100 protein-coding genes, 1 tRNA gene and 2 pseudogenes are annotated in these 103,335 nt (G+C 43.7%); 49 read left to right on the top strand and 54 right to left on the bottom strand.

Going from position 1 to position 103,335, the window contains the following annotated elements; genetic code table 11:
• Positions 1-28 precede the first annotated feature (28 nt).
• Together C6H66_RS02170 and C6H66_RS02165 are read left to right on the top strand one after the other, a co-directional pair.
• On the top strand, positions 29-3,967 hold the full coding sequence (locus C6H66_RS02170) for an RHS repeat-associated core domain-containing protein (protein ID WP_339417055.1): 3,939 nt from the start codon (positions 29-31) through the stop codon (positions 3,965-3,967).
• A 4-nt stretch (positions 3,968-3,971) separates the two neighbouring features.
• Positions 3,972-4,319: a hypothetical protein gene (locus C6H66_RS02165; protein ID WP_011147332.1), complete on the top strand. Its 348-nt coding sequence runs from the start codon at positions 3,972-3,974 to the stop codon at positions 4,317-4,319.
• 159 nt (positions 4,320-4,478) lie between these two features.
• Here C6H66_RS02165 and murA read toward each other — a convergent pair whose 3' ends face one another.
• The 7 genes from murA to mlaF all read right to left on the bottom strand — a co-directional run bounded on the left by murA (position 4,479) and on the right by mlaF (position 9,260).
• Positions 4,479-5,744, bottom strand: coding sequence for a UDP-N-acetylglucosamine 1-carboxyvinyltransferase (gene murA, locus C6H66_RS02160; RefSeq protein WP_105394678.1), 1,266 nt, complete (start codon positions 5,742-5,744; stop codon positions 4,479-4,481).
• 51 nt (positions 5,745-5,795) lie between these two features.
• On the bottom strand, positions 5,796-6,050 hold the full coding sequence (gene ibaG / locus C6H66_RS02155; protein WP_011148158.1) for a BolA family iron metabolism protein IbaG: 255 nt from the start codon (positions 6,048-6,050) through the stop codon (positions 5,796-5,798).
• A gap of 144 nt (positions 6,051-6,194) precedes the next feature.
• Positions 6,195-6,488: a lipid asymmetry maintenance protein MlaB gene (gene mlaB / locus C6H66_RS02150; RefSeq protein WP_105394677.1), complete on the bottom strand. Its 294-nt coding sequence runs from the start codon at positions 6,486-6,488 to the stop codon at positions 6,195-6,197.
• Position 6,489: 1 nt separating this feature from the next.
• On the bottom strand, positions 6,490-7,119 hold the full coding sequence (mlaC, locus tag C6H66_RS02145; protein ID WP_105394676.1) for a phospholipid-binding protein MlaC: 630 nt from the start codon (positions 7,117-7,119) through the stop codon (positions 6,490-6,492).
• Between the two features lie 33 nt (positions 7,120-7,152).
• The gene (gene mlaD / locus C6H66_RS02140) at positions 7,153-7,659 is read right to left on the bottom strand and encodes an outer membrane lipid asymmetry maintenance protein MlaD (protein ID WP_105394675.1); all 507 of its coding nucleotides are present in this window, start codon (positions 7,657-7,659) and stop codon (positions 7,153-7,155) included.
• A 4-nt stretch (positions 7,660-7,663) separates the two neighbouring features.
• Positions 7,664-8,446 carry a lipid asymmetry maintenance ABC transporter permease subunit MlaE gene (mlaE, locus tag C6H66_RS02135; RefSeq protein WP_105394680.1) on the bottom strand — a complete coding sequence of 261 codons (783 nt, stop codon included), beginning with the start codon at positions 8,444-8,446 and terminating at the stop codon, positions 7,664-7,666.
• 10 nt (positions 8,447-8,456) lie between these two features.
• Positions 8,457-9,260, bottom strand: a complete 804-nt coding sequence (mlaF, locus tag C6H66_RS02130; protein ID WP_105394674.1) for a phospholipid ABC transporter ATP-binding protein MlaF — start codon at positions 9,258-9,260, stop codon at positions 8,457-8,459.
• A gap of 228 nt (positions 9,261-9,488) precedes the next feature.
• Here mlaF and C6H66_RS02125 point away from each other — a divergent pair, with 228 nt between their 5' ends.
• The 12 genes from C6H66_RS02125 to rnk all read left to right on the top strand — a co-directional run bounded on the left by C6H66_RS02125 (position 9,489) and on the right by rnk (position 18,052).
• A complete protein-coding gene (locus tag C6H66_RS02125; protein ID WP_046395094.1) occupies positions 9,489-10,463 on the top strand; it encodes a calcium/sodium antiporter in 975 nt (324 codons plus the stop codon).
• 23 nt (positions 10,464-10,486) lie between these two features.
• A complete protein-coding gene (gene kdsD / locus C6H66_RS02120; RefSeq protein ID WP_046395095.1) occupies positions 10,487-11,455 on the top strand; it encodes an arabinose-5-phosphate isomerase KdsD in 969 nt (322 codons plus the stop codon).
• Between the two features lie 17 nt (positions 11,456-11,472).
• Positions 11,473-12,036: a 3-deoxy-manno-octulosonate-8-phosphatase KdsC gene (gene kdsC, locus C6H66_RS02115; RefSeq protein WP_036809254.1), complete on the top strand. Its 564-nt coding sequence runs from the start codon at positions 11,473-11,475 to the stop codon at positions 12,034-12,036.
• Between the two features lie 20 nt (positions 12,037-12,056).
• A complete protein-coding gene (gene lptC / locus C6H66_RS02110) occupies positions 12,057-12,635 on the top strand; it encodes an LPS export ABC transporter periplasmic protein LptC (RefSeq protein WP_036809257.1) in 579 nt (192 codons plus the stop codon).
• Positions 12,616-13,149 carry a lipopolysaccharide ABC transporter substrate-binding protein LptA gene (lptA, locus tag C6H66_RS02105; RefSeq protein ID WP_036775984.1) on the top strand — a complete coding sequence of 178 codons (534 nt, stop codon included), beginning with the start codon at positions 12,616-12,618 and terminating at the stop codon, positions 13,147-13,149. The genes lptC and lptA overlap by 20 nt, the downstream gene beginning before the upstream one ends.
• Positions 13,150-13,155: 6 nt before the next feature.
• The gene (gene lptB / locus C6H66_RS02100; protein WP_036775985.1) at positions 13,156-13,881 is read left to right on the top strand and encodes an LPS export ABC transporter ATP-binding protein; all 726 of its coding nucleotides are present in this window, start codon (positions 13,156-13,158) and stop codon (positions 13,879-13,881) included.
• A 26-nt stretch (positions 13,882-13,907) separates the two neighbouring features.
• A complete protein-coding gene (gene rpoN, locus C6H66_RS02095) occupies positions 13,908-15,347 on the top strand; it encodes an RNA polymerase factor sigma-54 (RefSeq protein ID WP_046395099.1) in 1,440 nt (479 codons plus the stop codon).
• Positions 15,348-15,370: 23 nt separating this feature from the next.
• Entirely contained in the window at positions 15,371-15,658 is a 288-nt protein-coding gene (hpf, locus tag C6H66_RS02090; protein WP_036775988.1) for a ribosome hibernation promoting factor, read from the top strand.
• Between the two features lie 125 nt (positions 15,659-15,783).
• Positions 15,784-16,251 (top strand): PTS IIA-like nitrogen regulatory protein PtsN, encoded by a 468-nt coding sequence (ptsN, locus tag C6H66_RS02085; protein ID WP_036775990.1) that lies wholly within the window; start codon positions 15,784-15,786, stop codon positions 16,249-16,251.
• 74 nt (positions 16,252-16,325) lie between these two features.
• Positions 16,326-17,177, top strand: coding sequence for an RNase adapter RapZ (gene rapZ / locus C6H66_RS02080; protein WP_036809265.1), 852 nt, complete (start codon positions 16,326-16,328; stop codon positions 17,175-17,177).
• Positions 17,178-17,180: 3 nt separating this feature from the next.
• Complete coding sequence (npr, locus tag C6H66_RS02075) at positions 17,181-17,453, top strand: PTS phosphocarrier protein NPr (RefSeq protein WP_036809268.1); 273 nt, start codon at positions 17,181-17,183, stop codon at positions 17,451-17,453.
• Positions 17,454-17,641: 188 nt separating this feature from the next.
• Positions 17,642-18,052: a nucleoside diphosphate kinase regulator gene (gene rnk, locus C6H66_RS02070; RefSeq protein WP_105394673.1), complete on the top strand. Its 411-nt coding sequence runs from the start codon at positions 17,642-17,644 to the stop codon at positions 18,050-18,052.
• A 53-nt stretch (positions 18,053-18,105) separates the two neighbouring features.
• Here the strand turns inward: rnk and pmbA are convergent, their stop codons facing one another.
• Positions 18,106-19,446, bottom strand: a complete 1,341-nt coding sequence (gene pmbA, locus C6H66_RS02065; RefSeq protein WP_105394672.1) for a metalloprotease PmbA — start codon at positions 19,444-19,446, stop codon at positions 18,106-18,108.
• A 201-nt stretch (positions 19,447-19,647) separates the two neighbouring features.
• On the opposite strand from pmbA, the gene yjgA reads away from it, so the two are divergent.
• Entirely contained in the window at positions 19,648-20,187 is a 540-nt protein-coding gene (gene yjgA / locus C6H66_RS02060; RefSeq protein ID WP_105394671.1) for a ribosome biogenesis factor YjgA, read from the top strand.
• A 30-nt stretch (positions 20,188-20,217) separates the two neighbouring features.
• On the opposite strand, the gene C6H66_RS02055 is transcribed toward yjgA, so the two are convergent.
• The 10 genes from C6H66_RS02055 to mreB form a co-directional block, all read right to left on the bottom strand.
• A complete protein-coding gene (locus tag C6H66_RS02055; RefSeq protein WP_105394670.1) occupies positions 20,218-20,487 on the bottom strand; it encodes a barstar family protein in 270 nt (89 codons plus the stop codon).
• 4 nt (positions 20,488-20,491) lie between these two features.
• A complete protein-coding gene (locus C6H66_RS02050; RefSeq protein WP_105394669.1) occupies positions 20,492-20,956 on the bottom strand; it encodes a ribonuclease domain-containing protein in 465 nt (154 codons plus the stop codon).
• Positions 20,957-20,997: 41 nt separating this feature from the next.
• Positions 20,998-22,443, bottom strand: a complete 1,446-nt coding sequence (gene tldD / locus C6H66_RS02045; RefSeq protein ID WP_105394668.1) for a metalloprotease TldD — start codon at positions 22,441-22,443, stop codon at positions 20,998-21,000.
• A gap of 5 nt (positions 22,444-22,448) precedes the next feature.
• Entirely contained in the window at positions 22,449-23,306 is an 858-nt protein-coding gene (nit1, locus tag C6H66_RS02040) for a deaminated glutathione amidase (RefSeq protein ID WP_046395103.1), read from the bottom strand.
• Positions 23,303-27,100 carry an AsmA2 domain-containing protein YhdP gene (gene yhdP, locus C6H66_RS02035; protein WP_181150134.1) on the bottom strand — a complete coding sequence of 1,266 codons (3,798 nt, stop codon included), beginning with the start codon at positions 27,098-27,100 and terminating at the stop codon, positions 23,303-23,305. The genes nit1 and yhdP overlap by 4 nt, the downstream gene beginning before the upstream one ends.
• 47 nt (positions 27,101-27,147) lie before the next feature.
• Positions 27,148-28,617 (bottom strand): ribonuclease G, encoded by a 1,470-nt coding sequence (gene rng / locus C6H66_RS02030; protein WP_036809292.1) that lies wholly within the window; start codon positions 28,615-28,617, stop codon positions 27,148-27,150.
• A complete protein-coding gene (locus tag C6H66_RS02025; protein WP_046395105.1) occupies positions 28,614-29,201 on the bottom strand; it encodes a Maf family protein in 588 nt (195 codons plus the stop codon). Before C6H66_RS02025 ends, rng begins: the two co-directional genes overlap by 4 nt.
• A gap of 165 nt (positions 29,202-29,366) precedes the next feature.
• The gene (gene mreD, locus C6H66_RS02020) at positions 29,367-29,855 is read right to left on the bottom strand and encodes a rod shape-determining protein MreD (protein ID WP_105394666.1); all 489 of its coding nucleotides are present in this window, start codon (positions 29,853-29,855) and stop codon (positions 29,367-29,369) included.
• Positions 29,855-30,889: a rod shape-determining protein MreC gene (gene mreC / locus C6H66_RS02015; protein ID WP_036776005.1), complete on the bottom strand. Its 1,035-nt coding sequence runs from the start codon at positions 30,887-30,889 to the stop codon at positions 29,855-29,857. The genes mreD and mreC overlap by 1 nt, the downstream gene beginning before the upstream one ends.
• A 109-nt stretch (positions 30,890-30,998) precedes the next feature.
• Positions 30,999-32,042, bottom strand: a complete 1,044-nt coding sequence (gene mreB / locus C6H66_RS02010; RefSeq protein WP_011148194.1) for a rod shape-determining protein MreB — start codon at positions 32,040-32,042, stop codon at positions 30,999-31,001.
• Between the two features lie 645 nt (positions 32,043-32,687).
• On the opposite strand from mreB, the gene acuI reads away from it, so the two are divergent.
• The 4 genes from acuI to accC all read left to right on the top strand — a co-directional run bounded on the left by acuI (position 32,688) and on the right by accC (position 36,188).
• Positions 32,688-33,665: an acrylyl-CoA reductase (NADPH) gene (gene acuI / locus C6H66_RS02005; RefSeq protein WP_046395106.1), complete on the top strand. Its 978-nt coding sequence runs from the start codon at positions 32,688-32,690 to the stop codon at positions 33,663-33,665.
• A 209-nt stretch (positions 33,666-33,874) separates the two neighbouring features.
• Positions 33,875-34,327 (top strand): type II 3-dehydroquinate dehydratase, encoded by a 453-nt coding sequence (gene aroQ, locus C6H66_RS02000; protein ID WP_036809304.1) that lies wholly within the window; start codon positions 33,875-33,877, stop codon positions 34,325-34,327.
• A 28-nt stretch (positions 34,328-34,355) separates the two neighbouring features.
• A complete protein-coding gene (gene accB / locus C6H66_RS01995) occupies positions 34,356-34,826 on the top strand; it encodes an acetyl-CoA carboxylase biotin carboxyl carrier protein (protein ID WP_046395107.1) in 471 nt (156 codons plus the stop codon).
• A 12-nt stretch (positions 34,827-34,838) separates the two neighbouring features.
• Complete coding sequence (gene accC / locus C6H66_RS01990; protein WP_105394665.1) at positions 34,839-36,188, top strand: acetyl-CoA carboxylase biotin carboxylase subunit; 1,350 nt, start codon at positions 34,839-34,841, stop codon at positions 36,186-36,188.
• A 1,339-nt stretch (positions 36,189-37,527) separates the two neighbouring features.
• Here accC and cynR read toward each other — a convergent pair.
• Positions 37,528-38,397: a transcriptional regulator CynR gene (cynR, locus tag C6H66_RS01985; RefSeq protein ID WP_105394664.1), complete on the bottom strand. Its 870-nt coding sequence runs from the start codon at positions 38,395-38,397 to the stop codon at positions 37,528-37,530.
• A 212-nt stretch (positions 38,398-38,609) separates the two neighbouring features.
• Between cynR and C6H66_RS01980 the strand changes: the two genes are divergently transcribed.
• Positions 38,610-39,077, top strand: coding sequence for a nucleoside deaminase (locus C6H66_RS01980; RefSeq protein WP_040149294.1), 468 nt, complete (start codon positions 38,610-38,612; stop codon positions 39,075-39,077).
• Positions 39,078-39,129: 52 nt separating this feature from the next.
• A pseudogene (locus C6H66_RS26570) lies at positions 39,130-39,273 on the top strand (IS982 family transposase); the annotation flags it as partial.
• Here the strand turns inward: C6H66_RS26570 and C6H66_RS01970 are convergent.
• Positions 39,268-39,603 carry a plasmid stabilization protein gene (locus C6H66_RS01970; protein ID WP_105394663.1) on the bottom strand — a complete coding sequence of 112 codons (336 nt, stop codon included), beginning with the start codon at positions 39,601-39,603 and terminating at the stop codon, positions 39,268-39,270. The pseudogene C6H66_RS26570 and the gene C6H66_RS01970 overlap by 6 nt on opposite strands.
• Complete coding sequence (locus C6H66_RS01965; RefSeq protein ID WP_236548195.1) at positions 39,593-39,859, bottom strand: type II toxin-antitoxin system Phd/YefM family antitoxin; 267 nt, start codon at positions 39,857-39,859, stop codon at positions 39,593-39,595. The genes C6H66_RS01970 and C6H66_RS01965 overlap by 11 nt, the downstream gene beginning before the upstream one ends.
• A gap of 312 nt (positions 39,860-40,171) precedes the next feature.
• Here C6H66_RS01965 and C6H66_RS01960 point away from each other — a divergent pair, with 312 nt between their 5' ends.
• From C6H66_RS01960 to fis, 5 genes are all read left to right on the top strand, one after another.
• Complete coding sequence (locus C6H66_RS01960) at positions 40,172-40,414, top strand: YhdT family protein (protein ID WP_046395112.1); 243 nt, start codon at positions 40,172-40,174, stop codon at positions 40,412-40,414.
• Positions 40,404-41,849 (top strand): sodium/pantothenate symporter, encoded by a 1,446-nt coding sequence (panF, locus tag C6H66_RS01955; RefSeq protein ID WP_105394662.1) that lies wholly within the window; start codon positions 40,404-40,406, stop codon positions 41,847-41,849. Before C6H66_RS01960 ends, panF begins: the two co-directional genes overlap by 11 nt.
• 13 nt (positions 41,850-41,862) lie before the next feature.
• Entirely contained in the window at positions 41,863-42,753 is an 891-nt protein-coding gene (prmA, locus tag C6H66_RS01950) for a 50S ribosomal protein L11 methyltransferase (RefSeq protein ID WP_105394661.1), read from the top strand.
• Positions 42,754-43,036: 283 nt separating this feature from the next.
• On the top strand, positions 43,037-44,002 hold the full coding sequence (dusB, locus tag C6H66_RS01945) for a tRNA dihydrouridine synthase DusB (RefSeq protein ID WP_036776082.1): 966 nt from the start codon (positions 43,037-43,039) through the stop codon (positions 44,000-44,002).
• Positions 44,003-44,027: 25 nt separating this feature from the next.
• The gene (gene fis, locus C6H66_RS01940; protein ID WP_010847912.1) at positions 44,028-44,324 is read left to right on the top strand and encodes a DNA-binding transcriptional regulator Fis; all 297 of its coding nucleotides are present in this window, start codon (positions 44,028-44,030) and stop codon (positions 44,322-44,324) included.
• A 205-nt stretch (positions 44,325-44,529) separates the two neighbouring features.
• Here fis and C6H66_RS01935 read toward each other — a convergent pair whose 3' ends face one another.
• Positions 44,530-45,693 (bottom strand): Bcr/CflA family efflux MFS transporter, encoded by a 1,164-nt coding sequence (locus tag C6H66_RS01935; protein ID WP_105394660.1) that lies wholly within the window; start codon positions 45,691-45,693, stop codon positions 44,530-44,532.
• A 102-nt stretch (positions 45,694-45,795) separates the two neighbouring features.
• On the opposite strand from C6H66_RS01935, the gene C6H66_RS01930 reads away from it, so the two are divergent.
• Positions 45,796-46,575: an AraC family transcriptional regulator gene (locus C6H66_RS01930; RefSeq protein WP_105394659.1), complete on the top strand. Its 780-nt coding sequence runs from the start codon at positions 45,796-45,798 to the stop codon at positions 46,573-46,575.
• 172 nt (positions 46,576-46,747) lie between these two features.
• Here C6H66_RS01930 and C6H66_RS01925 read toward each other — a convergent pair whose 3' ends face one another.
• The 7 genes from C6H66_RS01925 to C6H66_RS01895 all read right to left on the bottom strand — a co-directional run bounded on the left by C6H66_RS01925 (position 46,748) and on the right by C6H66_RS01895 (position 54,257).
• The gene (locus tag C6H66_RS01925) at positions 46,748-48,007 is read right to left on the bottom strand and encodes an insecticidal delta-endotoxin Cry8Ea1 family protein (RefSeq protein ID WP_105394658.1); all 1,260 of its coding nucleotides are present in this window, start codon (positions 48,005-48,007) and stop codon (positions 46,748-46,750) included.
• A gap of 29 nt (positions 48,008-48,036) precedes the next feature.
• On the bottom strand, positions 48,037-48,438 hold the full coding sequence (locus tag C6H66_RS01920) for a hypothetical protein (protein WP_036809336.1): 402 nt from the start codon (positions 48,436-48,438) through the stop codon (positions 48,037-48,039).
• Between the two features lie 970 nt (positions 48,439-49,408).
• Positions 49,409-50,110, bottom strand: a complete 702-nt coding sequence (gene livF, locus C6H66_RS01915; protein ID WP_046395118.1) for a high-affinity branched-chain amino acid ABC transporter ATP-binding protein LivF — start codon at positions 50,108-50,110, stop codon at positions 49,409-49,411.
• Between the two features lie 2 nt (positions 50,111-50,112).
• Positions 50,113-50,886 (bottom strand): high-affinity branched-chain amino acid ABC transporter ATP-binding protein LivG, encoded by a 774-nt coding sequence (livG, locus tag C6H66_RS01910; RefSeq protein ID WP_046395119.1) that lies wholly within the window; start codon positions 50,884-50,886, stop codon positions 50,113-50,115.
• A complete protein-coding gene (locus C6H66_RS01905; RefSeq protein ID WP_046395120.1) occupies positions 50,883-52,160 on the bottom strand; it encodes a high-affinity branched-chain amino acid ABC transporter permease LivM in 1,278 nt (425 codons plus the stop codon). Before C6H66_RS01905 ends, livG begins: the two co-directional genes overlap by 4 nt.
• Positions 52,157-53,083: a high-affinity branched-chain amino acid ABC transporter permease LivH gene (gene livH / locus C6H66_RS01900; RefSeq protein ID WP_036776022.1), complete on the bottom strand. Its 927-nt coding sequence runs from the start codon at positions 53,081-53,083 to the stop codon at positions 52,157-52,159. Before livH ends, C6H66_RS01905 begins: the two co-directional genes overlap by 4 nt.
• Before the next feature lie 61 nt (positions 53,084-53,144).
• On the bottom strand, positions 53,145-54,257 hold the full coding sequence (locus C6H66_RS01895; RefSeq protein ID WP_105394657.1) for a branched-chain amino acid ABC transporter substrate-binding protein: 1,113 nt from the start codon (positions 54,255-54,257) through the stop codon (positions 53,145-53,147).
• A gap of 390 nt (positions 54,258-54,647) precedes the next feature.
• On the opposite strand from C6H66_RS01895, the gene panM reads away from it, so the two are divergent.
• Positions 54,648-55,046, top strand: coding sequence for an aspartate 1-decarboxylase autocleavage activator PanM (gene panM / locus C6H66_RS01890; RefSeq protein WP_105394656.1), 399 nt, complete (start codon positions 54,648-54,650; stop codon positions 55,044-55,046).
• Here the strand turns inward: panM and C6H66_RS01885 are convergent.
• A complete protein-coding gene (locus C6H66_RS01885; RefSeq protein ID WP_105394655.1) occupies positions 55,034-56,173 on the bottom strand; it encodes a glycerate kinase in 1,140 nt (379 codons plus the stop codon). The genes panM and C6H66_RS01885 overlap by 13 nt on opposite strands.
• Positions 56,174-56,521: 348 nt before the next feature.
• Between C6H66_RS01885 and C6H66_RS01880 the strand changes: the two genes are divergently transcribed.
• Positions 56,522-56,902: a DUF2599 domain-containing protein gene (locus tag C6H66_RS01880; protein ID WP_051560632.1), complete on the top strand. Its 381-nt coding sequence runs from the start codon at positions 56,522-56,524 to the stop codon at positions 56,900-56,902.
• A gap of 365 nt (positions 56,903-57,267) precedes the next feature.
• Here the strand turns inward: C6H66_RS01880 and rpoH are convergent, their stop codons facing one another.
• The 4 genes from rpoH to ftsY form a co-directional block, all read right to left on the bottom strand.
• Positions 57,268-58,125, bottom strand: coding sequence for an RNA polymerase sigma factor RpoH (gene rpoH / locus C6H66_RS01875; RefSeq protein WP_036776026.1), 858 nt, complete (start codon positions 58,123-58,125; stop codon positions 57,268-57,270).
• Between the two features lie 436 nt (positions 58,126-58,561).
• Positions 58,562-59,536, bottom strand: coding sequence for a permease-like cell division protein FtsX (ftsX, locus tag C6H66_RS01870; protein ID WP_105394654.1), 975 nt, complete (start codon positions 59,534-59,536; stop codon positions 58,562-58,564).
• Positions 59,529-60,194: a cell division ATP-binding protein FtsE gene (gene ftsE / locus C6H66_RS01865; protein WP_036809359.1), complete on the bottom strand. Its 666-nt coding sequence runs from the start codon at positions 60,192-60,194 to the stop codon at positions 59,529-59,531. The genes ftsX and ftsE overlap by 8 nt, the downstream gene beginning before the upstream one ends.
• 6 nt (positions 60,195-60,200) lie before the next feature.
• Positions 60,201-61,529: a signal recognition particle-docking protein FtsY gene (gene ftsY / locus C6H66_RS01860; RefSeq protein WP_105394653.1), complete on the bottom strand. Its 1,329-nt coding sequence runs from the start codon at positions 61,527-61,529 to the stop codon at positions 60,201-60,203.
• A 158-nt stretch (positions 61,530-61,687) separates the two neighbouring features.
• Between ftsY and rsmD the strand changes: the two genes are divergently transcribed.
• From rsmD to C6H66_RS01840, 4 genes are all read left to right on the top strand, one after another.
• Positions 61,688-62,272 (top strand): 16S rRNA (guanine(966)-N(2))-methyltransferase, encoded by a 585-nt coding sequence (gene rsmD / locus C6H66_RS01855; RefSeq protein ID WP_046396024.1) that lies wholly within the window; start codon positions 61,688-61,690, stop codon positions 62,270-62,272.
• Between the two features lie 22 nt (positions 62,273-62,294).
• Entirely contained in the window at positions 62,295-62,576 is a 282-nt protein-coding gene (locus C6H66_RS01850; protein WP_040149246.1) for a DUF1145 family protein, read from the top strand.
• A 235-nt stretch (positions 62,577-62,811) separates the two neighbouring features.
• The gene (locus C6H66_RS01845; protein WP_046396023.1) at positions 62,812-63,438 is read left to right on the top strand and encodes a lysoplasmalogenase; all 627 of its coding nucleotides are present in this window, start codon (positions 62,812-62,814) and stop codon (positions 63,436-63,438) included.
• A gap of 144 nt (positions 63,439-63,582) precedes the next feature.
• Positions 63,583-65,862, top strand: coding sequence for a zinc/cadmium/mercury/lead-transporting ATPase (locus C6H66_RS01840; RefSeq protein ID WP_105394652.1), 2,280 nt, complete (start codon positions 63,583-63,585; stop codon positions 65,860-65,862).
• A 149-nt stretch (positions 65,863-66,011) separates the two neighbouring features.
• On the opposite strand, the gene tusA is transcribed toward C6H66_RS01840, so the two are convergent.
• On the bottom strand, positions 66,012-66,266 hold the full coding sequence (tusA, locus tag C6H66_RS01835) for a sulfurtransferase TusA (protein ID WP_105394651.1): 255 nt from the start codon (positions 66,264-66,266) through the stop codon (positions 66,012-66,014).
• A gap of 187 nt (positions 66,267-66,453) precedes the next feature.
• Here tusA and C6H66_RS01830 point away from each other — a divergent pair, with 187 nt between their 5' ends.
• A complete protein-coding gene (locus C6H66_RS01830; RefSeq protein WP_046396021.1) occupies positions 66,454-67,128 on the top strand; it encodes a 7-cyano-7-deazaguanine/7-aminomethyl-7-deazaguanine transporter in 675 nt (224 codons plus the stop codon).
• Positions 67,129-67,212: 84 nt separating this feature from the next.
• Here C6H66_RS01830 and fucR read toward each other — a convergent pair whose 3' ends face one another.
• From fucR to fucP, 4 genes are all read right to left on the bottom strand, one after another.
• Complete coding sequence (fucR, locus tag C6H66_RS01825) at positions 67,213-67,914, bottom strand: L-fucose operon activator (RefSeq protein ID WP_105394650.1); 702 nt, start codon at positions 67,912-67,914, stop codon at positions 67,213-67,215.
• A gap of 220 nt (positions 67,915-68,134) precedes the next feature.
• On the bottom strand, positions 68,135-69,574 hold the full coding sequence (gene fucK / locus C6H66_RS01820; protein WP_046396019.1) for an L-fuculokinase: 1,440 nt from the start codon (positions 69,572-69,574) through the stop codon (positions 68,135-68,137).
• A 51-nt stretch (positions 69,575-69,625) separates the two neighbouring features.
• Positions 69,626-71,404, bottom strand: a complete 1,779-nt coding sequence (gene fucI / locus C6H66_RS01815; protein WP_105394649.1) for an L-fucose isomerase — start codon at positions 71,402-71,404, stop codon at positions 69,626-69,628.
• 26 nt (positions 71,405-71,430) lie between these two features.
• Complete coding sequence (gene fucP / locus C6H66_RS01810) at positions 71,431-72,753, bottom strand: L-fucose:H+ symporter permease (RefSeq protein ID WP_105394648.1); 1,323 nt, start codon at positions 72,751-72,753, stop codon at positions 71,431-71,433.
• Positions 72,754-73,288: 535 nt separating this feature from the next.
• Between fucP and fucA the strand changes: the two genes are divergently transcribed.
• Together fucA and C6H66_RS01800 are read left to right on the top strand one after the other, a co-directional pair.
• Positions 73,289-73,939, top strand: coding sequence for an L-fuculose-phosphate aldolase (gene fucA / locus C6H66_RS01805; RefSeq protein WP_105394647.1), 651 nt, complete (start codon positions 73,289-73,291; stop codon positions 73,937-73,939).
• A gap of 325 nt (positions 73,940-74,264) precedes the next feature.
• Complete coding sequence (locus C6H66_RS01800) at positions 74,265-75,365, top strand: glycerol dehydrogenase (protein WP_105394646.1); 1,101 nt, start codon at positions 74,265-74,267, stop codon at positions 75,363-75,365.
• A gap of 224 nt (positions 75,366-75,589) precedes the next feature.
• On the opposite strand, the gene C6H66_RS01795 is transcribed toward C6H66_RS01800, so the two are convergent.
• Together C6H66_RS01795 and C6H66_RS01790 are read right to left on the bottom strand one after the other, a co-directional pair.
• Positions 75,590-76,021 (bottom strand): DUF29 domain-containing protein, encoded by a 432-nt coding sequence (locus C6H66_RS01795; RefSeq protein WP_105394645.1) that lies wholly within the window; start codon positions 76,019-76,021, stop codon positions 75,590-75,592.
• 191 nt (positions 76,022-76,212) lie between these two features.
• A pseudogene (locus tag C6H66_RS01790) lies at positions 76,213-76,645 on the bottom strand (DUF29 domain-containing protein).
• A gap of 510 nt (positions 76,646-77,155) precedes the next feature.
• On the opposite strand from C6H66_RS01790, the gene glpT reads away from it, so the two are divergent.
• A complete protein-coding gene (gene glpT / locus C6H66_RS01785) occupies positions 77,156-78,508 on the top strand; it encodes a glycerol-3-phosphate transporter (RefSeq protein ID WP_105394644.1) in 1,353 nt (450 codons plus the stop codon).
• Between the two features lie 181 nt (positions 78,509-78,689).
• The gene (gene glpQ / locus C6H66_RS01780; RefSeq protein ID WP_105394643.1) at positions 78,690-79,766 is read left to right on the top strand and encodes a glycerophosphodiester phosphodiesterase; all 1,077 of its coding nucleotides are present in this window, start codon (positions 78,690-78,692) and stop codon (positions 79,764-79,766) included.
• A 49-nt stretch (positions 79,767-79,815) separates the two neighbouring features.
• Here glpQ and epmA read toward each other — a convergent pair whose 3' ends face one another.
• The 4 genes from epmA to C6H66_RS01760 all read right to left on the bottom strand — a co-directional run bounded on the left by epmA (position 79,816) and on the right by C6H66_RS01760 (position 83,408).
• Complete coding sequence (gene epmA, locus C6H66_RS01775) at positions 79,816-80,793, bottom strand: elongation factor P--(R)-beta-lysine ligase (RefSeq protein ID WP_040154578.1); 978 nt, start codon at positions 80,791-80,793, stop codon at positions 79,816-79,818.
• Between the two features lie 237 nt (positions 80,794-81,030).
• Positions 81,031-81,444, bottom strand: coding sequence for a fascin domain-containing protein (locus C6H66_RS01770; RefSeq protein WP_040154579.1), 414 nt, complete (start codon positions 81,442-81,444; stop codon positions 81,031-81,033).
• A 552-nt stretch (positions 81,445-81,996) separates the two neighbouring features.
• The gene (locus C6H66_RS01765; protein WP_046397498.1) at positions 81,997-82,410 is read right to left on the bottom strand and encodes a fascin domain-containing protein; all 414 of its coding nucleotides are present in this window, start codon (positions 82,408-82,410) and stop codon (positions 81,997-81,999) included.
• A gap of 584 nt (positions 82,411-82,994) precedes the next feature.
• A complete protein-coding gene (locus C6H66_RS01760) occupies positions 82,995-83,408 on the bottom strand; it encodes a fascin domain-containing protein (protein ID WP_105394642.1) in 414 nt (137 codons plus the stop codon).
• Between the two features lie 844 nt (positions 83,409-84,252).
• Between C6H66_RS01760 and frdA the strand changes: the two genes are divergently transcribed.
• Genes frdA through frdD form a run of 4 tightly spaced genes read left to right on the top strand, consistent with a single transcriptional unit; the run spans position 84,253 to position 87,556 of the window.
• Positions 84,253-86,049 (top strand): fumarate reductase (quinol) flavoprotein subunit, encoded by a 1,797-nt coding sequence (frdA, locus tag C6H66_RS01750; protein WP_105394640.1) that lies wholly within the window; start codon positions 84,253-84,255, stop codon positions 86,047-86,049.
• Positions 86,042-86,776, top strand: coding sequence for a succinate dehydrogenase/fumarate reductase iron-sulfur subunit (locus tag C6H66_RS01745; RefSeq protein WP_036776056.1), 735 nt, complete (start codon positions 86,042-86,044; stop codon positions 86,774-86,776). Before frdA ends, C6H66_RS01745 begins: the two co-directional genes overlap by 8 nt.
• 17 nt (positions 86,777-86,793) lie before the next feature.
• A complete protein-coding gene (gene frdC / locus C6H66_RS01740; protein WP_105394639.1) occupies positions 86,794-87,186 on the top strand; it encodes a fumarate reductase subunit FrdC in 393 nt (130 codons plus the stop codon).
• A 16-nt stretch (positions 87,187-87,202) separates the two neighbouring features.
• The gene (frdD, locus tag C6H66_RS01735; protein ID WP_105394638.1) at positions 87,203-87,556 is read left to right on the top strand and encodes a fumarate reductase subunit FrdD; all 354 of its coding nucleotides are present in this window, start codon (positions 87,203-87,205) and stop codon (positions 87,554-87,556) included.
• Between the two features lie 151 nt (positions 87,557-87,707).
• On the opposite strand, the gene sugE is transcribed toward frdD, so the two are convergent.
• The gene (sugE, locus tag C6H66_RS01730) at positions 87,708-88,022 is read right to left on the bottom strand and encodes a quaternary ammonium compound efflux SMR transporter SugE (RefSeq protein ID WP_036776061.1); all 315 of its coding nucleotides are present in this window, start codon (positions 88,020-88,022) and stop codon (positions 87,708-87,710) included.
• A gap of 234 nt (positions 88,023-88,256) precedes the next feature.
• Positions 88,257-88,823, bottom strand: a complete 567-nt coding sequence (gene efp, locus C6H66_RS01725) for an elongation factor P (protein ID WP_105394637.1) — start codon at positions 88,821-88,823, stop codon at positions 88,257-88,259.
• 38 nt (positions 88,824-88,861) lie between these two features.
• Here efp and epmB point away from each other — a divergent pair, with 38 nt between their 5' ends.
• Positions 88,862-89,890 (top strand): EF-P beta-lysylation protein EpmB, encoded by a 1,029-nt coding sequence (epmB, locus tag C6H66_RS01720; protein ID WP_046397136.1) that lies wholly within the window; start codon positions 88,862-88,864, stop codon positions 89,888-89,890.
• 59 nt (positions 89,891-89,949) lie between these two features.
• On the opposite strand, the gene C6H66_RS01715 is transcribed toward epmB, so the two are convergent.
• The 5 genes from C6H66_RS01715 to C6H66_RS01695 form a co-directional block, all read right to left on the bottom strand.
• Positions 89,950-90,294 (bottom strand): DUF4156 domain-containing protein, encoded by a 345-nt coding sequence (locus C6H66_RS01715; protein ID WP_036776064.1) that lies wholly within the window; start codon positions 90,292-90,294, stop codon positions 89,950-89,952.
• Between the two features lie 811 nt (positions 90,295-91,105).
• The gene (locus C6H66_RS01710) at positions 91,106-91,990 is read right to left on the bottom strand and encodes a LysR family transcriptional regulator (protein WP_248000587.1); all 885 of its coding nucleotides are present in this window, start codon (positions 91,988-91,990) and stop codon (positions 91,106-91,108) included.
• 690 nt (positions 91,991-92,680) lie between these two features.
• A complete protein-coding gene (gene groL, locus C6H66_RS01705; RefSeq protein WP_046397138.1) occupies positions 92,681-94,327 on the bottom strand; it encodes a chaperonin GroEL in 1,647 nt (548 codons plus the stop codon).
• A gap of 49 nt (positions 94,328-94,376) precedes the next feature.
• Positions 94,377-94,670, bottom strand: coding sequence for a co-chaperone GroES (locus tag C6H66_RS01700; protein WP_036809429.1), 294 nt, complete (start codon positions 94,668-94,670; stop codon positions 94,377-94,379).
• Between the two features lie 198 nt (positions 94,671-94,868).
• The gene (locus C6H66_RS01695) at positions 94,869-95,357 is read right to left on the bottom strand and encodes an FxsA family protein (RefSeq protein ID WP_046397139.1); all 489 of its coding nucleotides are present in this window, start codon (positions 95,355-95,357) and stop codon (positions 94,869-94,871) included.
• Positions 95,358-95,733: 376 nt separating this feature from the next.
• On the opposite strand from C6H66_RS01695, the gene aspA reads away from it, so the two are divergent.
• The 6 genes from aspA to C6H66_RS01665 all read left to right on the top strand — a co-directional run bounded on the left by aspA (position 95,734) and on the right by C6H66_RS01665 (position 102,234).
• A complete protein-coding gene (aspA, locus tag C6H66_RS01690) occupies positions 95,734-97,158 on the top strand; it encodes an aspartate ammonia-lyase (RefSeq protein ID WP_105394635.1) in 1,425 nt (474 codons plus the stop codon).
• A 140-nt stretch (positions 97,159-97,298) separates the two neighbouring features.
• A complete protein-coding gene (locus C6H66_RS01685) occupies positions 97,299-98,600 on the top strand; it encodes an anaerobic C4-dicarboxylate transporter (RefSeq protein ID WP_105394634.1) in 1,302 nt (433 codons plus the stop codon).
• Positions 98,601-98,783: 183 nt separating this feature from the next.
• Positions 98,784-100,511 (top strand): protein-disulfide reductase DsbD, encoded by a 1,728-nt coding sequence (locus tag C6H66_RS01680; RefSeq protein ID WP_105394633.1) that lies wholly within the window; start codon positions 98,784-98,786, stop codon positions 100,509-100,511.
• Positions 100,512-100,528: 17 nt separating this feature from the next.
• The gene (gene dicD / locus C6H66_RS01675) at positions 100,529-101,101 is read left to right on the top strand and encodes a division control transcriptional repressor DicD (RefSeq protein WP_046397143.1); all 573 of its coding nucleotides are present in this window, start codon (positions 100,529-100,531) and stop codon (positions 101,099-101,101) included.
• Between the two features lie 128 nt (positions 101,102-101,229).
• Positions 101,230-101,305, top strand: a tRNA-Phe gene (locus tag C6H66_RS01670).
• A gap of 650 nt (positions 101,306-101,955) precedes the next feature.
• Positions 101,956-102,234, top strand: coding sequence for a SymE family type I addiction module toxin (locus tag C6H66_RS01665; protein WP_422615615.1), 279 nt, complete (start codon positions 101,956-101,958; stop codon positions 102,232-102,234).
• A gap of 41 nt (positions 102,235-102,275) precedes the next feature.
• Here C6H66_RS01665 and C6H66_RS01660 read toward each other — a convergent pair whose 3' ends face one another.
• Positions 102,276-102,659, bottom strand: a complete 384-nt coding sequence (locus C6H66_RS01660; protein ID WP_046396846.1) for a hypothetical protein — start codon at positions 102,657-102,659, stop codon at positions 102,276-102,278.
• Positions 102,660-103,335: hypothetical protein (locus tag C6H66_RS26565; RefSeq protein ID WP_248000586.1), on the bottom strand; the 676-nt coding region annotated here is incomplete at its 5' end.

Genomic DNA, 103,335 nt, shown 5'->3' with positions numbered 1-103,335 from the left:
CGGCTTTGTCGGCGCCGCTTACGCCAGTATCGGCGCCGCTATCGGGCAATACGGACAGAATAAAGGCGCCATTATTGAAGGCTCCCCCAATGTCTTTTTTGAAGGCAAACCGGTCGCCCGGGTCGGGGACAAAATTGTATGCAGCGACCACCCCGGCCCGGTAGTGATTGCCGAAGGCGCCAAAACCGTGTTTGCCAACGGCAAACCCATTGCCCGGCTGGGCCACCGCACCACCTGCGACGCCAATATCAACAGCGGCGCGGCGTCCATCGCCCTCACCCAGGAGACCGAAGGCGTCTATGACATCATGGTCAGCAGCGACCGGGCCTTACGCTGGGCCGTGGTGCTGGCCGGCCTCCTCCCCCTGCCCAGAGGGAACAAAAACCGCCTGCATGAAGCGCCCACCCCGTCGGTGAAAAAAACCGGCTGTGACAGTCAGCTCTGTCATAAAGCCGGGGAGCCGGTAGACGTGGCGACCGGCGACTTCCTACAGGTCTGGCCGGTGCTGGCCCTGCCGGGGGTACTGCCGCTGACTCTCAACCGGACTTACCGCTCCACCGCCGCCCTGTCCGGGCTGTTCGGCCCCAAATGGGCCGATGACTGGTCGCAGCACCTGCGCCGCGACGGCGAGGAAACCCACTTCACTGATGGCGAAGGGGTGATTTACACTTTCCACACCCCGGCGGAAAACGTCTTCTCGGTTAACCTCCATGCCGGGCATTATCTGCTCTACGGCCGGCGCGACGGCGAACTGCGCCTGTTCAACCGCCGCACCCAGCAGATACTGAGCTTTGCCGAGGTTCAGGGGGATAAACGCCGCCTGTCCATGATTGAAGACCGCAACGGCAACCAGACGGTTTTTCATTATGATGAACAGCAGCGCCTGACCCGCCTGGTCCATGCCGACACCACGACCCTGGCGCTGCACTACGAACACCGGCAACTTACGGCCATTGACTGGTTACACGCGGAACAACGCCAGCGACTGGTCACCTGCCGCTATGATAACCCGGGGTATCTGGCGGAATGCGACGCCTTTCAGTTTCACCACCTGTGGCATGAATACAGTCCGCAGGGGAACCTGACCCGCTGGCACGACACCGATAAAACCGATGTCACGATTCACTATGATAACGCAGGCCGGGTGACGGCCACCACCACCCCGCAGGGGTACTGGCAGGACCGTTTTGAATATGATGACGACCATCACATCACCACCTATTTCGATGCCGAAGGCGGCTGCACCCGCTACCACTATAACGCCGACGGCCTGGTGACCCGCCAGGTCGACCCGCTCGGCCATGAAACCCGGACCGAATGGGATTTCAGTTGCAAAACCGCCGAAACCGACCCGCTGGGCCGGACCACCGCGTATGAGTACAGCCCTTACGGCGAGCTGACCGCCTTGCTGTCACCCACCGGGGACCTCACCGCTTACGATTACGATGAATACGGCCAGCTCACCCAGGTCACTCAGCCGGATGGGGCCTGCTGGCGGCTGCATTACAGCGAACAGGGCAACCTGGCCTCGGTTATCGACCCTCAGGGACGGGTTGAAGAGACCCGTTACGGCCCGCGTGGGGAAATCCTGCGCCAGGTCTTGCCCGACGGCCGCACCTGGCGCTACGGCTATGAACGCCAGCAGCTCAGTGAAATTCGGGCCCCGGACGACACCCTGACCCGGTTTGACATTGACGGCCTGGGCCGGCTGCTTCAGATTACCGACGCGTTACATCAGCAGACTCACTATCGCCACAGCCCGTTTCACGCCAGTCCGGCGGGCAGCGTCAGCGAGATTCAGCTGCCGGACGGCCTCCGCCAGACGATTGACTACGACAGCGAGCGCCGGGTCTCGGCGGTGACTGACGGAGAAGGCCGGACCACCCGCTACACCTATGATGCCTTTGACCGGCTCAGCCGCCTCACCCGCCCGGATGGCTCGGCCCTGACTTTTGGCTATGACCGGCTGACCCGCCTGCAAACCGTAACCAACGAAACCGGTGAAACTTACCACTACACCCGTGACCCGGCCGGCCGGGTTATCAGCGAAACCGATTTTACCGGCCGGACCATTCATTATCAGTATGATGCCGCCGGGCGCCGCCTCACCGCCCGTTACCCCCATCACCAGCTGCTGCGCTGGTGCTACACCGACGACGACCGCATTACCCGCCAGGAAGCGTGGCAGGAAGAGGACGACCGGTGCACGTTATGCTCAGTCACCAGCTACGACCACGACGCGCAGGGACGACTGATACGGGCCGCCAACCCGGACGCGGTGGTGGCGTTTGAATACGATGAGGCCGGCCGCCTGACCCGGGAGACGATTAACGGACGCGCCGTCAGCCATCAGTGGGACCCGATAAGCGGCCTGCCCACCGGATACCGGGCGGACACCCTGCCCGCGGTCAGCTGGTACTACGGCCTCAACGGCCGGCTGATGCAGTGGCAGCTGGACGGCCATGCCCCGTTGCAGATGCGGCATGACGGGCTGGGCCGGGAAACCGAGCGGGAAAGCGCCGCCGGTTTTATCCAGTCACACGCTTACACTCCAATCGGGCTGCTGGCCCATCAGACCGCCGGACGCAGCTCCGACTGGTTCAAACAGACCCTGTACGAGGCCGACCCGCATTTCCCGCCGCGGGGCAGCGCAGTGACCCGCCACTGGCATTACACCCCGGCCTACAACGTGGCCTGCCTGGAAGACACCCGCTGGGACGAGACGCGCTACGGCTACAATGTGAATGACCAGGTGGTGACCGCCCAGTTTGGCGGAATGCGGGCCTGTGATGAACTGTTTGTGTACGACGCCGGCCAGCACCTGCATTACCAAAAACGGGTGCCGGAACGGCTCAGTGAAGACCTGCGCCAGAGCTACCACACCCAGCAGGCGGGGCGGGTGATTCAGCACGGCGCTTGCGCTTATCGCTACGATGAAAACGGGCGGCGGACAGAGAAAACCGAACAGCGACGGGGGTACCGGCCGCGGACCTGGCGCTACCGCTGGGACGCGCAGGACCGGCTGACCGGGTTTATCAGCCCGGAAGGGGTGCGCTGGCGCTATGGCTATGATGCCTTCGGGCGACGGATTAGCAAGCGGAAGGAAACAGACACCGCCGGACCGCCAGTGAAGCCGACCGCGATAATCGGCTATGATTACCTGTGGAGCGGGGAGCAGCTGATTGAAGAAACGCCGGTGTATGCGGATGGCACTGTCGGGTATGAACAGAGCATTCACTGGCTGTATGAGCCGGGCACCCTGACCCCTTCGGCCCGGTTTGAAAAAGGCCAGCTATACTATGTGGTGAGCGATCACCAGGGGACCGTGCGAGAAATTCTGACCGAAAAAGGGGAGCTGATCTGGGCCGGCCGGTTACTCACCTGGGGCGAGCCGGAATGCTGGCCGGTGCTGACGGTCAATGACCCGCGGAACCTGACGTGTAACCTCCGGTTCGTCGGCCAATATGAAGACACGGAGAGCGGTTTATTTTATAATCGGCACCGGTATTACGAGAGTGAAACAGGCCAGTACTTATCGGCAGATCCGCTGAATCTTAGTGGCGGATTTAACCCGTACGGCTATGTCCATGATCCGGTCAATTGGGTTGACCCGTTCGGGTTAGCAGCTTGTTCAACACAAAAATATGAAGTTAGTTCATTCGATGATTTACAGAGACGTTCTAAGGTGGGTGATAAATTAGATATCCACCATGCGGCTCAAAAACATCCTGCGGGGCAAGTAATTACTGGTTATGATCCTAAAGTAGCTCCATCAATAGCTCTCCCTAGAGGAGAACATAAACTGATTCCTACAATGAAAGGACCATATACGGGATCGGCTAGAGATTTATTGGCAAAAGATATTAGAGACTTGCGCAATTATACTAATGCTCCTCCTTCAGCAATAAAAGATTTGCACAATTTAAATAAAGAAATGTATCCAGAAGCCTTCACTAAAATAAGGTAATAAGATGAATTCTCAACTATTTGTAGATATATTAAAGCTTGTAGTAAGAGATGCTGCTATCGAAGACACTATCTCAATACTTGAATCTCCCCCAGGTAGGAAACCACAAAGGGAACTAATTGAACTATCTGATTTTTATAATGAAAAATCGAAGGAAGAGAAAGAGATAATCAATAAAATAATAAGAATAGTAGCTGATAATACATTGTTCGGTATTCTTTGTGTTATTGATGGTGTACGTGCAATAGAAAATGATGAAAATAAAGGTGAGCTAATATTGACCTATAAAAAGGAAAGTATAGTTAACTTAAATAAAAATAGTAATCTGCACGATATATATAATGCTAGTTAATTAATAAAGCCGGAAGATCCCCGAGATCTTCCGGCTTTATTATGATCTACCGTGGCGCATACCCACGGTAAGTACCGATCGAAGCTTACCGATGGCATCCTTAATCGTAAGCGATGAGATGGGTGAGTGCTTCCTGTTTTCAACGATAAGAAAACAAAATTACTTTCCCGTTGATTTCACTCGTTCAATGTTGGCGCCAAGTCCGCGCAACTTATCTTCGATATGTTCATAACCCCGGTCAATATGATAAATACGGTCAACAACCGTCACGCCTTCCGCAATACAACCCGCCAGAACCAGACTTGCTGATGCGCGTAAATCCGTCGCCATGACCTGAGCACCAGATAATTTTTTAACACCATGACAAAGCACGGTATTACTTTCAATTTCCGCATGCGCCCCCATCCGAATTAATTCAGGGATATGCATGAAACGGTTTTCGAAAATAGTTTCGGTGATCATCCCAGCACCTTCCGCAACCAAATTCAGTAAGCTGAACTGTGCCTGCATGTCGGTCGGGAAACCTGGGTGCGGAGCAGTACGTAATGTCACCGCTTTAGGGCGTTTACCGTGCATATCGAGGCTTATCCAATCTTTACCAATTTCAATATCAGCACCCGCCTCACGTAATTTAGCCAATACCGCATCCAGCGTATTAGGCTGAGCATGACGGCAAACCACTTTGCCACCGGATATCGCCGCCGCAACAAGAAATGTCCCCGTTTCAATCCGATCAGGTAGTACACGATATACACCACCACCTAGACGTTCTACGCCTTCAATGGTGATATGGTCTGTGCCCGCCCCTGTAATTTTTGCACCCAAGGTATTGAGGAAATTAGCCGTATCTTCGATTTCAGGTTCACGTGCTGCGTTCTCAATAACTGTTGTCCCTTCTGCCAACGTTGCCGCGGTCATAATCGTGACTGTCGCTCCAACGCTGACTTTATCCATCACAATGCAAGCCCCTTTCAGACGTCCATTAACGGAAGCCTTGACGTAGCCCTCTTCCAGAACAATTTCAGCACCTAACTGCTCCAAGCCACTGATATGCAGATCAACCGGGCGAGCGCCAATCGCACAACCACCCGGCAAAGAAACTTGTCCCTGACCAAAACGCGCCACCAAAGGACCTAACGCCCAAATAGATGCACGCATGGTTTTCACTAGCTCGTAAGGCGCACAATATTGATTCACACTGCGAGCATCCACAAATACAGAACCATTACGTTCAACTTTGGTCCCAAGGCGATTCAATAATTTGATAGTGGTATCAATATCTTTCAATTCTGGAACATTTTGCAACTCAACAGGCTCTTCAGCCAACAACGCGGCGAACAGGATTGGCAATGCAGCATTTTTTGCCCCGGAAATAGTAACCTCACCCGACAGACGAGTGGGCCCTTTCACACGAAATTTATCCATCTGTGACGACTCTCTTTATATAATTTGCTGTTCGCGGCGAGGCAAACAACATTAAAAACCGTTGAGCTTGCGATCCCGTTTCCAATCATCCGGCGTATAGGCTTTAATTGACAAGGCATGAATACGATTATCAGCAATGTATTCCATTAAAGGCGCATAAACAGCTTGCTGCTGTTTTACCCGACTCATACCGGCAAACATTTCACCAACCACAATAACCTGGAAATGGCTGCCATCTCCGTTAACGATGACTTCATCCAGTGCTAATTTATCCATCAGCACTTGCTTAATCTCATTAGTATCCATAATTGCTCAATGTTCTGTAGTTAGAAATGATAGTCAGCCGTCTATCCTAATAGAATCCTGCTTATTCTTAAACTATGAAAACGCCCTTGTAACATTTCTGCTTACAAGGGCGCTGATTGTACAGATAATTAATGAGATTATCGGTTAGCTATCCATGATTATGTCTTGCAGATCATAGAGCGTAATCAGGGTGTTAAGCCGTTCATCAATGCCAGAAAAGCGCAATTTATCCCCTCTCTTTTGCATATGATGTTTGAAACGAACTAAAAGAGCTAACCCGGTAGAATCCACATATTCAAGTTGTGACACATTGATGCTGTCAATATCAGCCAATAATTTCTCTTTTTGCTGCCAGAGAGGAAGCAAACTATCACGATCCAAAGTGCCCTTGAGAATCAATGTTTGCCCTGTTTTTTCCCAGATCAGACTCTCACCCATCTTATTTTTTCTCTTCCAGTGTGATTGGCTGTCGGGCGCTGATTTTAAGCTGCTTAGTCAGGCCCTCAACACCTTGCTGACGCAAGATAGAAGCCCATTCACCCTGTTTAGTTGTAATCATACTGACGCCTTCAGCAATCATATCGAATGCCTGCCAGTGACCAGTTTTGCTGTTTTTGCGCCACTGGAAATCAAGACGGACAGGAGGACGGCCATTCGGATCGATAATATTGACACGAATAGCAACAACATCGCTGTCCCCCAACGGTTTTTCAGTGTCAATCTGGTAAGTTTGATTGTGATACATTGCCAGAGCCTGCCCATAAGCCTGTTCTAGATAAGATTCAAATGCAGCAAAATAAGCCTTGCGCTGCTCTGGAGTTGTATCTTTATAGTATTTCCCCAGAACTAATGCGCCGGCATATTTGATGTGGACATAGGGCAGTAGTTCTTCTTTCACTACTTGACGCAGATAATCTGGATTTTGACGAATTTGTGATTGGCTATTTTTCAAACGAGTGAAAGTCTTTTCCGCCGCTTCCTGCATCAGCTTATAAGGATTCGTCTGATCAACCGCGCTCGCTAATGGCGCAATAACCAATAGCGCCACCATTAATAATCTCTTCAACATAATCGGTTCCTCTTAATGATATTCAGTTGCTGGCTAGGGTGTCGGCGTGTGCTCTGCCCCACTTTGGGCATTATCGCCACTCTTATACAAGAACTGGCCGATAAGATCCTCAAGTACCATTGCTGATTTGGTATCCTGTACGCGATCACCTTCTTTCAGAATACGGGTGTCCATATCGGGATCTTCAAACCCTATATTCAGGGCAATATATTGTTCACCTAATAGGCCAGAGGTACGGATGGAAAGAGAACTGGTATCAGGGATACTGTCATACTGCTTCATAATATCCAGTGCCACTTGCGGCGTATAAGTCTTTTCATCAAGAGAGATACTTGCAACTCGGCCAATCACCACCCCCCCAATTTTTACCGGGGAACGCACTTTCAGACCACCGATATTGTCAAAAGTTGCGTATAAACGGTAAGTTGGCTGGTTGCCTACCGATTTAATGTCTGCCACTTTTAGGCATAAAAAGACGATTGCAGCCAGTGCAATCAAGACAAAAAATCCAACCCAAATTTCACTTTTCTTGCTTTGCATTGACTTAGTTCCCGAACATGAGTGCTGTCAGCACAAAATCCAAACCTAAAACTGCTAACGATGCATGAACCACCGTTCTGGTCGTTGCTCGGCTGATCCCTTCCGAAGTAGGGATCGCATCATAACCATTGAATAGAGCGATCCAAGTCACAGTAATGGCGAAAACGACACTTTTAATAAAACAATTCAGCAAATCTTTCTGCCACTCGATAGCAGACTGCATTGAAGACCAGAAGAAGCCACTGTCAATCCCCTTCCAATCAACACCAACTACCGCTCCTCCCCAAATGCCTACCGCCACAAAAATCAAGGATAATAGCGGCATACTGATAAACCCTGCCCAGAAACGGGGAGCTATCACTCGCCGTAGTGGATCTACCGCCATCATCTCCAGGCTGGAAATTTGTTCCGTGGCTTTCATCAAGCCGATTTCTGCGGTTAAGGCTGATCCGGCACGACCAGCAAACAACAGTGCCGTGACCACCGGCCCCAATTCACGCAACAGAGATATCGCCACCATCATACCAAGACTGGCTTCCGCGCTGTATGTTGTCAGTACCAGATACCCCTGTAGGCCAAGCACCATGCCAATAAACAGCCCTGAAACGATAATAATCAACAATGACCGAACACCCACGCTGTAAAGTTGCTGTCGGAGTAACGGCCATTGTTTGGCGGGTTCTGGCCTGCCAATTATCGCGCGGAAAAACATAAAACCAGCACGACCAAAAGAGGCAAATACCTCAATGGCCCGTCGGCCAAGTGCCGCCAGCGCCTGTGTTAACATTAACATCCCATTATCCTAATAACTCAGTTTTATAATCCCCGGCCGGGAAACGGAAAGGTACCGGCCCGTCAGCAATACCATCAAGAAATTGCCGTACTCGTCTATCAGAATTAGACCGCAACTGCTGCGCAGTACCCTCAGCAATAATCTGTTGTTCAGCGATAATATAAGCGTAATCCGCAATGCTCAGAACTTCCGGTACATCGTGAGAAACCACCACACAAGTCACACCAAGCGCCTTATTCAGCTCATCAATCAACTTCACCAAAACCCCCATCGTAATCGGGTCCTGGCCAACAAAAGGCTCATCAAACATAATCAGATCAGGATCAAGTGCAATCGCACGAGCCAGAGCCGCACGCCTTGCCATACCACCGGAAAGTTCGGAAGGCATCAAATTCGCGGCGCCACGTAACCCTACCGCCTCTAATTTCATCATTACAGTAGTCTGTATAATTTCCTCAGGCAGGTTCGTATGTTCACGCAGCGGAAAAGCGACGTTCTCAAAGACACTGAGATCAGTGAATAATGCCCCAGATTGAAACAGCATACTCATCTTCTTGCGAGCAACATACAGGCGCGAACGGGATAAAGCAGGAATATTGTCGCCATCAAACCAGATTTCTCCGCGTTCAGGACGTAACTGACCGCCAATCAATCGTAATAGTGTCGTTTTCCCTATCCCAGAAGGCCCCATAATTGCAGTGACTTTCCCTCTAGGCACAACTAGATTAATATCAGCAAAAATCGAACGGCTACCACGGGTAAAATGCATACCACGGATCTCGATGAGATTTGCTGTCTGTTGGTTCATTATTGATAGCCCTTAACGGTTAATAAATTGGCTTTAATATTTGGTTCACATATTAATCACATATACTACAAAAAAACTGGGGAATTTTCGCCATTAATGTGATGACAAATTTTACTTTTCTATCCGCCGCCGTCAGAATATACCCCATCTAACTGGGCAGACAGTTTTTGTTTAGAAAATCAACCAGCGTTAACATTAATTCGGAATATACCTTACAAGGGACGCTTCATGCTTCTGACCTTTTTACTTTTAATTACCGGATTGATTTTACTGGTATATGGTTCCGATAGATTAGTATATGGTGCTGCAATTTTTGCCCGTACTCTGGGGCTGCCTCCATTTATTATTGGTATTACCATTGTTGGCATTGGAACTTCCCTGCCCGAATTAATGGTTTCAGTTACTGCAATGCTAGATAGTCAACCTGATATGGCGGTGGGTAATGTTATTGGTTCCAACATTACTAATCTGCTACTGATAACCGGTGCTACCGCATTTATTCGCCCAATGATAGTAAAATCAGATATTTTGCGGCAGGAGCTGCTGTTGATGCTACTGCTCACCGCCTTCTGTGGTTATTTGATGAGTGATAACTATCTCAGCCGGATGGATGGATTGGTATTGCTCACTTCCGCCATAGTGTATATTTTACTGATGATCAAAATGGTTGCTCTACCACGCCGTGCCGAAATGGATATTTACACGCAGGAACAGGCCGCCGAATTACCGGTAGAAGGCAATAAACACATTGCCCTACTTTGGATTCTATTAGGGTTACTTATTTTACCTATGGCAACTCGCATGGTCATTGATAATGCAACCGTTATTGCTCGCATTTATGGTATTAGTGAATTAGTGATCGGGCTTACTGTACTTGCGGTCGGTACTAGCCTGCCAGAATTAGCAACCTCAATCGCCGCCGCATTCAAAGGCGAAGATAACATTGCATTCGGAAATATTATAGGCTCGAATATATTCAATATATCAACTGTTTTGGGCCTTCCCGCGTTACTCTCACCAGCAGCTATTTCGCCTGAATCTTTCCATCGTGACTTTTGGGTAATGATGGTAGCCAGCACAATATTTACTGCATTTTGTTTGGGTCGTAAACATCGATTAAACCGATTTAAAGGTGTCTTGTTATTAAGCTGCTTTATCGCTTATTTTATCGTACTGTTTATTTCCGATTACAGCATTGAATAAACACGAATGAGTAGGAAAAAGAAATGCCTAAGATTGATTTTCAGCAAGCGGGTAAAAAAGTATTAGACATAGAACGTAATGGATTGGCGAAACTTGAACAATATATTAATGAAGATTTTGCCCGTACCTGTGAACTGATGTTCAACTGCGAAGGTAAAGTGATTGTCATGGGGATGGGCAAATCCGGCCACATTGGGTGTAAAATTGCTGCAACTTTCGCCAGCACCGGTACTCCATCCTTTTTCGTTCATCCGGGAGAAGCCAGCCACGGCGACCTCGGCATGATTACACCTAAAGATATTGTTTTAGCCATCTCAAATTCTGGTGAGTCCAGTGAAATTTTGTCACTGATCCCAGCATTAAAACGCCAAAAAATTCCGCTTATCTGCATGACTAATAATTACCACAGTAGTATGGGGAAAGCCGCAGATATCCACCTGTGTATCAAAGTTCCACAGGAAGCCTGTCCGCTAGGTTTGGCTCCTACAACCAGTACTACTGCAACGTTGGTTATGGGCGACGCTTTAGCGGTTGCATTGCTCCAGGCACGCGGCTTTACCGCTGAAGATTTCGCCCTATCACATCCAGGCGGCACTCTTGGACGCAAACTTTTGCTACTGGTGAGTGATTTGATGAATACAGGCGATAATATTCCAAAGGTTCATCGTGATGCGTCCTTACGGGAAGCATTACTCGAAATCACCCGGCAAAAATTAGGTATGACCGTCATTTGCGATGAAAATATGTATATTGATGGTATTTTTACTGACGGTGACTTGCGGCGAGTGTTTGATATGGGGGTCGATTTGTACAATGTCAAAATTTCAGATGTTATGACAACAGGTGGTATCCGTATCAAACCGCATGCCCTTGCAGTTGATGCATTGAATCTAATGCAGTCACACCATATCACCTCCTTACTGGTCGCAGAGGAAAATAAATTGCTTGGGGTATTACATATGCATGACCTGCTACAAGCTGGTGTGGTTTAACCGGAGAAAACGCCCTAATGAGCCAATTAGTTTATTTGGACACCTGTTATGGTCCAGTTAGTAAAGATGTTATTGAAAAAGCCCGTAAAATCCGCTTGTTGATTTGCGACGTTGACGGTGTTCTGTCCGATGGCCTGATATATATGGGCAATAACGGTGAAGAGTTAAAAACATTTAATGTTCGAGATGGTTACGGAATTCGCTGCTTAATTACTTCAGGTATCGAAGTCGCTATTATTACCGGCCGTACAGCGAAATTGCTGGAAGATCGAGCAAACACACTAGGGATTACACATCTTTACCAAGGACAGAGTGATAAGGTTTTGGCGTACAAAGAATTGTTAGATAAACTGGGATTAAAACCAGAACAGGTTGCTTACATCGGTGATGATCTGATTGATTGGCCGGTCATGGAACAAGTGGGGTTATCTGTCGCTGTGGCAGATGCACATCCTCTACTCTTACCAAAAGCGCATTATGTCACCCAAATTGCCGGGGGACGCGGTGCGGTAAGGGAACTTTGTGATTTGGTGCTTTTTGCTCAGAATAAGCTGGAAGAGGCCAAAGGATTATCAATATAGTAGGTTGAAGTGAAACGAGAATGGATAGAATCAAATCCTGGTTGGTGATAACTCTGGTATTAATCATCCTAGCATTAATTGGCTGGAACTTGTCTGATTCAGATGAGACTAAATCATCTTCTGCTACAGATAACAGTCAGCCAACCTATCAAAGTCAGGATGCCATAACTTTTGTTTATGACCCTACGGGGAAACTGACGTATAAACTGGTCGCTGATGACGTCCAAAATTATGCAGAGTCAAAACTTACCTGGTTTACCAAACCAGTGTTAATTACTTATGACTCAAATGCCATTGCTACATGGACAGTTCGTGCTAACAAAGCCAAACTGACTAATGACAGAATGCTCTATCTTTACGGCGACGTACAGGTTGACAGTCTGACTAATACGTCACAATTACAACGTATTACCACAGATAACGCTATTATCAACCTGGTAACTCAGGATGTTTCATCTGACGATCAGGTCACACTGATTGGTGTCGGGCTAAAATCCGTCGGTATGAAAATGCGTGGCAATCTGCGGAATAAAACCGCTGAACTGATTGAAAAGGTTAACACCTACTATGAAATCCAACATGAAAAACAGAATCCGTAATGCTTTTATTGCCAGCGCCATCTTTGCAGTCAGCCTTCCTGCTCTGGCACTGAAAGATGACACCCAGAAACCTATTTCTATCGATTCTGTTAAACAAGCCCTTGACATGACAGGGAACACTGCCACATTTACAGAAGATGTGATCGTTAAACAAGGTTCTATCGATATCCGCGCTGACAAAGTTGTTGTAACTCGTCCAGATGGCGACTCTAAAAAAATGATTATTGAGGCATTTGGTAATCCAGTCACTTTCTATCAGCTACAGGACAATGGCAAACCAATCAAGGGCCGCGGTTCCAAAATGCGTTACGAAATGGATAAAGAGCTGGTTACACTGACTGGCAATGCCTATTTGGAACAGCTAGACAGCAATATAAAAGGCGATCGTATCACCTATCTAGTCCCAACTCAGCAGATGGAAGCGTTTAGTGATAAAGGTAAACGAGTGACCACCGTCCTACTCCCTTCTCAGTTACAAGAAGAAGGCCCTGGGGCTAACAACAAGAGTAAATAACGATATATGGCAATACTAAACGCAGAAAACCTGGCAAAAGCTTACAAAGGCCGTAAGGTCGTTGAAAATGTCAGCCTAAATGTAAATTCCGGCGAAATTGTTGGCCTGCTTGGTCCGAACGGTGCCGGGAAAACGACGACTTTCTATATGGTCGTCGGTATCGTTTCACGGGATGCCGGGACAATCACCATTGATAATGAAGATATTAGCCTACTGCCGCTTCACGAACGGGCACGCCGTGGTATTGGTTATTTGCCTCAGGAAGCTTCTATTTTCCGTCGTCTAAGCGTATTCGATAACCTGATGGCTGTATTGGAAATCCGCCAGGATCTGACTCAAGAGCAACGAAAAGAACGTGCCGAAGAGCTGATGGAAGAGTTCCATATTAGCCATCTACGTGACAGTCTTGGTCAATCGCTTTCTGGAGGTGAACGCCGCCGCGTAGAGATTGCCAGAGCGCTCGCAGCCAATCCTAAATTTATTTTGCTGGATGAGCCTTTTGCCGGCGTAGATCCTATCTCGGTCATCGATATCAAGAAGATCATTCAGCATTTGAGAGACTATGGGCTAGGGGTCCTTATCACAGACCACAATGTCCGTGAAACATTGGATGTATGCGAACGTGCTTATATTGTCAGCCAAGGGCATCTGATTGCTCACGGCACACCTAATGATATTCTTAATAATGAACAGGTGAAGCGCGTTTATTTAGGCGAAGGTTTCCGGCTCTAATTAGCCAGGAGAATTGATTTAACGCTATGAAGCAAAGTTTGCAACTCAGGCTTAGTCAGCAACTGGCTATGACACCACAGCTCCAACAAGCTATTCGTTTGTTGCAACTTTCTACGCTTGAACTCCAGCAGGAAATACAACAAGCGCTAGAAATGAACCCTTTGCTTGAACAGGATGAAGATCATCAGGAAATCAGCAATCAGGAACTTCCCGATAATGAAACGGAAGCTATGGATACGCTTGATGCCTTGCAACAAAAGGATATGCCAGACGAGTTACCCTTGGATGCCAGTTGGGATGAAATTTACACCGCTGGCACACCTTCCGGGACACGTAACGACTATAACGACGATGAACTGCCGCTTTATCAAGGTGAAACCGTTCAAACCTTGCAAGACTACTTGATGTGGCAGGCAGAGCTAACCTCCTTCACGGAAACCGATGCGGCCATTGCGACATCAATCATTGATGCCGTAGATGACACTGGCTATCTCACTGTGCCATTAGAAGATATCCTTGCCAGCATTGGCGACGATCAACTCACCCTGGCAGAAGTAGAAGCGGTGCTAAAACAGATACAACATTTCGATCCTATCGGTGTCGCCGCTCGTGATTTAAAAGATTGTCTACTGGTCCAGCTATCAATGCTTCCGCCAGAAACACCTTATCTGAAAGAGGCGCAACTGATCGTTTGCGAACATCTGGAGCTATTAGGTCATCGGGATTTCCGCAATTTAATCCGTCTGAGTCATTTGAAAGAAGATACTCTGAAAGAAGTCATCAGTTTAATCCAGTCACTTGAACCAAAGCCCGGTCTGGCAATAAACACCGGCGAATCTGAATACGTCATCCCCGATGTACTAGTTCGAAAAGAGAGCGAACACTGGCAAGTAGAATTAAATACAGATAGTATCCCCCGTTTACACATTAATCAGCATTATGCAGAGCTTGGGCAACATACACGCAATGAAAGTGACAGTCAGTTTATCCGTAATAACCTACAAGAGGCTAGATGGCTTATCAAAAGCCTGGAAAGCCGGAATGATACTCTGCTGAAAGTTGCGCGTTGCATTGTAGAACAGCAACAGGAATTTTTTGAGCATGGTGAAGAACATATGAAACCTATGGTTTTAGCTGACATTGCTTTCCAGGTTGATATGCATGAATCCACCATTTCCAGGGTGACTACCCAAAAATTCCTGCACAGCTCACGTGGTATTTTTGAATTGAAGTATTTTTTCTCCAGCCATGTCAATACAGAAAGTGGAGGCGAAGCCTCTTCAACTGCAATACGGGCTTTGGTGAAAAAACTGGTAGCAGCGGAAAACCCCGCCAAACCATTAAGTGACAGCAAACTGACGAGCATGCTAGCCGATCAAGGCATCATGGTTGCCCGACGGACTGTCACAAAATATCGAGAGTCGTTATCCATTCCGCCATCAAACCAACGTAAACGTCTGGTTTGAAATGAACAGAGAAGGAAGACAATATGCAACTCAAAATAACCGGCCACAATATTGAAATTACTGATGCATTACGCGACATTATCACTGCAAAATGCAGCAAGCTGGATCAATATTTCGACAGGATCAACCTGACTCAGGTAATCCTCCGAGTGGAAAAGGTACAACAAATCGCCGAAGCTACTGTACACATTAACGGAGGTGAGTTGCACGCATCATCAGAACATGAAGATATGTATGCAGCAATTGATGGACTGGTCGATAAACTAGCGCGTCAATTAACCAAACATAAAGACAAACTGAGACATCATTAACAGTTATTTAACAAAGAATGTAGTAACAACAGCAGAATATTGCTGTAAAACAGTGCGCAAATACCGGATGTCACAGATATTCTATGGCATCCGGTATCAATGAGGCACCTAAGTGAATAGAAAAAATGAATAATCAAGCAGATTTACTACTAAGTTCTGTGCTTTCTCTCGCATGTACGCGCAATAATGTACATTGTTCGAGCAAAAAACGGGCTTTAGAGATTATCAGTGAGCTAGCATCTCAGCAGCTTAAGTTACCAGAAAATGTCGTATTCGAAGCAATATTAACCAGAGAAAAAGTAGGTACTACTGGAATTGGCAGTGGTATTGCTATCCCTCACGGTAAATTAGATGCAGAAAGCTCAGATCAAGCAGTCGGCGTTTTCCTAAATCTGGAACAACCCATTGCTTTTGATGCAATTGATAATCAACCAGTTGATTTGCTGTTTGCTTTACTGGTTCCAAATGATCAATGCCAGACGCACTTACACACATTGTCATTGATCGCCAAACGTCTTGCAGATAAAAACCTCTGCCGCCGTTTAAGATCGGCACAAAGTGATGAAGAATTATACTCAATTATCACTGAATAACTGTTGCAGTGCATGGAGAGCAACAGATAAGAGTGGCTCATAATAACCACTGAGAAATTAAGGGGAGTCGCCTCATGGTGCTGATGATAGTCAGTGGCCGTTCCGGTTCAGGTAAATCCGTTGCCTTGCGCGCACTGGAAGACATGGGTTTTTATTGTGTAGACAACTTGCCGGTAGTATTACTACCGGAATTAGCAAATACGTTGTCTGACCGCGATATTTCCGCCGCGGTGAGTATTGATGTAAGAAACATGCCGGAATCCCCTGAGGTTTTCGAAGAAGCCTTGACTAAACTACCAGAGAGTTTCTCACCGCAATTACTGTTTCTTGACGCTGACCGTAACACATTGATCCGCCGTTATAGCGACACCCGCCGTCTGCATCCGCTATCAAGCAAAAATCTTTCTCTGGAAAGCGCGATTGATCAAGAAAGTGATCTGCTGGAACCCCTTCGTTCAAGAGCAGATTTGATTATCGACACTTCCGAAATGTCAGTTCATGAATTGGCCGAGATGCTAAGAACGCGTCTGCTAGGCAAACGGGAACGTGAGTTGACAATGGTGTTTGAGTCTTTCGGCTTCAAGCATGGCATTCCAATTGATGCCGACTATGTTTTTGACGTACGTTTCTTACCAAACCCACACTGGGACCCTAAATTACGGCCAATGACCGGCCTTGATCGTCCCGTAGCCGCTTTCCTCGACCGTCATACGGAAGTGCATAACTTTATCTATCAAACCCGCAGTTATCTTGAACTCTGGCTGCCTATGCTTGAAACCAATAACCGCAGCTATCTAACCGTGGCTATTGGCTGTACCGGCGGTAAACATCGTTCCGTTTACGTGGCAGAACAGTTGGCCGATTATTTTCGCTCCCGAGGCAAAAACGTACAGTCGCGCCACCGTACTCTCGAAAAGCGAAAATAAATAATGACAGTCAAGCAGAGGCTTGAAATCAAAAATCGGCTGGGAATGCACGCCCGGCCAGCAATGAAGCTGTATGATTTAGTACAGCTCTTTGAGTCTCATGTTGTTTTACGCAATGATAGCCATGTTGAAGCCGAAGCTAGCAGTGTAATTGCTATGCTGATGCTGGATTCAGAAAAAGGCAGCTATATTGAAGTTGAAGCCAGCGGCCCAGATGAAGAACAGGCTCTTGCAGCCATTATTAATCTATTTAATTCGGGATTTGACGAAGAATAACGTTGCTCACTCACCTGTGGATTATCATGTCCTTTACTGTTTTCATTAGCAACACAAAACAGTTCGTGATCATGATCTCTTTCTTTTCCAGTAAGAACAGCCTACTATCAGGTTAATCATTTTAAATAACACCCCCCTCCTCATGGTGCGGGGTGTTATTTTGTGTTGGAGTCCATTTGGAGTGTGGTATGACTAAACCAGCAATTATCATCAACGAATTAGACGCAGAACGTTTAGATTCCCTGTTGGAACAGCCAGCGTTTGCAGATACTAGTATCGCTGACGCTTTGAATGAGGAGCTGGATCGTGCAGAGATTGTACCTCCAGCAGAAATTCCATCAGATGTTGTAACAATGAACAGCCGGGTTCGTTTTCTTGACCTGACAAGCAATGAAGAGCGGGTACGTACTTTAGTTTATCCAGCGTCACTGCAAGACAGTTCAGATCAGCTTTCTGTTATGGCTCCTTTAGGGGCTGCAATATTGGGCCTTCGTATCGGCGACGAAATCAGTTGGGCATTGCCAAACGGCGAAGAAACCCGAGTCAAAGTATTAGAATTACTTTACCAACCAGAAGCTGCCGGTGAGCTCCACCGTTAATTCAGCCAGCCCATTTGTCCGGGCTGACTAAAATAATCGGAAACGAGTATCTCTTATTGACCAGCGATACTCATTTCCGGTAGTAAGACTGAACCGCACTGGATATTACTGCGCGTTTCAATATCATTCCCGATAGTAACCATATTGGCCCACATATCTTTTAGATTGCCCGCAATAGTAATCTCACTGACAGGATACTGAATCTCACCATTTTCTACCCAAAAACCAGCGGCCCCACGGGAATAGTCGCCGGTTACCGCACTGACTCCCTGCCCCATCAGCTCAGTGACCACTAACCCTGTTCCCATCTGACGCAGCAAACCTGCAAAATCCTGATCTTGCCCTGCAATGCACCAGTTATGAATTCCACCTGCATGACCGGTACTTGCCATGCCTAGCTTACGGGCAGAATAACTTGTCAGAAGCCAAGTCTGTAATATCCCATCCTTAATGATGTCCCGATTACTGGTGGAAACACCTTCACTATCAAATGGAGAAGATGCTAAACCTGCCAGCAAATGTGGCCGCTCTTCAATTGTCAGCCATGATGGCAGAATTTGTTTGCCCAGGTGATCAAGCAAGAAAGAGGATTTCCGGTAAATACTGCTACCACTGATCGCGCCAACCAGATGACCGAAAAGGCCCGTTGCAACCTCCGCAGCAAACAACACCGGCGCTTTCATGGTCGGTAATTTACGTGGCGACAAACGAGATAACGCACGGCGAGCACACTCCTGCCCAACCCATTCTGGCGATTTTAAATCTTCAAAACGGCGACTAATGGTATACGCATAGTCCCGTTCCATATCGCCATCAAGTTCAGCAATCACACAACTCGACATAGAATGACGACTGGAGCAATAGCTTTGCAACATACCGTGGCTGTTACCAAACACTCTGATGCCATAATGACTATTAAAACTGCCGCCTTCGGTATTGGTAATACGCTTATCTGCCTGTAATGCAGCTTGCTCTGCACGAGCTGCTAATTCAATCGCATTATCAGCATCCAATTCTGTTGGGTGGAACAGGTCAAGATCTGGCGCTTCAAATGCCAGTAACGTTTTATCTGCCGGGCCAGCACATGGGTCCTGAGAGGTATAACGAGCGATATCAATCGCAGCCTGAACAGTACGAGCAATAGCATCCGAACTTAAATCTGTTGATGATGCGCTACCTTTACGTTGCTGATGGTAGACGGTAATCCCCAATGCACCATCACTATTGAATTCTACATTTTCTATTTCACCAAAGCGGGTGCTGACACTAATACCCGTTGTTTTATTAACCGCAACCTCCGCAGCATCACAACCCGCTTTTGCCAGCTCTAGTGCCTGTGAAACTGCATTTTCCAGTTGTTTGCGTTGTTCCGCAATTTGATCTGTGATTTTCATTAATTACCCGTAATTTGATGAATAAAGGGAAAATCTGTCGGGAAAACAGGGCCATTTTATCCACACAGTCAATGCCGAGTGGTAATCAGACGTTTTTCCCAGTTACAATACACAATATTAGGATGTTAACACCCACCGGGCTACAGGTCATGCACCAAAAATCAACCTGCCAGCTCCGGCCTTTTTAAAAGGAAAACCACTATGGCAAAGCAGCCTGAAGATTGGCTCAATGATTATCCTGCTGAAGAGGAAGAAGAAGAGATAATTTGGGTCAGTAAAAGCGAAATTAAACGTGATGCCGAAGCATTGAAAAAGCTGGGTACAGAATTGGTTGAGCTCAGCAAAAGTGCGCTTGAACGCGTTCCGTTAGATGAGGATCTGCTGGCCGCCATTGAACTTGCACAGAAGATAAAAAGAGAGGGGCGCCGTCGCCAATTACAATTTATTGGCAAACTGCTGCGTACCCGGGATGTCGAGCCAATTACCACCGCGCTTGATAAACTAAAAAATCGTCATAATCAGCAAATCACTCTGTTCCATAAACTGGAAGAATTACGCGATAAATTGATTGATGGCAATGACGATGTTATTGATGAAGTGGTGGCGTTATTCCCACAAACCGATCGCCAGCAATTGCGTACTTTGATCCGCAACGCCAAAAAAGAAAAGGCGGCAAATAAGCCACCTAAATCTTATCGTCAGATTTTCCAATATCTTAAAGATATGACTGAATCCGCTTAACGAACTAAACCCATAAGGTTCTAATTTCTGTTAGGGGAAAATATTAAAACTCAATTCCCCTTCCAGTTCTTCTTCTGCTTCTTCAAACAAAAACACTAGCGAGGAGAAATCGCGTTCTTTCTGCTGCGTAAAATGGATGAAATTGACCTCTACAGGTAACTCAATTCCTCCTGTCACAACATCCCACAAAGCATCCAAATTACTACCAAACTCGTCTCCTAACTCAAATTGTTCAGAAAACTGCTGATAGAACATTTTCAGATCAGGGATACGGTCAAAATCAAACTCCACTTTATGCATAGAATTACTCCATTAAGGTAAAACTTTTGTAATGATCCAACGTCAGATAAATCAGACCATCAGATGAATAAAGCAATCTGTCACTCCCTCTGCGCCCACAACGGTAGTTAACATCTGCTTCAAACCACTGACGTTTCGGTTTCATTGGTAGTCTCTTTTCACGGTTAGTAAATTTGTCGCCACCAATTGCTCTACCCGGCAGAACCTGACATAAATTTCCCTGTTTTGCATTCCAGCCAAGGTCGCGGGCCTGCTTTTTAGTAATGTAAATATCGGGTAATTTATTATTCTGTCGTAAGTAAGCCACTACGTTATTCTGTTCAGTTAGCCCTTCAATCCGTTGTATTGCTGAGGTACCCCCATCTGTTTCTGGAGCCTGCAACAGCGTCTTATCAACACCTTTAGCAAAAGTACCACAAGCCACAACCAAAACAGTCAGTAACACACCTGCTAGCCAAGTCTTCTTCATGACTATCCTTATATGATCTATCTCGGATAAACAGCCAAAAATCAGGCTGTTCCTCCAACGGTCAAGTTGTCCAGTTTCAAAGTAGGCTGACCAACACCAACAGGTACGCTCTGGCCCTCTTTGCCACAAACCCCGACACCTTTATCTAGATCAAGATCGTTTCCTACCATAGAGATCTGCTGCATCGCCTCAATACCGGAACCGATAAGCGTTGCACCTTTCACTGGTTTGGTAATTTTACCGTTCTCAATCAGATAAGCCTCAGATGTCGAGAACACGAATTTACCGGAAGTGATATCCACTTGACCACCACCAAAATTTGGCGCATATAAACCATTTTGCACGCTACTGATGATCTCTTCCGGTGTGGAATGACCCGCCAACAAATAGGTATTCGTCATACGAGGCATTGGTAGATGGGCATAAGATTCACGGCGACCATTGCCAGTCGGCGCGACACCCATCAGACGTGCATTCATTTTGTCCTGCATGTAACCTTTCAGAATGCCATTTTCAATTAATACATTGTATTGTCCAGGAACGCCTTCATCATCAATTGTCAATGACCCACGGCGACCTTTTATCGTGCCATCATCAACCACAGTACAGAGTTCTGACGCGACCTTCTCACCAATCTGACCAGAAAACACCGAAGTGCCACGGCGGTTAAAATCACCTTCCAGCCCATGACCAACCGCTTCATGGAGCAACACGCCCGGCCAACCTGCCCCTAGAACAACCGGCATAGTACCAGCGGGTGCTGCAACAGCGGAAAGGTTCACCAGAGCCATACGAACAGCTTCACGGGCAAATTGTTCTGCGCGGATCTGACCACTAACCACTTCCAGAAAATATTCATAACCGTAACGGCCGCCGCCACCACTGCTGCCGTGTTCACGTTTGCCGTTATCCTCCACCAGCACCGTGACAGATAAGCGAATGAGAGGACGAATATCAGCCGCCAAAGTCCCATCGGTTGCCGCAACCAACACGCGTTCATAGATCCCTGTCAGACTGGCATTGACCTCCTGTACTCTTGGATCTTCCGCGCGAGCCACCTGATCCACACGCTGCAATAATGCGATCTTTTCTTCACGGGAAAAACTTTGCAGCGGATCAATTGCCGCATAAAGCGGAGAATAGGTCACTTCGCCAAAGGTATGGACTTTACCATTCCCGTTTTCATGGACGATGCTACGGGCAGCCTGTGCACTTTGTTGCAACGCATTCAACGTGATCTGGTCGGCATAAGCAAAACCCGTTTTCTCACCACTGATTGCCCTAACGCCAACCCCCTGATCAATATTATAGGAGCCATCCTTAATAATCCGATCTTCCAACACCCAAGATTCATGGTAACTGGACTGAAAATAGAGATCGGCATAATCCAGCCGACGTTCAGTCATTTGACCGAGTACTGAAAACAGATCTTGATGGCTTAATTTATTTGCAGCCAGTAAGTGTTCACTGACAGTAGTTAAACTCATAATTGCTACTCTTTAATTTGCGGTATTTTTTCAATCAAGGAAGTCAACTGCGGCCGGAAGCGGTTATGTTTCACCACTTTCATCTGCTCACGCATAATCTTCAAGCTATCTGCCCTGACATTCAATTGTAGTGCACTGACTGCATCGGGGTTTTTCTTAATCACTTTCCCCCAACCATCCACGGCCATTGAGTGACCCCACGTCTGGCGGGTTCCATGTACACCAACCTGAGCCGGCGCTAACAGAATACATTGGTTTTCAATAGCGCGGGCCCGTAACAGTGGCTCCCAATGCGCTTTTCCTGTCAAACGAGTAAACGCCGCAGGAACAGATATCAATTCAGCGCCTTGCTCACGTAACGCCTGAAACAACCCAGGAAAGCGCAGATCATAACATATGGCCATCCCGAGACGGCCAACAGGGGTATCCACAACGGTAATATGTTCCCCACGTTGGAAAACGGACGATTCGTTATATGATCCGTGTTCATCATTAATATTGACATCAAACATATGGATTTTGTCGTAACGGGCGCAAATCTTACCCTGATCATCAAACAACAGGCTACTACTGGTGAGCCGTTCAGGATTTTCACGACTGATAAGCGGCATAGAACCGATTAATAACCAGACACCATAACGGCGTGCAATCTCACTGACAGCTTGCTGCAAAGGCCCATGCCCCTGTTGTTCCGCATGCTTGCGATAGCTATCAGCATTAGCAAACAACAATGCATTTTCCGGGGTCATGACAAACTTGATAGTATCTGGCAACTGCTTAATTTGTTGTTCAATTTGCGCCAAATTATGTTTGATATTCTCACCGCTACATAACTGCAAGAGTGCAACATTGACGTTTCTCATGTTCCTCTATTCTCCTTAAGCTGACGCAGAACTTCATCAATTTTCGGTTGTTCAAGATTACCAGTAATCCGGTAACGAATAACCGATATCTTATTCCATAACGGCCCCAAAACCTTAGTCGCTGCGAATAATGCAGCGCCAGCCATCGGATTGATGACAAAAGCCGTCGCTACCCCTACAGTAGCAGAAATCTCTGGCGTGACGATGGCCTCGATATTGATCTGTTGGCGAACAAGATCGATCTCACCTTTCGTTATCACATCAGCAATCAACCCATCGACCCGTAAGTTTTCAGCCTTGAGTATCCCATTTTTTACTGAAACATCACCACGAATTGAATCAAATTCAAAATCCTGGCTAAAGGTATCGCTGAAATCGAGCTGTAATTTACGTAATAGAGCATCAAAACTGACTAATTTTAGTAATTGGCCAGCACCTCCCCCGCCCAATTTTTCAATAGCGCCTTTGCCTAAGTTGCTTTTAAGATTGCCATTCAACGTTTGGAAATTGGGTTTCCACGGCGTATCCCACCAATTAAAATCAAAACGGAAGGTAAACGGTGAATTTACAATCGGTACAACTATACCAAGGTAAGATGCCATCTCATCAAACTTTTCACCAGAAAATTGCCCCATAATATGCGTATTATTCCCTACCGCACCTTCTTGCCAACGACCTGCCAAATTTAATTTACTGGCACTGTTTTCTACTATTCCATCTCTTAATACAAGCGAATTACCTTCTGGAATCAGAGAACCAGACACCTTCCCAAGCTTCAATCCCATAATCCAACATTTAGAACAGATGATATCTAATGAAGGCCATTGGTTCAGCGAATAACGCAGAGTTGTACCTGTCTGAGATTGTTTAGGTAAATCGGATTCAGTTTGCTGGGAGCTATATTGCAAAGGATTATAGTAAAGATAGTTCAAATTCATTTGCCAAGGGCCACTCTTACGGATATTAAGTTTACCGTTGATTTCCCGGCTATTAGCAGTGATCTGCGTTCCCCAAAACTGCTTTTCCACATCCAACGATAACTGATTCCAACGTTGCCCCCCCACATCCAGTGATGGAAGTGATATATACAGATGCTGTGGCAACATTGACACTCCTGCCAATGAAGAACCTGAGGTCAGAGGCGCAATCAGCCCTAACCACTCTTCCCCCTCAATTGCCGGAAGATTCAATTCCAATAGGGATTTTTCAGGTAAATCAGGAATATTGTTACTATTACTTTGTAAAATTCCTCGTGATAGTTGAGTGTTTTTCCCTGCCAAACGCCATTGAGTATTAAATGCATACTGTTTATCTAAAATGCCTTTTACTCGCAACTGCTCCATATCACCATCAGCCAGAATATGAAGAGCGCGCAGTTCATCCGCTTTCAAGGCAGATAAATGACTATCCACTTGTGATAAGTCAGCGTCGATTTTCACATCATATTGAGGCTTACTCTGAAACGGCAAATTGATACTGACCTTTCCTTCCCAATCAACAGAGCCAGAAAACACTTTAGCAATTGCCGGTGAAAATCCAGATAATTTTTCAATAGCCCAACGCGCATTCAGACCAACATTGACTCGATAGTTTTTAGGTAAATTCTCGGTAGAAAAATCAACCGTAACAGGCTGCCCAAGCCATTGGGCCGATAATTTGCCGCTTTGTAAATTACCATTATTAAAGCGAAACCGGCCACTCACATTTTTCATTTCGCTATCTAAGGGTTTAATCAACAAATGATTATTTTTTAAAGTCACCTCACCGCGAGCATCCACATTGCCGCCATTGAGTGGAATATCCAAATGCAAATTACCAGCGATCTGACCACCAACCTGCAATGTCTCCAGCGTTTCACCAACAGAATGTGCTAACGGGCTGCGGGTAAAATATTCATGAATATCTTTGCCATCTCCCAGAATATCCGCGTCGATTAACAATTTCTTGTTACGATAATTAGGAATTACCGCTGACAGATTACTCGCTTTCACTTTACCAAGTGCCGTTTGCGGAGCAAGCATCCATAAGCCGTTATTCTGGAAATTAAGATCAATATTGAGATCCAGCAGTGCCGGCCAATTTGGTTGATACTGGAAAGTCGCATGACGCAATGGAGCAAAAACTTGAAACTGCCCATTATTCTTTGCAAATGGGAAATCTTTTGGATTGCCTTGAAAAACAAAAGTCGCGTTTTCTATCTGCCCTTTAATAATTGAAGCTGTCAGATAGTCAGTCAAAGGCGTCCCCATCAAAGGTTCTGGAAAATATCGCCAGGCATCACCCGCATCATAAACCCGCACTCCCGCGAGAATACTTAGCGCCGGAGGCTGTTCTTTGGGCTGTTGATAACGAAAATCACCATTGACCCACAATGATTTCCCTTGCAAATCCAACCCTTGACTCCAGAGTTGTAAACCCCGCTCACCTTGCCGCCAAAGTATTTCGCCATGACTTTGGGATATCTCAAACGGCGCCAGAAACATATCTCGGTAATCAACAACACTATCCTTCAATGCAAAACTCAGTTTACCTTGCCGCAAGCTGCCATTGAGAGAACCCGAGAAATTATCAATGGAAGGCAATTTCTGCCAGCGTTGCCAACTAACATTTTGCCATTGCACACTGATTCGGGAATCATCTGCTATTTTGGGTGTAATATCGAGGGCAAGGTACTTTACCAACCCTTGTGGCTGACGACGCTGCCAATCCTTCACCAGATCAGGCGTCAAAAAAGAAAAAGTCGGCAAAATGCTACTTAGCCGTTCAAGTTGAATATTTTTCGCCCGAACACGCCAATGATCATGACCGTCAACTCTCTTGGCTTTCGGTAGATAGAGCACTGATACTTTTCCTGACGGCCACTGCTGCCCATCAGTGATCAAATTTGCCAGTTCAGGTACATCAAACAACCAACCACCATCTTGGCGACGCATCCGTAACACCAAATCACTGACAGAAAGGTTGTGAGGTTTGTTAGCAACTTTCCAATTAGCTTCTCCCTGACGGAGTTGTAGTTGGCCGCCATCAATTCGACCTTCTTTAAGCATAATCCAGCTAGACAAACTAAACTCAGCATCCTTCAACCCAGTATTATCCTGCAACCAATGGCTTAACCACGGATGAATATCAACATTATCTGCCTGTAAATAAATGGTCCCGTTATCCAGCACGCCATTAGTGTCATGCAAATCAAATTTAACTTGTATATCCCCATGCTGATTATTGATAGAAGAGAGACTAATTTTCCCTTGAGCACGGTGACGATTATCTTTATTCAGCCAGGTTAATTGTGGTAACAACAGATCAGCACGTTCACCAGAGGGAGTAAGGAAAGTAAACCGGCTATCTTGCAGATTAAAATGATCAAACTGCTCCAGAAACAGCTCAGAAAATAGATCCGATTGGGAAAACATATTACCGCTTTGATCATTAAATAGCGGTTGATGGTAATCTACCTGTAACTGATAAAAAGTAAGATCGCGAAAATTCCAACGCATTCTTAACAAAGATAACCAGATATCCAATGCAACCGTGATCTTTTTGGCTTTCACATCTGCATTTGCCGTTTTTACACTGATATCACGTAATTCAAAAACAGGCCCGAAAGACTCCCATTCTCCCGCAATATATCCAGCATCAATAGGTACACCAATAATTGACTCAATTTTAGCGAATAATTGTGGACGGTAATCATTAATATGTGGCAGTAGAAAACGTAATCCACTGACAAGCAAAGCCACAATAATAATGACTATTGCGGCTGTCGCTAATAATACTCCCGGCAGTCGCCTCACACGCATCTCCTTGATTACCAATGCTGTTATGTCAGCAAATTGGATGGTTACATCATAACTACGTCAAACTGTTCCTGACTGTAGAGCTGTTCTGTCTGAACTTTTACCTGTTTGCCGACAAAAATCTCTACTTCCGCCAGTGCATGAGATTCCTCTCCTTTCAGCGCTTCGGCCACTGCTGGCGAAGCATAAATAAGGAAACGATCTGCGTCGACTGCCCGGTGCACACGCACAATTTCACGCATAATCTCATAACAGACAGTTTCAACCGATTTTACGGTTCCCCTTCCTTTACAAGTAGGACAATCGCTACAAAGTATATGTTCTATACTTTCACGAGTCCGCTTGCGGGTCATTTCCACCAATCCGAGTTGGGAAAAACCATTAATCGTCGTCTTAACACGATCTTTACTCAGCGCCTGCTCAAGAGAAGCCAATACCCGTCGACGATGTTCTTCGCTATTCATATCGATAAAATCGATAATAATAATACCACCCAGATTACGCAGCCTTAATTGCCTGGCAATAGCTTGCGTCGCCTCAATATTGGTATTGAAAATAGTTTCTTCCAAATTGCGATGCCCGACAAATGCGCCGGTATTAATATCAATTGTGGTCATCGCTTCAGTTTGGTCAATAATTAAATAACCACCTGATTTTAATTCAACTTTTCGATCAAGTGCTCGCTGAACTTCATTTTCTACATCAAACAGATCGAATATAGGCTGATTACCGTTATAAAGTTCCAATCTGGCTGTCATTTTAGGAATATATTCGCGAATAAATTCCTGTAACTGAGTAAACGTCAAACGAGAATCCACACGAATACGATCAAGGGCTGCTCCGGCGAAATCACGCAAAATACGATGGGCCAGGGCTAATTCGCCATAAAGTTTATTTTTAGTGATATTGCGCTTTTTACGCTCCATCACCTTACTCCATAGACGTTTCAAGAAAGCCGCATCCTGAGCTAATTCTTCGTCCCCAACGCCTTCGGCAGCCGTCCTAATAATGAAACCACCATGTTCATCACAATAGTCAGCGACAATATTTTTCAGCCGATTACGCTCGCCTTCACTTTCAATACGTTGTGAAACCCCGACATGAGATGCGCCGGGCATAAAGACAAGATAGCGGGAAGGTAAAGTAATATCCGTAGTTAGTCGAGCGCCTTTAGTACCAAGGGGATCTTTCACCACTTGAACCATTAAATCTTGTCCCTGACGAACCAACTCAGCAATATCTTTGACATGAAAGTTCTTTTGCTCCTCACCGGCAATACATTCCGTGTGGGGCACAATATCCGAGGCATGAAGGAAGGCGGCTTTTTCCAGACCAATATCAACAAAAGCAGCCTGCATCCCTGGCAATACCCGGCTTACACGACCTTTATAAATATTGCCGACAATGCCCCTCTTAGCTTCCCTTTCAATATGGATTTCTTGCAAAATCCCACCATCAATGTAGGCAACGCGCGTTTCGGACGGTGTGATGTTGACTAATAACTCTGCTGTCATGTGTTCCCCTTCCCATCAACTAACGCAAAAAACTTTGTGATTAATTCGTGCGTTTCCACCAATGGCAGACCAACAACTGAGTGATAACTCCCATTCAGCGTCTTAACAAAGCAACCCGCTTTTCCCTGAATACCATAAGCACCCGCTTTGTCCATCGGCTCACCGGTTGCTACATAATCCAGAATTTCCTGCGTGGATAATTGGCGAAAGGTTACATCTGTAACGACTATATCACTTAAGGTACGCTGACTATCTGATAAAGCAATAGCTGTAATCACCTGATGACACTGACCAGAAAGTGCACTAAGCATTTCAACAGCATGTTGTTCACTATGCGGTTTTTCGAGAATCTTACCATTCAATACAACAACAGTATCCGCTCCCAATACCAGAAAATCCTCTGGTGCAATAGCAACTCCCGCTAGAGATTTATCTTTTGCTAATCGGCTAACATACTGACGCGGAGTTTCACCCTCTTGCCATTGCTCCTTTACCTGAGGAGAAAGAATTTCAAATTTAAAGTCCAATAATTCAACCAGCTCACGCCGCCTTGGTGAGCCGGAAGCCAGATAAAGGGTTTTCATGATGATATTGTCCTTACTACTACCTATCTCATTAGGCTATTTCATTTACCATTTTGAGGTTATACACACTACTCATATCCTCAAGTTATTTGGAAAGAATGGCCTGCATCAGTAACGCCTGCTGGAATAAGCTCTGTCAGGACATTAAAAACGGCGATCCGACCACTAATGTACATTAAACTGACGACGGATTTTTCGCATTAACAGGAACAGCCACGGCCAAAGAATACCATTGACCAAACTGTTCCAGAATACTTCTGGATGAAAAGCAACATTTGATAACAAAAATTCCACCCAAAAAACACTGAAATCCATCAGTATCGATAAAGCAACGACGACCAAAGCCTGCTGCCAAAGCGCCATATTGCGGAATAATTGAAACTTAAATGACACCAAATAACTCACAAGGCTGTAAGACAAAGCGTTAACACCCAGTGTCGCCCCCTGAATCAAATCTACGATGATCCCCAATACAAAACCGGTACCAACGCTGACTCTATGAGGTAACGCCATCACCCAATAAATCAACAATAGTGCCGACCAGGTTGGCCGATACATATAAATTTGCTCCGGCCACGGCATAATTTGCAGCACCATTGCAATCAAGAAAGATAACCAAATGACCCAACGCCCATGACTCCGGTATTGATTCATTAACGATTTCCCGAATTTATAAATTTAGCAGACGTTATTGTCGATTCAGCATTTTTCACTCTTTCTGTTGTCTTGGTTGTTTCATCAGAAACAGACGATGGCGCTGGCGGTCCCATTTCATTTGCATGCGGCAATACCTGAGGCATCATTTGCATTAAACGTTCATTGGCTACACGATAAACCTCTGAGGGAGGCAATGGTTCGGATGGATTATTATCCGCTCCCCACAATAACAGCAAATAACGCAAACGCTGTAATTCCGCCGTTGGCCGAGCGTGAATCACCGTATAAGCCCGTTGATTATCGACTTTAACTGACGAAACCACCGCCACCGGATAACCTTCCGGGAAACGGCCGCCTAACCCAGAAGTCACCAGCACATCCCCAACCCGAATATCTGTGTTGCTTGGCAATGACTCAAACTGCAAATCATCAGCACAACCCGTACCGGCAATAATCGCCCTGATATCATTACGTAAGACCTGGATTGGCAAAGCATGGGTCGTATCACAAATCAGTAATACCCGGCTAGTAAACTGACTGACAGCAACCACCTGACCCACAATGCCTTTATCACTGATAACAGGTTGCCCTTCATAAACGCCTTCTCTTGATCCCTTATCGATGACGACCTGATCACTATAAGGATTAGCCCTACCGGAGATCACCTGCGTCACCATCATGTGTTCATCCTGACGTAAAGGCGATCCCAATAGCTCACGCAAGCGGGAATTTTCCTGTTTAAGTTGCCCTAATAACAGCATATCACTGTTTTTCATCAATAATTCTTGGCGTAAAGCACGATTTTCCAATCGGAGTTGTTCACGGGAGGCAAGGGTTTCTGACACACCATCAAGCACTTGACGCGGGCCATTGGCGAGAAAATAAAATGGACTGACTACCGTATCCATATAATTACGGACTTTACTGAGAGCATCAAGACGGCTGTCTGCCACAACCAAAGCAATGGCAACAATAACAGCAAAGAAAAGTCGTAATTGCAGGGAAGGCCCCCTGCTAAAAATTGGCTTCATAAGCTGCGCTATTCCAAACTGTATGTTTCATAAACAATGGAATTCCCAGACAGCAATAGCAAGGAGGTCTGAGCTACCCGTCATTCCTCCCTCACTTGCAAGTTAATACTCACTCCTCGCTGAAGAGCTCACCGCCATGCATGTCGATCATTTCAAGTGCTTTTCCACCACCACGGGCAACACACGTCAACGGATCTTCCGCAACAATGACAGGAATACCCGTTTCCTCTATCAGTAAACGGTCAAGATTGCGCAATAATGCACCACCACCAGTCAAAATCATGCCTCGTTCTGAAATATCGGAGGCCAATTCTGGCGGACATTGCTCAAGGGCGACCATAACAGCACTGACAATACCCGTTAAAGGCTCTTGCAGAGCTTCAAGAATTTCGTTGGAGTTAAGCGTAAAGCCGCGTGGTACACCTTCTGCCAGGTTACGACCACGAACTTCAATCTCCAACATCTCATCGCCAGGATAAGCAGAACCGATCGTGTGCTTAATACGCTCAGCCGTTGCTTCACCAATCAGCGAACCATAATTACGGCGAACGTAATTGATAATCGCCTCATCAAAGCGATCTCCACCGATACGTACAGAAGATGAATAAACAACCCCGTTCAAAGAGATAACCGCCACTTCCGTAGTACCGCCGCCAATATCCACAACCATTGAGCCAGTGGCTTCAGAAACAGGTAAGCCAGCGCCAATCGCCGCAGCCATAGGCTCTTCAATCAAAAATACTTCACGAGCGCCGGCACTGAGCGCCGATTCACGGATTGCCCGACGCTCAACCTGAGTTGCGCCAACAGGTACACAAACCAAAACTCGCGGGCTTGGACGCATGAAACTGTTGCTATGAACTTGCTTAATAAAGTGTTGCAGCATCTTCTCGGTAACATAAAAATCGGCAATCACGCCATCTTTCATCGGACGAATTGCCGCAATATTACCCGGTGTTCGACCCAGCATTTGCTTTGCTTCCTGCCCAACGGCAGCAACACTTTTCGATGAACCAGCACGATCCTGACGGATTGCGACAACAGAAGGTTCATTCAATACAATACCCTGACCTTTGACGTAAATAAGGGTATTGGCGGTACCCAAGTCAATAGACAAGTCGTTGGAAAACATGCCACGAAATTTTTTAAACATAGCGAAAGGATAATCCTGCAAGCTGGGGACGGAACGAAACCCGTCTACTCTACCAACCACATGAAGCAGCGACAAGGCGCACAAGCACCTGCTTCAATAAAAAAGTGGCTACGTTATTCATATCAACAACGCGATATTCTACGTTACTTCTCCCAAACGGAGCAGAAAAAAACTGCATAAAAATGGGTTAATTTTACCAATTGCTCCATAACGAAATGCAAGAACTGCCTGATTTTGCATAATTCAGCATTATGGCGCCACTGGTACCGTACCGGCTAAATCCGCTGCTGCTTTTTGACCAATAGCTATTCCGGTAAGTTCACATCAGAACCATACCTCTGCTCACCATTACCTATACTTAACTGCAAGTACGTAGTCTGTGTAGTGAGCAAATTAATGATGTAATAAAGTGTGACTAAAATACAATACTTTCTGCTAAAAAATAATAAAAAACAGAATTTTCTGAAATAGAACGCCATATGCAACAAAGCTGGAATATGACAATGGGATTACAGATAAAAATGCAAATAAATTCTGTTTTATAATTCATCAACACTTTATTTTTTCTTATATACCTTATGTAAATCACCCATTTTTATCTATCCTTAATTGAATGACAAATCAATTACAGAGAACGGAACAATAATGAAAGCCCTGCTACTCAAACAACAACAGAACCAATTATCAGCGTCCATTGAAGAAATTGACACTGCTCATCTTCCCGAAGCAGACGTTACCGTCGATATTCACTGGTCAACGCTGAACTATAAAGATGCATTAGCCATTACAGGTAAAGGAAAAATTATCCGCCAATTCCCAATGATACCGGGTATTGATTTCTCTGGCATTGTACACAGTACCGAAGATCCCCGTTTTCATATCGGTCAGCACGTATTATTAACCGGCTGGGGGGTAGGAGAAAATCATTGGGGTGGACTGGCGGAACAAGCCAGAGTTTCAGGGGAATGGTTGACACCTTTACCTGACGATTTGGATAGCAGACAAGCAATGATCATTGGTACTGCTGGCTTTACCGCCATGCTGTGCGTTATCGCCCTAGAACAAGGCGGCGTTAAACCAGAAAGTGGTGATGTCATTGTGACAGGCGCCAGTGGTGGTGTAGGAAGTACCGCAATAGCCCTACTCTCACAACTTGGCTATTCCGTAGTTGCTGTTAGCGGCAGACCAGAAAATCATGAATATTTGTTATCTCTAGGGGCAAAAAAGGTTTTGCCGCGCCATGAATTTAGCCAACCACCTCGCCCACTAGAAAAACAACTTTGGGCCGGAGCCATCGACACGGTAGGCGATAATGTACTGGCAACAATACTGGCTCAAACTCACTATAACGGCACTGTTGCCGCCTGTGGCCTTGCCGGTAACGCAAATCTGTCAACAACAGTGATGCCATTTATCTTACGTAATGTACGTCTGCAAGGCGTAGAGTCTGTCACGGTTCCATCAGCCAAGCGACCTGCCGTGTGGCAACGCCTGCAAAAACTATTACCTGCTTCTTTTTATCAGCAAGCAACGACGGAGATAACATTGGAACAAGCCGTGGAATACGCCAATAAATTGATAGCTAACCAAGTTACAGGACGTACATTAGTAAGAGTTCGTTAAGAATTGTGATTAACCTCTAAAGTACAATGGTTTTATTCTTGACATTTTTTCTGATAAGACCAGTATTTAGCTGCTAAATGCTACGATATCATTATAATGTCGCGTTTTATCGCCGAAATGAACTAAGTGGCTGTTACAAAAAGATGACAAATCGCTAATATCGGATTATGTTGGCACATTGTTGACAAATTGCCGGAGATACCAGCACAATGGCAGACAAGTTTCACATTTTACTCCTTAACGGCCCTAACCTAAATATGTTAGGAACCCGGGAGCCTGATATTTATGGCAACTTAACACTTGGTGATATCGTCAGCAAATTGTCTGAAGAGGCCCATCAATTAGGGGGCAAACTCAGTCACCTGCAATCCAATGCGGAATTTGAGCTGATAAATAGAATTCATTCTGCACAGGGTAATACCGATTTTATTTTGATTAACCCTGCTGCATTCACGCATACCAGCGTGGCACTGCGTGATGCATTGCTAACAGTGAAGATCCCATTTATTGAGATCCACCTCTCCAATGTTCACGCGCGCGAGCCATTTCGTCATCACTCATATCTTTCAGATCTTGCTGTTGGTGTAATCTGCGGTTTAGGGGTAGATGGCTATAGCTTTGCATTACAGGCAGCGGTAAACCGCTTGTCAAAACTCAACTAATTAAACAGAAGAGTACGGAATCACACTCATGGATATTCGTAAGATAAAAAAACTGATCGAGCTGGTTGAAGAATCTGGCATCTCTGAACTAGAAATTTCTGAAGGGGAAGAGTCAGTGCGCATCAGCCGCGCATTAGCCCCCCAGAGTTTTCCGGCAGCTCAACAATATATTCCCGTTCAAGCGCAACAACCTGCGCTGGCTAGTGCTGTTGCGCCTTCTCAGGCTTTACCAGAAACAATTAGCGACAAATCGGCTGCAATCGACGGTCACGTCGTTCGTTCCCCAATGGTAGGTACCTTCTATCGTACTCCTAGCCCGGATGCGAAACCATTTATCAACATCGGCGACCGTGTCAATGTGGGTGATACCCTCTGCATCGTTGAAGCAATGAAAATGATGAATCAGATCGAAGCCGACAAAGCAGGTGTGGTTAAAGCGATTCTTGTGGAAAGCGGTCAACCCGTTGAATTTGACGAGCCATTGGTCGTCATCGAATAACGAGGCGTTCCCATGCTTGATAAAATTGTAATTGCTAACCGTGGTGAAATTGCCCTGCGTATCCTGCGAGCTTGTAAAGAGTTGGGGATCAAAACCGTTGCGGTACATTCAGCTGCGGATCGTGACTTAAAACACGTACTGCTGGCAGACGAAACTATCTGTATTGGCCCAGCAGCTTCTGCAAAAAGCTACTTGAATATCCCGGCGATTATCTCTGCGGCAGAAATCACTGGTGCTGTGGCTATTCACCCTGGCTACGGTTTTCTGTCTGAAAACGCAGATTTTGCTGAACAGGTTGAACGTTCCGGCTTTATTTTTATCGGTCCAAAAGCAGAAACGATCCGCCTGATGGGTGATAAGGTTTCTGCTATCAATGCGATGAAAAAAGCGGGCGTTCCTTGTGTACCTGGCTCTGATGGCCCATTGTCTGATGACACAGAGAAAAACAAAGCCTTCGCTAAACGCATCGGCTATCCTGTCATCATCAAAGCGTCTGGCGGCGGCGGCGGTCGCGGTATGCGCGTCGTCCGCAGCGATAAAGATCTGGAACAATCAATCAATATGACCCGTGCGGAAGCAAAAGCTGCTTTCAATAACGATATGGTTTACATGGAAAAATTCCTTGAGAATCCACGTCATATTGAGATCCAGGTATTGGCCGACGGTCAAGGTCAAGCCATTTATCTGGCTGAACGTGATTGCTCTATGCAGCGCCGTCACCAGAAAGTTGTCGAAGAAGCCCCTGCACCAGGCATCACGCCAGAAATGCGTCGCAGCATTGGTGAACGCTGTGCTAACGCGTGTATCGAAATTGGCTATCGTGGCGCCGGTACTTTCGAATTCCTGTATGAAAACGGCGAATTCTATTTCATTGAGATGAACACCCGTATTCAGGTCGAACATCCCGTTACAGAAATGATTACCGGTGTTGACCTGATTAAAGAGCAATTGCGGATTGCCGCAGGTATGCCACTCTCAATTAAGCAGAAAGATGTTGTTATTCGTGGTCACGCTATTGAGTGTCGTATCAACGCCGAAGATCCGAACACGTTCCTGCCAAGCCCAGGTAAAATTACCCGTTTCCACTCACCAGGTGGATTTGGCGTACGTTGGGAATCGCATATTTATGCTGGCTACACCGTTCCCCCTTACTATGATTCAATGATTGGTAAGCTGATTACTTACGGTGAAAATCGAGACAATGCCATTGCCCGTATGAAAAATGCATTGGCAGAATTGATCATTGACGGCATCAAGACAAATATCGAGCTTCAACAGACGATTATGAATGATGAAAACTTTCAGAATGGTGGCACTAATATCCACTATCTGGAGAAAAAACTGGGATTACAGGAAACTTAAAACCGGTTTAATGACATCAATACCTTTGAAGGAGCGCTTAAACGCTCCTTCAGATTACTGACAAAACGCCGCTTTTTAGCCGACACTTTGTTTTAATCGAGTTCTGTTCGCCAAACGGAGTTTACCGCCACTTTAAAAACCCACCTTGAGGTAAAATCAGTGTGATTTTAGAATCTGTAAAAAGGGCAAACGCATCACGAAAAAACCGGTAAAAATGTTAGTCATTAAAGGTAAAACCGAAAGTCATTAAAGGTAAAACCGAAAGTCATTAAAGATTTTTTAAAGCAGGTAAAAAACTCGGTACTATACTGATATTAGAAGAGAAAACACCAGGAAAGACGGCTTTTAAATCTATTAACCGTATTAAGAAAATTTTCTCAAAAAAAAGATTTTGCATGCCTGAAAGGAGTTTACGCAAAATGAGGATAATCGTTAAAAAAACTGAGAGGCTTTTAGATTAGATATGGAAAAAAGGACAAAAACGTTTAAAAGCATTAAAGATGATTAAAGAAAAATGAGCTATTTCCTTTTTAGCGGTGATTAACTCAGTTATCTATCAGACAAAGGTTAAAAAAATAGGTTCCGATTAATACCAGATTTTTAAGCAAGATAGAATGGCTAAAAAACAGTTTACTCCCTGCCATATTTAATGCATTTACCAGCGATGCTATACTCCGTTTATTTTATAATTACCTAATCAGCCATGACCATTTAAAAGCTTAAATACAGAGATATTAAAGTTTTTATATAAAAGGCGGATTTAACTAAATACATGCAACTTTTCAAAAGGAGAGTTAATTGTATTTAACCGAAGTCATCAACCATTAAAAGAAAGTCGAAAAGAAATCAGCATGCAAAAGAATATTATCCGAACAGATGGGTATTAACGCGCTTTCTCATCGTTATTTTATGAAGAAAACCATAAAAACAACGCAATAAAAAATGGATAAAACGATTAATCTAGCAGGATTAACACCCTGAAAAAACGGGGGATTATCTGAAAAAACATCAAGGATAGTGATTTATTAAAACTACTCAGAATTGCCGGTAAAACAGCGTCAGTAAAGGGTATGATTAACGTTGGTTTAACGTAAAACACGATATCCTATAGTGATTAAACTTAATAAAAATCAGGTGGTAAAAGTGGTAACAAACAGTCAAAACACTAACTAATTAAAACTCTAAAAACCAAATCCCACCCACTCTTTAAATTAATAATCTTTTACTCTATAAATAATTTCTCCAGATAGTGAGATACTTTTATACAACTTATTCAATAATTAACTTTTACAAAAATAAACTCATGTAAATATCAATTAAAAAAATAGTAACACCAACATCAATATTCCAGCGCAAGCTCGATAAACGCCCGCGCCGCCGCCGTCTGGTAAGCTCCTTTTCGCTGCATGAGAACCGCCGTTCTTTGTAGCAGTGAGGGGGTTAGAACAATCGAAACCAATTCCTCCCGATCACAGGCAATCTTTGCCGGCAGCAACGTGGCAAGGCTTGTATGTCGGATGATCTCAATGACAGCGCTTAGCGAATTGGCCTCCATCAAAACGCGGGGACAAATGTCGTTCTGCCTACAATAACGATCGATCTGCTTTCGTGTAGCGAACTCGGACGTGAGGAGAACCAGAGACTCGTTGTTCAAGGCTTTCAGACTCATCGTTCGACACTTTGCAAGGGGATGCTCCTTACCAACGACCAGCGCTAGCGTCTCCACCAGAAGTCGTTGTGCATCGATATCAGGCGAGTGGATCTCATCAAACGCAATCCCGACATCAAGTTCGTCATCGACCAGAAGCTCTTCAATGCGCTCCTGCGACATCTCCCGAACCGTTAACGTGATGTTGGGATAGAGATTGTGGAACGACTTGACCAAGGGGCCGATAAGATAAGTTGTGAACGTCGGCGTGACGGCAACGCGCAGAGAACCGCGACTCAGATCACCAACGTCGTGGATCGCCCGTTTTCCTTCCTCCAAGTCCTGTAATGCCCGTCGTGCATAGCGGAAATAGACCTCGCCAGCATCCGTCAGCTGCGTGGCACGTCCGGTCCGATCAAACAGTTGCGCCCCAAGGGTTTCCTCAAGCTGCTTAATCTGCTGCGACAATGCCGGCTGAGACACATGCAAGGCTGTAGCGGCACGCGTGAAGCTGTGGTGCTCGGCCACGGCAAGAAAATAGTTGATATGTCGTAAAAGCATGTGGGTCTCCATAAGGTATGCCTATGGAGTACATAATAAATCAGTCTTTTACCTTATGGATATCCGAAAGTAATCTTCAATCCATCTTTTCGTTACACGACACAGAGATCAACCATGAAAGAGATCATCAAAGGTTTTCTGAAATTCCAGCACGAACTCTCTGAGTCGGCAACCACGCTTTAATTCAATCTATTTTCAATGAGGTTTTCCCTATGAATTTTGTAAAACGCACTATCGACCTTGCGATGAAAAATGTGGAACAAGGGGGCCGGCCGTTCGCCACCGTGATCGTACGCGACGGCGACATCATCGCTGAAAGCCCGAACCTGGTAGCACAGACCTGCGATCCGACCGCACACGCGGAAATCCTGGCCGTACGAGAAGCGTGCAAGAAGCTCGGAACCGAGCACCTGACCGACTGCGATATCTACATTCTCGCCAGCCCCTGCCCTATGTGCCTAGGCTCGCTCTACTACTGTAGCCCGAAACAGGTTATCTACATCACCACACGCGAAGACTACGCACCATTCTACAAGGATGATCGCAAGTACTTCGAGCTGGATACATTCTACGCAGAGTACGCGAAGCCCATCGAGGAACGCCGCTTGCCCATGATCCAAAAGAAGGACGAAAGCGCTATCAAGGTGTACCAGCGCTGGCAAAAGCTGAACAAGAAGTGACTCTCTGGCTTCTGGTCGGACATCCAGAATTTGAGATCGACATGGCGATACGACCATCGTGATTGCCTTTCATATGTCACATTATCGGGATTTTAAAAACTTCTACTGTGGATTAGTTCGACGATATCACCAACAAGACTTTCCCACTCTGTTGAGTTATACCCGCTTTCTGAACGTCATCTCCTCGGTTTTAGTGGCGTAGACAGTATTGAATAAGCGCCTGCCTAATACTTTGCTTGGTACTTAAAAACAGTAATGGATAAACGATACCTTCTGACTCAGAAAAACGGTAAATAGCTCTCAACTGGAGTTTGGAGTCAACATAATCGTGATAAGTGGTGAGACCAAGATCTGCTGCTTCTATACATAATGGAGTGCTTTCAGGATGGTCGTTTACCCTTCCCTCAAATCCAGCAATGAAACTATCAAGAAGCTCTTGAGTAGCGACTTGGCCTATATGTCTTGCCAAATAGTAGAACCGGTCATGAAGCTGGTCCCGGAATGCAAAAGAATACTCAAATCTCATCAACCAATCCTTTCAGCCCAGCCCTAAGGTTGGCAGATGAAACTGTCCGGCCTGCTTGCACGTCCTTTTCAGCAAAAGATAGCAGTCGTAACAGGGCCATCTGCTCCTGCTGCATTTCAAACTGAACAGGATCTTGAACCACGTAGAGAGGTTCTCCATTTTGTGTGACGACTACGGGGTCGGAAACATCCATAGAAGCCAGTTCTTTCTTGAATGCTGATACTGTAGTTATGCGTGGCGAAGTAAATAGGGTCATAGCGTTCTCCAATAATGAAATACAACTCCCAATGAAAGAATATACCCAAATCACCGATGAGTCCATATATGGGCTGTATATGGACATATCCTGTCAGATTACTGACAAAGCGCTGTTTTTTTATCCGGCGCTTTGCTTTAATTAAGTTCCGTTCACTAAACGGAGCTTGCCGCTATGTTAAGAATACCTTCTCCCCAGACTTTCGCGCCAGCAACGCTCTCGCTTGACAAGCTATCACATTTTTCCTGAATGAATTCGCATCTTGCCGTACAATCCTTCTCTTCTCATCTTATTTAATTACCGGAAGAACGAATGGACAGACGATTTGTTCAATCCCACAAAGAAGCACTTTGGGCCGTGTTCCTAACGCTTGCTTATCTTATTGGCTGGCTATTGACAGCCTATTTACCCAGCGAAGCTCCCGGTGTCACCGGCTTACCTCGCTGGTTTGAAATGGCATGTTTGTTACTACCAGTTGTATTCATTATCTTCTGCTGGTTAATGGTGAAATTTATTTTCAAAGAAGTCCCGCTGGAGGATGAGAATGCAAAGTGAAGTTATCTTACCTCTGCTTGGCTATCTTGCATTGGTATTTCTGCTGTCAGTTTACGCTTATCGACGCCACCAGAAAGGCCCCTTCCTGACTGAGTATTTCCTTGGCAACCGTTCAATGGGCGGCTTTGTATTGGCAATGACCATTACCGCTACCTATATCAGCGCCAGCTCATTTATCGGCGGGCCAGGAGCCGCCTATAAATATGGTCTGGGATGGGTATTACTGTCGCTAATTCAGTTGCCGGCAATATGGCTTTCCCTGGGAGTGTTAGGTAAGAAATTTGCCATTCTCGCCCGCCGCTATAATGCCGTTACTCTTAATGACATGTTGTATGCCCGTTATGGCAGTCGTTTTCTGGTTTGGTTTGCCAGCCTAAGTCTTTTAGTCGCTTTTGTCGGCGCGATGACCGTTCAGTTTATTGGCGGCGCACGCCTGCTGGAAACGGCTGCGGGTATCCCTTATGGCACCGGATTAATGATTTTCGGTATCTCTATCGCTCTCTATACCGCATTTGGAGGGTTTAGAGCGAGTGTCCTCAATGATGCCCTACAAGGGCTGGTAATGCTGTTAGGCACTGTTCTACTGCTAGTAGCGATTATCTATAAGGCAGGCGGTCTGTCGGAAGCAGTTACCACATTACGCGCAATTAATCCTGAGCTGGTTTCGCCACAAGGCGCTGACCATATCCTTGACGGGCCTTTCATGACATCGTTCTGGGTACTGGTCTGCTTTGGGGTAATCGGATTGCCTCATACCGCCGTCCGTTGCATCTCCTACCGCGATAGCAAAGCTGTTCACCGTGGGATTATCATCGGAACCATTGTCATGACGATCCTGATGTTTGGTATGCACTTAGCTGGCGCAATTGGTCGAGCCATTATTCCTGATCTGACCATTCCCGATCAGGTGATCCCAACATTGATGATCACTGTATTGCCGCCATTCGCCGCTGGAATTTTCTTGGCTGCGCCGATGGCCGCCATTATGTCCACAATTAATGCACAACTGCTGCAATCTTCTGCGACAATCGTCAAAGATCTCTATCTAAATTTGTTTCCACAACAAATCGTACAGGAAAAAAAACTAGCCCGGATCTCTAGTTTTTCTACCCTGATTCTTGGTTTGTTGCTACTTTTAGCCGCCTGGCGCCCACCCGAGATGATTATCTGGCTGAATTTACTGGCTTTCGGCGGCTTACAAGCCGTATTCCTCTGGCCATTAGTCTTGGGCCTGTATTGGGAAAAAGCCAATGCCTATGGCGCTATCAGTTCAATGATTACAGGGGCAACAAGCTATACTTTGCTCGCGAGTTTCAATATCCATCTATTGGGCTTCCACCCGATCGTGCCATCATTGCTACTTAGCCTGTTGGCTTTCTGGATGGGCAATACCCTCGGCCAGCGATTACCGCAAAAAGCGCTCAGACCTTATTAAAGGAAAATTTTTTATGCCTTGGATACAACTTCGATTAAATACCACAGGACAGCTCGCTGAATCCCTTGGAGATACTCTGATGGAAAATGGCGCAGTCTCAGTCACCTTTCAAGACAGCCACGATAATCCTGTATTCGAACCCTTACCGGGCGAGACCCGTTTATGGGGAGATACCGATATCATCGGATTGTATGATGCTGAAACCGATATGAAAGCTGTGATCAGCCAGCTCGAACAAGTTCCTGAGTTGGGTGAAGGATTTATTCATAAAATCGAACAATTGGAAGACAAAGATTGGGAGCGTGAATGGATGGATAACTTCCACCCAATGCGTTTTGGCAACCGCTTGTGGATTTGTCCAAGCTGGCGCGATGTCCCGGACCCAAACGCAGTCAACGTTATGCTGGACCCTGGACTGGCTTTCGGTACAGGCACTCACCCAACCACATCATTATGCTTGCAATGGCTGGACAGTCTCAATCTGGAAGGTAAAACGGTTATCGATTTTGGTTGCGGCTCCGGCATACTAGCAATTGCTGCGCTAAAGCTCGGTGCAACGCACGCTATTGGCATAGATATCGACCCACAAGCTATTCAGGCCAGCCGAGACAACGCAGAACGTAATGGCGTTCTGGAGCGTTTAACGCTATATTTGGCGAAAGATACACCAACCGATCTTGAATCTGATGTAGTAATTGCTAATATTTTGGCAGGCCCTCTGCGTGAACTCGCCCCTGTGATTGGTGCATTACCAAAACCGGGTGGCCTGTTAGGTCTATCGGGTATTTTAACAAATCAGGCAGAAAGTGTTATTCATGCCTATACTGATAAATTCGCAATCGATCCTGTTGCGGAACAGGAAGAGTGGTGTCGGATATCTGGGGTAAAGATAGTAACAAATTAAAATTATTTTATTTTGATACTATTGCAAGTGTGAATTTTGATCGCTTACTGATGGTAATCCGTGCTATCAGCAAACTTGCTGATAGAAATATCCTAAGTGACAAACTTTACCGATAACATATAACACCATGTTATTTATGAATAATTATGTTTATCCCAGAAGAAAAGTTGGAAAAAAGTTGTAACAAATGACGATTTGCTCAAAGTTTGGCCTTTCATATTTTGCGAAAAATGCGTAATATACGCGCCCTTGCAGTCACAGTATGGCCACTCTTTCTTCGTTTATGCGTATCGGACAATACCAGCTGAAAAACTGTCTTATTGCGGCCCCAATGGCTGGCATAACTGACCGCCCGTTTCGGTCGCTATGTTACAAAATGGGTGCAGGTATGACAGTATCGGAAATGCTTTCTTCCAACCCACAGGTCTGGAAGACAGACAAATCCCGGCTACGTATGGTTCACAGTGACGAACCGGGCATTCGTTCCGTGCAAATTGCTGGGAGTGATCCTGATGAAATGGCAGCAGCAGCGAAGATTAATGTCGCTAATGGTGCTCAGATCATTGATATCAACATGGGGTGTCCAGCCAAGAAAGTGAATCGTAAGCTGGCAGGTTCAGCTTTACTGCGTTACCCAGAATTGGTGGAAAAAATTCTTTCTACCGTTGTAAATGCAGTAGATGTTCCTGTTACGCTAAAAATTCGCACTGGATGGTCGCCAGAAGAACAAAACTGTGTAAAGATTGCCCAATTGGCCGAGCATTGTGGTATTCAAGCTCTGACGATCCACGGCAGGACTCGTGCCTGCTTATTTAACGGAGAGGCAGAGTACGACAATATTCGGACAGTTAAGCAGACTGTTGCCATTCCGGTTATTGCCAATGGTGACATTACTGACCCGCTTAAAGCCAGAGCAGTGCTTGAATACACCGGGGCTGATGCCCTGATGATAGGCCGCGCTGCTCAGGGAAGACCCTGGATCTTCCGGGAAATCCAGCATTATCTGGAAACAGGAGAACTGCTGTCACCGATGCCGATTGGCGAAGTACAGCATTTGATGAACGAGCATGTACGGGAATTGCACGACTTTTATGGTCCAGGCAAGGGAGCCCGTATCGCACGTAAGCATGTATCTTGGTATCTCCGGGAACATGCTCCTGATGACCAGTTCCGGCGCACATTCAACACCATAGAGGATGCCAGCGAACAGCTGGAGGTGTTGGGGGCATATTTCGAAAATTTTGCGTAATATAAAGAAAAGAGCTGACAGAACTATGTTCGAACAACGCGTAAATTCTGACGTACTAACCGTTGCTACTGTAAATTCACAAGATCAGGTAACTCAAAAACCTTTACGTGATTCAGTTAAACAAGCACTGAAGAACTATTTTGCTCAATTAAATGGTCAAGATGTTAATGATCTGTATGAGCTGGTATTGGCTGAAGTGGAACAGCCATTGTTGGACATGGTGATGCAATACACCCGTGGCAACCAAACACGCGCTGCCCTGATGATGGGCATCAACCGTGGCACACTGCGTAAGAAATTGAAAAAATATGGCATGAACTAATTACTAAAGTTAGTTCATTAAAAAAGGCGCTGTACCTCTTGGTAAAGTGCCTTTTTTGCCAAACCAAAAAAAAGTAATGCCGAATTTTGGGGGCCTTACGCAATAAAATGCAGATTATTTAGTTGCCTGGCAATTATAAAATCTGCATTGAACCTTTCTTTTGCTTGATTGGTTTACCATAATTCCAAATCTTCCCAATGTCAGGTCATTCTGTAACTGATAGGTTATTCTCAGCTTTCATTAAAATGAAATAATTGGTTACAGCCAACAATAAGATAAAACAACCACAACATATCAAGACAACACCAAGATGTTGGTTCCAACCCGCTAGCGCAAGACCTGTGCCTAACATCAAATAATATAGCAAACCCAATAATGCTCCTGCTGTTCCCAATCTATCCGTATAATTAATCAATGCAGAAGCCAGGATGTTAGGAATTGCAATTCCGTAGGCCACAACAATCAAAATCATAGGCAGAATAAACAACCAAGTATCTTCCAGAACCATTATCAATCCACCACCAATCAGAACAATAACAGAAGCAAGAAACACTAAATTTGATGAATTCCACTGTTTGTTGAGCAAGAGTTTATTCAACCAAGCACCAATACCTGCTCCCGATGCCAAAAATAATCCTGTGTAACCAAACATCTCAGGAGAGAATCCTAACCGTTCAAAATTAAATGGAGCTAATTGGTAATAACTGAACAAACATAGGTTAAAGAGGGCTATCAACAGGGCATTACGCCAAATTGCCATATCCTTGAGCATCATAAGTAAAGTACTTGTGAGTGGTATTATCGCCACTGCTACCGGACGGGTTTCAGGCAGATAAATAGCACCCCAACCCGACAGTAATACCGCGAGTAAAGACAAACCCAAAAAAACGCCTTTATATCCCCAGAAGTACACCAAAATAGAACCACTTATCATGCCAATTGCCGGACTTACTGCCAAAGCTACGCCCACGATAGAAAACACGCGAGCTAATTCACTTCCTTGATAAGAATCTCTCATTATTGTTTGAGTTCCTACCGAGCCCACTGCGGCCCCAAATGCAGATAACATTCTGGCCGCCAATAACAACTCAAACTGACGGCTCAGTAATGCCACTAATGAAGCACCGCTATAGAGTAATAATCCACTCAATATCGTTGGCCGTCTTCCTATGAGATCACACAAACGTCCCCAAATCACCACACCGATGGCGAAAGCAAAAAAATATAAAGATAAAGTTTGAGCGGCTTGTTCAGCACTCACTTTAAATTCCTTTGCGATATCGGTTAACGCCGGGCTATAGATGGTTTCTACAATTTGTGGAAACATCATTAACGCTGTTGCCAGTACAAGTCCAATTTTACGTTGCATTGTATTTTTCTTAATCAGTTAGACAATAAGCGTAAATTAGCACTCCATCAGTTGTCGCATTATAATAATAAAGACAATTTATTTATTAAATAGGACATAAATATGACATGGCTTTCTCGTGATGATAGTTTTGATCCTGATAGCCTTGGAGTACCGGTAGTGGGGATTGCAGCCGAACTAGGTCAGCATGACTCAGGATTTCATCAACATGAGATGGGGCAATTATTATTTACCCAACAAGGGTGCATTAATATCACCCTGGCAGATCACCTATGCATACTTCCACCAACTCGGGTTGCCTGGATTCCACCATGTATTATTCATAGAGCAGAAATAAAAGAATCCGTCGGATACCGCTCAATTTATCTGGATGTAAATCAAATCGGATACTTAGCGGAACACGTTGAGGTATTGGAAGTTACACCTCTGTTACGCGCAGTATTAGAACGAATAGCGCTGGCTCCCTTTAATACAGATTGGTTACATGGAGCTGCTGCTAACCTATTGGCCGTCTGCCTTGACGAAATCCATCTGGCAAAAAGAGAACCGACATTATTACCGCTCCCTTTCGACCGTCGTTTGGCCCGTATTCCTCTGACCACACTGCCACCACCACTCAAAATACTTGCCATGAATATCGGCGCCAGTGAGAAAACCATCAGTCGGATCTTTCGCCGAGAAACAGGATTGAGTTACCAGCAGTGGCGGCAACAGTGGCGTTTGATCAAATCTATAGAATTACTGGCAAAACAGGGAAATTTGTCATCTGTCGCTAATGAATTAGCATTTTCCAGTGATAGCGCTTTCATCCTCTTTTTCAAAAAAATGACCGGTCGATCCCCAAGGGAATATATGTTTGCTTATAAGGAACGTGGTTATTGAAGTAAATAGTTATTAAAGTAAATAGTTATTGAGATAATATACAAAAATTGCCGACATCAAAAGCATGATTCACCATATGAACAGAGATGCCGGCAAATGTATCAAATAAAGAAGATAATTAAATAAAAGCTAATAACACTCTACGTATATAAAATATACTTATTAAAAGCTATTATTTTTCATCGTCATTTATCAGTTGATAAGATACAGCAATATTTGCTGCCTGACCGGCTAATGGGCTGTAATCACTGGACAAATATATCCCTGCAATATAGTGGCTTTCACCGACATGAAATTTCCTATACCGAGATGTTCCAGGAGAACCTAATGACAACGAACGACCATCTCTCAAAGTAAAGACCGCTTGATCAACAGCACCATTGCCCCATACTTCCAAACTGGTAATTCGACTACCATTCAGAGAAATAGATGACGTCTCACCAGATATTGTACCTAATTGATGGCGACTACCATCATCAAATACAACTGTCAGACCTCCGACCCTCGCTGCCCCGCCAATACGCACAATATGTCCCGTTAACGAATCTATCTTTCTTCTTTTTCCTCCATTAAGAGCCGGTTTGAGAGGTGGAGCCATATCTTTCTCTGGAGTCAATGCCTGAATTCTGGCTTTTGCTGTTTGACGGTCAAAGAAAGTAGAATAACTTAAAACATCAACATAGATTCTATTATTTACAGACTCAGCTTCACTTAATCTATCCCAAATACTGATATATTCAATTCCATGTAAACGACAGTGACCATGAACAGACATCACATTATTTGCAACAGTATCAGCCGTCGAGTTATTAAGAGCATCATTTAACTCTCTATCATATATATTATTAATATAGCTATTAGCCTGTTCTACCGTCTTTTTAATTAATCCTCGGACTTTTTCAATATCGATATTACTAAGCCCAATTTCATCTTTTCTCTCTAAACCAGCAACCCAATATGTTATCTGCATCATAACCGTAGTAGAAAACATGGGTAATATCTGATAGTTAACATCATCGGAAAAATTATTAAATTTTTTGTGATAACCGTCTATATTTTCTGCCAGGTTATTAAAAGCACTCCTCGCTTCTTCTGATCCTGGGTGCTTATCAAGAAGATCAGCAACGGTTGCCATCCGCTCTTGTATATATGCAATATCACCTGCAAGGATACCTTTAATCGTCTTTAACGCAGACTCCTCTATCATCCTTTCAATTTGTTTGACAATCCCTTCCCATATATTTTCTTTCGATTGAGGCCAGAATAAACCGACTAAAAAAGATATAGCAGGGCCAACTGAGGGTATAAAAGAGATTCCCCCTATGATTGCATTTTTTACAATGTCAGTAACATCCCACTCTAATGCACTCGTTTTTACCGCATATTCATTAGCTACAATGGTTCTTATGTCTAAAACATTTTCTGTCTGCATAATGAAACCCTTCAATTAAGATAAGATGTTTAGACCAAATTTGCCGTCACATAAGCAACTTTATCCGAGTTATTATAGATAACAAATTTACTATAATAAAAGGAGTTGCTAGGCACATTTAATACCTTATCTTCTCCTAATCCTACATCTATAGAACCAGACTCAAACCATTCAGAGGTAAAACTATGAGACCAGTAAAATTTAGCCGTAACACTATTTGCCAGCCCTGTATTGACAACTCTCAGAGATTTTCTGGATTCTGGAATTATTGGCGTATCTATTCTAAAAACTTCCACACTAGCATGAGGTGATATAGTCAGTTCACTCAAAGGCCCAACTGCATTTAAGTCTTTATGTACTGGAACAGGAGAATTAGAATAAACTTCTGCTTTCTGCTCATCTGAATCAACAACAATAGTTATTCTAGACATATTTATTTTCCTCATTCAAATTTAAATAAGACTCATTCAACTTACATATAAATATTTTCAGAACACAGTATTACCACTTAATTAAAGATACTCTTTAATCATCATAGAACCAATATTAACTTTGAAAATTAATTCCCCAATATATTACGTGGACTTTACATACCACAATAACTCACCAGAACATTAAGATATCCACATTATAATTAATGTCATTAATGAGACATATCTGAAACAAACCACAATAATAAAAAACTATAGCAGATATATATTTCATGTCAACGCTCTGCTTCAATTAAATTACTATTATTTAAGAGTTGGTGAAATTATATGATATATAAAAAATACATATAAAAAACATATATAAAAAATTTAAATAGAAATTATTACCATTGAGTTATTCACCTGAAATTATAATGTTAATCTTGGTTACTATAGCGCTATATAATTCTATTCTTTATTTTACAAATTTACCTTTTTCCAGTTATCTATAATAATTCACCAAATTAACTCACAACGTTAAAATGACAACAAATAAAACCTTAGTATCCTAAGAATATATTTCTGCCATATCCGCATCAATAATATTTTTATTACCAATTGATTATATCTTCTACAAGATAACAGATGAACATTCTTAAAATCATTCTCTTTCTGATGAAAGAAAGTTAGCTTAATAATAGAGAAATAATTTTGACTGTAGATTTTAGCCACTCAAATTATGCTGAATACAACTAATTGGCCTTTCATCACTCCACCAATAAACTATATCGCTTAAAATATGACGAAAAAAACCCAGAAAAAATAAGGGCGGGTTTCAAGGCATTTGAAACCACACTCGTTGCCCCGACCCCAACTAATACCAAACTTAAAGCATTATTAATGGCGTCCTCACCTTGGGAAAAACAACCTTCCCAGTACTACGAGGATAATCAACCATCTGAATTCCCTTCCTGTGAAAAAGAATACGTCTCTATCCTCCCAAATACGCATTTCTCACAGCTTCATTAACCAATAATGCAGACCCACTGTCTTCCAGTACAATTTTACCGTTTTCCAATACATATCCTCGGTCAGCCAATTTCAACGCTTGATTTGCATTCTGCTCAACCAAAAAGATTGTCATCCCCTCTTCCCTCAACTGCTGAATAGTATCGAAAATCTGAATAATCACTATCGGCGCCAATCCCAATGAAGGCTCATCCAGCAACAATAACTGTGGCTGGCTCATTAAAGCGCGACCAATTGCCAACATTTGCTGTTCACCACCGGACATTGTTCCAGCCCGCTGGTGACGCCTTTCCTGTAAACGCGGAAATAAATCATAAACCCGCTGAAGGCGCTGCGGATACTGAGTCCTATCAGCAAAAAAGCCGCCCATTGCCAAATTCTCTTCCACTGTCATACGAGCAAACACTCTGCGCCCCTCAGGAACAATCGCAATGTCCTCACGCATAATACGAGATGTCGGCCATTGGGTGATCTCCTTACCACGAAAAATAATGGAACCTTCGGTTGCTCTGGGTTCACTACATAAGGTACTGAGCAACGTTGTTTTTCCTGCGCCATTTGCACCAATTAGAGTGACGATTTCCCCCTGCTGAATATTCAGGCTGACCTGATGTAATACCTGAACTTCTCCATAATGGGCAGATACCCGCTTAAATTCCAACATAATTAATACACCTCGCCCAGATATGCCCGGATAACATCCGGGTTGTTACGAATCTCTTCTGGCCGTCCTTGCGCCAAAGACATTCCCTGATTAACAACATAGATACGATCTGATATTCCCATCACCAATTTCATATCATGCTCGATCAACAATACAGAAACTTGATGATGTTCTCTCAGTTCAGCAATTAACGCATTAAGCTCCGCTGTCTCTTTTGGATTCAGCCCCGCAGCAGGTTCATCCAGCATCAAAATCTGCGGACGAGCTACCATACAGCGGGCAATCTCCAAACGCCGTTGCTGACCGTATGCCAGATTACCGGCCTGTCTGTTTGCCAATGGTAATAAACCAATCCGTTCTAACCAAGTTATGGCCCAATCTACAGCCTTAGATTCTGCTCGGCGGAATGCCGACGTTTTAAAAAGACCGGCCAAAAGGCCCCTTTTCAGGTGCTGATGCTGCGCTACTAACAGATTTTCAATCACCGTCATCTCTCGGAACAACCGCACATGCTGGAATGTTCTGATAATGCCCATACGTGCAATCGCCTGCCCAGATAACCCTTCCAGATGTTTCTCCCGCAGTTTTATCGTACCGCTAGTCGGACAGTAAAATCCGGTCAGACAATTAAAGATCGTGGTTTTCCCAGCACCATTAGGGCCAATAAGAGAAACAATTTCCCCCTGATTTAGCCTCAAGGCAATGTTATTAACCGCGAGCAAGCCACCGAAGCGCATGGTCAGATCGGAAACTTGCAATAATGGCGTTGCACTCATGGTTGCTTTCCTCCCTGTACCTGCCGTTCCAATTTAACATGACGGCGTTTTGTCGGTAGCAACCCTTGCGGGCGCCAAATCATCATCAATACCATCATTGCCCCTAGCAGCAACATGCTGTAGGCATTCAGGTCACGCATCATCTCACGGGAAACCACCAACAAAACGGCCGCCAGAATCACCGCAGTCTGTGAACCCATCCCTCCGAGTACTACAATCGCCAGCACAAAAGCAGATTCAACAAAAGTGAAGGACTCCGGGCTGACGAACCCCTGCCGGGCAGCAAATAAAGTACCGGCAAAACCAGCAAATGCAGCACTGATAGTAAATGCAGCCAGTTTAATTCGGGTTGGACTTAAACCAAGAGAGCGACAAGCAATCTCATCTTCACGCAGCGCTTCCCATGCCCGGCCTAATGGCATACGCAGTAGCCGATTAATAATAAATACTGTCAGTATTACCAACAGTAACACCACCAGATAGAGGAAGATGACCCGATCACTGGGATCGTATTTCAAACCAAAGAAGTTGTGGAAAGTATCCCAACCTCCCTCTTTCACACTGCGGTTAAATTCTAACCCGAAGAAAGTCGGTTTTGGGATCTGGCTGATACCATTCGGACCGCCGGTTATTTCAGTGTTATTCAACAGTAGAATGCGAACAATTTCACCAAAACCAAGGGTAACAATTGCCAGATAGTCACCTCGCAATCGCAATACCGGAAAACCTAATAACAGCCCCGATAAAGCCGCCGTTAACCCCGCCAGCGGTAAGCTCTGCCAAAATCCTAATCCGTAATAGTGACTTAACAAAGCGTAGGTATAAGCACCGATAGCATAAAAACCGGCATACCCAAGTACCAGCAACCCCGATAAACCAACCACGACATTCAAACCCAACCCTAGCATGACATAAATTAACGTCAGCGTAGCAATATCAACACTACCACGGGAGACAATAAACGGCCAGATAATTGCAGCAATAATGACCAATATTGCCAATAACTTTTGCCCTTTAGTTGAGCCATCGAAATCCGGCAACGACCAATTTTTAATCGGTATTTTCTTCATTGTCTGCTGAACAACCGGACGCAATAACTGAAACAGAAAAACAACCGCACAGCCAATACCAATCCATAACCATCGCACTTCATCGGCACGATGGACGACCAACTTCGTACCGTCCAGTGACAATTGCATCCCCATCATAAAGGCAGACAACACAAATAAAACGACTGAGGCAATAACGGCATTCATCCAATTGGCATGTTTCATACTTTTTCTACCTCTGGACGGCCTAAGATTCCAGTGGGCATAAACAACAGCACAACAATGAGTAGAGCAAAGGAAACGGCATCTTTATATTCTGTGCTCAGATAAGCAGAAGTTAGGGCTTCTGAAATTCCCAAGATCAAGCCACCAATCATCGCCCCCGGAATACTGCCAATTCCTCCCAATACCGCTGCGGTGAAAGCTTTCATTCCTGCCATAAAACCGATATACGGATTTATCACACTGTAGAACTGCCCCAACAAAACACCGGCTACTGCGGCCATTACCGCACCGATAACAAAGGTCAAGGAAATCACTCTGTTAGTATTGATCCCCAACAAACTGGCCATTTTCAGATCTTCCGCACAAGCACGGCAGGCACGCCCCATACGGGAATAGCGAATAAACAGCGTCAATATCAGCATGGCAAGAAATGTCACTATCCAGATGGTCAGTTGCATTGCGCTAAGGCTGGCAGAAAATCCATCGCTTTCACCTAATACCCACTGTCCGGTAATCAGGCTAGGCAAGGCCAGATCGCGAGAACTTTGTGACAGGCTGACATAGTTTTGCAAGAAAATAGACATCCCAATCGCTGAAATCAGGGCAATCAGGCGCTTGGAATGGCGAACAGGTCTGTAAGCCACTCGTTCAATACTCCAACCATAAGCAGCAGCAATGACAATTGATGTTAAAAAAGCGGCAGTAATCAGCAACCAGCCCAAATCAATTCCCATCATGATAAGAGCCGCAATCACAATAAAGGAGACATAGCTACCAATCATATAAACTTCACCATGAGCGAAGTTAATCATCCCGATAATGCCGTAAACCATCGTATAACCAATGGCAATCAATGCATAAGTACTACCCAGAGTCACTCCATTTAACATCTGTTGTAAAAAATAGAGAAATTGCTCCGACATACGTTGTACCTCTGGAATAACAGCGCCTAGCAAACAGGCGCTGATGACCGTTCTAATGACTTTACTTCACAGAAGTGGAAGAACCATCTGCATGCCATTCAAAAATACCGAATTCGAATCCTTTTAGATCGCCAACAGCATTCCAGCTCAGTGTTCCCATTACGGTATCCACTGGATTCGCTTTCAAGTCTTTCACCAAATCAGTCGGTTCCATACTACCGGTACGGTTCATTGCCGCAGCCAGAGATTGCAGAGCAGCATAGGTAGTCCAGACGAACGGACATGTCGGATCGCTTTTCTTACCTTTGATCGCCTCAACAATAGCTTTGTTCACCGGCACCTGATCGTAACGCTTAGGTAATGTGACTAACATGCCCTCGGAAGCGGCTCCGGCGATATTGGATAGTGAGGAGTTACCTACACCTTCCGGCCCCATAAAACGAATATTCAGACCAGACTGCTTAGCCTGACGCAGAATTTGCCCCATTTCAGGGTAGTAGCCGCCAAAATAGACAAAATCCACATTTTCTTTTTTCAGGCGGGCAACCAGAGCCGAAAAATCTTTATCACCAGCCGTGACGCCTTCAAACAGGACAATATTAGCTCCCGCTTTTTTCAATTTATCAAGAACAGATCGCGCTAGCCCCTCTCCGTATTGCTGTTTATCATGAACAATAGCGATACGCTGAGGTTTAATCTTTTCAGCAATATATTTCGCTGCCGTTGGTCCCTGATCAGAATCCAGCCCGGTAGTACGCAGAATCATCTGGTAGCCACGAGTTGTCAGATCGGCATTGGTTGCCGCTGGTGTAATCATTATGACACCTTCATCTTCGTAGATGTCAGATGCCGGTTGAGTAGACGAAGAGCATAAGTGGCCGATAACATAACGAATGTTATCATTAATCACTTTATTCGCGACGGCCACAGCCTGTTTCGGGTCACACGCATCATCATATTCAACGCCCACCAGCTTATTGCCATTAATACCCCCTTTAGCATTGATATCTGCAATTGCCTGACGGGCGCCAGTAAATTCCATATCACCATATTGCGCAACTGGGCCAGACATTGCCCCCACAATCGCCACTTTGATCTCTTGCGCCCACAGTGAGTGACTCATCATCATGACAATACAGCCTGTTAATAGGCTTTTACCTGTTATGACTTTCATTTTATTTATCCCCGTGTTGTTATTAATCTAATTTATTGTGCTTACCTTTTAGATCTCCGATTATCTAATGGGATAACCGTGATCTTTTGTGATCGCTGATTAGATAAAGTAATTTTTATGAATAAGATTTTATTTTTCATGTTATTAAAATAGCATTTCATGCTTAAAATCAAATGAACAAGGTAGCTAAAAGCATTAATTACAGAATAAAATACCGCCAAAATTGATTGGAATTTAGACAAAATATAGTGTGATATTCTGGTTAAATATTAGTAAAGCAATCTTTCGCTCGAAATATCGATCATGTTAAAAACATTTTTCCAGTAATGTATAAAAGCGGTTACACGACGCTCCATTGAGCTATTCAACTAAAATTAATATGGAAAAACCATGAAGCTAACTATTGAACAACTTACTGTTTTATCAACACAAGATACGATTGATCTGAAAAAAATATGGCCTCAGCAAACACCTGAACAGTGGCAAATCTATCTAAAAAACGGCAATAAACTGTTCGTTGCTCGTTTTAATGATAGATTACTGGCCGCAGTAAAAGTGACTTTCAGTGATCAATCCGGCCTGCTTAAAGATTTATGTGTCCGTGAAATAACACGCCGCCGGGGAGTGGGTTTATATTTGATAAATGAAATAAAAGCTCAGCATCCCACCATTAACCAGTGGAAATTAAACCTTGAAAAGTTCTCCAATGCTAACGAACCGGCATTAAAAGGTTTTATGAGTGCCTGTGGTTTTTACTACGATCCCAAGTCAAATTCTTATTCCAGCTGACCCATTTTCCACACCGCCGCCACATTGCGGGCAGTCACCCTCAAATTCTCATGCCCGCAAGCAAGAGCATCAGAAAGAGAACAAACGCCGGGCATAATTGAGAAAACGGCATCCAATCCGTGCTCATGAACGATGCTATAGTTCTGACTTATACTGCCAACCAATGCGATGGTTGAAATAGCATACTTTTTGGCGATACGAGCAACACCAATCGGCGTTTTACCGTAAATAGTCTGGCTGTCCATTCGGCCTTCACCAGTAATAACCAGATCAGCGCCTTGGACTGCCTTTTCCAATTCCAGCGTGGAGATCACAATATCAATGCCCGGTTGCAATTTAGCGTCCAGCCAACCCAGTAAAGGAACGCCCATTCCCCCTGCTGCTCCTGCACCGGGTACGTCAATGACCTTACTGCCGGTCAGTAATTCAATTTTCTCACCATAATGGCGCAGAGCCGCATCCAATTCTTTCACCATCTTTGGTGTCGCCCCTTTCTGTGGCCCGAAAATAGCAGATGCGCCAAACTCGCCACATAACGGGTTAGTCACATCACAGGCGACAATAATTTCAGTCTGTCTCAAACGCGCATCCAAACCAGCAAGATCAATTTTAGCAAGCCGACTTAACGCAGCCCCGCCAGGCTCCAGCTCTTTTCCATCAGAATCAAGCAAACAGGCCCCCAACGCCTGCATCATACCAGCACCGCCATCATTAGTCGCACTACCGCCAATACCTAAAATTATCTTTCTGACACCTTTATTTAAAGCGGCCAACATCAGCTCACCGGTGCCATAAGTCGTAGTTATCAGAGGATTGCGCTTTTCCATCGGCACCAAATGCAAGCCAGAAGCCGCCGCCATTTCAATAACAGCGGTTTCTCCATCACCTAGCACGCCGAAAAAACTATCCACCGGCTGATTTAACGGACCAGTAACCGACAGGTGTACAACACTCCCATTGGTGGCTGCAACCATCGATTCAACCGTACCTTCACCACCATCTGCCATCGGCAATTTAATGTATTCGGCTTGTGGATAGATTTCACGAAATCCCAGCTCTATCGCTTCAGCGGCCTGTAAGGCGCTGAGACTTTCTTTAAATGAGTCAGGCGCAATAATAATTTTCATAGATCCTCCGCAAGGAAACCCTCGACTTTAGAGAGTGTCGCAAAAAGCCAGCATTGAAAATAAACCCACAGATTGTGTATAAAAAACGTTCATGCGGTAGCCCTAAGCCTATGTGGCACCAGGCTAGGCACCATACTGATCAGCGGGATCTGATAAATTATGATCCAATAAAACCAGAGTGATCCACAATGTGATATGTGTGACATTTAATGTACATAATGTACATATGGTAAAAGAAATATTTTTCAGTATTATAATCATAAATGGGTATGCCCATTATAACTGGGTATGCACATTACAACTGGGTATGCACATTGACCCCAATTTATGGGTAGTTTAGGAGGTGATATGAAAAGAATAGGGTTTGTATTGTTGGTGTTATTCTTCGGCATGGCTGTTTTCCCTGCGAGCGCTAACAATGGGCACAATAACTGCCGTCATGGGCCGTATATTGAATCGGGCAAGTGGATAAAGCGCTTTGGCAAGATGACACTGGCGGTTGTGCCAACCAAATGTGGTCGCAATCTTCACTTCGGTAGAACCAATGAGGCATTCAAAGAACTAGAGCGTAAGTTCAGCAACAGCCCACACTGGTACAATACGAAAGGTATGCGTAATCAGTTCGACTGCCACGTGGATATTGCCCGTAACAAAGATAAATGGAATCTCGATCCTTACCGTAAACATGTGGGGTATAGCGCAACGAAAAAAGCTGGCTGTAATCCATAATAATATCGTAAAAAAGGAGCTGAATCAGCTCCTTTGCTTTTCTGGTGATGCTTCCAATTTAGCAAAAACCGCAGTAAGCCCTCGTCCAGTGCGGACGGGGATCGTAACTCCTGTAAGACACATATTTCATAGAATTAACTGAGTGAGATGACAACTGTGAAAAATAAAAAAAGGCGATAAACCATTATCGCCCTTTTAATTTATTAATAATGAATGCGTTAACGCAAAATCACTTTATACCCGTCATCTTTCAAGTTGCCTCTTTGTTGGCTGCACTCGCTCACCCCGGTCACATAGTTATCTATGCTCCCGGGGATTCGCTCCCTTGCCGTCGCGATGCATATTGAAATCCATAGGGTATATATTTACGCCTCAATGGCTACACGCAATTTTTTCATGGCATTTTTTTCAAGCTGACGTACACGCTCCGCAGAAACACCATATTTATCCGCCAGCTCTTGCAGGGTAGATTTATTGTCATCATCTAACCAGCGGCAACGGATAATGTCCTGACTGCGCTCGTCTAAACTTTCTATCGCTACCGATAATTTATCAGCCGCATGGTTTTCCCAATTGTCCTCTTCAATGCCGTCTGCAAAATCAGAAGCTTTATCTTGAAGATACAGCACTGGCGCAACTGGTTGACCTTCCTGACCATCATCATCGGCAGACATATCAAACGCCATATCCTGCGCTGACATACGAGATTCCATCTCACGCACATCTTTGCTGGTCACACCAAGTTCTTTGGCGACCATTTCTACTTCGTCCTGATTGAACCACCCTAAGCGCTGTTTAGTTTTACGCAGGTTAAAGAACAGCTTACGCTGTGCTTTAGTTGTTGCAACTTTAACAATACGCCAGTTACGCAGTACATATTCATGGATTTCAGCTTTAATCCAGTGAACGGCAAAAGAAACCAGACGCACCCCAACTTCCGGGTTAAAACGACGTACTGCTTTCATCAGGCCAATATTCCCTTCCTGAATTAAATCCGCCTGAGGCAGCCCATAACCAGCATAGCTACGAGCGACATGAACAACGAAGCGCAGATGAGACAGAATCAGCTTCTTAGCTGCATCCAGATCTCCCTGGTAATGCAGCCTTTCAGCCAGTTCCTTCTCTTCCTCTGCTGTCAGCATTGGATAGGTATTAGAGGCACGGATATAGCCCTCTAGACTTCCTTGAGGAACTAACGCTAAGGTTTGCATTTCTTTGGCCATTCAAATCCTCTCAAATAAGGCTCAAATCGTTAGTATGGATTAGATTACATCAGTGTATATGAACTAACATTCAACATACAGCGGTACAGTCTATCACCAGAATGTGCATATTCAAGTTACAGATCCGTGGAAGAGTAATAATTTTAGCACCGACCATCCCTATAACGGGATCGCAGAACAAAAAATAACAGATAGTTTTATCTTTATGCAACTAACTTTATTTGTACTATCTCCTACAAATATTAATTCCATTTCATAAAAGTACCCGTCAGGTTCACTGAGAGAGTACAAGCACCTTTTTAATTAATTCTACACAGTAGAAAATCATGATTTTGGATTTAAGTCAGTGAATAAGAAATCCTTACCTAAGGAAAAAAGGAGATGATTATTGCGTTGTCAGGCTGATCTCGCTCAGCCTGTTGAAAAGATTATCGTTTTATTCTGGCGTAAAATGGCGCAAATGCTGAGTTGTCGCCAACCAGGCAGCGGCCCAACCAATCATCGCGGAGAGCAAAACCAGCAGCAGGGACTCATCCCATGAAAGCCCATGTAAATTAAATGTCGTGCCAAACACGCTGGCAACCTGGGTGACAACATCAGAAAGTTTCCACACCAACAGGGCAGACAGAATTAACGATAAAATTGCCCCCAAAGCCCCCAACAAAACACCGCCATTGAGGAACGGGCGCAAAATAAAGCCATCCGTTGCACCAATAAGCTTCATCACGTTAATCGTATCACGATGACTGAAAATAGTGAGACGCACACTATTACCAATGACCAAAAACAACGCAACGATCATCAGGATACCGATCACTGTCGCAATCTGACCGATAAGACCTGTCAGCGCCGCCAGACGGGCAAACCAGCTATCATCCATCCGAACTTCTTCAATACCTTTAACCTGAGAAACTCTATCATGCAGTGTGGTTAACGTCTGTGAGCTCTGAAAATCGATTTTCGGTGTGATAATAGCCACCGCGGGCAACGGATTCTCTTCCAACATATCCAACGCATTACCAAAACCAGACCAGGCGCGGAATTCTGTCATGGCTTCCTGACGTGAGAGATAGTTGACATTATCCACACCATCAAGTGCTTTTAGCTCAGTTATTAATTTCTGAGCACTGCTATCATCCAGTGATTTATCGAGATAGACAGTCAGTTGAGGGGTGGGATACCATTTTTCCGCAGCCTGGCTGACATTCTTCCACACAATGTAACAAACACTTGGTAATGTCAGGGAGATCGCAATCACCATCACGGTCAACAAAGTTGCCAACGGCTGACGTGACATATCTGTCAACGTATTCATCCAAGCATAGCGCCACTGTTCACGCCATCCTCCTTGTAAAACTTTACTTTTCGATCTTGTTACTTTCCCCGCAGCCTTACGCACATTTTTAACCATGATGCTCTCCCGCCATACGGCCCTGGCTTAGAGTCAGAATACGATATTTCCGTCTTTCAATCAGTGTCATATCATGGGTCGCCATCAGCACTGTCACCCCTACCCGATTGAATTCTTCAAACAGTCGTAAAATCCCCTCTGACAACTCACCATCCAGATTACCGGTAGGTTCATCCGCCAACAAAACCGTCGGCTTATTCACAACCGCACGAGCAATGCCGACACGTTGTTGTTCTCCCCCTGAAAGCTGAATTGGGAAATTTTTCGCTTTGTCCAGCAGACCCACCTTATCCAGAGCCGCAGAAGTCCGACGACGGATATCTTCCGAACTGGCGCCTGAAATAATCAGCGGCATTGCCACATTATCGTATACCGTCCGATCCAGCAGCAGATGATGATCCTGGAAAATCATACCAATCTGACGACGCAGAAAAGGTACCTCACGGCTTTTTAACCGACTGATATCATGACCGGCAAACCAGATATGCCCGGCGCTAGGCCGCTCAATGCCACAGATGAGTTTCAGCAAGGTACTTTTACCTGCCCCTGAGTGACCGATTAGAAATGCCATTTCCGCAGGGCGCAAATGAAAATCCACCCCTTGCAGGGCTTGCCGTCCCCCCAGATAAGCTTTACTGACCTGTTCAAAGCGAATCATAGGTAATTAATCCTCTCGGGCAAAAAGTGCCTCTATAAAGTCGTCTGCCTTAAATGGCCGTAGATCTTCAATTCCTTCACCAACCCCAATATAACGGATAGGAATTTCAAATTGATCAGCAATGGCGAAAATTACCCCACCTTTGGCAGTACCATCCAATTTTGTCAATGAGATACCTGTCAACCCAACAGCTTCATGGAACAGCTTAGCCTGACTTATCGCATTCTGACCGGTACTCGCATCCAATGTCAGCATAATTTCATGTGGAGCATTTTCATCCAGTTTTTTCATCACCCGGACAATCTTCTTTAATTCTTCCATCAGATGAGATTTATTTTGCAAACGACCGGCGGTATCTGCAATGAGTACATCTACACCTTTAGCTTTAGCTGACTGAATAGCATCGAAAATCACAGAAGCTGGATCTGCGCCAGTATGTTGCGCTACCACCGGAATATGGTTACGTTCCCCCCACACCTGTAGCTGTTCAACGGCGGCGGCACGGAAAGTATCTCCGGCTGCCAACATGACAGATTTACCTTGTGCCTGGAATTGACGCGCCAATTTACCAATGGTCGTCGTTTTTCCCACACCATTAACACCAACCATCAGAATGACATACGGTGTTTTTCCTTCAATGTCCAAGGGCTGATTTACTTTAGTCAGAATATCAGACATCTCTTCTTTTAGTTTGGCATACAAGGCTTCTGCATCTTTTAGCTCTTTACGGCTGGCATGCTCTGTCAAACTGCTAATGATTTTACGGGTAGTATCAACACCAACATCGGCAATCAATAACTGCTCTTCCAATTCATCAAACAGATCATCATCAATCTTTTTACCACTGAATAGGCTGAGAAAACCGGACCCTAGATTCTGACGGGTTTTAACCAAACTGCGTTTCAAACGAGAGAAAAAGCCCTCTTTAGTCGGGCGCTCTTGCTCTTTCACAACTGGCTTTGGCTGTTCAGTTTGCTCCTGTTCTGCCTGCTCCGCCGCCAACCTTGCGGCTTCCTCTGCAAGACGTTGTTGTTCTGCCTGCTCCGCCGCTAATCTTGCGGCTTCCTCGGCCAGACGTTGCTGTTCTGCCTGTTCCGCCGCCAACCTTGCGGCTTCCTCTGCAAGACGTTGCTGTTCTGCTTGTTCCGCCGCTAATCTTGCGGCTTCCTCGGCCAAACGCTGCTGTTCTGCTTGTTCTGCCGCCAATCTTGCAGCTTCCTCTGCAAGACGTTGCTGTTCCACCTGCTCCGCTGCCAATTGTTCTTCTTTTTGCTGCTCTTCCTGACGGCCACGCCCGAACCAGGAGAAAAAGCCTCTTTTTTTCTCTTTTGCCATTAGCCACTGCACTCCTCAAGGTTAAATCATGGCGTTACAACAAGGAATAATAACGAAATTAGAGTCAGTCTAACATTTTCGTAATAACTCAACACATATCAATCATGAATTTCATGGTAAATTAATGCCTGTAAGTCTTAATAACTGTTACGCAAATTATGGCAAAGAAACCACAACGGCAATCGATGGGACAAATCCGCATTATTGGTGGAAAATGGCGAGGCCGAAAATTACCTGTACCGGATAGCCCCGGATTACGTCCAACGACAGATCGCGTCAGAGAAACGCTATTTAACTGGCTAGCCCCGGTTATTCAGGAAGCACACTGCTTAGATTGCTATGCAGGAAGCGGAGCACTTGGATTAGAGGCACTTTCTCGTTATGCAGCACAAGTTACCCTGATTGAATATGAACGTAATATAGCCAAACAGCTTTCCACGAATTTGGATTTGCTCAGTGCCCAAAATGCCGAGGTCATTAACGACAGTGCATTAACCCATTTATCTCGATCAGGAAAACCCTACGATGTCGTTTTCCTTGATCCTCCTTTTCGTAAAGGAATGCTTAGCGAAACCATAAAATTGTTGGAAGAGCAAAATTGGCTGGCAGATGAAAGCTGGATTTATGTTGAAGCTGAATCTGAATCAACGGCGATTGATGTGCCTGGTAACTGGCAACTTCATCGTGAAAAAGTCGCCGGACAAGTCGCATATCGGCTCTATATCCGTTACTTACCTGCATAATGATTACTTTGGAGTAACACTGATGTTTATTCAATTAGGCAAACTGTTAATGATCTGCGTTTGGGGATTTCTGATCTTTAACCTGATCCATCCATTTCCAAAACCATTGAAGTATTTCATGGATGTCGCCATGATTTTCATGGTGGTTATGCATGCATTTCAAATGCTGCTTCTGAAATCCAGTCAGCCAAAAGAGCAAAAACTCTCTAGCCTGATGCAAACTAAAATCTTCTTTTTTGGTGTCTTTGAGCTACTGTCAATGCAGAAAAAACAACGGAAAGAGAAAAGTCATCACCTCAAATAGTGGACACGCACCCTAGTACCCGGAAAGTATATACAATTATGTGAGGAATGATTTATTTCATTCCCCTTTCCGGTATGAGTCCAAAAACTGTCGCCATCTGTCTCAAACAGATAAACCATTTTTTAATTCACTGCCTATTTCCGCACAGATACTTAAACCAATAACCATTATTTCAGTATATATTTTAATAGTAAGAGAGCAGACCCCTTATCCATCACTTATTTAAGGAACGAAGATGAGCTGGCCATTTATCGCAGTATTTTTCTCTGGTTGGTTGTATGTTGACGCAGCTTACCGTGGTCCAAACTGGCAAAGGTGGCTATTTAGGCCAATCACTTTACTATTGTTGTTATTGTGGGCATGGCAAGCACCTGAGCTGCATATTTCAGGTTATTTAATCTGTCTTGGGTTATTGACTGCTTTAATATCAGATGCCCTGCGCATGCTCCCCAGTAAGTATTCACTATTCTCTCTAAGCACATTATTCCTCTGTTATCTGCTCTACACGATAAGCTTTGTATCACAGATGAATTTCAGTTTCTTCTTCCCGTTGCCATTAATTTTGCTGGTTCTAGGTTCCATTATTCTGCTGGTTATTTGGAATAAACTGGAGGAAATGCGCTGGCTGGTTGTCGCCTCTGTCGTTATGCTCCTGATAATGGTGTGGATGGCAGGTGAGCAATACTTCTCCCTTAATACAGCGTATGGTTTCTCTCTGTTAGCAGGCACTATCTTGTTGTTACTGTCACACAGTTTCTGGTTGATTAACCATTACCGGTTCCAATTCAAATCTTCTAAGGCGATTGTGGCAACCTGTTATTTTATCGGCCATTTTCTAATTATTCGTTCCCTTTATCTTTAAGAGAAAAATTATATTGAAAATGAACAGCCGTACTCAGTCGCGCAATTTACCCATTTATTTTCTTTTTTTGTTTGACTCTAGAGTAGGCTCCAAAGTGTAGAGTTTAATTATTATCTTTGAGTTAACTCTGTTCAGGGGGAGTCCATGTACTCAAATTCAAACAAAAATAGTGCTCATCAACATAACCACCAGCATGGAAGCTGCTGTGCGACTACCACTTGTTCAGATCAGGCTAAACAAGTTAGTGAGCATTTACATAATCATGAACCTGGTAAGGCTTGCTCACATAAGCATAGCCCTTCCCATGATACACAAGAGACACAAGCACCTGAGCTTTTGGCAAGCCAACGTTTCAGTTGGGTGGTCAATGGTATGGATTGTCCGAGCTGCGCCCGCAAAATTGAAACTGCGGTCAGCAAAATTCCAGAAGTGAAACAAGCCAAGGTTCTATTCGCCACAGAAAAACTAGTCGTGGATGCGGACACAGATATCCGTTTGGCAGTTATTCAAGCCGTTAATCAGGCTGGATTTGCTCTACGCAATTCCGATTCAAGTCAGAAAGCAGCAAAAAGCAGCCGCTGGAAAGAATTTGCCCCGATCATCACTCTTTCACTGATGATGCTGATAAGTTGGGGAATCTCTCACATCAACCCCTCATTTGGCCGTATTGCCTTTATTATTACCACCGTGATTGGATTGGCGCCTATTGTCACCAAAGCCTGGCAGCTCATACGATCAGGCACGCCATTCGCCATTGAAACATTGATGAGTGTCGCCGCCATCGGTGCGCTGTTTATCGACGCCACCGCTGAAGCGGCAATGGTATTGCTGCTGTTTATGCTTGGTGAAATGTTGGAAGCTTATGCTGCCGGCCGTGCTCGTCGAGGAGTTAGTGCATTGATGGCATTAGTGCCCGAAGAAGCACTACTGATAAAAAATGGTGAGAAAAGAACCGTCCCAGTTTCAGACCTCCGTCCTGGCGATATTATTGAGATTGCTCCAGGCGGACGTTTACCCACTGACGCAGAATTACTCAATTCATTCGCCAGCTTTGATGAAAGTGCGCTGACAGGCGAATCTATTCCGGTTGAACGAACGCAGGGAGAAAAAGTTCCGGCAGGTTGTTTGTCCGTGGATCGCGCCGTCCAAATGAAAGTGCTGTCCGAACAGGGCAATAATGCCATTGACCGTATTCTGCAACTGATTGAAGAAGCCGAAGAACGCCGCGCACCGATTGAGCGCTTCATTGACCGTTTTAGTCGAATTTACACTCCGCTGATTATGCTGTTCTCCGCGTTGGTTATCATTATTCCACCTACTGTATTCAGCCAGCCTTGGGAAACATGGATCTACCGTGGTCTGACTTTGCTACTGATCGGTTGCCCTTGTGCTTTGGTAATTTCCACACCCGCCGCGATTACCTCCGCCCTTGCCGCAGCAACCCGCCGAGGCGCCTTGATTAAAGGCGGTGCGGCGCTGGAACAACTGGGACTAATCACCACAATCGCTTTTGATAAAACCGGTACGCTGACCGCCGGTAAACCACAAGTCACAGATGTACAACCAGCAGAAAACATCAGCGAATCTCAGTTATTAACTTTGGCTTCCGCAGTAGAAAGTGGCTCCCACCACCCACTGGCTAAAGCCATTTTGCAATACGCAGAAAGTAAAAAGGTTAATATTACCGAAGCTGAACAGCGTAAAGCGTTGGCGGGGGTTGGTGTTGAAGGTCAGTTAGACGGTAAACGTATTCTCGTCAGTGCCCCCGGAAAACTGCCAGAAAACACGTTATCTGATCATTGGAAACAAAAAATTGTTCAGTTAGAAGATTGCGGTAAAACCGTTGTCGCCGTAATGCATGATGAACAATTTACTGGCCTTATCGCGATGCAAGATACGTTACGTCAAGATGCAATTGATGCCATCCGTTTACTGAAAGATCAAGGGATTAAATCAGTGATGTTAACGGGGGATAACCCACGTGCAGCAACGGCAATTGCAGGTCAGTTAGGAATAGATTTCCGCGCTGGGCTAATGCCGGAAGATAAAGTCAAAGCAGTCATTGCATTGAATAAAGATCACAACACAATGATGGTCGGCGACGGCATCAATGACGCACCCGCAATGAAAGCTTCCAGTATCGGTGTAGCGATGGGAAGCGGTACCGATGTCGCTCTGGAAACCGCAGATGCAGCATTGACTCACAACCGTCTGACAGGTTTGTCGGAAATCATCACCCTTTCCCGCGCAACGCACAATAATATCCGCCAAAACATTACTATTGCCCTAGGGCTAAAAGGGATCTTCCTTGTCACCAGCCTATTAGGTATCACAGGCTTATGGATGGCAGTATTGGCGGATTCTGGCGCAACCGCTCTTGTGACGGCAAACGCGGTAAGGTTATTGAGGATTAAGCTGAAATAAATGAAAATCTCCTAGTTGCTAAGGATATGAGTCTTATTTCTGATTCATATCCTGTGCTATAGCAAGATAAATTCAGTGGTGAAAGCTCATTGACGTTCGAAAGCATGGTAAAAAGCAAAAGCGTTCATTTCTCAACCTGGCTGTTATATTCAGAGTTGACACTCTTTTTTCCGCACCAGATAGCGATAAGGCATTTGTTCCGTTTCTTGCGCAACCAATTGGTGCTCCATAAAACGGCAGAAACTGGGAATATCACGCGTAGTTGCCGGATCATCAGCAAGAATTAATAACATCTGCCCTGCTTCCATATGACGCACGGTTTTCCGCACCATCATTACCGGTTCAGGACAACGAAGCCCTTGTGTATCAAGGGTCTTGTCTGGATTAGTAAACACATCGGGCATAACTTATCTCTACAATTTCAGGCAATCTATAAAAGCGGATTATATTATAAAAAAGCTAGCAAAAATTAACTTTACATACAGGCATTTTGAATTTGTGTACAACCGACGTATCATGTGAAGCGCCGTTAGTTAAAACGGCAGATATTTGATTGGGTTCCCTCACCCCATGTTCCAAAAAGGTACAATAATGTTTTTATCAACTACGATTACACAACAGCGTGCTACCGTTTTAATTTGGCTTTCGCTATTTCATATTCTAATTATTACTTCCAGTAATTATCTGGTACAGCTCCCCGTCTCTATTTTCGGTTTTCATACCACCTGGGGAGCCTTTACTTTTCCATTTATTTTTCTTGCAACTGATTTGACGGTTCGTATCTACGGCGCACCACTGGCAAGGAGAATCATTACCACCGTTATGATCCCCGCATTGCTGATCTCTTATATGATTTCTGCCCTATTTTTCCAAGGCGTGTGGCAAGAGTTTACCGCGCTGCTTGAATTCAATCTGTTTGTTGCCCGTATTGCTTGCGCCAGCTTTATGGCTTACTTCCTCGGGCAGATACTGGATGTATACGTCTTCAATCGTCTACGCCAGAGACGTAATTGGTGGGTCGCTCCCGCAGCGGCGATGTTCTTCGGCAACTTACTTGATACCCTTGCCTTTTTCTCGATTGCATTCTATCGCAGTACCGATGCTTTCATGGCTGCTAACTGGATCGAGATTGGGTTAGTCGATTACTGCTTTAAGCTATTAATCTGCTTACTCTTTTTCCTACCCGCTTACGGCATTTTATTGAACCTGATCCTCAAATATTTCTTTAACTACCAAACTAATAGTACCTATATTCAAGTGAGCTGATTTTTATACGCCCGACAAATACCTGTCTCTTAATCAGATCGCTTGATTAAGAGATTGGACAAAGCAATAACCTGCCGCCCTGCCCTAATAATTCGATATTATGTCAGTGATATTACTACGATTTCCTATTCTAATTTCGCTTTTTCGGTTAATTTTACTCTTATCAATTAACAAAACTGATTGTAATGCTCGTTTTATAAGAATCTCTTTAAATTCCGCATTATCAATATTCGAATCCCATAAATCACCATTTGCATCAATGCCATCACAGGAAAAAATAAATAGATCGATCTCTAGATTTTTCAATTGTGTAATAAGTGATGAACTAATATAACAAGCATATTTACGATGCAGCACTCCCCCTGAACTGATTAATTGAATATTTTTCTTCTTTGATAATTCATGACAAATACGAATGCTATTGGTAAAAATAGTAATATTAATATCAGGAAGTTGCTTTGCCAGATACCAACATGTTGAACTTGCATCAAGTGCGATTATCATTCCTTCGTTTATCCAAGTCACAGCTTGTTGAGCAATAAGCGATTTACTCGAAAAATGGCTTTTAACCCGCATGTTAAAAGAGTCACCATTATCCTGTGTTTCCCTGTTTAAGCTTTTTGCTCTTCCATGCAGACGAAGAAGATAACCATGCTCTTGAAGAAATCGCAGATCCCGACGTATTGTCTCTTTACTCACTTGTAAAACTACGGAAAGTTCAGTAGTTGTTAATGATTCATGGTGATGAAGAAGATCCATGATTTTTTGATGACGTTCATTTCTCATAAAGGAATCCCTTTGATATTGGGACAGAATAGGATGATTCTGCCCAATATCAGCATTAGAAAACCACGCCTTGTTTAGCAATATATTTCCACATTTAGTCGTTTTCTCTGTGACGATGATAGCAAAAACGTTACCATTTCCTACTTTAACCGACATGTTTAAAAGAGATGGAGAGAAGAAATAAATAGGACAATTGTCTTTAACGGAAGATTACCTATTCCTATATAAAACTTTTAGCTAATAAGTTATAAGCCTCTTGGTGCTCACTAGGTGTATACAGTGCATAGCGATAAGAAAACTGCTCACGAGCCTTTTCTGACGATTCATAGCAACCGATACCAAACCAGGCAAAGAAAGAAGCGCCTAATACCGTCGTCTCGGATTCATTAACGACTTTTATGGGTAGGTTTAAAATATCTGCTTTTATTTGATTCCAAAGATAATTTCGGCTACCGCCGCCCACTAATATCAACTCCTTAGTATGAAATCCACTTATCTTTTCCAAAAGAGATAGGTTTTGTTTTAATTGATATCCTAACGCTTCTAATGCGGCACGATAAAAATGACGTCGTTCAGTATTTAACGTTATTCCGCACCATCCCGCCTCGGAGGTTAATAAACGACAATTCATTCTTAAGTTATTAGCGCCGGGAGGAACAGATAAAGCTTCATGGATCATTTGAAGATAAGCATCCGAAGGGGAAATACCTTGCCAAAAAAGCTGTCTGATCCATTCAAGTATTCCAGAAGCCAACCATTGTAATCCTGGATTAAAGATCCCTTTTCTTGCGTCTAATTCACATGTAGAGCCAGTATAATAAGGTAAAATATGAGTATTCACATGAGGGGTGCGTACCATCAGAATTTCCCAGGTGCCGGAAGATAAAACAGGTTGATTCAAACCCGCACCTGAGCCAAATAAAGCAAATTGCGTATCATGTCCAGAAGAAATAACTGGAATTCCCGCAGGCAAGTGAAATTCTTTAGCTATTTCTGATGTCAAAGTACCAATTTGTTCGCCGACAGCAATGAGTTCAGGAAATAAAGTCTCTGAAATAGAAATCGCATCTAAAATTTCCCCACTAAACTGCTCCTTATGAATATTTAGCAACTGACTGGTCCCAGCCATCGTTCTATCAGTTGACATCACTCCTGTTAATCGATAATTGATTAAAGAAGAAATAAATAACCATGCATGGGCTTTGTCAAAAAGAGTAGAATGATTTTCCTTTAACCAAATTAATTTATAAAGCGTATTAAAATTAAATTGCCCGACACCGGATATCGTTTGCAATTTCTCAGCGGAGAAGTAACGCTCAATATTTTCAACAATAGGGATTGTTCGTGGACACTTCCAACTAATTATTGGATAAAGTAGGCTACCCTGTGCGTCGACCAGTGTTCCATCAACACCAAAAGTCGTCACCGTTATTGCGCGTATCTTATAACTTGATAATTGAGGGATAATCACACGACAACAGCCTGCCAACCGTTCTAAAATGGCATCCAGCGACCATATGTGCCAGTGAAGATTGGCGTTATCAGGCTCACTAGTATTCGGTGTTGACTCCTTTGCAATCACATTACCCTGAGAGTCAACCGCAATAGCCCGCACATTGGTGGCCCCACAATCCAAAACTAAAACGATATCTTGAATCATACGCTCTCCTGTCTGGAATAGAGGCGGCACAATTCGTACCGCCAACAGCCACTATTTCTTATAGAGAGGCCCATAGTTTTTACAGGCTCGGTAATCTGAACCCTCTGGCTCCATACCGTGCGCACTCCATGCAGAAGGACGATAAATGGCTTTCTCATCCACGTTATGCATACAAACAGGAATCCTAAGCATAGAAGCTAATGTAATGAAATCGGCGCCAACATGACCAATAGAAAGCACACCATGATTAGCTCCCCAATTCGCCATAACGGAGTACACATCCTTAAAGGCGCCTCTACCGGTTAAACGCGGAACAAACCAAGTTGTCGGCCAGGTTTCATTTGTCCGCTTATCCAGAACGTCATGGATATCTTTAGGCAACTCCGCACTCCAACCCTCAGCGATTTGCAGGACTGGGCCAAGACCTTTAATAATATTGACACGACTCAGGGTGAAAGGAACGCCGCCTTTTGTTAAGAATTTGGAGGAGAAGCCACCCCCTCTGAAATATTCATGAAGCGCCGGGCGCCATTGCGTTGCAGCCAGACAAGCATCCACTTCCTCTCTGGTAATTTCCCAGTGAGGCTTCATCGTAGGATAGCCTTGAGCGTCTTTTTGGCAACAAGTCCCATCCAGTGTTGCAGAGCCTGAATTAATCAGATGAATCACCCCATTTTCAGCCTGTCCCGTGAGTTTTTTGCCCGTAACACGCTCGACAGATTCTGGAGACCAGAAAGTTCGAACATCAGCAAAAATCTGTGCCGTCCCTGTTAGCATATGGCCAAATAACATCGCAACGCCATTTAGACTGTCATTCTCAGTTGCGACCGTAAAGGGCTGACGGATGCCGTTCCAGTCAAATGAACTATTCAAAATCGCTTCCGCAGTATCGCCATTGGGGTATTGATCTGTCCAATGACGTTGCCCCTGAAAACCCGCCACAATCGCGTTGTAGCCGAGTGCTTCTTCACCATACCCTTTTTCTTTCAGTTTTGGGTTTCCCTGCATCATGTCGCGAATGCAAATAGCCATGAGTAAACTTTCGCGAAGAACTTGACGACGACTTTCTGGTGAACGGTGATATTGTTTAGCATTCAGATCTTCACCATATTGGAAATAGTTATCTGCCCAAGATAAAGCAATCTCAAGTTCCTCTTCATCATATATTTGCTGATCAATACGACGGCGTAATTCTGTCATATCAACAAATTGGACTTTCATACCAAGCCAAGATTCAAAAAAATCATGATCAACAATTGAACCTGCGATGCCCATTGATGCACCGCCAATAGAAAGGTAAGTTTTTCCTTTCATACTAGCAACAGCTAATCCGGCACGAGCAAATCGTAGCAATTTTTCTTTGACATCATCAGGAATACGAGTGTCATCAGCATCTTGAACTTCATGTCCGTATATAGAAAAAGCGGGGATACCTTTTTGCGAGTGGGCGGCTAAGGCTGCCGCAAGGTAAACGGCACCTGGACGTTCAGTCCCATTAAATCCCCAAATCGCTTTTGGTCTTGTTGGCTCCATATCTAATGTTTCACTGCCATAGCACCAACACGGTGTGACGGTAATTGTCAAACCAATATTTAATCCACTAAATTTTTCATCACAAGCTGCGGATTCAGCAAGACCAGCAATACATGTGTCTGCAATAACGCATTCAACAGGGGTACCGCAAGCATGGTAAATATGTCCAGTCAATAAATTAGCTGTCGCTTTTGCCATATTCAGGGTTTGCTCTTCGAGTGATTCACGCACTCCCATACGACGGCCATCAATTACTGGGCGAATACCAATCTTGGGTAAGTTCATATTCTTTTTCATGCACTTTCCTCATATAAATAAAATTATTATTTGCTCTTTGAATTAAATGGATTACCGGGTAACGCATTCGCGCGGAATTTTGCGAAAATAAAGATCACAGCAAAACAGAAAGCAGGTACAAGTTCAGCCGTTGGAATGTGGCCCACCGCATCACTGACAAATCCCATAATAGGCGTCACAATGCCGCCGCCAACAATCGTCATTACAATGAGTGAAGAGCCATATTTGGTATCCTGACCTAATCCTTTAATTCCTAATGAAAAGATGGTTGGGTATTGAATAGACATAAACATGCTACAAATGGTCAATGCAATTAAGCCGATGTATCCCCCCACCAACGCGGAAATAATGCAAAGGATCATGGATATCAAGGCATAACAAGCTAATACTTTTTCTGGCGCAAATCGCTTAACTAACCAAGTACCCGTCGATCGACCAATAAAGAAAAACACCATTGTCGCGGTCAGATAATTGGCGGCATACCCCGGAGTCATACTTGGAATTTCATCAACAGCATAACGAATCAGGTAACTCCAGCAAGCTGTCTGCGCACCGACATAGCAAAATTGCGCTAACACTGCCCAGCGCCAATGCTTGACTTTAATCAGGCGACCTAAAGACTCAAAGAATGAGCTGCTATTATCATGCGTATCACTTTGTATCACTGGGAATTTAGTAAATAAAATCAAAAATGCAATCATTAAAACAGCAGCAGCGATAATCATATAAGGGGACTGTACCGCTAAGACGAGACTGTGATTATAAGTATCAAGTTGTTCAACAGTCATTTTATCAAGTATTTCTTGGGGGAAATGAGGGACATCAGATAAAATTAAACTTTGCCCAAAAATAACGGCGACAATTGCCCCAAACGAGTTAAATGTTTGTGCCAGATTAATACGAAAATGTCCGGTTTTTTCAGGCCCTAATACTGTGACGAAAGGGTTAGCCGCTGTTTCCAAGCACCCTAACCCCGCAGCGATAATAAACAGCCCCACCAAGAATAGTGTATAACTCATCGCTTCTGCGGCAGGCCAAAAAAGGGCAGCACCAACAGCATAAAATAATAATCCAGTAATTATCCCTGCTTTATAATTTAACTTATTCATTAATATGCCAGCAGGAATAGGAATAATAAAATAACCAAAATAAAATGCCGATTGAATTAATCCTGCTTGGAAATTTGTTAAGACAAAAGCTTTTTGAAATTGAGGCAACAATATATCATTTAAGTTATTTGCCACAGCCCATAAAAAAAACAGAGAACATAAAAGAGTAAAAGGGATTAAATAACCTCTATTTTTTTTATTATCCCGCATTATACTTGATTGCATCGATATATTATCCATAGCTCCCTCATCTATCGCAGTTGATACTGTAAGTCTTCCAGAATCCAGAATCCAGAATCCAGAATCCAGAATCCAGAATCCAGAATCCAGAATCCAGAATCCAGAATCCAGAATAACCCATATTTTCAGTCATCTATAAGATAATAAAATGATCCTAATCACACTTATTTATTCATGCCGTTAAATTGTGAACCTAATCACTGAAATAAATCTATTATACATGCCCGTTTGTGTCTTTTTTATTTAATTCGGTCATAAAAATGACCGGATAATCTTTTTTATAAAAAAACGGTCAATAAAACCAAAAAATGACCGTTTGAGTTAAAAATGAAAAATACGGAATATAAAAACAAATAGAGATATATTTAAAACCCAAAAAGTGATAAAAACATTTGAGCTTAATCACAAAAATTGATCCAAATATTTATTTGAAAACAACAAAGTATTACAACAAAAACAAATAGCAAACTTCATTTATCTATTTTTCATTGACTAGCATAAAAGCATACTTCTAATTTAAACAAGGTAAATAATCATGAAAAGAAGTACATTATCTCGTGAAATTATTAATACATGCTTAGAAATGACGCGATTAGGATTAAATCAAGGCACAGCGGGTAATGTCAGTGTCCGCTATAATAATGGCATGTTAATTACGCCAACAGGAATCCCTTATGAACAATTGATTGAAACACATATTGTTTATGTAGATGAAAACGGTCAACATGAGGATAATAAGATCCCCTCAAGTGAATGGCGTTTTCATCAGGCGGTCTATCATGCCAGACCCGATGCCAATGCCGTTGTCCATAATCATGCAATTCATTGCACAGCAGTTTCTATTTTAAATAAGCCAATCCCGGCCATTCATTACATGATTGCAGCAGCGGGAGGAGATTCAATTCCCTGTGTACCTTATGCAACATTTGGCACCAAACAACTCTCTGACTATGTATTTAATGGTTTTAAAAACAGAAAAGCCATTCTATTACAGCATCATGGGATGATTGTTTGCGAGGTTAATCTACAAAAAGCATTGTGGCTCGCGCATGAAGTTGAAGTGCTCGCTCATCTATATTTACAGACCCTGGCGATCCAAAATCCAGTTCCTATTCTGAGCCGGGAGGAAATAGCAATTGTGCTTGAGAAATTTAAGACATATGGCTTAAAAATTGAAAAAAATTGAAAAAATAGGACCATTTTGTCAGGCAGTCATTATGGCGCTAACTTCACCAAACTCAGCCAGGCCCAATGGAGAAGAAGGGCCTGTTCCAGTGCAAAGATCCGGGCATAGATCAAAAAAACACACATTTCCTACTATAAAACGGGTATAACAACTTTATTTATCCATAACCAACCATTAATTTTTATAGATGGTGTTAGCCTGTTAAGTAATTTAAGTACTTTTTTCACCCGAAGACAGTTTACCGGCTTGTCACATTTTGTTCCCTGTTCGTTAGGAAAATTGATGCGACAAACAGATATTGAGTTTCCACAAAAGGAATATTCTTATGTTGAAAATTATTCAATCCCCCTCCAAATATATTCAGGGACCTGATGCCCTGCTCCATATTGGTAAATACACAAAAACTATCGCCGACCACGTTTTGGTTATCATTGGTAACTCCGCAATGAAATTGGTGGGAGATACCGTTCATAACAGCCTGGAACAGCATGAAATTACTCGCCATTTTGAAGTTTTTGGCGGTGAATGTAGCCGGAATGAGATTAAACGCCTGTCTGACATTCTTAAAAAACATGAATGCCAAGCCGTTATTGGCATCGGTGGCGGCAAAGTACAAGATACTGCAAAAGCGGTTGCTTACGAATCCAGATTACCTGTTCTGATTGCTCCCACTATTGCTTCCACTAACGCCCCAACTAGCGCACTCTCTGTTATTTACAGTGATGATGGCAAATATGAAGACTATCAGTTTTTCCCAACAAACCCAGATATTGTCCTAGTCGATACCAGCCTTATCGCTAAAGCCCCAACCCGTTTTCTGATTGCCGGAATTGGCGACGCGCTGGCAACTTACTTCGAAGCCCGCGTTTGTGGAGCCAGCCATAAACCGCGAATGACAGATGGCGGGATATCCCGTATCGCAATAGCCCTTTCCCATCTCTGTTACGAAACTTTGTTAGAAGAGGGCTATAAAGCAAAGCTGGCTGTTGAAGCCGGCGTCAGCACACCGGCGGTGGAAAATGTTATCGAAGCTATTACTTACTTAAGCGGCCTGGGCTTTGAAAATACAGGTTTAGCCGCCGCTCATTCCATACACAATGGCTTTACCGTATTAGAAGAATGCCACCACATGTACCACGGTGAAAAAGTCGCCTTCGGGATATTAGTTCAACTAATACTGGAAAATAGCCCAAATGAAGAATTAGACACTTTCCTTGATTTCTGTGTACAGATGGGACTACCGGTTACTCTGGATCAACTTGGGGTAAAAGATGGTGAAAGACTGAAAGAAAAAGTGATGGCAGTAGCGAAAGCAAGTTGTGCCGAGGAAGAAACCATTCACAACCTGCCTTTTGAAGTGACACCGGAAAAAGTGTACGCCGCTATTATGGCTGCTGACCGGATGGGACGCGACTGGCTGTATTAAGTTTAACAAGAGCGGGCAAATTGTCCGCTTTTATTCTTTTTCGAACCACTAAAGTTCGGAAATAAAAAAGGATAATTTTAGCTAATACAATGAGTATCCACTGAAAAGCAAATAATTTCTATTAATACTGCTTACAGTGAAATGAAAATTAATCAACTGAGTTGTTGAGTAGTGAGAAAACGCACCGTTCAAAATCAGTGCGTCAGGAAACAAATTTATCGAGTCTATTCAGGCCAAAAGTTCTCATCCATTATTTGCTCAAACGTCCAAGGACAAGTTTCAGGAAATATATTCCGATTAATTAACGTTTCTTTTTCTGCCAATCGACGGGCAGTCGTGTAGGCTTTTTCCAAATGCTCATCCAACTTATTTTTCAAACTGGGAGACTCTTGCAAACAGTCAATTGCCTTATCACGCTGTTCTTCAATGGTCAGTTCCCAACTTCTCCCTCTGCGATCTGCCTGATATCTCCATTTCAGTAAGTGTGCGAGTAAAATTTCCAACCGGAATCGTAATTCTCTGCGCTCGCTTCGCCCCATAGCCTCAATTTCCTCAAGAAGATTCTCCGTATCCAACTGGCTCAAATCACCGGAACGAAGCAAACCAGCTTGCTCCTGAGTCCAACCATAAAAATCGCTGTCATAACGTGTCGTCATGGTTCCTCCACTTGTATATCAGCTATGCAACTGTATAAATTATGAGCCTGACAGATTATTGGCATACCGTAAAAACAGTACATTTATCATCAAAATCGATTAGCGCCCCATTCACCATAAAGGTACAACACAGTATTGCAGCTTAAAGCCGGTGGTTTGACCTTTCATTTGGAAAAACAAATTTATCGAGTCTATTCAGGCCAAAAATTCTCATCCATTATTTGCTCAAATGTCCAAGGACAAGTTTCAGGAAATACGCTACGCCTAATATTAGTTTCCCTCTCCGCTGCAATAATGGCATCACCATAAGCATCAGAGGAAATTTCGCTAAGTTCTGACTTTAAGCTGGGATTTTTTTTTAAGACGACGGGCTATTTTTCTTCTCTGCTCTTCAATCGTAAGCTTCCAGCTCCGACCTTGCCGTTCAGATTGGAATTGCCATTTTAGGAGGTGAAGAAACAGTACCTCAAGACGAGATTCCAGCTCGTTTCTTTGGCTATTTCCCATACTTTCTATTTCCTCCGAAAGGTTTTCCCTATCCAATTGACTCAAGTTACCGGAACGAAGCAAACCTGCCTGCTCCCGAGTCCAACCATAAAAATCGCTGTCATAACGTGTCGTCATGGGTTCCTCCACTGGGTATATCAGCTATACAACTGTATAAATTATGAGTCTGGCAGATTATAGGCATACCGTCAAAACAGTATGTTTATCGTTAAAATCGATTAGCAGCCCATTCAACATAAATTGAGAAAGACCCTTCACTTGGTAAGACCACATGAAGTAACAAATACGAATAAAAAGGTGCATAAAAACTATGGTTTTTGTTTGATAAAGAACAAAAACGAACCAAAAACGCTCACCAACAATTAAATAAAGCTCGTTATTGTGACAGTAGTCACGATTTCATTGGTAAAGTACATTTTAAAAAGTTAACAAATCACTCAGAATTGTCGCCGGGGCAGAACAACTTTAACAACTGAGGGTTGTTTCACAGATAGGTTGGGTTATTTCGACTATCATAATTTTCGTTATGGAAAATAACCACTTACAAAACCTTTCATTTTCCCATCCGGTGGCATTAGTCAACCGGCGAGCTATTTATATAACTAGAAATGCCATCGGAGGCAAAATATGTTAAGTATTTTCAAGCCGGCGCCTCATAAGCCCCGGCTGTCAACAGAACAGATAGATCCCGTCTATCGTCGCTTGCGCTGGCAAATTTTTATGGGGATTTTCTTTGGCTACGCGGCTTATTATTTGGTAAGGAAAAATTTTGCTCTGGCAATGCCTTATCTGGTTGAGCAGGGTTTCTCCAAAGGTGAGCTCGGTTTTGCGCTATCAGGGATCTCTATCGCATATGGTTTCTCCAAATTCATCATGGGCTCCGTATCCGACCGTTCCAACCCACGATTCTTCTTACCCGCAGGTCTACTCCTCGCAGCGGCTGTTATGCTGTTTATGGGTTTCGTACCCTGGGCAACTTCCAGCATCACTACCATGTTCATACTGCTGTTCCTATGTGGCTGGTTCCAGGGTATGGGTTGGCCTCCTTGTGGTCGTACTATGGTGCACTGGTGGTCACAGAAAGAGCGTGGCGGTATCGTTTCTATCTGGAACTGCGCGCACAATGTTGGCGGAGGCTTACCGCCATTGCTATTCCTGTTAGGTATGGCATGGTTCAATGACTGGAAAGCCGCACTTTACATGCCAGCTTTCGCCGCCATTCTTGTTGCATTAATTGCGTTCGCGCTAATGCGTGACACACCACAATCCTGTGGCTTGCCACCAATCGAAGAGTATAAAAACGACTATCCCTCTGATTATACAGAGAAAGATGAAAAAGAATTAACAGCTAAACAGATTTTCATGCAGTACGTGTTACCGAACAAACTGCTGTGGATGGTTGCTATGGCTAACGTATTTGTTTATCTGCTACGTTACGGCATTCTTGATTGGTCGCCAACTTATCTGCGTGAAGCCAAGCATTTCGCACTGGATAAATCTTCATGGGCTTATTTCCTGTACGAATATGCCGGTATCCCAGGCACGCTACTATGTGGTTGGATGTCAGACAAAATATTTAAAGGTAACCGTGGTGCAACAGGTGTGTTCTTTATGACGCTGGTTACGATTGCAACTATCGTATTCTGGCTGAACCCACCAGGTAACCCAACGGTAGATATGGCTTGTATGTTGACTATTGGTTTCCTTATCTACGGCCCGGTGATGCTGATTGGTCTGCATGCCCTTGAGCTGGCTCCCAAGAAAGCCGCCGGTACAGCCGCCGGCTTCACCGGCTTATTTGGTTACTTAGGTGGCTCTGTTGCTGCAAGCGCTATCATCGGCTACACCGTTGACTTTTTCGGTTGGGACAGCGGCTTTATGGTAATGATTGGTGGCAGTATTTTGTCCGTTATTCTATTGCTAATCGTTACGATTACCGAAAAAAAACATAAACAGGAAATAGCCCAACAACATGGTTAACCTCTGTCATTAAACTGTGATATATCACTGATAATATTAATTAAGCCGCAGCATTTATATGTTGCGGCTTTTTTCAGCATCTAAACTAAGCTAAGAGATTATGTCAGTCAGTGTCTAACACAATCAAGCGCACAGTTTAATGAGATAGATTTCATCTCATAACTAAAACGGAGAAACACACATGCAAACTCCAATCAAAACAATAATAACAGGTATTATTTTAGCCTCATCTATGTCAGGCATCACCCAAGCGGCAGACAAGATTGTTATCGCCCATCGAGGCGCAAGTGGATATCTTCCTGAACACACTCTACCGGCCAAAGCGATGGCTTATGCCGAAGGTGCTGATTATCTGGAACAAGATCTGGTCATGACTAAAGATGATGAACTGATAGTCTTACATGACCATTACCTTGATCGCGTCACTGACGTTGCCAGCAAATTCCCCGGCCGTACTCGTCAAGACGGACGCTACTATGCCATCGACTTTACCTTGTCTGAAATAAAATCATTAAAATTCACAGAAGGCTTCGATATTAAAAACGACCGACAAATACAAAATTTCTCCAACCGTTTCCCAATGTGGAAGTCTGATTTCCGAATCCACACTTTTCAAGAAGAGATTGAGTTTGTTCAGGGATTGAATAAATCTACCGGAAAAAACATCGGCATTTATCCTGAAATCAAGGCACCTTGGTTCCATCAACAAGAGGGTAAAGATATTTCCACTAAGGTGCTGACAGTGCTAAAAGAGTATGGTTACACCAAGAAAAGCGACAAAGTTTACCTTCAATGTTTTGATGTCAACGAACTTAAACGCATCAAAAACGAACTGGAACCCAAGTTAGGCATGGATCTGAAGCTAATTCAACTTATCGCCTACACCGACTGGAATGAAACCTATGAAAAGCAACCAGACGGCACATGGACAAATTACAACTATGACTGGATGTTCAAACCAGGCGCTATGCAAAAAGTGGCAAAATATGCTGATGGCATTGGCCCTGATTATCATATGATTGTGTCTGAGGATTCCACCCCAACCAATATTAAGTTAACCGGTATGGTGAAAGAGGCTCACGCTAATAATATGAAAATCCATCCATATACGATTCGGGTTGATCAACTACCTAAATACGCCGCCAGCGGCGATCAACTTTTCGATATCATATATAACCAAGCGGGCGTAGATGGTGTATTCACCGATTTTCCTGACTTAGGTGTGAAATTCCTGCAAAAACAGCATCAACATAAATAAGATGCAAACAGGGCGCTTCAATCTGCGCCCTGTTCCTATCGCTTAATAATTACGCCTTAGTTATCGAAAAAGCCATAACATCACTGAGCTTTTCAGCCCGCAAAGCCAACATCACCAAACGATCGACACCAAGCGCCACGCCTGCACACTCCGGCATCCCTTGTTTCAGGGCGCCAACTAAGTTTTCATCAATCGGTCTAACAGGTAAACCCAACTCTGCACGTTTACGGTTGTCCTGTTCAAAACGCTGATGCTGCTCATGACTATCAGTTAATTCACGGAAGCCATTCGCCAATTCAACGCCTTTAAAATAGACTTCAAAACGCTCTGCCACCCGATGATCTTCTTTGCTAATTTCCGCCAGAGAAGCCTGAGAAGCTGGAAAATGGTAGATAAAAGTTGGCTTTTCAGTACCAATATGCGGTTCAACGCCAACAGCAAACAAAAGTTGCAATAAAGTATCCCGATCTTCTTCTACATCAGCAATATTACTCAGATCCAACTTGGCCGCGACTTCACGCAACTTTTCTTTCTCTGCTGATAGCGGATCAATATCCAGATAACGTAGGAAAGCTTGTTGATAAGAGAGTGATTCTGCATTTTCACAGTCAAGGATCTGTTGAAGTAAATCATCAACTTCATTCATCAAACGATACATATCATAGTGAGGACGATACCATTCCAGCATGGTAAATTCAGGATTATGGTAACGACCCGCCTCTTCATTACGGAAGCAGCGACTAAGCTGATAAATTGGGCCACTTCCTGCTGCCAACAGGCGCTTCATGTGATATTCAGGGCTTGTCATCAGATAAAGAGTCATACCATCCGCAGCACCTGGACCAACAAACTCCGTCTGAAAAGGAAACAATTGAATATCAGTCACTGTAAACTGACCCATCGCAGGCGTTTCAACTTCCAATACCCCACGATCTGCGAAAAAGCGCCGTATTTCTGCTAAAATAGTCGCTCGTTTCAACAAGTTGGCGATAGGTGCACTTGGCTGCCAGTTTGCTGTTTCGCTCATGTAAATGACTCCAAAATAAAACCAAACGTGCAGTCTACCTGCATCACACATATCAGACAAATTATTACCGTCTGATCATCCCAGAACAACTTAGTCTGTCTTGCATCAAGACTATCGCAGATTGACTACTGTCGGATATATTATTATCTATCTGCCTAAATATTACCGTCAGATAAAAATAAAATAGCGATCGATTTTTCCTGATACAACAAAGCCAATACCAGACAAAATCACCATTTACTCTAACAGAGTTATCAATTTAAAATGGCAAAATACATCTATATGGGTTTTATCCGGCTTAATATAATTAATACCTTTTATGCTGATCCTACTCAGATATTTTCCATTATCTGCCTTTAGTGTTATCAAATTATAGCCGACATCTTCTACAGTAAACGTAGAATAAACATCAATACTAAATTTTGCTGCTTCAATATAATTACCACCAGGCCGAACAACCCGACTTAAATAAAGCCCATTGTCCGCCCGAAGTGCCATTGTATAAGCATCAAATAGCTTCACTACATATCGGGAAGAAGCACCCATAGTATATCTTCCGGCCTGGATGTAATTAACCTTTCCTTGACTGAATCGACTCAAATAGAGTCCATTATCTGCCTGCAATGCGATAGTGTGCTCTGATAATGCCATCATACCCTCCGTTTAAATATATACCCGTCATCTTTCAAGTTGCCTCTTTGTTGGCTGCACTCACTCACCCCAGTCACATAGTTACCTATGCTCCCGGGGATTCGCTCCCTTGCCGTCGCGATGCATCTTGAAATCCATAGGGTATAACTAATTACTTTATAGAATACCATTTAAACTTCATATCGACTCTCTATGCCCATAGGAAATAAAATTCCCTTGTTGAATATATACTACTGCCGTTAAACAATAAAATATATCCTCTCTTTATTATGGACGATATAGCCAATTATTACTTATAATTATTAAATAACCAGGGGAAATTATTATATTTAAATTAAAATATTATAAGGAAACTGAAAAATAATTTAAGATGATAATTATAATATAACCAGCAATACGAAAAATACATTATCAATCAAATTATTATGAAATATAATTAATATTTCATCTGGTATGTAAGTGACTACTCCTATTGTTTTAACAGTAAAACAATAGTGGTCAGATAAAACTGACCACCATAATAAGACGCCAGAAAAGATCAAAATTGTCCAATCACAGTTTTATAACTTTAAACTGGCAATATATATCTAAGTCGTATTTATCCGGTTTAATATAGTTAAAAATACCACCAGAATTGCTCCGGCTCAGATATTTTCTATTATCCGCACACAAAGCTATAACATTATCGTCGATATATTCCAAAATAAAAGTAGAATAAACATCAATGTCTGATTTTGTCGCTACTATATAATCGCTACCAGCCAGAGAGATCCGACTTAAATAGAGGCCATTGCTTGCACAAAGGGCTATCTTATTAGAGCTAAGTTGTGTTACAGAATATTTGGTGTAAATATCAATAATAGATTTATTAGCTTCAATAAAGTCAAATCTTACTCCTCGATCAATTCGACTTAAATAGCATCCATTATCTGCTTGTAATGCAATAGGGCTACTTGATAATCCCATAACATTCTCCTGTTTATACCCGTCATCTTTCTAGTTGCCTCTTTGTTGGCTGCACTCACTCACCCCAGTCACATAGTTATCTATGCTCCCGGGGATTCGCTCCCTTGCCGCCGCGATGCATCTTGAAATCCATAGGGTATAGATATATTTAGTTTATTTCGGTCAACTATATTATTTATAGCGCATTAATTTAAGCATCACATTTTACTATTCCTGTAAATATCAGATATTTTCAATGAATATATACAACCAATATGATTATTAAATACCAAAATATATTTTGGTATCTATTTTGAACAATATAACCATTTAAGATTTAATTACAATATTCATTAACCATAAATAATTTTCACATTTAAATTATAAAATCACAAACTATAAATAAAATAAAAAATTATTTTAAATCATCAATTGCAATATTATAAACAACCTTAAATCCCATTATTATCCAATTATCTTGAATTAAGTAACAGATTTTTATATGATATATTAAATAGCCAATATTATTAATGCAAAAATAAGACAAAATGATAGTGGCCAGTTTTATCTGTCCACCATAAAAAAACTCAAATAAAGATCATTACTTATGCAATTAATGTAGTCACTTTAAAGCGGCAATACACGTCTAAATTAACTTTATCCGGCTTAATGTAATCAACACCATTCTGAGTGATTCGACTTAAATATTTCCCGTTATCCGCGCGTAGAGCAATCACATTACATCCGACATCCTCTACTGTAAACGTAGAATAAACATCAATACTCGATTTCGCCGCTTCAATATAATCACCACCAGTTCGAGTAATCCGGCTCAAATAAAGCCCATTATCAGCAAGAAGCGCTATCTTATTAGTACCAAGCTGTATTAATTTATATCTTGAGTATATATCAATGGCAGATTTAACAGCTTCAATATACTGAACCCCCGCCTGATCTACTCGACTCAGGTAGAGATTATTATCTGCTTGTAATGCAATAGTGATATTTGGCAATCCCATAATACTCCCTCATTTAAATATATTTTAATTACTAAATTAAATTGTATTCAGCATGACAAGACTATTTAAATATCAGTTATCACTATACCCGTTATCTTTCAAGTTGCCTCTTTGTTGGCTGCACTCACTCACCCCGGTCACATAGTTATCTATGCTCCCGGGGATTCGCTCCCTTGCCGCCGCGATGCATCTTGAAATCCATAGGGTATATACCTGTGAAAATAAACTCCCATTAATAAACATAGATCAAAATAATAAACTTGCAAGCCATATCTATATATTTATTCCGAATGATAGATTGTTCAAAGCTCAAACATTACATTCATTTATTAAACAAATGGAAATAATTTTCACATTTAAATTAAACGGCCATAAATTATAAATAAAACAAAATAAAACAATATTTAAAATTATTAATTGCAACATTATAAAAAATAAAATTCACAAACCCTATTGAATTTAAGTAATTTTTGGCACTAGCAAAAAACAACAGAAAAATAAAATTCATATTGTATAGCCTCAATGCTCAGTTCCATTATGAGTTATCTATTCTCCTCAAATAATAACACTATCGATCAATGCCAAATAAAGTAACTAATCCTTGGCCCAGATCAAGTTTTAGTGAGCAAATCCAACAAAATACCCTTTCATATCAAATTTATCTCACTTGGAAATCGCTATACTTAATCCAATACAAATAGTGATAAATAGCTGTCCTTAATCGTTAAAGCACAGGATTTTACCTACAGAATCTTGCTATATAAGAAGCAATAACAACAACATTTAGGAAAGTTACGCCGATTTTGCTTACTAATTAATTTCACTTAAACAATGGAGAAGCACAGTGCAAATCTTTAATGCCGATCTCGCTATTATCGGAGCCGGAGGCGCTGGTCTACGTGCCGCAATTGCCGCCGCTGAAGCTAATCCTCAAATGAAGATTGCTCTAATCTCAAAAGTTTACCCAATGCGTAGCCACACTGTAGCAGCAGAAGGTGGATCAGCCGCAGTCACCCAAGCTCACGACTCCTATGACTTCCATTTCAACGACACAGTATCCGGTGGCGACTGGTTATGTGAGCAAGATGTTGTTGAATATTTCGTCGAACATTGCCCGATAGAAATGATCCAGCTAGAGCAGTGGGGCTGCCCGTGGAGTCGTAAAGAAGATGGTTCCGTCAACGTGCGTCGTTTTGGTGGTATGAAAATAGAGCGTACTTGGTTCGCTGCCGATAAAACTGGCTTCCACATGCTGCATACGCTATTCCAAACTTCTCTTAAGTACCCTCAAATCCAACGCTTCGATGAACATTTTGTCCTCGATATTCTGGTGGACGAAGGGCAAGCACGCGGTCTGGTTGCACTAAATATGATGGAAGGCGCTAAAATTCAGATAAGAGCCAATGCCGTCATTATGGCAACCGGTGGTGCAGGACGTGTATACCGTTACAATACCAACGGCGGTATCGTGACCGGTGATGGTATGGGCATGGCATTCCGTCATGGCGTACCACTGCGTGATATGGAGTTTGTTCAATATCATCCAACCGGTTTGCCAGGCTCAGGTATCCTAATGACAGAAGGTTGTCGCGGTGAAGGCGGAATTCTGGTCAACAAAGATGGCTACCGCTATTTACAAGATTATGGCCTCGGCCCTGAGACTCCATTAGGCAAACCTGAAAACAAATATATGGAACTAGGCCCCCGTGACAAAGTTTCTCAAGCTTTTTGGCATGAACGGCGTGCCGGTCGTACTATTTCAACTCCACGTGGCGATGTGGTTTATCTTGATCTCCGCCATTTGGGAGAGAAGAAATTGCTTGAACGCTTGCCCTTCATCTGTGAACTGGCAAAAGCGTATGTCGGCGTTGATCCCGTTAAAGAACCCATTCCGGTCCGACCTACGGCACATTACACAATGGGCGGTATCGAAACTGACCAGAAATGTGAAACTCGCATTAAAGGGTTGTTCGCTGTCGGTGAATGTTCTTCTGTCGGCCTGCATGGCGCAAACCGCCTTGGTTCCAATTCTCTGGCTGAATTGGTGGTCTTTGGCCGTCTGGCCGGTGAAGAAGCGGTTAAACATGTTCAACAAACCAAACCCGTTAATGACCGCCCATTAGACGCCCAGGCACGTGATGTAGTCGCACGTTTGAACAACTTACTGAAACAGGAAGGGACGGAAAGTTGGTCGAAAATCCGTGATGAAATGGGTATCTCGATGGAAGAAGGCTGCGGTATCTATCGCACCCCTAAACTCATGTTAAAAACGATCGATAAGATTGCCGAATTAAAAGATCGCTTCAAACGAGTGAAAATCACCGACAACACCAATGTGTTCAACACGGATCTACTGTACACCATTGAGCTTGGCTTTGGCTTGGATGTGGCTGAATGTATGATTCACTCTGCGATAAACCGTAAAGAGTCCCGTGGCGCTCATCAACGTCTGGATAAAAGTTGTACCGAACGTGATGATGAAAACTTCCTAAAACATACACTTGCTTTCTATAACTCTGGAGATGTCCCTCACCTAGAATACAGCGATGTGAAAATCACCAAATCCACACCCGCAAAACGTGTATATGGCGGTGAAGCCGCAGCACAAGAGAAAAAATATAAGGAGCAGGAGAATGGTTGATATGAACACCCTGAGAGTGGAGGTCATGCGCTATAACCCAGAAAGTGACCATAAACCCCATTTTATAGCCTATGAAATTCCTTATGATGAGCAAACTTCTCTACTTGATGCCCTAGGTTACATTAAAGACAATCTCGCTCCCGACCTCTCTTACCGCTGGTCTTGCCGTATGGCTATCTGTGGCTCTTGCGGCATGATGGTTAACCGCGTGCCGAAGCTGGCCTGTAAAACCTTCCTGCGTGATTATCCTCAAGGGATGAGAGTTGAAGCGCTAGCTAACTTCCCTATTGAGCGTGACCTGGTAGTGGATATGACCCACTTCATTGAAAGCCTGGAAGCTATCAAACCATACATCATCGGGAATGACCGTAAACCTATTGAAGGACCAAATATTCAAACTCCAGCACAGATGGCGAAATATCATCAATTTTCCGGCTGTATTAACTGTGGCTTATGTTATGCCGCTTGCCCTCAGTTTGGTCTAAATCCTGAATTTATCGGCCCGGCTGCAATCACGCTAGCTCATCGTTACAACCTCGACAACCGCGACCACGGTAAGAAGAAGCGTATGCCCCAACTTAACAGCCAGAATGGGGTATGGAGCTGTACATTCGTTGGTTACTGTTCTGAGGTCTGTCCGAAACATGTCGATCCAGCCGCGGCTATCCAACAAGGCAAGATCGAAAGCGCGAAAGATTTCATGATCGCCATGCTAAAACCACAATAAGGGGGAGGAAGAGAGTAATGACGACTAAACGTAAACCTTATATTCGCAGCATGGCTCCCAACTGGTGGCAGAAACTGGGCTTTTACCGCTTCTATATTCTGCGTGAAAGTACCGCCGTTACGACTATGTGGTTCAGTATCTTATTGATATACGGTCTATTCGCTCTAAAAGGCGGCGCACAAAGCTGGGATGAATTTGTCACGTTCCTAAAAAACCCTGTCATTCTGCTGATTAATATCATCACCCTGCTAGGTGCTCTGCTGCATACTAAAACTTGGTTTGAGCTAGCGCCGAAGGCAGCTAACATAGTGATAAAAGGCGAAAAAATGGGATCTGGGCCAGTAATCAAACTACTATGGACCGTCACTATTATCGCCACCATGATTATATTAGGTATAGCCTTATTTTAACCTCAAGGAGGATCTAATGAATCAAATACCTAAACGTTCCGATGAACCGATTTTTTGGGGATTATTTGGCGCCGGTGGTATGTGGGGCGCAATTGTAGCCCCTGCCATTATTTTATTGGTAGCAATCCTTTTACCATTGGGAGTAGCACCAGAAGCATTAAGCTACACACGAATTCTGGCTTTCTGCCAGAGCTTTATTGGTCGTGCATTCCTATTACTGATGATTATTCTACCGCTATGGTGTAGTTCACACCGTATCCACCACGGTATGCATGACCTGAAAATTCATATCCCTGCAAGTAAATGGATTTTCTACGGCCTAGCAGCGATTCTGAGTGTTGTCGCGATTATTGGGGTTTTTACGTTGTAGTCGAACTATTCTGAATATTGTGCTTTCCGCTGGTTCATTTATTCTCCTTTCGATAATGAACTACTACAAAAAGTCGGTATTTCTTGATAAAGAATATCTCATATAGAAGCTGCACTGCCAAAATGTAAAATCTTTGGAGTGCAGTTCAATATTAACTGGACAATTTCAAACCGATAATACCGGCGATAATCAGAACAAAACTTAGAATCCGGGCAAAACTTGCAGATTCACCGAACACTATAATGCCAAAAATGGCGGTACCCACTGCCCCTATTCCAGTCCACACCGCATAAGCTGTACCTATTGGCAAGCCTTTCATCGCATAAGCAAGCAACCCCATACTGAGCGCCACAGCACCGGCTGTAATAAGGCTCGGTATCAACCGGGTGAAACCATGAGTATATTTCAGGCCAACCGCCCAGACGACTTCGAATAAACCAGCAATAACAAGAACAAACCAGGACATATCAACGCCCCATATATAGTTGTGGAGTCGTCCCCAAAAAACGGCAGTATATCCAGGTCGTCCCGGATAACCATTAGAAACAGAGATGAATTATAGTCGTGTAAAATTGCAGTATCAATAACACAATATCGTGAGCTTAAAAGATAAAATAGCCATGCTCGGTATTATCACCAATAAAGAAAAACCACAGTCTGCTTCCAGAACTGCGGCTTTTATCGAATACAGTCGGGGTAATTATTTTACGCGAGAAACGTATTCACCAGAACGGGTATCCACTTTAATCACTTCACCGATTTGAACGAACAGAGGTACTTTAACTACCGCACCAGTGCTCAAAGTTGCTGGTTTACCACCCGTACCTGCGGTATCACCTTTCAGACCTGGATCAGTATCAGTAATTTCTAATTCAACAAAGTTTGGCGGAGTCACAGAGATAGGCTGACCATTCCACAACGTCAGGATACACTCAGCTTGTTCTACTAACCATTTCGCATTATCGCCAACTGCTTTTTCATCAGCAGCTAATTGCTCGAAGGTTTCGTTATTCATAAAGTGCCAAAACTCACCATCGTTATACAGGTAAGTCAGGTTCATATCCATCACGTCGGCAGATTCTACAGAGTCAGTAGACTTAAAGGTCTTTTCCAGCAGTTTACCGGAAATCAGCTTACGAACACGAACACGGGCAAACGCCTGACCTTTACCCGGCTTCACGAATTCACTTTCAAGAATAGCGCACGGCTCGCCATCTAACATGATTTTAAGACCTGAACGGAATTCATTGGTACTATAAGTAGCCATGGAGATCCTCTTTCTAAACAAAATGGCTTAGCCAAAAAATGGCGCACATTATAACCCCAAAGATCATCATCAGAGAAGACTGGTTGAAACAACTTACAGATGTTATTACCGACCCTGATGAATTATTACAATTATTATCTTTAGATGAACACCCGACATTGAGTAAGGGGAGTGACGCACGTCGCCTGTTTCCACTACGGGTACCTAGGGCTTTTGTTGCACGTATGCAAGTAAACGATCCTGATGATCCGCTATTGCTTCAGGTCATAACGACACCAGAAGAATTTACACTTATACCTGGTTTTTCTACCGATCCTCTGGATGAACAACGCAGTGCTGTCCCCGGTCTATTACATAAATACCGTAATCGTGCACTATTGCTGGTTAAAGGAGGATGTGCGGTTAACTGCCGTTATTGCTTCCGCCGTCATTTCCCATACGAAGATAACAAAGGTAATAAACGCAATTGGCAGCAAGCGTTAGATTACATTCAGCAACATCCTGAACTTGATGAGATTATCTTCTCTGGCGGCGATCCTTTAATGGCGAAAGATCACGAACTTGATTGGTTGATTAGCAATCTGGAAAAAATTTCCCATATCAAACGACTACGTATTCATACTCGTCTGCCTGTGGTTATTCCTGCCCGGATCACAACAACACTTTGTGATCGGCTGGCACAATCAAGACTACAGGTGCTCATGGTGACACATATCAATCATGCTAATGAGATCGACCAATCCTTACGGAACAGCATGATGTTGCTGAAACAAGCAGGTATCACGTTATTAAATCAAAGTGTGCTGTTACGCGGTGTCAATAATCATTCTGATACTCTGGCTGATCTGAGCAATGCTCTGTTTGATGCAGGCATTCTGCCTTATTACATTCACGTGCTGGATAAAGTACAAGGAGCAGCCCACTTTATGGTCAGCGATGAAGAAGCCAGGGAGCTTATTCGGGAATTACTGACAAAGATTTCAGGTTATTTAGTACCTCGTCTGGCAAGGGAAATCGGCGGAGAACCGAGTAAGACACCTCTTGATTTGGGATTAAGGCAAAATTAACAAAAAATTCATGCCCGGATACTTTTCAGCCGGGCATATCATTCAAATCCTGAATGCCATTACTGGCATTTATAGACCTGACCAATCATTTTACTATCCAGTGGAGCAAAGCTCGATAACAGACTTTCACTCGGACTGGTGACTCCATAAATCACATTTCCCCCCATGACTGCGGCTTTATTGCGTAAATCATTGGCTGCCCCACGCATCGAGCTACTTTCATTACTTACACCAGTCATCCAATTGCTTTGCGTACCTGTTACTTCACCTAATAACTGACACTCGCTATCGGGCTTAATGTCAACAAAAAGAACCTGTGAACCTCCAGAAGTTAATTGGTTGGTGGTCGTACACCCTGCCAGCAGTAGCAACACTGAAGCGCTGAGCAAAACTTTAATTCGCATGTTTTTCCTCACTCATTGTTGTAAATTCGACAATTAATCATCAATATACCTTGTTGTGCACCATTATCGCAAAAAATAATTTAATAAAGGTATCCTTAAGGTAAAATGTTTAGGCTAAAAATCTTTTATGCCAAGATGAATTCAGTAAAAAAATAGGGAAAATAACCGAATAAATAATACGAATAAGCTCAATAAGTTACTTTTTCCATAAAAAGGTAACTCATTAATTATCCCATTAGTTATCTCCCAAAAAAATCTTTTATCCATTATATTAATGACCTGATAAATCATTCACAATATTACAAGTACCAAAACTAATATGGATTATAAATTTGCTTACATCTCTCTTCATTTAAGAAATCAATCTGCAATATTAAAAGTATAATGTAAACATTTAACCAATTTATTAACTCCTAAGAGCGTCTTGAATAAAATTATAATAATCATCCGACATATATTTCCTGTTAGCATATTTGTGCTTGTTTTTTATCTGATAAATCCAATTCCAATGTTGTGAATGATATTAAACTTAAACCATCTCGTTAAAAATACTATTAGAACATCTATCAACAGTTTTAAGTTGGTAATATCTCACAACAATCTTTTATTAAGTAATTATCTGATATTATATTTAGCAAAAATTACACTTATTAAGATGATTTAGCAATTATACTCATCTTAATTTCATGTGGATTTTATTATATATAAATAACTATGTCTTTTTAACACGGATTCAATTTGAATACAGATATTCCATTGATACCACGATAACACTCGATCAAATATTTTCGTGGTACCAATTTTATGGTTATTACCATCCATCACCAATATGGATGTGCGCTGCTAGATAGTCGAGAAATACCCGTACTCGTGATGGAGGTTGCCTGCCTGTGCCGACAAAAACGGCATATATTTCTTCCTTATCGCCAGGATTATAGTTCTCAAGTACAGGTAGCAGCAAACCAGCCTGAATATCAGCATTCACATGGAAACGGGCCAGTCGTGCTAAGCCAAGTCCTGCTATTGCAGCTTTACGCATGGTTTCTCCATCACCAAGTAACAAGTTCCCTGAAGGCAATTGTTGCACCCACTCTTCCGAACCGATGAAAGACCACGCTTTCACATGGCGGGTGAAACCAAAACCAAGTCGATTGTAGCGCCCTAGATCGCCAGGCGTAGCAGGCATCCCTACTCTTTCAAGGTATGAAGGAGATCCTACCACAACCATTCGACTTGACCCTAACCGGCGCACCATGAGACATGAGTCGTCCAGAGGGGGACCGGTACGAATTGCCACATCGCTATGATCATCAAGTAAATCCACTACCAAGTCACATAACGAGATGTCGAGCGTGATCTCCGGGTAGCATTGCAGGAAGTCCGGTAATATAGGCATCAAGCAATGTTTTCCAAAGGCAACATGACAATTCACACGTATACGTCCACGCGGTGCTGTTCCCTGATTTGCCTCTTGTTCTGCGGCTATGATGTCCTCCAAAATCCTGACACTACGCTCATAGAAAACAGAACCCTCAGCCGTTAATTGAAGTTTACGTGTTGTTCTATTCAACAGCCGTACACCAAGCCGCATCTCCAGTCGATTAATAAGCTTACTGACTGCTGATGGCGTCATGTCGAGCTTGCGAGCAGCGGCAGAGAGACTCGCCGACTCAATTACCTGAACGAACACAGCCATTTCTGTAGATCGATTAAATTTGTGCATAGATATTTGAATTATTTTCCAAAGTCCTATGAATAAATGAATTTTAGTCTAATATGCTCATTTTTTCTAAACTTAAGGAAATATTTTTTTGCTTAAGAATTTATCCCATTCCAAACCACCTTTATTACTTAGCCCGTTGCGTGTTTGTGGTCAATGCCTACGGATCAACCTGATCGAATGTCGTTAATTCCTATCTGGAATTTAGGTAAGAATTTTGCTTATCGATGCAATATTGGGATTGACGCTGTTTACGAATAAGATAGTGGAACATCAAGTCGCCTTTTAAGCTGATAAAAGGGGCTAGTCACTTTATAAAGTCATAGCTTCACACAGGTACAGAACAGAACTGTATTGCCCAAGCTTTTGATCACGAGCATGACACACTGGATAGTGCTGAGGAGAGAAACAGGAGAAGAGAACGCTATAACAAGAGCAGCTCTTGCGTCATTCATCGGGGCGTCAGCAAAAACAAGATTGACGGGAAAGTATTCCAGCTATCCTAATAAACTAATCACTTAGTAAAACGGAAATCGATATCCGGGCTAAAACTCAGCCCGAATATCGGATTTTATCAAATGCTATTTCGACGGGAAGGTAATGAGTACAACTTTAGTTAGCACCCACTATGGACGTAACCCACCAGGCTAGCTACCTACGCGACTATTACATCATGCCGCCCATACCGCCCATGCCACCCATACCACCTGCGGCACCTAAATCAGCTTTATCATCTTTAGGCATATCAGTGATCATACATTCAGTAGTGATCATCAGGCCAGCGATAGATGCTGCGAATTGCAGTGCAGAACGGGTTACTTTGGTTGGGTCCAGAATACCCATTGCGATCATATCGCCATACTGTTCAGTCGTTGCGTTATAACCGTAGTTGCCTTCACCTGCTTTCACGCTGTTTGCGATAACAGATGGCTCTTCACCTGCGTTGTCAACGATCTGACGTAGAGGAGCTTCCATCGCGCGCATTGCAACACGGATACCTACGTTTTGATCTTCGTTATCGCCTCTCAGACCAGCAATAGCTGCTGCAACGCGAACCAGTGCAACACCACCACCAGCTACCACGCCTTCTTCTACCGCTGCGCGAGTTGCATGCAGAGCATCGTCAACGCGAGCACGTTTTTCTTTCATCTCAACTTCTGTTGCAGCACCAACTTTAATAACAGCAACACCGCCAGCCAGTTTAGCTACACGCTCTTGCAGTTTTTCACGGTCATAATCAGAAGTGGACTCTTTGATCTGCTGATTGATCTGAGAAACACGGCCTGCAATTGCAACTTCTTCACCAACGCCATCAATAATGGTGGTGGTATCTTTGTTGATGACGATACGTTTTGCCTGACCCAAATCTTCCAGAGTTGCTTTTTCCAACTCCAGACCAATCTCTTCAGAAATAACATTACCGTTAGTCAAGACAGCGATATCTTGCAGCATAGCTTTACGGCGGTCACCGAAGCCAGGCGCTTTAACCGCAGCAACTTTAACGATGCCACGCATGGTGTTAACAACCAGAGTAGCCAGTGCTTCACCTTCAACATCTTCCGCAATAATCAGCAAAGGCTTGCTTGCTTTAGCTACACCTTCCAGAACTGGCAACAGTTCACGGATGTTGGAGATTTTTTTATCTACCAGAAGAATATATGGGTTTTCTAATTCAACAGAACCGTTTTCTGGTTTGTTGATGAAATAAGGAGAGAGGTAACCACGGTCAAACTGCATACCTTCAACGACATCCAGCTCGTCTTCCAGGCCAGTACCTTCTTCAACGGTGATTACACCTTCTTTACCGACTTTATCCATCGCTTCTGCGATCAATTTACCCACAGTTTCGTCGGAATTCGCGGAGATAGTACCTACCTGAGCAATAGAGGTGGAATCTGAGCAAGGTACGGACAGCTTTTTCAGTTCTGCCACTGCTGCAACCACGGCTTTATCAATACCGCGTTTCAGATCCATTGGGTTCATACCAGCGGCTACGGCTTTCAGACCTTCAGTAACAATAGACTGAGCCAATACAGTTGCTGTTGTTGTGCCGTCGCCAGCAGCATCATTCGCTTTAGAGGCAACTTCTTTCACCATCTGAGCACCCATGTTTTCGAACTTGTCTTCCAGTTCAATTTCACGAGCTACGGAAACACCGTCTTTAGTGATTGCAGGAGCACCGAAAGATTTATCCAGCACAACGTTACGGCCTTTAGGACCCAGGGTTACTTTTACTGCATCAGCAAGAATATTCACACCACGTAGCATCTTAACGCGAGCGTCGCTACCAAATTTTACGTCTTTAGCTGCCATTGTTTCTTTCCTTTAAATTCGTTCAGTTAAGAAGATCTAAGCGCAACAATTACGCTTCAACAATTGCCAGAATGTCGCTTTCAGACATGATCAACACTTCTTCGTTGTCGATCTTCTCTGACTTAACACCGTAACCATCGTTAAAAATAACGATATCTCCAACTTTCACACACAGTGCTTTTACATCACCGTTTTCAAGGATGCGGCCATTGCCCACAGCCAGGACTTCGCCACGAGTGGATTTACCCGCAGCAGTGCCAGTCAGCACAATACCGCCAGCAGATTTTGATTCAACTTCTTTACGCTTGACGATTACACGATCATGCAATGGACGAATATTCATTGATAGCTCTCCTATAAGAAAGTCCATATCAGGTAAGAGGATTGATACCAGTATGTTTTCATTAAACTAGTATCATAATAAATTAAATGGGGACTTATTTATGATACTTCAAGGGCAGGCAAAAAAATATTTTACTTTTTTCTTGCCCACAGAAAAAAAACCGATGATTAAACCAAACATTCAGAAAATTACCGCTTATCAATGAGGCTTATGCTCGTCATCATCGGGTTTACTATCCTTCAATGTACGGGAGGGGTTATCCTGCTTACGCTCATATTCACCCTCGAAAGTATTACTATCTCGTCTAAACCCACCGCTATTATGAGGACGATAGAAATTGATGTGTGGCATCAGTTTCATCACTAATGTTTTTTGAACCGCTGGCAGTAACAACAGCAATCCAAGGAAATCCGTAAAAAAGCCGGGAAGGACTAACAGGAAACCCGCCAGTAAAAGAGAAACGCTTTTTATCATTTCTGCGGCCGGACTCTCGCCGTTAACCAGCTTCTGCTGGATCTGGAGAAAATTCTTTATGCCCTGACTGCGAACCAAAGAGATACCAACACAAGAAGTAAACAACACCAGTAACAGAGTTAACAGCACACCTAGTTCGGAGGCAACGCGCACAAATAAGGTTGACTCAATGTAGACAAGCAAAAATATCAGGATAAATGGCAACCAACGCACTTGGTGCTCCTTCAATTGATTTGGATGAACGGGTTGTATCCTGAATAAATCATATCAACAAAATCCAAGGGACAACCAAATTAATGTTTTTTAGTTTATTAAAGATATAATTGGGGTCACAGTTATCGTTTTCAATCCTCTGAAAATTTTGCTAATTAAACACGCAATTGTGATAAATATCACATATATCAAATCAGACTAAACAAATACCACTATAAAGTGATCCAGATTCAATGCATTTATTGCTAACCAGCATATGATCACGTGGGCAATCCGGTGATAAAAAGTTCATATCATAACTATTGCTGTTGGCAACATAATGATTTAATGAACGCATAATTAGACAGTAAAAACGTCATCTAATAAGAAGGTTCTCATGTCAAACAACATTCGTATCGAAGAAGACCTGTTAGGTAAACGAGAAGTCCCTGCTGAAGCCTATTATGGTATTCACACCTTACGTGCGATTGAAAACTTCCATATCAGTAACAACACCATTAATGATGTACCCGAATTTATCCGTGGCATGGTGATGGTAAAAAAAGCCGCAGCCTTAGCTAACAAAGAACTGCAAACTATTCCTAAAAAAATTGCAGACATCATCATCAAAGCATGTGACGAAGTGCTCCATACCGGCAAATGCATGGATCAGTTTCCGGTCGATGTGTTTCAAGGTGGCGCCGGTACTTCACTCAACATGAATACCAATGAAGTTCTGGCAAACATTGGTCTGGAACTGTTAGGCCATAAAAAAGGCGAATATGAGTACCTAAATCCCAATGACCATTTGAATAAAAGCCAATCAACTAACGACGCCTACCCAACCGGTTTCCGTATTGCAGTTTATAACTCCATCCTGAAACTGATCGAGTCTATTGAACTGTTAATTGCGGGCTTCGATAAAAAAGCGAGAGAATTCAGCGATATCCTAAAAATGGGTCGTACCCAGTTACAGGATGCTGTTCCTATGACGCTGGGGCAGGAATTCAACGCATTCTCTATCCTGCTGAAAGAGGAAGTTAAAAACCTAAACCGAACCTCTGAATTACTGCTGGAAGTTAACCTTGGCGCTACTGCTATCGGTACCGGCTTGAATACAGCACCAGGTTATCAGAAATTGGCGGTTGAAAAACTGGCTGAAGTTTCAGGTCTACCTTGCATACCAGCCGAAGATCTGATTGAAGCAACCTCTGACTGTGGGGCTTATGTTATGGTCCACGGTGCTCTGAAGCGCCTGGCTGTCAAACTGTCTAAAATCTGCAATGACCTGCGTTTGCTCTCTTCTGGCCCTCGTGCCGGCCTGAATGAAATCAACCTACCAGAATTACAGGCAGGCTCTTCTATTATGCCGGCAAAAGTGAACCCGGTTATTCCAGAAGTTGTGAATCAGGTTTGCTTCAAAGTTATTGGTAACGATATTTGTGTTACTATGGCATCCGAAGCAGGCCAGTTACAGCTCAATGTAATGGAGCCTGCTATTGGTCAGGCTATGTTTGAATCTATCTCTCTGCTAAGCAACGCTTGCTGCAACCTGGTAGAAAAATGCGTTAATGGCATCACGGCTAACAAGGAAGTTTGCGAAAACTTCGTATTCAACTCGATCGGTATTGTCACCTATCTGAACCCATTCATCGGTCACCACAATGGTGATATCGTTGGTAAGATTTGTGCCGAAACTGGTAAGAGTGTTCGTGAAGTCGTGCTGGAACGAGGCTTACTGACCGAAACTCAATTGGATGACATCTTCTCTGTAGAGAACCTAAAATGCCCATCTTACAAGGCAAAACGTTTTGACGATTAAGTTGTTGAATATAATAAAAAATAGCTCTTAGCAACAAGGCACGCAACTCCAACTGGATAGCGTGCCTTTTTACTTCCCTACATGCACAAAGTATTAACCTAAAATTTTCAAATTTTTAATTATTTCAAGGAGTCACTATTATGTTAGCCGTAGAATTGATTATCGTTCTGCTGGCCATCTTCCTGGGTGCAAGATTAGGGGGAATTGGCATTGGATTTGCCGGTGGTCTTGGCGTTCTGGTGCTGGCTGCAATTGGCGTTAAACCAGGGCATATCCCATTTGATGTTATTTCCATCATTATGGCAGTTATCGCTGCTATCTCTGCAATGCAGGTTGCCGGTGGTCTGGATTATCTGGTTCAGCAAACTGAAAAACTGCTGCGTAAAAATCCAAAATACATCACGATACTCGCACCTATCGTTACCTATTTCCTGACACTGTTTGCAGGTACAGGTAACATTTCTCTGTCAGCACTGCCTGTTATTACTGAAGTTGCGAAAGAGCAAGGCATTAAGCCATGCCGTCCACTTTCCACTGCGGTTGTAGCGGCCCAAATTGGCATCACCGCCTCACCAATTTCCGCGGCGGTCGTTTATATGTCTTCTCTGATGGAAGGCCACGGTGTTAGCTATATCCATCTGTTAATGGTGCTATTACCATCCACTTTCGCCGCTATCGTTCTGATGTCTTTCATCATCTCCTGGGCGTTTAATTCCAAGCTGTCTGATGATCCCGTTTACTTAAAACGTCTGGAAGACAATCTAGTAACTCTGCGTGGCAGCAAACAAATTGAAGTTAAACCAAAAGCTAAAGCTTCCGTTCTGTTATTCCTGTCAGGTGTTATCAGTGTTGTTATTTATGCTATCGTCAATAGTCCAAGCATCGGCCTGATTGAAGAACCTCTGATGAACACCACTCACGCTATTCTGATCATTATGTTGAGTGTCGCAACTATCACGACGATGTTCTGTTCAGTTGATACTGACGCTATCCTGAACTCCAGTACCTTTAAAGCGGGTATGAGCGCATGTATCTGTATTCTAGGTGTTGCATGGCTAGGAGACACTTTTGTACAGGCGAACATGGATTGGATTAAAGACACTGCTGGAGACTTAATCCACTCTCAACCTTGGTTGCTAGCGATTATTTTCTTCTTCTGTTCCGCCCTACTCTATTCTCAGGCGGCAACCGCAAAAGCATTGATGCCGATGGCTTTGGCTCTGAACGTCACACCATTGACAGCCATCGCCTCTTTCTCGGCGGTTTCTGGGTTGTTTATATTGCCCACTTATCCAACCTTGGTTGCCGCGGTTCAGATGGATGACACCGGCACTACCCGTATCGGCCGTTTTGTATTTAATCATCCATTCTTTATCCCTGGCACCATTGGGGTTGCTCTAGCTGTGGCCTTCGGTTTCCTATTTGGCAGTATGATCCTCTAATTCCGGCTGCCAATAACCACTTAATCCAGGGGCGTATACCGCCCCTGACTCCCCTCTCCCAACGATCTATTTTCTCTGAAAACCTTCGATGACTGTTCTAATCTTAACCAGAGCACTTTCTGGTCTGACAGCCTTAGGTTATAGTGCTGAATCTATTTCATTTAATTAGCGATCATTATCTTTATGATTAAACGTACTCTGATGCTATTTTTGCTGCTTTGCAGCACCCTCTTTACCTCAGCGGCAGCGAATTCGCTGTTTGAACAACCGGGGCAAAATCCATATTTGCCAGTAGATCAGGCATTCATGTTTGATTTTCAGCAAAAAGGCGACAAATTGACGTTAGACTGGCAGATCAAACCGGGTTATTACCTTTATCGCAAACAACTCCATATTGAGCCGCAACAAGCCACACTGGGTAAAATCAAGTTGCCACAAGGTACAGCTCATCGAGATGAATTCTTTGGTGAAACTGAAGTTTATTTCCAACAACTTATCGTCAATGTTCCTGTTACAGAGGCGAACAACAATTCCAATATCGTTGTCACTTATCAAGGCTGTGCCGCCGCAGGATATTGCTATCCACCGGAAACCCGTCTTGTTCCATTGAGTGCAGTTGTTCCATCAAAAACAACTGACTCAACATCGACTGAACCTGTTCAGAAAACACCAGAAAGTGCATCAAATGATCAACAGCATTTACCTTTCTCACCACTCTGGGCAATTTTGATTGGCATCGGTATTGCCTTTACACCTTGTGTACTGCCGATGTATCCATTGATTTCCAGCATTATTCTTGGCAGCCAACGCCCTAAGAGCCTAAAACAGATATTTTGGTTAGCGCTAAGCTATGTTCAAGGCATGGCGATCACCTACACATTACTTGGATTGGTTGTAGCGGCTGCGGGTCTACAATTTCAAGCCGCACTGCAACATCCGTATGTACTGATTGGCTTATCCGTATTGTTTATTCTGCTAGCACTATCAATGTTCGGCCTCTATTCTCTGCAACTGCCTTCCGCTGTTCAGACACGCTTAGTCAACTGGAGCAACCAGCAAAAAAGCGGTTCACTTCTCGGTGTATTCGCTATGGGGGCGTTAGCGGGATTAATTTGCTCCCCTTGTACTACCGCACCTTTAAGCGCTATTTTGCTCTACATTGCTCAAAGTGGTAATACTGTGGCAGGCGGCCTAACCCTTTATCTTTACGCTTTGGGAATGGGATTACCGCTCATTGCCGTCACCCTATTTGGTCATAAACTCCTGCCACGCAGTGGGCCTTGGATGCAGTATGTTAAAGAAGCTTTTGGCTTCATTATCCTCGCGCTACCCGTTTTCCTGCTGGAAAGAGTTATCGGTGATACTTGGGGAATACGATTATGGAGCCTGCTGGCCATCAGTTTCCTGGGATGGGGATTTGCTCTGACGATTAGAAGCCAAAACGGTTGGGTACGAGTCATACAACTGATATTGTTAATTCTGATGCTGATAGCTACCCGTCCATTGCAGGATTGGTTTTGGGGTACAACAGTTACCCAACAATCGCAACACAGCCTCAACTTCCGTCAGATAAATAACTGGCAAGAACTAGAACAAATAATGACACAAAACAGCCATAAAACCATTATGCTTGATTTCTATGCTGACTGGTGTACCGCTTGTAAAGAATTTGAAAAATATACATTCAGCGATCCACAAGTTCAGTCACAACTGCGGGATACCTTACTGTTACAGGCCAATGTCACGAATAACAGCCCGCAACAGAAACTGCTTTTAGAAAAACTTAGCGTTCGGGGATTACCGACTATTCTGTTTTTTGATTCCCAGGGAAAAGAGATCCCCGATTCACGGGTAAATGGTTTTATGGATGCAACCCGCTTTAAGGAGCATTTACAACATCTGCCAAAATGATTCAGAAGGAGAACACCGTGCAACGAGAACAAGTTCTTAGTCATGCCTTAAACTTACTGGAGCAACATGGCTTATCCATCACAACTGAGATACTTTTTGGCTCGCTTAACATGGATATCGAATATCTCAAGCAATTCTGGCCTGATCGAGAAGCGCTGCTTTATGACTGCCTACGTTATCACGGCCAACAGATTGAAGTCTGGCAGCGACAAATATTACTGGATGAAAACCTGACACCAGAAGAGAAGCTATTGGCTCGTTATGCCGCCCTCGATGAAAAAGTAAAAGAGAAACGTTACCCAGGTTGCCTATTTATCGCGGCCTGTGGCGAATTCCCTGAATCTGACCACCCTATTCATCAATTAGCTGAATTACAAAAACAGAGCTCTTCCCGTTACACCACCGAGCTGCTACATCAACTGGATATTGAAGATTGCGAACTCGTTGCTAAACAGATGGAACTGATTCTGGAAGGTTGCCTGAGTAAACTACTGGTCAAACGGGATATTGATGACATCGCTACGGCAAAACTGCTGGCAGAAGATGTTTTAGCTATTGCCTTATGTCGCAAAAATGGTGCGTTAAGTTAACAAAAATCAGCCTAAGATGAACAACCTCACAAATTCCGGGCAAAAAGAGAGCAAACAATCAGCTTTTATCATTTTTTATCAGAAAGGCATTGACGACTTAGGCTGAATACGGTTTAATGCGCCCCGTTGCCCGGATAGCTCAGTCGGTAGAGCAGAGGATTGAAAATCCTCGTGTCGGTGGTTCGATTCCGCCTCCGGGCACCAATTCAAGGTGCGCTTGTTGGGAGATAAAAACTTAACGTGCCACCAATACAAGAACCCGAATGTATAACTGTAGTTAGTTTAGCTTTTCAGTACTTCGATATTGGATTGAACATAAGGGTTACCAAGCTAGGATGCCTAAAAATTCAGGCGTCCTTTTTGCGTTGGAATGCAATACTTACAAGTTCTATTGCAACTGTCAAACCATCCAAACTAAAATCAATGAATTAATTAACACGATGTTGTATGTTAGTTATTCAACTTTCCTCATTGATCAGAAGAAAGTTAATTATGGGTGATTGCATCGGTATCGAATAGGAGGCAGGATCACTCCCGCCGTCCTCTCACAGCACCGTACGTACGGTTCCATATATAGTGCTTCATGTTACACTGGAAGCGTCGTTGCTGTTCCAACAGTGATATTAGACTCAGCCTTCTGAACAGTAACGTCTTTATCGCTTGATTCATGTAGCTGGCTCCCAAGTTCCACCATGCTCCGCGCTGGTTGCCTGTCGATCTCTACGCTCGTTCTTCCTTTTATTCCTGCCACCATTAATTTCTTGGCTCGAGTATAAGGCCGCTTCTATTGTCTCCACAACAGGCAACATAATTTACTATTGATCCAACTATCCAGCTCTTTTTGGCGCAGTTCCGTGTTAAAGAACCCAGAAAGTGGTCCGCTGCCGCCATTTAACCAACGCGATTGTAATGTAAATTCAGGCAGTTCGAAAGCGCAACGCCGCTATAAAGTCGGCTATATCAGCCGATGCCACCCTGACCGCAGCACCGGCATGACCCGTTATTACAACCAGCATCCCAGCTTGCACCTTAAAGGCAACTGGCTGGAAAAAGCCGGGTTTACCACCGGACAGGCGGTGAACATCACCGTTGAACGGGGACAGTTGATTATCCGGCTCGTTGAAAACGGCTAAAAAGGAGATCCCAGCGCTTGGCTGGGATCAGTATTTATTGACTACCACCACTTAGGATAATCATTAAATGCCTCGTACAATGCACATTTCGACTCATCGGTCAGCTTTTCTCTTCCTTTTGCTGATGTGATATAACCATCTAGATTTTCTTTGGCACATGACCATTCAAGTGAGTCCTGAACAGGGTTTAATAGCAATTCAAAAGCCCCATTCATATCTTTAAGACGAGCTATATCATTTCTACGTAAGTTGTCGATAAATGAGTCAAAACATTGACATTCTATCCATAGCTGCATGTCCACGTCTAAACTATATCCAAATTTATCTACTCGGATTGTAAGATTAAATTTCATTGACGGTACATGCTCATCAAGCTCTATTACATCTAATGTAATGTTTATAGGGTTTTTAATTTCTATATCCATTTAATGTGCTCCTACATAACGGGCATGAATGATCGTTGGCAACTCAGTTGCTGTTCGTGGTGGTTTAATTTCTAGTTGCCAGCCATCTACAGTAATTCTCTCACCATATGGCATTTTGTTTTTTGTGGCAGTATTTACAGCAGATTGGAAACTTCTTAGTTCTTGTTGACTAGCCAGTCTCACAGCTTCAGGCGTATGCGTAACAGCTTTTGATGCTGCGTATTCCACCATATGTTCGGTAGCATTTCCATGTACCCATACTTTCTTCCCGTTCGGTAATGACATTTCAAAAGATTTAGGAATTACGGAGCCAGGATACATTGGCTGGGTGCCTTTAATGGAATCGAAAACAGTTCCTGTTGACAATTCACTATTCTTCACAACATTTTCTGTTTTTCCGTTTGACAATGACTTCCCATCAAACTTACCAACCGGATGCTCAACATTCGTCACCGTACCCTGATCCTTCGGACTGAATTTCCCTTCTCCTACTTTCCATTGCGGTGATGAACCTTCTGCTTTGCTCCCCGAAACAGGATTTTTAGCCAGTGCCAAGAATGCCTTAGCCGCCACATACTGCATCACCTTCGCTTCACTGGTCGGGATGCCGCTGGCCACAATTTCAGCCGCTTTCTCCGGCGTCATTTTCTCATTGGACATCACCACATCCAACGGA

Origin of the sequence: Photorhabdus hindustanensis, from assembly GCF_002968995.1 — a bacterium.
Lineage (GTDB): Bacteria > Pseudomonadota > Gammaproteobacteria > Enterobacterales > Enterobacteriaceae > Photorhabdus > Photorhabdus akhurstii.
This window is presented reverse-complemented; position numbering and strand designations above follow the sequence as displayed.

Coding starts and splice junctions, on each gene's coding strand:
- C6H66_RS02165 (WP_011147332.1), top strand. CDS start 3,972: ATGAATTCTCAACTATTTGTAGATATATTAAAGCTTGTAGTAAGAGAT.
- murA (WP_105394678.1), bottom strand. CDS start 5,744: ATGGATAAATTTCGTGTGAAAGGGCCCACTCGTCTGTCGGGTGAGGTT.
- ibaG (WP_011148158.1), bottom strand. CDS start 6,050: ATGGATACTAATGAGATTAAGCAAGTGCTGATGGATAAATTAGCACTG.
- mlaB (WP_105394677.1), bottom strand. CDS start 6,488: ATGGGTGAGAGTCTGATCTGGGAAAAAACAGGGCAAACATTGATTCTC.
- mlaC (WP_105394676.1), bottom strand. CDS start 7,119: ATGTTGAAGAGATTATTAATGGTGGCGCTATTGGTTATTGCGCCATTA.
- mlaD (WP_105394675.1), bottom strand. CDS start 7,659: ATGCAAAGCAAGAAAAGTGAAATTTGGGTTGGATTTTTTGTCTTGATT.
- mlaE (WP_105394680.1), bottom strand. CDS start 8,446: ATGTTAACACAGGCGCTGGCGGCACTTGGCCGACGGGCCATTGAGGTA.
- mlaF (WP_105394674.1), bottom strand. CDS start 9,260: ATGAACCAACAGACAGCAAATCTCATCGAGATCCGTGGTATGCATTTT.
- C6H66_RS02125 (WP_046395094.1), top strand. CDS start 9,489: ATGCTTCTGACCTTTTTACTTTTAATTACCGGATTGATTTTACTGGTA.
- kdsD (WP_046395095.1), top strand. CDS start 10,487: ATGCCTAAGATTGATTTTCAGCAAGCGGGTAAAAAAGTATTAGACATA.
- kdsC (WP_036809254.1), top strand. CDS start 11,473: ATGAGCCAATTAGTTTATTTGGACACCTGTTATGGTCCAGTTAGTAAA.
- lptC (WP_036809257.1), top strand. CDS start 12,057: ATGGATAGAATCAAATCCTGGTTGGTGATAACTCTGGTATTAATCATC.
- lptA (WP_036775984.1), top strand. CDS start 12,616: ATGAAAAACAGAATCCGTAATGCTTTTATTGCCAGCGCCATCTTTGCA.
- lptB (WP_036775985.1), top strand. CDS start 13,156: ATGGCAATACTAAACGCAGAAAACCTGGCAAAAGCTTACAAAGGCCGT.
- rpoN (WP_046395099.1), top strand. CDS start 13,908: ATGAAGCAAAGTTTGCAACTCAGGCTTAGTCAGCAACTGGCTATGACA.
- hpf (WP_036775988.1), top strand. CDS start 15,371: ATGCAACTCAAAATAACCGGCCACAATATTGAAATTACTGATGCATTA.
- ptsN (WP_036775990.1), top strand. CDS start 15,784: ATGAATAATCAAGCAGATTTACTACTAAGTTCTGTGCTTTCTCTCGCA.
- rapZ (WP_036809265.1), top strand. CDS start 16,326: ATGGTGCTGATGATAGTCAGTGGCCGTTCCGGTTCAGGTAAATCCGTT.
- npr (WP_036809268.1), top strand. CDS start 17,181: ATGACAGTCAAGCAGAGGCTTGAAATCAAAAATCGGCTGGGAATGCAC.
- rnk (WP_105394673.1), top strand. CDS start 17,642: ATGACTAAACCAGCAATTATCATCAACGAATTAGACGCAGAACGTTTA.
- pmbA (WP_105394672.1), bottom strand. CDS start 19,446: ATGAAAATCACAGATCAAATTGCGGAACAACGCAAACAACTGGAAAAT.
- yjgA (WP_105394671.1), top strand. CDS start 19,648: ATGGCAAAGCAGCCTGAAGATTGGCTCAATGATTATCCTGCTGAAGAG.
- C6H66_RS02055 (WP_105394670.1), bottom strand. CDS start 20,487: ATGCATAAAGTGGAGTTTGATTTTGACCGTATCCCTGATCTGAAAATG.
- C6H66_RS02050 (WP_105394669.1), bottom strand. CDS start 20,956: ATGAAGAAGACTTGGCTAGCAGGTGTGTTACTGACTGTTTTGGTTGTG.
- tldD (WP_105394668.1), bottom strand. CDS start 22,443: ATGAGTTTAACTACTGTCAGTGAACACTTACTGGCTGCAAATAAATTA.
- nit1 (WP_046395103.1), bottom strand. CDS start 23,306: ATGAGAAACGTCAATGTTGCACTCTTGCAGTTATGTAGCGGTGAGAAT.
- rng (WP_036809292.1), bottom strand. CDS start 28,617: ATGACAGCAGAGTTATTAGTCAACATCACACCGTCCGAAACGCGCGTT.
- C6H66_RS02025 (WP_046395105.1), bottom strand. CDS start 29,201: ATGAAAACCCTTTATCTGGCTTCCGGCTCACCAAGGCGGCGTGAGCTG.
- mreD (WP_105394666.1), bottom strand. CDS start 29,855: ATGAATCAATACCGGAGTCATGGGCGTTGGGTCATTTGGTTATCTTTC.
- mreC (WP_036776005.1), bottom strand. CDS start 30,889: ATGAAGCCAATTTTTAGCAGGGGGCCTTCCCTGCAATTACGACTTTTC.
- mreB (WP_011148194.1), bottom strand. CDS start 32,042: ATGTTTAAAAAATTTCGTGGCATGTTTTCCAACGACTTGTCTATTGAC.
- acuI (WP_046395106.1), top strand. CDS start 32,688: ATGAAAGCCCTGCTACTCAAACAACAACAGAACCAATTATCAGCGTCC.
- aroQ (WP_036809304.1), top strand. CDS start 33,875: ATGGCAGACAAGTTTCACATTTTACTCCTTAACGGCCCTAACCTAAAT.
- accB (WP_046395107.1), top strand. CDS start 34,356: ATGGATATTCGTAAGATAAAAAAACTGATCGAGCTGGTTGAAGAATCT.
- accC (WP_105394665.1), top strand. CDS start 34,839: ATGCTTGATAAAATTGTAATTGCTAACCGTGGTGAAATTGCCCTGCGT.
- cynR (WP_105394664.1), bottom strand. CDS start 38,397: ATGCTTTTACGACATATCAACTATTTTCTTGCCGTGGCCGAGCACCAC.
- C6H66_RS01980 (WP_040149294.1), top strand. CDS start 38,610: ATGAATTTTGTAAAACGCACTATCGACCTTGCGATGAAAAATGTGGAA.
- C6H66_RS01970 (WP_105394663.1), bottom strand. CDS start 39,603: ATGAGATTTGAGTATTCTTTTGCATTCCGGGACCAGCTTCATGACCGG.
- C6H66_RS01965 (WP_236548195.1), bottom strand. CDS start 39,859: ATGACCCTATTTACTTCGCCACGCATAACTACAGTATCAGCATTCAAG.
- C6H66_RS01960 (WP_046395112.1), top strand. CDS start 40,172: ATGGACAGACGATTTGTTCAATCCCACAAAGAAGCACTTTGGGCCGTG.
- panF (WP_105394662.1), top strand. CDS start 40,404: ATGCAAAGTGAAGTTATCTTACCTCTGCTTGGCTATCTTGCATTGGTA.
- prmA (WP_105394661.1), top strand. CDS start 41,863: ATGCCTTGGATACAACTTCGATTAAATACCACAGGACAGCTCGCTGAA.
- dusB (WP_036776082.1), top strand. CDS start 43,037: ATGCGTATCGGACAATACCAGCTGAAAAACTGTCTTATTGCGGCCCCA.
- fis (WP_010847912.1), top strand. CDS start 44,028: ATGTTCGAACAACGCGTAAATTCTGACGTACTAACCGTTGCTACTGTA.
- C6H66_RS01935 (WP_105394660.1), bottom strand. CDS start 45,693: ATGCAACGTAAAATTGGACTTGTACTGGCAACAGCGTTAATGATGTTT.
- C6H66_RS01930 (WP_105394659.1), top strand. CDS start 45,796: ATGACATGGCTTTCTCGTGATGATAGTTTTGATCCTGATAGCCTTGGA.
- C6H66_RS01925 (WP_105394658.1), bottom strand. CDS start 48,007: ATGCAGACAGAAAATGTTTTAGACATAAGAACCATTGTAGCTAATGAA.
- C6H66_RS01920 (WP_036809336.1), bottom strand. CDS start 48,438: ATGTCTAGAATAACTATTGTTGTTGATTCAGATGAGCAGAAAGCAGAA.
- livF (WP_046395118.1), bottom strand. CDS start 50,110: ATGTTGGAATTTAAGCGGGTATCTGCCCATTATGGAGAAGTTCAGGTA.
- livG (WP_046395119.1), bottom strand. CDS start 50,886: ATGAGTGCAACGCCATTATTGCAAGTTTCCGATCTGACCATGCGCTTC.
- C6H66_RS01905 (WP_046395120.1), bottom strand. CDS start 52,160: ATGAAACATGCCAATTGGATGAATGCCGTTATTGCCTCAGTCGTTTTA.
- livH (WP_036776022.1), bottom strand. CDS start 53,083: ATGTCGGAGCAATTTCTCTATTTTTTACAACAGATGTTAAATGGAGTG.
- C6H66_RS01895 (WP_105394657.1), bottom strand. CDS start 54,257: ATGAAAGTCATAACAGGTAAAAGCCTATTAACAGGCTGTATTGTCATG.
- panM (WP_105394656.1), top strand. CDS start 54,648: ATGAAGCTAACTATTGAACAACTTACTGTTTTATCAACACAAGATACG.
- C6H66_RS01885 (WP_105394655.1), bottom strand. CDS start 56,173: ATGAAAATTATTATTGCGCCTGACTCATTTAAAGAAAGTCTCAGCGCC.
- C6H66_RS01880 (WP_051560632.1), top strand. CDS start 56,522: ATGAAAAGAATAGGGTTTGTATTGTTGGTGTTATTCTTCGGCATGGCT.
- rpoH (WP_036776026.1), bottom strand. CDS start 58,125: ATGGCCAAAGAAATGCAAACCTTAGCGTTAGTTCCTCAAGGAAGTCTA.
- ftsX (WP_105394654.1), bottom strand. CDS start 59,536: ATGGTTAAAAATGTGCGTAAGGCTGCGGGGAAAGTAACAAGATCGAAA.
- ftsE (WP_036809359.1), bottom strand. CDS start 60,194: ATGATTCGCTTTGAACAGGTCAGTAAAGCTTATCTGGGGGGACGGCAA.
- ftsY (WP_105394653.1), bottom strand. CDS start 61,529: ATGGCAAAAGAGAAAAAAAGAGGCTTTTTCTCCTGGTTCGGGCGTGGC.
- rsmD (WP_046396024.1), top strand. CDS start 61,688: ATGGCAAAGAAACCACAACGGCAATCGATGGGACAAATCCGCATTATT.
- C6H66_RS01850 (WP_040149246.1), top strand. CDS start 62,295: ATGTTTATTCAATTAGGCAAACTGTTAATGATCTGCGTTTGGGGATTT.
- C6H66_RS01845 (WP_046396023.1), top strand. CDS start 62,812: ATGAGCTGGCCATTTATCGCAGTATTTTTCTCTGGTTGGTTGTATGTT.
- C6H66_RS01840 (WP_105394652.1), top strand. CDS start 63,583: ATGTACTCAAATTCAAACAAAAATAGTGCTCATCAACATAACCACCAG.
- tusA (WP_105394651.1), bottom strand. CDS start 66,266: ATGCCCGATGTGTTTACTAATCCAGACAAGACCCTTGATACACAAGGG.
- C6H66_RS01830 (WP_046396021.1), top strand. CDS start 66,454: ATGTTTTTATCAACTACGATTACACAACAGCGTGCTACCGTTTTAATT.
- fucR (WP_105394650.1), bottom strand. CDS start 67,914: ATGAGAAATGAACGTCATCAAAAAATCATGGATCTTCTTCATCACCAT.
- fucK (WP_046396019.1), bottom strand. CDS start 69,574: ATGATTCAAGATATCGTTTTAGTTTTGGATTGTGGGGCCACCAATGTG.
- fucI (WP_105394649.1), bottom strand. CDS start 71,404: ATGAAAAAGAATATGAACTTACCCAAGATTGGTATTCGCCCAGTAATT.
- fucP (WP_105394648.1), bottom strand. CDS start 72,753: ATGGATAATATATCGATGCAATCAAGTATAATGCGGGATAATAAAAAA.
- fucA (WP_105394647.1), top strand. CDS start 73,289: ATGAAAAGAAGTACATTATCTCGTGAAATTATTAATACATGCTTAGAA.
- C6H66_RS01800 (WP_105394646.1), top strand. CDS start 74,265: ATGTTGAAAATTATTCAATCCCCCTCCAAATATATTCAGGGACCTGAT.
- C6H66_RS01795 (WP_105394645.1), bottom strand. CDS start 76,021: ATGACGACACGTTATGACAGCGATTTTTATGGTTGGACTCAGGAGCAA.
- glpT (WP_105394644.1), top strand. CDS start 77,156: ATGTTAAGTATTTTCAAGCCGGCGCCTCATAAGCCCCGGCTGTCAACA.
- glpQ (WP_105394643.1), top strand. CDS start 78,690: ATGCAAACTCCAATCAAAACAATAATAACAGGTATTATTTTAGCCTCA.
- epmA (WP_040154578.1), bottom strand. CDS start 80,793: ATGAGCGAAACAGCAAACTGGCAGCCAAGTGCACCTATCGCCAACTTG.
- C6H66_RS01770 (WP_040154579.1), bottom strand. CDS start 81,444: ATGGCATTATCAGAGCACACTATCGCATTGCAGGCAGATAATGGACTC.
- C6H66_RS01765 (WP_046397498.1), bottom strand. CDS start 82,410: ATGGGATTATCAAGTAGCCCTATTGCATTACAAGCAGATAATGGATGC.
- C6H66_RS01760 (WP_105394642.1), bottom strand. CDS start 83,408: ATGGGATTGCCAAATATCACTATTGCATTACAAGCAGATAATAATCTC.
- C6H66_RS01745 (WP_036776056.1), top strand. CDS start 86,042: ATGGTTGATATGAACACCCTGAGAGTGGAGGTCATGCGCTATAACCCA.
- frdC (WP_105394639.1), top strand. CDS start 86,794: ATGACGACTAAACGTAAACCTTATATTCGCAGCATGGCTCCCAACTGG.
- frdD (WP_105394638.1), top strand. CDS start 87,203: ATGAATCAAATACCTAAACGTTCCGATGAACCGATTTTTTGGGGATTA.
- sugE (WP_036776061.1), bottom strand. CDS start 88,022: ATGTCCTGGTTTGTTCTTGTTATTGCTGGTTTATTCGAAGTCGTCTGG.
- efp (WP_105394637.1), bottom strand. CDS start 88,823: ATGGCTACTTATAGTACCAATGAATTCCGTTCAGGTCTTAAAATCATG.
- epmB (WP_046397136.1), top strand. CDS start 88,862: ATGGCGCACATTATAACCCCAAAGATCATCATCAGAGAAGACTGGTTG.
- C6H66_RS01715 (WP_036776064.1), bottom strand. CDS start 90,294: ATGCGAATTAAAGTTTTGCTCAGCGCTTCAGTGTTGCTACTGCTGGCA.
- C6H66_RS01710 (WP_248000587.1), bottom strand. CDS start 91,990: ATGGCTGTGTTCGTTCAGGTAATTGAGTCGGCGAGTCTCTCTGCCGCT.
- groL (WP_046397138.1), bottom strand. CDS start 94,327: ATGGCAGCTAAAGACGTAAAATTTGGTAGCGACGCTCGCGTTAAGATG.
- C6H66_RS01700 (WP_036809429.1), bottom strand. CDS start 94,670: ATGAATATTCGTCCATTGCATGATCGTGTAATCGTCAAGCGTAAAGAA.
- aspA (WP_105394635.1), top strand. CDS start 95,734: ATGTCAAACAACATTCGTATCGAAGAAGACCTGTTAGGTAAACGAGAA.
- C6H66_RS01685 (WP_105394634.1), top strand. CDS start 97,299: ATGTTAGCCGTAGAATTGATTATCGTTCTGCTGGCCATCTTCCTGGGT.
- C6H66_RS01680 (WP_105394633.1), top strand. CDS start 98,784: ATGATTAAACGTACTCTGATGCTATTTTTGCTGCTTTGCAGCACCCTC.
- C6H66_RS01660 (WP_046396846.1), bottom strand. CDS start 102,659: ATGGATATAGAAATTAAAAACCCTATAAACATTACATTAGATGTAATA.